Below are 115,343 nucleotides of genomic sequence, written 5' to 3' on the forward strand. Positions count from 1 at the left end.
GGGGCGGGCCTCGAAAAGGCCCGCCCCGCCCCTGCGCAGGAGAGTCAAGGAGGGAGACGACAATCGATGGGCCACTACCGATCACACCTCAGGGACGTGGAGTTCAACCTCTTCGAGGTCCTCGGCCGCGGGGAGGCGTACGGCCGCGGTGCCTTCGCGGGCACCACGTCGGAGACCGCCCGCGACGTCCTCGGGGAGGTCGAGCGGCTGGCCGTCGGCGAGCTGGCGGACTCCGCCGTCGAGGCGGACCGCACCCCGCCGGCGTACGACCCCGGGAACCGCACGGTGACGCTGCCGGAGTCCTTCAAGAAGGCGTACGCCCGCTGGACGGAGTCGGGCTGGCACCTGCTCGACCTGCCCGAGTCGCTCGGCGGAGCGAACGTACCGCCCTCGCTGCGCTGGGCCGTCGCCGAGCTGGTCCTCGGGGCCAATCCGGCCCTGTACATGTACCAGTCGACGGCCGGCTTCGCGAAGATGCTGGACCGCCTGGGCACGGAGGAGCAGCGCGGGCTCGCGCGGCTGCTGGTGGAGCGCGGGTGGGGCGCGACGATGGTCCTCACCGAGCCGGAGGCCGGCAGCGACGTGGGCGCGTGCCGGACCAGGGCCGTCCAACAGGCGGACGGCAGCTGGCACATCGAGGGCGTGAAGCGGTTCATCACCTCGGGCGAGCACGATCTGGGCGAGAACATCGTGCACTTCGTCCTGGCGCGCCCCGAGGGGCACGGCCCCGGCACCAAGGGGCTCTCCCTCTTCCTGGTCCCGAAGTTCCGGATCGCCGACTGGAGGACCGGTGAACTCGGGGACCGAAACGGCGTGTTCGCCACCTCGCTGGAGAACAAGATGGGCCTGAAGGCCTCCGCCACCTGCGAGTTGACCTTCGGCGCGGAGACCCCGGCGGTCGGCATGCTGCTCGGCGAGCGGCACGACGGCATCCGCCAGATGTTCCACATCATCGAGCAGGCCCGGATGATCATCGGCACCAAGTCGATGGCCACGCTCTCCACCGGCCACCTCAACGCCCTGGAGTACGCCAGGGTCCGCACCCAGGGCGCCGACCTGACCGCCCTCGCGGACAAGTCGGCCCCGCGGGTGCCCATCCTGCGCCACCCCGACGTACGCCGCTCGCTGCTGCTGCAGAAGGCGTACGCGGAGGGGCTGCGCGCCCTCGTCCTGCACACGGCCACCGTGCAGGACCGGATCGCCGAGGCGGAGGCGGCGGGCCTCCGCGACGACGCGGCGCACGCCCTCAACGACCTGCTCCTCCCGGTCGTCAAGGGCTTCGGCTCCGAGAAGGCCTGCGAGCACCTGGGACACGCCCTGCAGACCCTCGGTGGCGCGGGATACACCCAGGACTTCCCACTGGAGCAGTACATCCGCGACACCAGGATCGACACCCTCTACGAGGGCACCACCGCGATCCAGGGCATGGACCTCTTCTTCCGCAAGATCGCCAGGGACCAGGGCCGGACGTTCGCCGCCCTCCTGGCCGAGGTGAGGAGAACAGCGGCGGACACCCCGGCGAACGGCGAACTGGCCGAGGCCCACGCCCTCCTGGCCCGCGCGGCGGCCCACCTGGAGGCGATGGCGACCACCCTCGGCGGGCACCTCCTCGCGTCCCTGGAGAACCCACCCGCCATCTACCAGGTGGGCCGCAGCACCACCCGCCTCCTCATGGCGACAGGCGACGTCCTGGTGGCCTGGCTCCTGCTCCGCCAGGCGGAAGTGGCGACCCGCAACCTGGCCGACCCCCCGCGCCGCACCCCACGCGCCTTCTACCGGGGCAAGGTGGCGACGGCGATCTTCTTCGCCCGGGAGGTGCTCCCCCTGGTAGCCGCCCACCACGACATCGCCACCCACGAGGACCACACCCTCATGTCCCTGCCGGACGACGCCTGGTAACCCGAAACGACCACGACACCGGGCCGCTCTCCGGCGCGCCAGGATCGAGGAGCGCGATGACGGCCACCGCACCCATCAGGGCGATCAGAACCCTTGCTTCACCGGCTCAAGGATCGCCACGCACTCCACGTGGTGCGTCGTCGGAAAAGGATCCGACAGAAACATGTGAAAGGAAACCGCAGGTCAGTGGCCCGCAGGCCGCAAAGCGGAAGGCGGGGGGCTCCATCGCGTGGGCAGGTCAGAGGCGGACGGTGATCAGGGCGATGTCGTCCCGGCCTCCGCTTGCGACGCCGAGGCGCGCCAGGACGGTGTCGGCGACCTGTTCGGTGCCCAGGTGGCCGCAGTCGCCGAGTGCGTCGGTCAGGCGGCGCAGGCCGACGTCGATGTCCTCGTCGCGTCGTTCGATCAGTCCATCGGTGTACAGCACGAGGGTGTCGTCGGGCTTGTAGGGCAGGCTGGCCTGCGGGCGGGGGACGTGCAGGGGGCGGGCGCCGAGGGGCGGGTCGGTGGCCTGGTCGAGGAATTCGCAGCTGCCGTCGGGGTGGGAGAGCACGGGTGGCGGGTGGCCTGCGCTGCTGTAGGTGATCAGGCGGCTGCGGGTGTCGACGACCGCTTTGAAGGCGGTGGTCCCCAGAGCGCCGTCCACGGACCGGGCGTACAGGCCGAGGACCTCCAGGGCCTGGGCGGGGCGCGGTACGGCGCGGATGGTGGCGGACAGGGCGCTGCGGAGCATGCCCATGACGGCGGCGGCCTGAAGACCGTGGCCGATGACGTCGCCGACGGCGAAGGCGAGCAGGTCGGGCGGGATGTCGACCACGTCGTACCAGTCGCCGCACACGTTGAGGGAGCCGACCGCGGGCAGGTAGCGGACCGCGACATCACGGTGATGGTCCAGGTCGGGTGCGTGGAGCATGGCTTCCTGCAAGGCGACGGCGACCTCGCGTTCACGGGTGTGGGCCTGGCGCAGTTCCTCGTTCAGGCGTTGCAGTTCCCGGGCCCGGGCGTACAGCTCGGCTTCCAGGCTCTGGGCGCTCTCCAGGCGCTCCCCCACCCGGATGCTCGTGGGGTGGGCGTCCTGGTGGGCCTTGACGTACGCGGTGACGTCCTCGACCCGGTGGATGATGTAGGCCACCTGTCCGTCCGGGCCCGGGACGGGGGTGTTCACCGGGGACCACCAGCGTTCCTCGAACACTCCTGGCCGGCCCATGACGGGGATGTCGTACCTCTGCAGAGCCATCGAGTCCGGCTTGCCGCCGGCCAGCACCCGGTGCAGGGAGGCATCCAGGTTGCGGACCCCGTCCGCGTCCAGGTCGGCCGGGTTGTCGGGGAACGCGGCGAAGACGTGCCGGCCGACCAGGTCCTCACGGGTGCGCCCGGTGGCCGCCAGGTACGCCCGGTTCACATCGACGATCACCAGGTCCGGGCCCAGTACCAGGTAGGGGCTCGGAGTGGCGGCGAACAGCGCCGCGTGATCAACCTCCGATACCACCGGTGACCACTTCCCTCCGCCCCCAGCGGCTCCGCCTTTCAGCCTATGGCCCATCCCCCGGCTGTGCCCGCCGGGCGGAGGACCCTTGACCGAGGCGGCCGGGCCGCAGCTCCGCAGCCTCGACGAACCGACCGGCAAACCGGCCAAGCCCACGATCGATCACCTGGGACAGCCGACTGACGACGATGTCGTCCGGGATGAGATCGTTCCCGCATGGCCGACACGGACGAAACAGAAACCGACGTCGAGCACGCCGTCATCGCCCGCTACCGACTGGCCGATGACGGCCTCGGCGAAGCCGGCCGACGGGAGGTCGTCCGCCAGGCCCGGTCCCGGCTGGCCGAGGCTGTCGAGCAAGCCGACGTCGGCGAGCTCGACGGAAACGAATACGGAGGCGGCGAGGTTGCCCTCTACGCCTACGGGCCGGACGCCGACGCGCTCTTCGCCGTGATGGCACCCGTCCTGCACGACCTCCCGTTCCGCCCGGCCCACGTCATCTTGCGCTACGGCTCGGTCGATGACCCGTCGGCCGCCGAGCACCGCGTCGACCTCTGACAGGACGAGTCGCCAGCCCCGGAGGACGGGCGCCTGAGGAACTTCGCGAACGTCCACAATCCCGGGGCGTGCGGCAAGCGCGTCCCTCTTCCCGGGTCAGCCGCCGGTCAGCAGCAGCTCTGCGAAGGGCGTTCGCGCGTGGGGCACCGAACGGCCTGTGCGCGTGGTTGTGAGGAGACCAGCGGCGCGTAGGGCCGCGGCGCGAGCCGAGGCCGTGGCGTCGCTGACGCCGATGCGGCGGGCCGGTCCTTGGCCGCACCTCCTTCGTCCAAGGAGCGCAGCAGCGCGAGCCGGGTGCGCCCGAGCACTCCCGCGAGGGGCTCCCCCGCCCGGCCGCCCCTTCCGGGACGAGCGGCAGCCTCCGGCCCGCCGGGTAGGTGAGCACCGTCGGACGGTCTGGCAGGTGCTGAACGAGCGGGTCGCGACGCCGGTGGAATGTCGGGCGCATGATCATTCCGCGTCCGTCCGAGGTGTATCTCTCGCATGCCCCCCGGCACCCGGCCCGGGCCCTTCCCGGACTCCGTCCAGTGCAGGCATCGGACAAGGGCCAGACCGGCGCGACTACCGTCTCGCGGGCCGCCCGCCGGGCCCGACCGAGCGTCCGCCAGGCGTCGGCGGTCCCGCCGTGCAGGGCGCGGATCCACGACGGGACCGGCCGTCGCGCGTACACCTGCTCGATCCCGGCCCGCACGGACTCCGGCGGGCGGCCCTGATCAGCGCGACGCGCTGCCCGGCTGCCGGCCACGATGCCGCACCAGGCAACGCGCCCGCCGCAACCGGCGCCGCCGGAACGGACCGATTTCTTCACGTCTCTGCAGAGCCGGACCACCCGGGCCGAGCTCAGCACCCAGGTGACCTGCGTGATCACAGATCTGACGCCCCGTCAGAACGAGTGTCGTCCCAGCGTCGAGATATCGCCCGTAACGCCCGCACGGCACATACCGCGCACCCACGAAACCGCAGGTCAGGCGTCCTTCTTCACCGGCTCCAGGATCGCGACGCACTCCACGTGGTGCGTCATCGGAAAGACGTCAGCCGAACCCGAGACCCTCATAGTCGCAGGTCACCGCGCTTCTGTGCCCGCTCCGAGCACCCTTTCTGCGGCCCGGAGCGTCAAATGAGCGTCATGGCCATCAGGGGACACGCCTCTCCGGACCTCAACGTCTTCCACAAGCAGACCGCCCACTCTCCTTGGTCACCATGTCATCTGCCGCCGTGCCTGCCGTTCCTTACTCTCCCTGCCGTGACCCCCCTTCGCGGCCGGCACATCGAGCGCAGGACGCCGCCGCGGGAGAAGCCGGCGCTCCTACCTCCAGCTCAGGGGAACCGACGCTGGTGGGCGAGCCGCCGACAATAAGTTCCCTGGCTCGATGCAAGGCCTCGCGGAGGGGTGCACACACCAAGGCAATGCTGGCGAGCCCAGCAGCACCCAAGAGATCGGGGACGATGCCCCCTTCCGGGAAGAGGAATGCCCCGACAACGAGGCCCACAGCCACCGCCATCCTTCTCAAACCCGCGAGTAGGCGGGCCCTAAGCGGCTCAGCCGTTGCCCCCACCACCTCCACCTCTGGCGCTTCCGCCAGGAGTACGCCCTCAATGATCACCAGGCTGTCGTGCTGGTGACGTGGGCGGCAGCTCTGACGTAGAGCGCCCGCAGCGAGCAAGGCCATGCCTCGAACCGCTCTGTCGCGGTCTGCTCCCTGAGAGAAGAGGTAGCGCTGGCTTGCACTGGAAAGTGCCGCAGTCAGGCGTTCTGCGGTGACCCTCGCCCCTTCACGGGCCTCCGGCGGCATCGTGCGGGTTGTGTGGCGTGCCTGCGCACTCAGAGAGTTACAGAGCCGACTGAGGCCCCTGCCGTATACCTCAAGTGCCGAATCCTGCGTACGGCGGGTGGCCGGGAAGAGGACCAACTCCAAGAAGCGGACTGAATCCACCGTAGCGACCCCAGCCGCGTCCGAAACAACGGCAGCCCTGTAGTCAGCCGCCATGAGCGTAAGCGAGATGGCAGTGAAGCCAGCAACGACCCCGGGCATCCAAGGCGCGACCGCGCCCCCGGACCACGCTGCCCACCAGAACGGAACCACCGTAACCACGACGGGAACCACCTGCAGAAGAGCTGAGACGCACCGCCCGGCGACGATACGGTGCCACCGGTCAACGAGGTCGCACCTGTCCGGCCAGGCTTCCGCCGGTACATCGAGGCGCTCCAGTTCAGCGAGCAGCGCATCGACGCGCCTTTCGGCAGCGTTGCGACGAACACGCCTCACCCCAGGTAGGCGATACACTCCACCGCCCAGTACACGGGTGCGGCTCCGCCACAGCGTGGCGATCCACACGGCCTCGAAGAAAGTCCACCAGCCCCAGAGAAACGAGATGTTCCCGAATTCCGTGTGCGTCATGACCAGCAGGGTGACAGCTGCACTGACAGTGATGCCGCTTGACCTTCGATGGGCGCGACTCAACGACCACGCATTGCGCTAATCAGTCTGCCCACGGCGGTCGAGCGCGCCACAGTGCCACGACGAAGCCGCTGTTCCCCGATGCGGAACTGCGAAACCGAAACTCTGTTTGGATACAGCTACCGACGCTGTTCGTCAATCAGTTCGAGGTAGCGGGTGTATTGGACATCGGTGATCTGCCGGTTGCGGACGAGGCTTCCTTCTTCCATCCGGTAGGTGCGGTCGGGATCGCCCTTGAAGGAGAGCCAGTTGAAGGACGTGGTGACCCAGACGTCGTCGTAAACGAGGACCTTTGCGTGCGTGCTCTTCAGGCGGGTGAAGGTGAACTTGTCCTGGTATCGGGCGGCGAGGTTATTGAGCTTGCGGACGGCCGCCGGGTCGGTCTTGGTGTCGTTCTCCTCGTAACCGTAGGCGATGTCGATCTTCACGCCACGGTTCAGGCGGGCCTCCAGCTTGCCAAGGAACGAGGTGGTGATGATCGCGTTCTTAATCCACGGGGAGATGAGCAACAGACGGCGACGGGCGTGGGTGAGGGCTTGCTCGAGGATCTCCGGGTGCTCGAAGACACCAATGGCACGGATCTCGTCCGCCTGAGGCTCCAATGCCGCCGGCGGTGCTGGGGTAGGGTTCTGGGCGCCAAGCTGGAAGGCAGCTTGCTCCGCACGGTGCTGGGTGACTTCCTGAAGCGGCACCCGAGCTGCTTCCAGGTCGGCTTCGAGAACGGGGCGTTCGGGCGGCGGGGCAACGGTGATGCCGAGCGCCTTGGCGCCACCGTGGCCAATCAGGACAAGCTCGTGGGCGTGACTGAGCTCGCCGTCGACGACGACGCCGAGCTGGATGTCGGCGCGTTCTTCGTCGGCGTACACGAGGATCTTGACGGGCAGCACACGACGTGACGGGGCCTGGGAGATGCTCTTGACTTGGAGTACCTCGCGGTTGGTCGTGCCATTCTCACGGAGCAGGGCGGTGATGTCGGCCGCGGTGATGTCGCCGTCCTCAACGGGCCCGGACCGGGCGGCGGGCAGCATGATCAGACCGTCATCCTCAGCCTGGCCACGTCGCATGGTGGCGTTCCGGTTGTAGGGAGCCACCTTCCACAACATCTGGTCGTACACCACGGCCTGGTTGACGCGCACAGGCTCCACGGCAGCCGCCGTCTCGGCGGTGACGCGGCCCTTGTCCGTCAGTCGGAGCCGCAGGTTGGCGGGCTCGGTTCCTGGTGCCGGCGGAGCCCACCTGAGGTCGTCGGAACGGAACAACTCGGCGAGGGTCTGGTCGACCATGCGCTCAGGCAGGCCGAGCATTCCGGAGATGCCGCGTTGGCTGGTCACCCCCTGCTGGACCAGCCGCAGCACGAACTCGTCCAACAACGGCAGGTTCTTGCTGTCCTGGGCGAGTACGTCGGCCGTGACCAGGGCGACGGGCAACGCGGCATCGATGACGGTGATCAGCTCGAGGCCAGGGCGGGCGTTGTGAAAGCGGACAGCCAGCAGGCTGTCCGGGCTGAAACTATGCGTCACGGATCTCGCACTCCTGCGGGTGAGCGCCGATGTAGTCGAGGACGTCGCGCAGGGCCCCGGGCTTGCTGCGGCAGAAGCCGGCGTCACCAACGATAATCAGACCGAAGCGGGCACGGCTGAGGGCGACATTGATGCGGCGCCAGTAGGGCTGGCCGAGGAACCCGAAACGTCCCTGGGCGTTGCTGCGGGTCACGGAAAACACGGCGAGGTCGCATTCACGGCCCTGCACGGCGTCCACCGACAGAACCTCTGGGGTGATGTGCTTGAGCTTCAGAGAAGCCAGTCGTCGTGTGAGCTCTGTGACCTGGCGCCCGTACGGGGCAATGACCAGCACGTCCAGCTTCCTGCTGCCGGGAACCTGGATGACCTTCTTGTCGATGGCCTGGTCGATGACCTCCAAACGGCTCATCGCCAGCCTGCTCTCCAGGGGATTGGAGATGCTGGTTTCGGCAGAGCTCCGGTCGGACTCACGTCGGCCGGGCAGCGCGCTGGTGTCCAGCCAAAGCACCGGCTTGTTGATCGTGGCATATCCGGTTAGCTCATGGTTGCTGGGCGAGATCAGCTGTCCCTTGTAGAAACAGGTACTGATCATGTTGCCGATCGCCGGCGTCATCCGATACTGCTCGCGCAGCAGGTGTTTGACCGGCTCATTCGTGTGGTTGGCGAGGTACTGGAACAGCGTGGTCTGCACGAGCTCAGGAATGAGCTGATGGTCAGCCATGACCTTCTCGTCGCGCAGCAGATCCTCATCGATGGGCGGCAGCTGGTTGGTGTCGCCGACCAGGACCCATCGCTTGGCACGGGCCAGCGGTACTAGTGCCTCGGTCGCGGTCGCCTTCGACGCCTCGTCGAAGATGCACAGATCGAACTCCAGATCCCTGACTGCGCGGTGGCCGAGGAACCCCAGGGCCGTACCGCCGATGACTTGCCGGGTGCGGAGAAACGCGCCGATGAGGTTCTGGTCGGTGCCGATGCGCTGCAGCCACTCACCCTGCAGGCGCAGCAGATCCATCAGCTCCCGTCCGGGCCCGGACGGGCCGAGGAGGACCTCAACAGCATCACGGGCGTCGGCAGCACTGAGGTCTTCGCGCAGGGTGAGCTCGCCGGTGAGCATGGACTGGACCTGAGCGAACAGCTCGGAGCGCTGCTGGAGGAGCTGCTCCTGGCGGGCGCGGGTGGTGACGAGCTCCTCGGCGAGATCCCTGGCGGAGGTGGTTCGATCGGGAGCCGGCCGGTTCGACAACTCCGCGAGCTTGGCCGTCACGTGCGCGAGGCTGGCCGCCACGGAGGCGAGTTCCTCCAGCACGACGGCTGCCTTGAGGTGACGAGCCTCCAGTTGGCGTCTTGTAGCCACCGCGTCCAGGTACTTCTCCGCCCGCGCCCGCACGCCCTGGGTCCACTTCTTGATCTGCCGGTCCAGCAGCAGCGGCTGAACACTCTCGGCCACCCTCGGATCGCCAACGTTGCCCAAGCGGACGAGGCCTTGGATGCCGGCGTCTTCGATGCGCTTGAGCGCATTATCGATGGCGATGTGGGTCTGGGACACGATAAGGATCCGGGCATGCGAATCGCGCTTGAGGGTCTGCTCGACGATCTCGGCAATCACGGTGGTCTTGCCAGTGCCGGGCGGCCCTTCGACAAGCAGGAGCTCCTGACTGCTCAGGGCGTGGGTGACGACGTCCCGCTTGCTCCTGTCGAGGTCGGCACGGAACCAGCTGGTGACCTCTGCCGGCGGCCTCGAAGCAATGGTCGCAGGATCATCAATGATTTGCCGGAGGCGAGGGTTGGCTGTCTGGCCAGCAGCAACAGCGCCCAGAGCATCGCGCTGACGGTTGATGGCGACCTGACTCGGCCCGAGAAACGGTAGGAGAACACCCCGGGAGGGAAGCACCGATGCAGGCCGCGTCATCCGCAGCACGGCGGTATCGCCGGTGTAGCTGGTCACCTCGCCGCGGTCGATGGTCCGGCTGTAGGGGTACTCAGCAACCGACCACTCCTGGCCGATCTCCATGACCGTATCGGGCGAGGAGAGGTGGAACACGCGGGTCTGGCCACCCCCTTCCATCCGCTCGTACCCGATCTGCTGCCGCCCCTCGGCCGCGACGTCCTCGCGGGCGTCCAGCACCCGGCGCCAGCCGTCGAACAAGTCACCAAGCTGGTTACTCGCGCGGGCATTGTCCCGCTGCTCGCGCGCCTCCAGGTGCGCGTCAAGACTGTCCAGCAGGAGGTTGAGCCCAAGGTGTGCCGGATCCTCGCCTGGATCGTCGAAGGTCCAGGTCAGAACAGGGCCGAGCTTGAGGGCTGAGGCACGGCGTTTGGCCATCCATTCCTCCGGCCGCTCCTCTGCAGAGAGGATCACGCACCGGTCTGGATAGTTCTCGTCGTTGACCAAACGCAGGAACAGCGCCCGGCCGAACACCCGTACCGTGCTGGTGTCGACCTCCTGGGTCTGCGTGTTGTAGCCGTAGTCGACGTGCACGGTGCCAGAAATGTCCTGGAGTACATCTGCCTTCATGCGTACCCAGTCGATCTCCTCGCCAGTCGGGGCATTGCTGAGGCTCTCGGCTGCACGTCGGGTCATCTTCAGCCAGAGCCCGTTGCGGCGGCGTGCGTCTCGGTTGCCGCAGACCCGCTCGGCCTCGAGGAGCTGGTGCTCCAGAACACTGGCGTTGGCCGGCCGTTTCTGCGGGTCGAAGTCGATGCAGGACTTCAGGATCGCTCGGATCTCCGCATCCAGTTCCAACCCGTCCAGAACGGTGGACAGTTCGGGATAGTCCTTGGCCTTGCTCCGGGAAAGCACCTGGATCGCAAGAACCGCGTATGCGTAGACATCCCGTACGTACGGGATGGCCTCGCTCTGCTCCGGCGGCGCGTACAGACTGGAACGGAAGTCGGCCACTGTCTCGTCCGTGACGAGTGTTGCCGCAGAAAGGATCTTGGCGATTCCGAAGTCGGCGAGCTTGACCGTGCCGTCACCACTCAACAGCACGTTGCCTGGCTTGATGTCGCGGTGTTGGATCTGGTGCTCATGCGCATACGCGAGCGCGGAGGCCAGTGGCCTGCCGATACGGGCGAAGAACGCCTGCCAGTCCAGAGGCCGGCCGTCCGCCATCTCATCCTTGAGACTGCGTTCGATCCACTCCAGTGCGATGAAGTACCGCTCACTTTCGGGATCCCAGCCGGAGTCGAGCATGCGCACGATGTTGGGATGCTTGAGAGTCTTAAGCGCTCCCGTCTCCCGCTCCAGGAAGATCTTCGTAGCAGCGTCATCGCGCTGCTTGAGCAGCTTGACGGCGACGTAGTCACCACCCTCGGTGGTGACATCGACCGCCTTACGGACCTCTGACAGACCCCCGCGCCGGGGCTCCTGAGCAAGCAACAGAAACCGGCCGTTGATCGTCGTCCCCACCCATTGCTCCTCGCTCAACCTTGCTGCGATCGCAGCTCGCCCCGGACGCCCATCATGCCAGCGAGCTGCGCTGCCAAGCAGCCGTTCTGCGAGATATGCAGCGAGGGGAGCCGTACCGTTCGGGCCTTTGCCCAGACGCTCCCTAGCTACCTCGGAATGGGGCTCCAGAGTGGGAACGTACTCGGTTCCCGAGCTAGGCAGGGAGGAGCTGATCGCAGTCTGGAGAGGAACCCAAGGCCACCTGAGCACGCAGACGTCTCCGGTCCTAACCATGCAGGCTAGGGCGGACACACCTCTCATGCGGGCTCATGCTGCGATGGTGAGCGGAACGTCCAGGCGCTCCCACGCCCCGAGCACTGCCTTGTGGGCATCAGGCTGGAGGTGGGCGTAGCGCTGGGTGGTCTGGAAGCTCTCGTGGCCGAGGAGGTGCTGGACCTCGTAGAGCGAGACTCCCTTCTGGACGAGCCACGAGGCGCAGGTGTGACGCATGGAATGCGGCGGATAGTGCGGGACGGGAAGCTGCTCACCGTCGGCATCGAAGTAGTGGGCATTCTCGATGGCCGGCCACCAGGTCTGGCGGCGCCAGTTGCCGTCGTCGAGCCGACGGCCGGCGCGGCCCTTGGTGACGGTGGTGAAGACCAGGGCATCGCGGCCGAGTGGGTGAATGTGCCGTTCGAGGACGTCCAGGACGTGTGGCGGGAGCGGGACCTCCCGACGGCTCCTCGAACTCTTGGGGTACTCCTTGATGCCGCTCTTGGTGTTGACCTCCACCACGAACAAGCGGGAACGGCGCCGGTCGATCCGATGGCGATGCAGGCCGGCGAGCTCGCCCCAGCGCAGACCCGTGTAGAAGCCGAGCAGGCACATGGTGCGCCATGGGGCCGGGAGCTCGTCGACGATGCTCTGCGCCTGGTCGAGGGTGAACCATTGCGGGGGCTTGATCGCAATCTGCGGCAGGTCGACGCTCCGGCAGGGGCTGACCGCGATGACGTCGTCGTCGACGGCCGCACGCATGATGGACGACAGCAGGTTGTACGCCCTCTTGATCGCCGAGGCACCAACCCCCTTCTCGACCAGTCCGCGGATCCAGCTCTGGACGTCCATGCGGGTGACGGCCCGCATCTCCCAGTCGGCCCAGTGGGGCAGCACGTGGTTCTTGATGCTGGAGGCGTCACCGCGCAGCGTGTGGGGCTCGACGACGCGGGCCTGCCACCAGCGGGCGTGCCACTCGCGAAACGCCATCTCGCCCGCTCGCGGGTCCCGCATGCTGCCACGCGCGAACTGGGTCTCCATCTCGGTACCCCAGGCGCGGGCCTGTGTCTTGAGGGGAAACGACTCGCTGAACCGGTCTCCAGCCCGGTTGCGGACGGTCGCCTGCCATTTGCCGGACTTCAGCTTCCGGAGGTACGTGGTTCCGGTCCTTCCTGTTTCGCGTACGGACGGGTTTGGGCCTGGTCAGCGGCGCCACGCCGGCGGTGCGACCGCCCTGCTGCTGATGAAGTCGTCCAGGCTCGCGGCGGGGACGCGGACGCGAGAGCGAGCCGGTCCTGTGCGCAGGTCGACGACGGGCAGCTCGCCAGCGGCGATGAAGCGGTAGACCGTTCGACGGTCGACGTCCAGGGCTGCGGCGACGGCGGGTATGGACAGCAGGCGCGGGGCCATAAACGGTTCCTTTGCGTGAAAAAGAGCGGCGAGAATTGAGGGGTCTAGCCAGGAAGCGGACAACGAGCACAATCGATGCGACGGGGTCGCCGAATAGGACTCTTACGTACGTCCAGAGCCTCTAAGTGGAACAGATGGGGAAGCGAGCGGGATCACGTGTGCGAGGCAGGGAATCTGAAATCGGCGCGTAGGCGAATCGAGCAAGGCGTCCTCTGGGCAAGTGGGCAGAGTTCTGGCAGGGGCCGGATCGAGGGGCGTCCCGGGACCCTCAATGATCCGGAGAATCCCCGGTTAGGGAAACCGGGGATCGTCGGCTATGTTTCGCCCAGCCCGGCCGCCCCTGAGCACGCGAGGGCGTCGACGAGAAGCATCTGTGGGGCGATTCCGAGAGCTGTGGCGATGGCGACGAGGTCGTCGATGTCGCAGCGGCGGACGGTGCGTTCGATGCGGGAGAGCGCGGTGAAGGTCATGGGGCGACCGAGTGCGGTGACGCGGGCGGCGAGCTGGCGCTGGGAGTAGCCGCGGGTGGTGCGAGTGCGTTCGATGGCGTGGGCGGCGCCGTGTCCGGCGGGTCCGATGGCGAGGGGGCGTGGCGGCATGGGTGGTGTTGTAGCTTGCGCGCCTACCGGTCCGGAAGGGCATTCCTGTCTGCTGTGAGCGATGCGGGCCGCATAGCGGTTTCCGGCGGAGATTTCGCCAACCGGGAATTCGCCCTTACAGTGACCGGACCCGTCGTCGCGGCATGCCGACGGGTTGTGCAGAATTCCTGTGGAAAGTCTGGACTTCTGCGCACTGGGTGTGGCTGTGTTGGCCATGCACCCCGACGACGCCGGATTTCCCAGCCCTCTCCCCTGGAAGGTGGTCGATCGCCATCGCCCGTATCCGCACCATCAAGCCCGAAGCGTTCTCGTCCGAGTCGCTCGCGGCGGTGTCCCTGTCCGCCGAGCGGACCTTCTTCGGGCTGCTCACCCAGGCCGATGACAAGGGCCGGTTTCGCGACCAGGCCGCCGTCATCGCCGGACAGCTGTGGTCGCTGCGCCGCGAGCACGGGCCGGAGGCGGTCGAGGACGACCTCATCCAGCTCGACAACGCCGGGCTGATCTGCCGTTACGAGGGCGAGGACGGCAGGCGGTACCTGCACATCGTCACCTTCGCCCAGCACCAGAAGATCAACCGGCCCAGCGGCGTCCGCACTCCCCCGTGCCCGCACCATGATCTCGGGGTGCCGCGTGAGCCCTCACCGCAGATGCGGGGAGCCCTCGCGGAGAGTTCCGGGAGTCGCCCGGGAGGGCTCACTGAGCCTTCCGTGACACGCCCGGGAGGATTGACCGAGTCCTCCGTGAACGGCGAATCCGCAGTTCAGAGCCGTTTCCGTGAGCACTCGCCGCAGCCTCATGGAGGGCTCACCGAGCCCCCCGTGAGCCCTCACCGTCCGGATCTAGGACCTAGGAACAGGGATCTAGGATCCACCCCGTTGGGGGGCGCAAGCGCCCCCGCACCCGACTCGGTCTCCGCGAAGGACCTGATCGGCGAGTACGCCGCCGCGTGCCCCCACCGCCCGCCGCAGGACGTGCTCGGCCATCTCGGCCGCGAGGTGAAGAAGCTCCTGGCCGAGGGCATCTCCCCGGATCACATCCGCGCCGGCCTCGACCGCCACCGCGCCAAGGGCCTGCACCCCAGCACCCTGCCCAGCCTCGTGCACGAGGCCATGAACGCAACCCTCACCACCACCACGCCCCACCAGGCGTGGACCAACCCCACCGACACCACCGCTGCCTACGGAGGCGACCTCTGACCGCCACCGCTCTCACCCGCGCTCCCCAGCCGCCCGCCCGGATCTCCAGCCGACTCGGCGACATCCTGACCCAGCGCGGCATCGCCCCCGACACCGCTGCCCAGGAGCCGGTGCCCGAGCCGGTCACCGCGCTGCAACTGGCCGAGGCCCGTATCCCCGCCCGCTACCGCCATGCCCTCGCCGACCACCCCCAGGTCACCGCCTGGGTGGACGAGATCGCTCGCACCGGGCGGCCTGGTCCCGCCGGCGCTCCGGGCATCGCGGAGGGTCCCTCACTGCGGCTTGTCGGCCCGACGGGCACCGGCAAGACCCATCAGGCGTACGGGGCGATCCGTGCCCTGCTGGCTGCCGGGGTCCGCTTGCGCTGGGAAGCCGTGACCGCCGCCGACCTGTACGCCCGCCTGCGCCCGCGCCCCGGCTTTGACAGCGAGCGCGACCTGCAAGGCCTGATGCGCTGCCCGCTACTGGTCCTGGACGACCTCGGCGCGGCGAAGACCAGCGAGTGGACCGAGGAGCTCACCTACCGGCTGATCAACCACCGGTACGAGCACCTGCGCCCCACCCTGATCACCAGCAACCTCGCCACCGACGTGCTGCGTGCGGCCCTCGGCGACCGCGTCGCCTCGCGCCTGGCCCAGATGACCGAGCGCGTCACCCTCGACGGCCCCGACCGCCGCCGCACCAGACCCACCGCCTGACACCCGCCGCTCTATCGCGGCCCCTCTCCCGGCCGTCCGGCCCCATCACCACGGACGCCGCACCTCCCCCTGCCTTGCCCTGCCCTGCCCTGCCCTGCCCTGCCCTGCCCTGCCCTGCCCTGCCCTGGGAGCATCTCCGCTTGACCACGCCTTCCCCTGCCCCGCACCGCGCCGACCGGTACGTCCTCCTCGCCGCCGGTGCCGTGATCATCGCCCTCACCGCCGTCTCTTTCTGGCTCTCCTACGCCCACCTCGCCGAGGTCGCCGGAGAATACGGCCTCGGCAACTCCCCCGCCCGCATGTGGGCCTGGCCCGCCACCCTCGACGCCTTCGTCGTCGCCGGTGAACTCCTCATGCTCCGGGCCGGCCTGCACCACAAGCCCGACTGGTGGGCCATCGCCCTCACCGCCACCGGCTCCCTCGGCTCCATCGCCCTCAACGTCGCCGGCGTCACCGGCACCCGCAATCCCGCCGACGTCCCCGTCCTCGACTACGTCGTCGCCGCCGTACCCCCGACCGCAGCCCTCCTCGCCTTCGGCGTCCTCATGCGCCAGATCCACCAGCACCTCGCACACCCGAACTCCGAGGCCGGCCCGACCGAACTCCCGGCAGCCGGACCTGCGGGGACCGCGCATCCTCGAGAAGGGGACCGCCCCCGCCCGCATCCCGTCCCCGCGCCGTCCGCCGCCAAGGAGACGTCCGACAGCGAGCCCCCGGTACGTCCCCGCAAGGTCGGCCGCCCTCCGACCGGAGAACTCGACGAGTTCGTCCGGATCGTCGAGCAGATGGAGGGCAAGCAGACCCGAAAGACCATCCGGGCAACCCTCCGCGCCATCGGCCACACCATCAGCAACGAGCGGCTCACGGAACTCCAGGAGCTCCTCGGCGGGACGGCCCCAAAGGGCCGTCCGAAACCCCCGCGGACCACTGACCGGAAATAACCGCAGGTCAACCCGCTTCCGGTCAGTCCGGACCACGCGGGTCCGGACCGGCCGGCCCGTCCCCTCCGCATTTCCGGACAGCCTCCAGCCCCGTTGAGACGTCCACGCAGCGCGGACTTCCCCTCCCGCCGTCCCACCGAAGGATCCCCGCATGACACCCACCCCGCAGCACCCCGCCCCTGCCTCGACGATCCCGCCCCAGCCGAACAACCGACCCTCACTGCCGCAGAAACCCACCCACGCTGCCCCAGCCGGAGCAAGTTGGAGGTTCGGACACTCCCCCGTCGGGGGCGCGTCCGAACCAGTGCCCGCCCCGGGGGTGGCGGACTCCCTCCCGCTCCAGGGGGCGCGGGAGGGAGGGACTGCGGCCGAGGGCGGACCGCAGCCGGTGCGGCGTCGCCGGGGCAAGTCCCGCGTACGCGCCCGTACGCAGCGCCGCGCGCACAGCGTCCGTCTCAGCGACGCCGAGCACGCGACCATCGCCGCCGGCGCCGAAGCGGTCGGCATCAGCATCGCCGGATTCCTCGCCCACAGCGGACTCGCCGCCGCCCGCGATCTCGACCGCACGGCAGCGGCCATCGCCACCCGCCAGGACACCCTGACCGCCCTCTTCGCACTCCGGCGCCAGCTCGGGCACGCGAACAACAACCTCAACCAGGCCGCCCACGCACTCAACAGCGGCACTTATCCCGACGGCCTGAAGGACACCATCGCCGCCATCCGCCGTGCAGCCGACGATGTCCGCCATGTCACCGCCCGCCTCACCGACCCGAACTCCGAAGGCACCACCGCTTGATCCCCCGCATCCACAAGCAGGGCCGCAACACCGTCCGCCTGCTCGCCTACCTCTACGGCCCCGGCCGCCGCGAGGAACACACCGACCCCCACCTCGTCGCCTCCTTCGACGGCCTCGCCCCCGACCCCGGCCGCAACCCCAGCACCACCCTCGCCGACCTCGCCCAGCTCCTGGACGAGCCCCTGCACCTCCTCGACAAAGATGCCCGCCCCACCACCCACGTGTGGCACACCTCCGTCCGCTCCGCCCCCGGCGACCGCACTCTCACCGACGCCGAATGGGCGGACATCGCCCGCCGCGTCATCGCCGCCACCGGCATCGACCCCGGCGACGGCGCGGGCTGCCGCTGGGCAGCCGTCCGCCACGCCGACGACCACATCCACCTCATCGCCACCCTCGTCCGCGAAGACGGCCGCCGCCCGAGCCACCACCGCTCCGCCAAGCGCGCCCAGACCGAATGCCGGCAGATCGAAGCCGACTACGACCTCCACCGCGTGGCAGCCGGCGACGGCACCGCCGCCAAGCGGCCCACCAGCGCCGAGCGCCACAAAGCCGAACGCCTCGGCCGGCAGCGCACCCCACGCGAGGAGCTGCGCGAGGCGGTCCGCCGATCGGCGGCCGGCACAGCCAGTGAGAAGGAATTCTTCGACCGCCTCGCCTCGGCCGGCCTGATCGTCCGACGCCGCATCGCACCCTCGGGCGACACCCTCGGCTACACCGTCGCCCTCCCCGAGGACCGCAACGGCAAGGGCGAACCGGTCTTCTACTCCGGCTCCAAGCTCGCCCCGGACCTCTCGCTGCCCCGGATTCGCGAACGTTGGGCCCGGCCCCCTGGCGACACCGCCCAGGAACCGGCCCAGCCGGCGGTGACCGGGCCTGCTTCCGCACGCCGACGCGCCGCTGGCGCCGCCTGGCAGGCCCTGCGTTTCATCGACGACGGCGACGACGGCGTCATCGCCGCGCAGATCGCCGCCGCAGGGGAAGTCCTCGATGCCCTCGCCAAGACCTCCGCCGCCCACACCCGCCACGAACTCCAGTCGGCTGCCACCGCTTTCGAACGTGCTTCCCGCTCCCACATACGCGCTACACGTGGCCACAACCACGCCCTGCGCCGAGCCGCGCGCGACCTCGTCCGCAGTGGCCCGGCTCTCGGTCGCGGCGAGGACGGCGCCACGACAGCCATGGTCATCGACATGCTGTTCTTCCTGATCGCCGCCGTCGCGCACTGGCATGCCAGGAAGGGCCACGCCCAACAGGCCGAAGCGGCCCACCGGGCCGCCGAGCACCTACGAGGCGCCTACCGGGTCGCCGCCGAGCAGCCGCTCGCCGTCCTCCACCAGCGCGGTCGGAACCTCGCCCGCCCACTGCTGGAAAGACAGGCCGACGCCGTGCGGGCGGCGATGCCGGAGCTGGCTGAGCAGGTACTGGCTGAGCCCGGCTGGCCGTCCCTCGCCGCCACACTCGCTGACGCCGAGGCCGTCGGCCACATCTCCACCGACCTTCTTGCCCGCGTGGCAGGACGCCGCGAGCTGGGCACCGCAGAGTCGGTCAGCGACGTACTGGTGTGGCGCGTACGGAGGATGGCCGATCTGCCCGCCGACTCGTATCCCGAGTACGTGACCGCTGCCAGCCTCCAGCGTGATTCTGCCGTGCCAGGGACAGCCGATGCGCTGGGAGCCGGCACCACAAACGGCCCCGTCCGACGACGCTAAGCCGCAGGTCGAGCGGCGCAACATAGCCGAGAATCCCCGGTTAGCCTAACCGGGGATTCTCCGCACCATGGACCTATCAGCACCCACCCCACCATGTGAGGAGTACACCCTTGCCCGAAACCGATTCCTACCTCCGCGCCGACGTCTTCACCCTGCTCGTCGACACCGACTTCCGGCTCCGTCCCGACACCGGCACCTTCTCCCACTACGACGGCCGCCCCTTCACCGACGAGGAACAGGCCACCGTCCTCCTGGCCAACCGGGACGAGCTCGAAGCAACCCTCGAGGTCCGTCTCCTCATCGACACCGAGATCCAGAAGAAGGTGGGAACCGCCGGACTGAACATCGTCCTGGCCCCGTACGACGACCAGCCCAACGAGGTCTTCACGCTCGGAGACGTGATCACCCACCGGCCACAGGACGGCCCCTCCGACATCGAGCGCCTCGCCTACGTGATGAACGGGTTCGTCCCCGACGGGCAGTAACACCAGCCCCAGGCACCTGAGCCCGTAGCACCGGTCGACCCGACAGCAGGCTGGCCTGGGAACCTCGCACAACACGAACGGCAGCCGGGATCATCCGCGGCTGCCGTTCGTGTCAGAGGCACCCGCCCAGGGCACCGATCAACTGGTGGGTGTCGCCCGTAATGCCAGTGAGGCGGACGTGCGGGAAGGCATCTCCGGCTGGTCCTTCAGGGCCTGTCTGCCCTGTCGGCGGCCAGGAGGCTCGCAGCCTCTTCGGCGCAGCCCCACGAGAGCGTGACGCCGGCGCCTCCGTGCCCGTAGTTGTGCACCACCACGGTGCCGTCCTCCGCCCGCTCCGCCTCCACGCGCACCATGGCCCGGGTCGGCCGGGCGCCGAGCCGGTGCTCCAGGACACGGGCCTTGGCGAGACGGGGTTCAACCTCGACACAGCGAGCGAGGATTCCGGCTGCAGCCTTCTCGTCGAGGGCAAGGCTGCCTTCGCCATCGATAGCGGTGCCGCCCAGGACAACGGTGTCGCCGTGGGGGTAGAAGCACAGCAGGTCTGGTAAGAGGCCGGTGTCCTCGGAGAAGAACTCGGTCAGCCCCGGGTTGGTGACGACGACGTGCTGGCCGCGGATGGGCCGCAGGTCATGGTCCGGGACCAGTTCCTGGGCACCCAGGCCCGTGCAGTTGACGATCAAGGCAGCGGGGCCAGCGTCCGCGAGCGAGACCAGGCGCCGCCGCTCGACCGTTCCTCCAGCGGCGTCGAGCCGGCGCAGGAGGTAGGCGAGGTAGGTGGGCATGTCGATCAGCGGCACCGTGAACCGGTAGCCGGCCGAGAACCCGGCCGGCAGTTCGGCCGGCTCGCACGGCCGGAAGCCGGGCAGGGTGGTGGCCCAGTCCGGTGGTGCCTCGGCCGTGCGGGACGTCTCTATGCCGCTGGTGAGCCGGACGCCCGTGGACGGGTCCTCCGCCAATCTGCGGAAGATCTCCAGGGACCGCTGCCCCCACTGGTCGACCTTGTTCTTCGGCTCGACTAGGTATGGTCCCCACATCGCCCCGGCCGCCAGCGAGGTGACGCCCGGCACCTGCTCGGCGATCACGTGCACCGAGGCTCCGGCCTCGGCCAGGACGACAGCGGTGGTGAGCCCTGCCACTCCAGCCCCGACAACGACAACGCGCACCTCGCGCTTCAAGGACGCGCCGGAGTTCACGAGAGCAGAGCCTTATCGAGGTAGTTCTGCACCGGCCCGAACAACCCGTACGGCACGTACTGCGGGATCTCACCATGCGTGGCCCAGGCCAGGCCGGCCACCTCATCAGCACTCGCCACGAGCGCCTGGCCGCCGACAGGGCGGCATGCAATGTAGTGGATCTCCCGGCCTGTCATGGGGTGCACCCGTTGTCCCAGCACACTCTGGGGCACCACCAGGAGCCCGGTCTCTTCCTCGGTCTCACGTGCTGCGGCTTCCCCGGGAGTCTCCTCGGATTCGATCTTCCCTGCCGGGAACTGCCACGAGAGCACCCCTTCCGCCACACGTCGCCGCACGAGCAGGACTCGCCCACCCCGCACGACGACGGCAGCGGCGACCGCTCTCTGGGCCTCGACCGTCACGAAGATCCCCTACCGTCGCACCTGGACCAGCGCGTGCGTTCCACTCGTACGCCAGGCAGCCCCGGACCGTTCGAGCCCGTCCAGCACTTCCTGCTCCAAGCCGACGATGACGTCGGACTTCAGGGTCCGGAGCGCTGCGACGGCCCCCGGGAAGTACGCGGTGAGATCGGCGAAGGACGCCTTGGCGTCCCACAGCCGGTCGCCCACCAGGCGCCGGTAGTTGAGGTCGCCCTTCAGGAGGGTGAGCGTGGCGCTCTCGAACTCGCCGCGGAGGTCCTCGGGCATGTCCTCGTACGGCAGCGGAGCGCAGAAGAACGGGTGGGTGCGGACCTCCAGGCTCCCTGCTGCCATGGCCTTCCACAGCCGGTCGCCGATCACACTGGCTTCGCCGGGTGCCTCGGTGAGGCGGCGGAGGCAGTCGACGACATCGGCCGTCATCGCGTCGGAGACGTAGTAGGGGTACGGCTTGAGGTGAAGCACGACCTGTTCGGCATGCCGCTGTTCGAGGAGGTGGTCGATGAGGATCAGGTCCGGGATCAGCTCGCGCCCCGCATTGTCCGCCACCACGGCGACGGTCGAGGAGCCCCCGACGGGCAACAGCTGCCACAACAAGGCGCTGTCGTCAGCCACCAGCCCGGAGGCAGCGGCGTCACCGGCTGCCGGCTCCCCCGCCGAGACGCGGAAGCCGAGGTCCGCACGGTTGCCCCAGAGCGACGCGTGGAGCAGGGCAGCAGCCCGCTCGTCCGCCGGAACGCTCGCGAGCGCGTCCAGGGCCCGCAGTTCCTCCTCCACGGCCTCACCGCGCAGCTCGGCCCGCTTGAACGGCGCGAACGGATCGACTCCCTGCCACGGCCCGGTGCCGAAGTACCCGACCGCGCCGAGGAGCCTGCGGTAGAAGTAGCTCTCCGCCCACAGGAACGGGGCGTCGTACCAGGAGCGCCCGAAGTGCTCCTGCCCCCAGTCCGCCCAGCGCTCACGGTCGTGTTCCCCGGGGGCGAGCGGCTCGATGACGCCGTTGGTGATCTCGTCCAGCAGGGCGTCGAGGGCCTCGTGCTGCTCACGGCCGTACGGGAAGGCGTCTCGTACCTGCTGGATGAGGGCGGGGTGGCGCTTGGCCAGCACGCCCCAGGCGAACGAGCCGGGCTCGTTGCTCAGGATGACCGGTGCTCCATTCGCATCGCCCGAGCTGCGGGAGGTCTTCTCTGTCATGGCGTCCAAGCCCTTCGGTTCTCGCTCACATGTCCATGGTCCCCACGGGTCACAACGCCAGCAGCGCTACCTACCAGCACCTCACCCGTCGCCGGAGTGAGACGTCCATACACCCGGACCTTCGATCTGCCGCTGAGGTGGGAAGTGAACCGCTCCGTCCCCAGACGCCGTACCTCGATGCCTCCGGTTCCCGGCCCGATCGCCACCCCAGCCTCACTGATCGCGGAGCTTCTTCTCTGAATGCCATCGTCGTCGCATCCCGCCGGCGTGGTCTCAGCCCTTGGCGAGAAGTTCCCTGGCCGCGTAGTAAGCGTGCAGTGCGGCCTCGCTTCCGGAGCCCATGGCAGTCATGATCCGCTGGAAGCGGGCGGAGCGGAGGTCGCCTGCCACGATGACGCGGGGGTGCTGATCGGTCGGCGGGCAGTACCCGTCCAGACCGCGAGTCAAGTCGCCGGACGGGGCGGTCGGGGCATTGCCGATGCTGAGGTGGACTGCATCCGCCGTGATCGCCTGCCGTTCGCCGTTCCGGCCCACCGCTTCCACCGACACCGCGATGCCTTTTCCGGTCCGGAGCGTCAGGTGCTCCACGGGAAGGAGCGTGACCCGAGGGTCCTCGCGGATCTCCTCGATCTTGTACGCGTCGGCCGCCGGGTACGCCACGAGCAGGCGGGTGTCGGTGGTCGGGTGAGCGCGCAGGAAGGTGCCGATCGGGCGGTCGCCGCCGAGGACAAGGAGGGTGCGGCCCTCGGCGTCATCCGCCTCGGCCTGCCAGAGCGGGGGCAGGGTCAAGCCGTCGGGGGCGGTGATCCAGGCGACGTCGCGGGGCTGGAGGGGGCCGACGCCGGTGGCGACGATTGCGTACGGGGCGGTGAGACGGGTGTCAGTGTCGAGCGTGATGGTCACCCGGTCGTCGTCGGCGCGGAGCTCGGTGACGTGTCTGCCGAGTTCGAGGCGGCACAGCTCCGTGCTCTTCAGCTCCGCGACGACGGCGTCGGCGAGCTCGGGGCCGCTGGTGTAGCCGCCGAGGACGTTGTTCAGGGCCGGGATCCGGTAGAGGTTGCGGCACAGCCGGTCCGGCTCGATCAGGATCGAGCGCATGCCGACGCCGGCGGCCATGCGGGCAGCGGCGCAGCCGGCCGGGCCGCCGCCGATGATGATCAGGTCGGTGTCGTACAGCGTGTCGGCCATGGGGCTATTCCAGCACCGGGGTCCCGGCGTACGCAGCGAGTTGGCCGATCACGTGGTCGGTGGTGACGAGTTGACCGGTTCCGATCAGGCGGCGGGCGACGACGAGGCCGGCGTCGTGGACGTCGGGGCCGGCGTCGCTGGCGCAGGCGTCGGTGACGATCCAGGGCGCGTAGCCGTGCTCGAAGGCGTCGGCGGCGGACTTCAGGACACAGCTCTCGGTGGCTATCCCGCAGAAGACGAGGTCGGTCCAGCCCGCCCGGCGGATCAGTTCGGCTGCCTCCGGAGTGAGGAGCGTGTACCCGGTTTTGTCGACGACCGCGTGCGCGTCGGCGGCAGCGTTGGCGAGCTCGGGGACGATGTCGGTCTCGGGTGGTTCCTGGAGCCGACGCCACTGGAAGAAGCGCTCGTAGGGGCTGTCCGGATAGTTGAAGTACCGGGTGAAGACCACAGGCCGTCCGGCGGCGGACCACTGGGCGACCAGGTCGGAGACCGCGGGAACGGCGTGGCGGCTGTGGTGGTTCACGAAGCCGTTCTGCATGTCGATCACGACCAGCGCGGCGCTGCCGATGTCCATCCGCTGTCTCCTGCCCCGTGTTCTCACCCGACGCTCTCGCGTAGAGCGTCCTGTGCGGCGCGCAGCCGTTCGGCCAGTCCGCTGGTCTTCATGATGGCCTCCCGCATCAGGACGTGCTGTGCGGTCTCCTGGGCTCGGGCGGTGGTGAGCCGGGAGTAGGCGGCGCGCAGGAAGCGCCAGCCGTACTGCTCGGGCGTGGAGGGGTCCTGGCCGTCCTCGATCATCTGCTGGATCTGGCGGGTGAAGCACCAGAGGGCCTGGACGGTCAGCTCACAGGTGACCAGCTCTTCGATGGAGAGGCTGCGCTCGCGGGAGTGGGAGGAGTAGGCGACGCCGGACCAGCCGGCATAGCCGGTGGAGACTCCCCTTACGCCGAAAGACACGATGTCCGGGTGGTCGAAGCCGGAGGCGAGGAGCGATGCCTCGACCGTGCCATCCAGGGGTGCGGGCCCGCCCGGGGCGCCGCGGTCGACCAGGACCGAGGGTGTGGACAGCAGGCGCAGTGCGGTGTCGTAGGCGTCGCCGGACCAGGGACCGGAGGTGAGCCAGTACAGGGAGAGGACGTACTCGGGGTTGGGGATGCGGTCATGGTCCTCGTCGAGGAGGTCGCGGAGCTTGTTCCTAGCCCAAGGCAAGTCGGAAGCGTACGAGCGGTAGCGCCAGACAGCGAGGTCGGTGAGCGCGGGAGGCTCGTGGGGTTGGACGAGGTGGAAGACGGCGGCCCCGCAAGCGAAGACGTGCAGGACGCACTCCTGTGCTTCGGGGTGGTCGATGCGGACCGAGGAGGATTCCAGCCACTGGTCGCCCGCGCCCGGCGTCATGTGTGCGCGGAGTAGGCCAGCGCGCTCGGCGCCGATGAAGACCGGCAGGAATTTGTGGGAGTCAACGCCGATCCGGCCTGTGGCGGGTGGAGCAGCGCCGTTCGTTCCCAGGGCTGCTGCGAACCGGGCTTTCACGTCGTCCGACGCGCGGCCGAGCGCGGTGTCGAGGACAGCCTGGGATTCACCACGGGGCTGGTAACCCGCTCCGCCGCCTTCCCAGTTCGACACAGTCCGGTCGCTCACGCCCAGGTAGGCGGCGAAGTCCCGCAGGCTCATGCGCAGGGCGTCGCGTAACAGCCGGGCTTCCCGGCCGGACCATCGCTGCACCGTGACCACCGTCGTACCCCCTGTCCGTCACCCGGTGGAACGCCGAAACGGCCAGCGTAGCCAGCCTTGTTCAGCAGTGGTGCGGCATTGCTGCAGCACCCGTACGTCACACCCCGCCATCGGCCTCCACCATGCTGGGTCCACCGAGCCGGGGAGCTGCCGGCCGCGACCAGGCGGCCCTCCGCCCGTTCTCTCCTGTACCACCACCAGAAGGAGCAATCGGCATGACCGACATCGTCAAACGCAACGCCCGCGCCATCCTCCTCGACGGCGACGAGCTCGTCCTCATCAAGCGCACCAAGCCGGACAGGGAGCCGTACTGGGTGTCCGTCGGCGGAGGGGTGGAGGCGGACGACGCGACCATCGAGGCGGCCCTGCACCGGGAGGTGTTCGAGGAGCTGGGTGGCAAGCTGGAGCGCGCCGAGCTCGTCCACCTGGTCACCGACGAGCTGGAAGGCGGCGTCGGCGTGCAGCACATCTTCGCCGCGCGCCTGGAGTCGATGGACCTGGCCGCGCGTACGGGGACGGAGTTCGCCAAGCCGGAGCGGGGCGGGTACGAGGTGGTCCGGGTGCCCTTCACCGCCGAGGCCGTCCGCGAGCTGAACCTGATGCCGCCGGAGCTCGCCGAGTTCATCGCCGCGAACACGGACGCGATCGTCTCCGTCCTCGACACCCCGATCCGCGAGGCGTGAGCGATGGCGCAGGTCCCGGACTTCGTCAGCCTCAACGGCCCTGACAACGTGGGCAAGACGACCCACCTGGTACGGCTGGCCGAGCGGTGGGACGGCTTCCAGCCGCTGGGCGCGGTCCACGAGCACGACCCCGAGCCGTGGGCGCGGGCGGCGGCCGGCGACTACGCCCGGTGGTGGTTCGAGACGTCCACGACGGTCGAGCTGACCGAGATGCTGCTCGCCGGCCACGCCAAGCGCGCCGCCGCCCGCGAAGCCGGGCGTACAGGGCTGCTCGACCGGGGCCTGCCCATGCTCCTCGCCGTGGCCACCGCGACCTGCGTGGTCAAGGACGGGCTGACGGTCGGCGAGGCGTTCAAAACCGTGACGGGCATCGCCGGTTCGCGAGCCACAGCACCGGAGGTCTCGATCCTCCTGCTCCCGTCCCTCGATGTTGAGCGCAGCTACGCCATCACCAGCGCCCGCGAGGGCCGCCCGTGGACCGGGATCTACCCGGCCTACCAGAAGACGCTGCACGCGGTCCTGCTCCACCAGGCAGAGCACGGCGCGTACACCGCGGTCGTGGACTGCGAGGACCGCTCCCTGGACGACGTACACAGCGACGTAGTCGATCGCCTTGGCCTCAGCCCCCTCGCTGATGGGAGTCCCCGATGACCCAGAACTCCCCGCCCCTGGTCCTGCCGCCCGGCCTAGCCCGCGCCATAGTCACGCTCCAGGACAAGGACCTGCACCGCCTTGACGACACCGTCACCCGGCTCCACACCGTCAACGGACGCCTGTGGGACACCGAGGACCGGGTGCGCGGCGCCCTGCTCTCCGCCACCCAGGTCGCGGACTGCAAGCGGGAGATCGACCAGCTCAACGCCGAACGCAACACGCTGGCCGAGCGGGCCGACGAGGTCCTCGGCTCGCTGGCGGACGCGGGCCGCGCCGACGCGCCGCTGCACACCGAGACGCTCGCCTCCGTCGTCGACCGTCTGTCGGTGCTGACGCTGCGGATCTGGCACAGCGAGCGCGCGGCGGCCCGGGACGAGCTGGCCCGCCGGCGAGTCCCTGCCCTCCATGGCCAGCGGGAGGAGCTGTGCGCCGCCCTCGACGCGCTGGTCTCCGACGTCGTCGCCGGCCGCCGCCGGCTTCCCGTACCGGCCCGGTTCAAGCTGTACGGCCGGGACGACGCCGCCCCCGCGGAGATCAAGCCGAGCCGGCACCTGCGCCGGGTCCTCGCCTTCGGTGGGCTGAGCGAGTGCGGCAAGAGCACCAGCGCCGAGTTCGTCCAGCGTACGTGCGGTGCCCAGCGCCTCAAGATCGGCTTCCTGTTGCGGCAGGCGGCTCACCGGGAGGGCCTCGCGGACCCGTACGCGCTCTCGGCCCGTCGGCAGGCAGAACTGCTGCTCGGCGAGCTGAACCGCTTCGCGGACGCCCACGTCGACACGCGGCTGTTCACCATCGAGTCCGTCCACGACGACGCCTCGATCGCCGAGCTCAAGCAGCTCATGGGCGACATCCTCCAAATCGTCTACCTGGACGCCTCCTTCGCCGTACGCGTCGAGCGGTCCGGGACGCCGGCCCAGGCCGTCGCCGCGAAGGACGAGATCAAGATGAGCCGTGGCGCCCACCAGGTCGCCGCACTCGCCGACCACGTCATCGACAACACCAGCAGCATCGCCGCCCTCCGCGCCCGCCTCCGGCACATCGCCGCCCCGCCCGCCGCCACGGCGCTGCGCGTGGCCACCCCGTACGGGCTGGGGCTGCCGGCCGCCATCGCCTCGGCGACGGCCGACTTCACCGACGCGGTACGGGCCTACGGCCCCGGCGTAAGGCTCGCCGCCCTGACCGGCAGCCCCGGGGAGGGCAGTTGGATCGCCGGCTGGTCCGATCTGGACCTCCTCGTGATCGCCGAGCACGAGACCATCGGCCAGGTACACGAGGCCCTGGAGCAGTACGGGACCGCCCTGGGCGGTGCGGCCTCCCTCGGCCCCACCCTCGTCACCCCCGGCGAACTGACCGCCCGACGCCTCACCCCGCGCCTCGCGTTCGTCCTCCACCAGCTCCAGCAGGGCAGCCCCGTCCTCCACGCCGCACCCGACCTCGAACTTCCGACGATCAGCCGGGACGATCTGGCGTTCGCCGCCGTCCGGGAACTCCCCCAGGTCATCCTGACCATGCGCCGACTGCGCGCCCATGCAGGACCGACGGCTCTGCGGCAGCTCTACAAGCACCTCGTGCTCGCCTGCCGCCTCCTCCTGCGCGAACACAACCAGTGGGAGTCCGGCCCCGACCGGATCCTCGCCTCGGCCTCCCGCATGCCGGGCCTTCCCGCCCTCTCGGTGCCCTCCCTGGCCGAGATCGCCAGCGCCTGGCGCGACGGCGAGGCCGAGCTCGTGCTCAAGCCCGTCTGCGCGGCTGTCGACCAGTTCCTTGCCTGGTACGCCGCCCAGCTCGCAGCCTGAACAGTCCTTTTCCTCCTTCTCCACCCGACAGGAGCTTCGCCATGCCCGAAATCACCGCCGTGTCGTCCTTCTCCGCCCGGATCGTCGAGCGCCTCAGCGTCGGAGCCACGAGCCGCCGCGAGCGTGTCATCCACTCCCTCGACGGCCTGGAGACCCCGGTCCACCCCGACACCCTCGCCCACACCGGAGCCGACCTCTGGCATCTGCTCCAGAAGCAGGTGCCGGACGGACTCGATTCCGTGGACTTCCTCCTCGGCCTGGACGCCGGCGGCATCCTGCCGACCGTCTCCCTCGCCGGTGCCGCCCACCTCCCGTACAAGATCGCCTGGAAGCTGCACCTCCCGCTCGACGGCGCGGTCCGCTTCAGCGAGCCCCACGCGATGCGCACCGACGTCTTCGCCTACGGCATCGCCCCCGGCCAGCGGATCGTCATCGTGGACGACGAGATCACCACCGGCCGGACCCTGGCCGACCTCACCCGCCGCCTCCACGAGGCCGGCGCCGTTCCGCTGGCGGCGGTCTGCCTGGTGGAGGACACCACTCGCGGAGCCCGCGACCTGCTCACCGACCTCGGTCTGCCGCTCGTCTCCCTCACCACGATCGAGGGCGCGGCGTGACAGCGGTCGCCCCGGCGGGGGTCCGGTTCCACCACGGCTCCCTGGTCATCCCCGCCGGGGCCGTGCACACCACCCCGCTCGGGTACGACCGCGACAGCGTTCCCATCGGCGCACCGCTCCCGCTGGCCGCCTCCGCCGAGCTCGTCCACCGCCTGAGCGGGTGCGGCGAGGTCGTGGTGGCCTTCGAGGGGAAGCTCGGCGACACCCTCCTCGCGCTTTCGGGAGTCCGCGCGGTCCTCGACTGGCTGCGGCTGCGGTCGGTTCGCGTGGCCGTCCGGGCGGTGGGTCCGTACGCGGGGCTGATCGCCCGCACCGGGCTGATCACCAAGCCCCAGCCCACCCCGCCCAGCGGCTGGCGGGCCGTGATCGGCGACCGCGCGGGGATCGAGGCGCACGGCTCGGAGGCGGTGGTGAGCCTGGTGCTCGACCCGGCGGCCCCGCCGTGCTGGTCGAGCGACGGCCGCGCCCACCCGGACCTGCCCACCCGCCACTACCTGGCCCTGGAGCGCCGCCTCGGCATCCGCCTGCCCGACACGGCCCCCTTCGCTCCCACCCTCGCGACCGGTCCGAACAACCTCGTGGAGGAACTGCGCTCGGTGGGCTGGCTGGGCGGCCTGACCGTCGCCGCCATCACCGCCACCAGCTGGCCGGAGCGCAAGGACTACACCGCCCAGCGCTACATCGAACTCGTCGAGCACATCGCGGAGGCCCAGCAGGCCCAGGCCCGGCTGCTTCTCATCGGCGGCAACCCGGGCGACGGCCTCCGCATCGCCGCAAAAGCTCCCCGGCGCCACGTACAGGCCCTCCGCATCGACGGCATGCCGGCCGACGGCCTCGCCGACCTCTTCCCGCACTGCCACCTCATCGTCGGCAACGACACCGGCCTCACCCACCTCGCCGCGATGGCCCGCCGCCGGGACGGAAGCTCCCCGCCCGTCATCGGCCTGTACTCCCGCCACAGCCACAGCAAATGGCGCACCGGCCTGCCGCACCACCACGCCGTCGCCACCGCCCTGTCCGACCGCATGCACCAGGGCGACCTCTGTCCCGTCCGCGACGCCATCGCCCCGGACACGAACATCCACATGGACGCCTTCCCGCCCGCCGCGCTGGCCCAGGTCGGCCTCGAACTACTCAACGGGGTGAGACCATGACTTTCCAGCCTCTCCTCCGGCTGGGTCCGGTACGGCGCTTCACCCGCAACCTGCTCCGCCCCGTCGACCTCCTCGGCCGCGCGCTGCTCCTGAAGTACACCCGCGACCCGGCCGAGGCCCGCGAGGAGATCCGCGGCCACGCCCGCCTGTCCCGGCACTACCGCGTCCCTGCCCTCCACGCCCACCTGCGCGTGCCGGGCGGGCACCTGCTCACGTACGAACGTCTCCCCGGCGGCACCGACCAGGGACTCCTGCTCGACCTCCTCAACGCGGACGAACCGAGCAGTGATCTCCGCAGCTACATGGACCAGCTCACGGCGGCGTACCGCGAGGTCATTCTCACGACAGCATGGCCGGCCGAGCCGACGCACGTCGTCCGCAAGCTGTACTGGGACCGCGCGGCGCCCGGCGGCCGCCTTGACACGTACTACGCCGGTAGGGACTTCCTGTTCGCTGGCGGCCTCATCGACGTCCCGGTCTCCCGCCTCGACACCTACGCCCTGAACATCAACGGCCGCCGGCACCACCTGGACTGGGCCGCGACCCTCCGCTGGCTCCGCACCCACTTCGCCTCCGCGGAGCCGGTCTGGGCGGCCCTCACCCAGGGCGACCCCACCGACGTCAACCTCGCCCACCCGCTCGCGTGGTTCGACTACGACACCGCCGGGATGAACAGCATCCCCGGGGAGTTCGCCAACTTCCTCTGGTACGCCTCCGCCCTCGGCGGCTGGCTCGTGCCCACGTACAACCCGACCGCCTTCGCCGACCACCCCGCCACCTTCGCCCGCGTCCCGGCCAACACCCCCGAGCTCCGACGAGCGGACATCGACCACACCACCAGCACCATCCACATCGACTACACCCCGCACCTCTCGGCTCCCCGGCAAGCCGCGGTGACCGCGTACTGGACCCAGCTCGTACGGCCGGTCGCGGACCGCCTCTGGCCAGGGTCGGACCTGGCTAACCTGCTCCGCCCCTACCTGGCCATGCGCATCCTCGGCGTCTACAACCTGGCCGACCTGGCCCCCGAGGACCGGCTCGTCCTGCTCGCCCGGCTCGCCGAGGCGATGAGCCCCACGTTCGACCCCACCACCTACTTCTGCCCGCTGGAGTCGCCATGCCCGGCCCCCTGAACGGCCGCACCGCCCTCATCACCGGAGCCACCGGCGGCCTCGGCTCGGCCATCGCCCGCCGCCTCGCCGCCGACGGCGCCACCGTCGCCCTCGCCCACTTCAGCGACGACCAGGCCGCGACCCAGCTCGCCACCCACATCACCGACAGCGGCGGCACCGCAATCTCCCTGGCAGCCGACCTCCGCGACACCGAGGCCGTACAGACGCTCTGCCACCAGGCCGGCGACGCACTCGGCCCGATCGACATCCTGGTCAGCAACGCCGGCGCCTATCCCCGCCGACCGTGGCCGGAGACCACGCCGGCCCACTGGAACGAGGCCCTGGCCACCAACCTGACCAGCCACTACCTCCTCGCACATGAGCTGACCCCCGCCATGACGGCCGCCGGCTGGGGCCGGATCATCACCATCGGATCCGTCCTGGCCACGGCGGGCCGCCACGACCTCTCCGGCTACATCAGCGCCAAGGCGGGCCTCGAAGGACTCACCCGTGCCCTCGCCCGCGAACTCGGCCCCGCCGGCATCACCGCGAACTGCGTCGCCCCCGGTTCCATCCGCGTACCCGCCGAGGACACCGTCGTCGACGACCCGGAGGCCATGACCGTCCGCCAGATCGCCCGCCAGTGCGTCCAGCGCCGAGGCCGCCCGAACGACGTCGCCGCCGCCGTCGCTTTCCTCACCACCGACGACGCCGGCTTCATCACCGGCCAGACCCTGCGCGTCGACGGAGGCTGGATCCTTGCCTGAGATCTGGCTCATGCGCCACGGCGCCTACGAAGGCCACCGCCCCGGCTACCACGCCCCGCACGAGGCCACCCTCACTCAGGAGGGCCGCGACCAGGTACGCCGCTCCCTACCCCTTCCCGAGGGCATCACCGCGATCGTCACCAGCCCCATCCCCCGCGCCCGCCAGACCGCCACACTCGTCTCGCACCTCACGGGCCTGCCCATCGTGGCCACCTCCGGCCTCCTGGCCGAATGGCGAGCCCCGAGCATCGTCCTCGGCCGCACCGCCGAGACCTACCCGCCGGCCTACCGCGCCTGGCGAGCCCGACGCCTCGCCAACCCCTCCCTACGCTGCGAAGACGGCGAAAGCCTCACCGACCTCCACACCCGCGCCCGCCACTGCGCCGCCTTCCTCCACCACACCGCCGGGCGCCACGGCCCCCTCCTGGCTGTCTCCCACACCCTCCTCCTCGGCGTCCTCACCCACCTCCCAGAAGGCCCCGCTGCCTTCATCACCGCTGCGAGGACGCCTTGGCAGTTCGTCGAGCGCCGCTTGTTCACCCTGGCGCTGCACCAACACCCCAGCCCCTACCGCGGTACGTTGCCGTCCATCGAGGGTCGGGCGTCGACCGCTCTACCGGGCGATCCAGCATTGCCGCAGACCGGAGCGTGACAGCTGCTCTGGGTTGCAGACGCCCGCCCGTTCCTCCCGGTCCGGAGAAATGAGCGTGTACATGCGGACCGCGTGGCTGGCTTCCCCTCGCTCGCCACTGCAGAGAAGGGGAAAGCCATCCTGGAAAGCCTGCGGTCAAGCTTCTCGGCACACCTCGATGCTCTCGCCGGAGTTGACTGATCCGGCGGAGTCGGCCTTCCCAGTTGGCGCCATCGAACCTGCCTGTACGTACGGAATCAGCCACGCTCGGTTCCAAAACCGCAGAGGGCAGTAGGGTTCCTGGTTGACTCTGGGGAAATTGTTCCGGCTCGCGGCCAAGCGGGCCGCTTGCTGTGAGGGAACGAGGCGCAGTGGCCACGACCACGACGGTGCACGACGTCATCAGGGAGATCCGTAACGGCGTCGACGGGAATCGCGACCGCGGTACGCGCTTCGAGGAGCTCATGCTCCAATACCTCAGCACCGACCCCCAGTGGACCGAGCAGTTCACCCGGGTGTGGATGTGGGGGGACTGGCCGGGCACCGAGCACGACAAGCGGGACACCGGCATCGACCTGGTTGCGCAGGACCGGGAAACCGGCGGCTTCTGCGCGATCCAGTGCAAGTTCTACGACCCCAGCCATACGCTCCAGAAGGAGGACATCGACTCCTTCTTCACTGCCTCCGGCAAGGGCGGCTTCACCCGTCGCATGATCATCTCCACGACGGAGAAGTGGAGCGTGCACGCCGAGGCCGCGCTGGCTGATCAGCAGATCCCTGTTACCCGGCTCGGCATGTCCGACATCGCGAACAGCCCGGTCGAGTGGTACATGCCTGCGGCCAACGAGCCCTTCGAGCTGAGCCTCCAGACGAAGAAGAGCCCGCGCAAGCACCAGCGCGAGGCCATCGACGCCGTCTTCGCCGGGTTTGCGGAGAACAATCGCGGCAAACTGATCATGGCGTGCGGCACGGGCAAGACGTTCACGGGCCTGAAGATCGTCGAGCGGCTCCAGAAGGAGCGAGCGGCGGCTGGGGAAGGCGACCACACCACTGTCCTTTTCTTGGTCCCGTCCATCGCCCTGCTGTCCCAGACGCTGCGCGAGTGGTCCTTCGAGACCGAGCTGACGCTGCGCCCCTTCGCAGTGTGCTCCGACGTCAAGGTCGGCAGGGGGCAGCCCCAAAGCGACGACCAGGACATGGCCACCCACGACCTGGCCCTGCCCGCCACCACCGACCCTGACCGCCTGATCAAGCAGATGGCCAGCGTGGAGGCCGCCCCCGGCCTGACGGTCGTGTTCTCCACCTACCAGTCGATCGCCACGATCGCCGAGGCGCAGAAAAAGGGCCTGGGCAACTTCGACCTCATCCTGTGCGATGAAGCCCACCGGACCACCGGTGTCACACTCGCCGGCCATGACGAGTCCGCTTTCGTCCGCGTCCACGACAACGACTACCTCGCTGGTGACCGCCGCCTCTACATGACGGCCACCCCTCGCATCTACAACGAGGACACCAAGGCCGACGCGAAGAACGCCGACGCGGTCCTGGCCTCGATGGACGACGAGTCGACGTTCGGTCCGGAGTTCCACCGCCTCGGGTTCGGCCAGGCTGTGGAGCAGGGCCTGCTCACTGACTACAAGGTCCTCATCCTCACTATCGACGAGGGCGTCGTCGCCAAGACCCTGCAGCAGGGCATAGCTGGCGGATCGTCCGAGCTTGGCCTCGATGACGCCGCAAAGATCATCGGCTGCTGGAACGCCCTCGCAAAGCGAACCGGCACCTTCGCCGACGGCTCCGGCTTCGCCGAGGACGAAGCCCCCATGAAGCGGGCCGTCGCCTTCGCCCGGTCGATCGCGGACTCCAAGTCCATCGCAGAACGCTTCAACGAGGTCGTCGATGCGTACGACGACGCCGACGACGACGTCCTGCACTGCGAGGTTGACCACGTCGACGGGACCTTCAACACCCTGAAGCGGAACCGCCTGCTCGACTGGCTCAAGCAGGATCCCGGCCAGAACCAGGCCCGCATCCTGTCCAACGCGCGCTGCCTCTCCGAGGGCGTCGACGTCCCCAGCCTGGACGCCGTCCTCTTCCTCCACCCCCGTAACTCCGTCGTCGACGTCGTCCAGTCCGTCGGCCGCGTGATGCGCCTGGCCCCCGGCAAGAACTACGGCTACATCATCCTGCCCGTCGCCGTGCCGGCCGGCATGCTGCCGGAGAAGGCCCTCGCCGACAACCAGCGCTTCAAGACCGTCTGGCAGGTCCTCCAGGCCCTGCGCGCCCACGACGACCGCTTCAACGCCACCGTCAACCAGATCGAGCTCAACAAGCACAAGCCCGACAACAAGATCGGCATCGGGGCCATCGGGCCCAATGACGAGACCGTCGGTGACCAGGACGGTTCCAGCACCGCGGACAGCGCCCAGGAGGCCAAGGCCAAGGAGGCTCAGACCGCCCAGCACGTCCAGGACGTCCTGTTCTCCATCAGCGACTGGCGTGACGCCATCTACGCCCGCATCGTCGACAAGGTCGGCGAGCGCCACTACTGGGAGGACTGGGCCAAGGACATCGCCCAGATTGCCGAACGCCATGTCACCCGCATCAAGGCGGCCCTGGAATTCCCGGACAAGCAGGCAGCCTTCCAGGAGTTCGTCAGCGAACTGCGGGCCACCATAAACCCCGGTGTCACCGACGACAGCGCGATCGACATGCTGGCCCAGCACATCGTCACGAAGCCAGTCTTCGACGCCCTGTTCAAGGACTACGCCTTCGCGGAGCACAACCCGGTCTCTATGGCCATGCAGCGGATGCTTGACATCCTCGACGACCAGGGCCTGGACGCTGAGGCCAAGACCCTGAAGGGCTTCTACGAGTCGGTTCGCGTCCGGGCAGAGGGCATCGACAACCACGAGGGACGCCAGCGCGTCATCGTCGAGCTGTACGACAAGTTCTTCAAGACCGCCCTGCCCAAGACCGCCGACGCTCTCGGCATCGTCTACACCCCGATCGAGGTCGTCGACTTCATCCTCCGTGCCACCGAGCAGGCCCTGAACAAGCACCTGGGGCGCTCTCTTTCCGACGCAGGCGTCCAGATCATCGACCCCTTCGTCGGCACTGGCACTTTTCCTGTCCGTCTCCTCCAGTCCGGCCTGATCAAGCCCGCCGACCTGCTACGCAAGTACACGAGCGAACTCCACGCCAACGAGATCGTGCTCCTCGCGTACTACATCGCGGCCGTCAACATCGAAGCCGCCTTCCACGATCTTGCCGGGGGCGAGTACCAGCCCTTTGAAGGCATCGTCCTCACCGACACCTTCCAGCTCGCTGAAGGTACGGCGAAACTCGACGGAATGGAGGTCCTGGAAGGCAACAGCGAGCGCGCTAAGAAGCAACAGGTCCAGGACATCACCGTGGTGGTTGGCAATCCGCCATATTCCGTAGGCCAGGACAGCGCGAACGACGACAACCAGAATCTTAAGTACGACGTCCTGGACGAGCGTATCAAGGAAACCTACGCCTCGCTCTCCACTGCCAGCTCTGTACGCACCTTGTACGACTCCTACATCCGAGCCATCCGGTGGGCCTCGGACCGAATCACCAACGAGGGTATCGTCGCCTATGTTTCAAATGGCGGCTACATCGATGGGAATACGTACGACGGCCTCCGCAAGTCACTTGCCAGAGAATTCGACGCGATCTATTGCTACAACCTTCGGGGTAACCAGCGCACTGCCGGAGAGCAGTCCCGAAGGGAAGGCGGCAAGATTTTTGGCTCCGGCAGCCGGAACACGGTGGCCATTCTAATCCTCGTCAAGGGGGGTCAGAAGACGAGCGAGGATTACACCTTGCATTACCGGGATATCGGAGAATACCTTAGCCGCGAACGGAAGCTCAGCATCCTGGCTGGCCAATCCCTGGATTCGGTGGAGTGGCAGGAAATCACACCCAACGAGTCCGGCGACTGGGTCCACCAGCGAAACGAGCACTTCTCTAAGCTCCAGGCCCTCGTAGATGCGGAGAAGACGCTCCAGCCCGCCGCAATTTTCGAAACTCACTCCCTGGGCCTCGGCACGAATCGCGATGCATGGGTGTACAACTACTCGGAGCAGATCGTAAAGGAGAATGTCGAGTCCACCATCGACTTCTATAACGAACAGGTCGATGAGTTCATTAAGCACTGCAAGACTAAAGGGCTGACCCACCCCAAGGCTCCCGATGCAGAAAAGTTCATCGACCGCAACCCCCTGAAGATCAGCTGGTCATCCAGCCTTATTCCCAAGGTAGCTCGCGGGAAAAAGATCACCTTCGACGGGGCTAAAGTGACCACCAGCACGTACCGGCCTTTCAGTCGGCAGGCCATCTACTTCGATCGCGATCTCAACCACCGCCCCGGCAAGCTGCCGCAGATGTTCCCGACGCCAGACCATCCGAACATCGGCTTCTATGTTAATGGTTTTCACGCGACAGCTGATTTCGCGGTCCTGGCTACCAACCTAATCCCCTGCCTGGACGTGTTCGGCAAGGGCGGCTACTTCTTCCCCCTCCACACCTACCGCGAGCTGGCCACCGAAGGTGGGTTTGACTTCGGTGACGACGAGAACGCCTACGAGCGGGTCAATAACATCACTGATGCGGCACTCCGGGCATACCGTGAGACCTACGGCGATAGCGCCATCACCAAGGATGACATCTTCTACTACGCCTACGGCCTGCTCCACTCCCAGGAGTACCGAGACCGTTTCGCCGCTGACCTGAAGAAGACTCTTCCCCGCATCCCCAAGGTGCGCGACTTCCACAGCTTCGTCGAGGCCGGACGCAAGCTCACCGACCTGCACGTCAACTACGAGCAGGCAGAGCCGCACGCAGGCATCGTTGAGAAGGTCTCTGGCGACGCGTCTGCCACGCCCGCGAGTGAGCTGTACCGAGTCACCAAGATGAAGATCCCGAAGACGAAGGGACAGCCAGACCGCTCGACGATCGTCTACAACCATCGGGTGACCCTTACCAACGTCCCGGCCGAGGTGTACCGCTACCAACTCGGCCCTCGTTCCGCGATCGAGTGGATCATCGACCGTTACCAGGTCAAGGTCGACAAGGCGTCGGAGATCACCAACGACCCCAATGACTGGTCCGACGACCCGAGGTACATCATCGACCTCCTCAAGCGGATCGTGACCGTCAGCCTGGAGACAATGAAGATCGTGGACGCGCTGCCGGCCCTCGACATCCTCGACTAGGAGCTCACCCGAGAGCCCGCCCGAGCGGCGGCATGGTTGCAGTTCTGGTTGCATTCACCCCCGTCCGGGCCCGTCCGGACGGGGTCACCCCGAACGCTCCGCCGCAGGTCAGGACACCTACGGCTCCCGCCGGCCCCCCGTACGAACATTTGGAAAGCGTGTTGGGGGCAGCCCCTCACGAGTTCGAATCTCGTTTCCTCCGCCAGCGCCCAGCAGGGCGCACGAAGGTCCCGACCGTACAAAGGACCCGTTCTCGCTCACTGGCCTCCTGATCACCGTGGCCCTGAGCGTCGTCGAATTCGTCCGGCTCGGAGGACGCGGCCAGGGCCTCACGCGGGACGCGGAACCTGGCGGGGGCCGGACCCGACCCTCATCAGCGGGACGGAGCCCGGAGCACCGGCCCCGCGATAGTCTCTCGACGTGGGCGTGTCCGACGGAGGGGAACCGTGTCAGTGAGCATCAGCAGCGACGAAGCGGACGTCAGCACCGCTGCCATCAGCGGCACTTCACTGAGCGCCGACCGGATCAAGCACCTGGAGTTCATCCAGGCCATCGTCACCCGACTGGGCAACAACTCGTTCCTGCTCAAGGGTTGGGTGATGACCCTCACCGCCGCCGTCCTAGCCCTCTCGGCGGGGCGGCTCAGCTGGCAGATCGCGCTGAGCGGAATCTTCCCTCTGCTGGGCTTCTGGTTCCTCGACTCGTACTTCCTGCGCCAGGAACGGCTCTTCCGAATCCTGTACGAAGAAGCGCGGACGCCCCAAAGCACCGTGGAGATGCTGTCGTTGAACGTCGGGCCGTACCTGGCGAGGGTGACCCTAGCAAAGGTCGCCTTCTCCCAGACACTGGTGCTGTTCTACGGCGCCCTGCTGATCGCCCATCTCGTGGTCGCCCTCGTGGCCCGCTGAATCACGCCCTCGGGGGCGCGGGCGGGCGCAGCAGGGCGGCCATCTCATCGGCCAGTACGTCGAGCGCGGCCGCGTCCCGGACCCCCGCCCCGCCCCCCGGCCACAGCGGGCCCATGGCATCACCCCGCCACCGTGGAACGAGATGGACATGGGCGTGGAACACCGTCTGGGAGGCCGCGGAACCGGCGGAATGGATGACGTTCATGCCCTCGGGGGCAAGGTGGTCACGCAAAGCGGCTCCGACGCGGAGCGCGGTCGCGAGCAGCCGTTCCGCCCTCGTCGGCGTCATGGCCCAGAGGTCCGGCGCATGGACCCGGGGCACCACGAGTGTGTGGCCGAGGGTCGCCGGAACCAACGGGAAGAACACCACGGCGTGGTCGTCCTCGAAAATCATCCGCGCCGGGCCGCGGCCGGACGCGATGGAACAGAACGGGCACGGATCCATGGACGTCCTCGCCTTCGACGTGCGGATTTCTTCGAAACGGCCCCCGGCCACCACCCTGACAGAAGGAACGGACGAGAAGGGGCGACACCGCCATGGGAGGCGTCTTCATCAACTACCGCAGGAGCCCGCGCGCCACACCTGCGGTGCACCGGCTGCGTGAACGGCTCGGCCGCCACTTCGGCGACGCTCAGGTCTTCCTCGACACGTCGTCGATGCTGCCGGGCAACCGCTACCCGGACGACCTCAGACGCCGCGTGCACGAATGCGAGGTTCTGCTCGTCACCATCCCGGAGGGCTGGCTGGAAGCGCGGGACCCCTCGGGCAAGCGATGCCTCGACCGCGCGGGCGACTGGGTGCGGCACGAGATCGAGCTGGCGCTCGCCGCCGGTAAGACCGTGATCCCCCTGCTCCTCGATGCCGCGGAGCCGCCGCCGCCCGAGCTGCTTCCCGCGTCGATCCGCGACCTATCCCTGCGGCAGGCGCATCGCGTCACTGCGGACGGCTGGGACGAGGCCGTAGAGGAGTTGGTCGCCACGCTGGAGACCCTGGTGGCACCGGAGTGGGTGCCGATCCCCTGCGAAGAGCGGCCGCCACGACGGCCCGGCCGGCTGCTCGGATGGGCCACCGGCCTCCTCGCCGCCGCGCTCTGCGTCCTCGTGCCGTGGGCCGCGACGGCCGGAGGGCCGGCCCCGGAACCGGGCGACGATCCGGCCGCCCTGCTGCTGGCCCTCGCGTCCCTCGGGCTGATGGGCCTCGTCCTGGGCGCCGTGCTGCTGTCCTGCGGCCCCGTGCGCCGCCCCGTCCAGGCGTGGGAACGTGACCTGCAGGACGCCACGCAGGAGAACTACCTCCGGGCGACCTATCCGGTGCCGGTCTTCCTCCTGTTGTTCGCGGCGGTCGTCGTGATCCAGGCGTGGGGGCGGAGTCCCGGCTTCGCCGTCGTACTGATGCTGGGCATGTGCATCGCCGTCGGCCCGATGGCAGCCCGCTTCGTGCGCTCCCTCAAGAGGGACCGCGAACGGTGGGTGCGGTGGCCGGAGGCGATGCCTGCGGCGGCTCCGGTGGCGGTGGTACGGCGGGAGATCGCCCGGCTCGATGTGCGTACGCAAGGGTGGAACGCGCCGATCCGGCGAGAGCAGCGGGACCGGGCACGGTTCGCGCTCGCAGAGTTGGCGGAAGCGGTGGCGGCTCAGGGACGGGCGGCGGAACGCGGACGGTTGCTGTGGCTGCGTGAGGCGCAGCCCTGGGTCTTCAGGGTACGTCCTGTGGCTGGCGCTCACCGTCGCCCTCACGCTCGCCTGGATCCTCCCCCTCGGAGGCGGACTCGAAGGCTGGGACTGGGCGCGGTTGCATGCAGCCCCCGTGGCCGCCGGAGCCGTGGGCTTCGGGCTGTCCTGGACCACCATGGAGTGCGCGTACCGCTACCAGCGGCGACAGCGCCGGATGTTCCACACGGAGGCGACATACCGGCTCGCGGTGGTGGAGGCACGGGTCAACGCGCTGAGTTCCCCGCCCCGTACGCGGCTGGCGACAGGGACGGAACGCTAGTGCTGCTCTGCGGAAGTTCGTGGGGGCCCGCCCTCACAGCTCTTCAGAAACGAAATCGGCAGGCACCCGGACACCCTGCCGACCAAGATCGTCGAACGCGAGACCCGCAACTCGACTCATTCTGAAATGATCAGTTAGGTCGCCGACAGCTGGTCGTCCTCAACGGCCACCAGCTCTGCGATCTTGATGGCAACTACCGCCATCGAATCCTCAGCTGTGTCCAACCCGTTTCGGGATGCAAGTAGGGGGCTGACGTCCCGGAGTTCGCCGTAGGTCGTCTCGTGTATGACAGGGAGCAGTAGGTCACGCGCAAGGAGCTCCGAGAGCTCCTTGTCAGAGACACCACCGCGCTTCAGGCGTGTCAGTAGCGCAGGGGTCACAAGAACAAGACCCGTACGCGACCTCGCCAGCCCTCTGTCGATTTCCCGCATGAACGGTAGGCCAAGCGCGATGTCCTTCTCGCTGAACCAGACCGACACACCCTCTGCTTCCAGCAGGCCGCACAACTCCGCGGCAGCACCGCGCCGATCATCCCACGCGTGGCAGAGAAAGACGTCGCGAAGGTCAGGCTGCTGATGCGCGCGCAGCACGGCGGCGTCGCGAACAGGGGTCAGGCTCTTCACCTCGCCAGGCGTGTAGATCACGGAGGAGGTGCTCAGTGACCAAGGCGCCCGCATTTTACTGCTACTGGAGCTGCCGCTGCTGGTCGTACCGCCCCGGCCACTGCTCTGCGGCGTGTAGACCGGCGGCGGGTAGTAGGGCCGCGACGATGAGTACCCGTAGCCGCTGCTGCACGCGGGGCACGACGCGCGTGCGCTAGCGGTCCGATGACCCTGAACTGGGGCTGTACAGCGACTCATAAGCACATGGTACTCGTGTGACTACCGCTAACGGGCTCGCGCATGGTAAGCGGTGGGACGTCGAGGGGTTCGCTCCGGCTCCTGTTTCACATGCGCGATGCCGATGTCAGGTCTGAGCTCTGCTGGTGGCTCAGCAGAATTGTGTCACCAGCCACCGATCGGGACAGGGCCACTTGTTGAGTGATGGGGCTCGTTGTCGGCTGCGTACCGATCGGCAACGACGAATGCGCTGGCGCAGTCCGGGCACTCGGCTTGGCCGAAGAGGTAGGTGAGGCCCTCGGCTATCCGGAGGAGGCCGAGTGCGCGGGCGGTGCCATGCATTCGCCTGCCCAGACTGCCAAGTCGCTCGACAGAGCACGGCTTGAGGGGGCGGCGGCGGACATCCCCCTCACACCAGTCCCGATAGGCGGAGTACCGGCCGTGGTCGCCGATCGCAACGGTGACAGGCAGGTCGCAGTGGGGGCAGCTCACGCTATAGAAGCCGTCATCGAAGTCGTACTCGGCCATGCTCCATCCGGTCGCGCCGGCGAACGCGAGGTCCGCCCGGAAGAACGCCACCGCGAGCGTCGGTGGAAGACCACCGTCACCGATACGGCGGGCAAGTACGTCCCTGAGCTCAGCGATGACGGGAGCCATTTCCCGTATGAGCTCGTCGGCGCCATGGTCCTGAACGACTCCCGCGACGATCGCCCCGGCCAGTTCCAGTGCCCGGTCCACCGCAACCGTTTCGCCGGAGCGGGCGAGGTCTCTCAGATACGGGAGCGCGGCAAAGCTGGCGGCCGAGACGGTGAGCCCCTCGGTGGCCAGGAGGTGCCAGAGTTCCCGCCAAGCTTCCTCGTCGAGGGACGGCGATCGCAGAACCCGCTCGAGAACAGGCGGAACCTCGTCGTACGGTCCGCGCCCGTACCTCGGCAACTGCCACTCGATCATTCGCCGATTCAAGCACGGGGCCCCACGGGGCCCGAATCGGAGAGGTCGTGCATCCTGACCGGATGACGTAGACCGGAGCCGAACATGTGAAGGTGCATTTCCACCTCGAGGCGGACGGCGATTGGCCTCCCGCCTCGATAGAGAGTCTTTGGGCTCTCGACCGAGGCGACGGCACCGTGCAACTCGACAACACTCCTTGGTTCGTACGCGGCGTGGCCTGTGGAGACGTCCTCGCCTCCCACCCCGACGAGGAGGGCGTTCTCTGGGCGGGCCATGTGGTCGAGCCGTCTCAGAACTGCACGATCCGACTCATCGTGTTGCGGAACAAAGGATCTGGCGCGGCACGGCAGAGCGTTCTGAACGCCTTCGCGGAACTGGGAGTGGGTGGAGCGGGGATCGAGCGATTCGGCATGGTCGCCCTCGACGTGCCACCGGAGGCGGACCTCGCGAGGGTCCAGCGGATCCTCGATCACGGCGTGGCTCAAGAATGGTGGGACATGGAAGAGGGCTGTATCACCGACGCCTGGCGGGCATCACGGTCGGGGCGAGCGGCGTGCACGCCAGTGAACCTCTTTCATCCTGAATAGCTGCAGATCAGCAGCGTGTGGATGGCTTGGACGGTGCGGCTGATGCGGCGGGTCGAGCAGCGCGCTCTGCGCATGACCTGCCAGGTCTTGAGTTGAGCGAAGGCGCGTTCGCCCGGAGCCCTCAACCGGGCGTGGTCCCGGTTGAACTGCTGGTAGTGCTCGGGCTGTTCGCGGTGACGGTAGTACGGGGTGCGGACGGTGGCGCCGGCGCCCTGGTAGGCGCGGTCCGCGAGAATGAGGACCTGCCGGGTCAGGCAGGCCTGGACGATGCCATGGGCCCGGGCCGCGGTCAGGTCGTGAGTGCGGCCTGGTGTCGCGCGGGAGAACCACAGCGGTGTGCCGTCGGGCCGGGCGATGACCTGCACGTTCATGCCATGCCGGCGGTGCTTCATCGAATAGTACGGCTCGTCCGCGCGGATCCGGTCGATGAGGATCAGAGTGCCGTCAACGATGACGTGGTCGCCTTCACCGAGGCCGGTGAGGGCTTCGTGGAGACCGGGTGCCCAGCCGGCCAGGACCTCCAAGGTCTCGTCGACGTACCGCCAGGCGGTGGCCTGGGATATCCCGAAACCCGCTCCGAGCTGCGAGAACGTCTCGTTCTTCCGCAGGTGGACAAGGGCGAGCAACGCCTGCTTGAAGCAGCCGAGCTTGCGCCAACGGATGTTGCGGGCCAGCCGATGCTCATACAGCAGCCAGGCCACATGCTCGACCAGCTCATGTGAGACGTCGAGCGTGGCAGGATACGGAACCAACAGGGCCCCTTCGGTCGCCGGCGTGTTGAGTGGAATCACCACGCCAACGACGAGGGGCCCTGCCTCGTCACCGCACCCGCTGACCAGCTCATTTCACCCTCCAGCACAGGATGAAAGAGGTTCAGTTACGCACCGACGACTTCGCTCCAGCTCCCATCCGGGCCGCGGTGGAGACTCCTGCGTTGCATCCGCCGGGCCGCCTCTTCGAGTGCTGCCCGTTCCTGGGCTCGCCGGGACGTATCCGGGTCCGTGAGCTCGAAGCCGAGCAGCGGGACCTCGTCCGGGTCAACGTCCTCGGGCAACGGCCGGCCTTCTAGGAGGAAGCCGAATAGGGCTCGAAGGGCATCGTTGCCCAGTTCCAGAGGGTGAAACGGCAGCGCGTACGGCTCCTCGTCCCACGCCGGGTCAGACTCCACGGGCCGGTCACCTGCCCAGTAGGGCATCTCGAAGGTGAACGGGTCACCGATGTTCTCCACGATGCCGCCGTCCGGCGAGAGGCTCAGCGAGCGGCGGAGGCGGCCCTCCTCCCAGACCGCGAAGGCAAGCCAATCCGAGACGCTGTGCATCGCGTGCAGGATCACACGACGGCCCGCGGCGGCCTCCAGGAGGTGCGCCGGGAGTTCCGACGGGCGGTCGAACATCAGACGCCGATCGCAGACCAGGTCCACGCCCGGGAAGCTCGCCGCATACGTGAGGCGCTCTGGCGGGTACGTCGATTCCCCCAGTACATCGCCCTTCGTCGACTCCATCCCCCAGCCCGGGAAGACCTGGGCGATCAACGCCGCCGTTGCCTCAGCCGCCGGCTCGCCGGCCTCCCGCAGTGCCGAGGCCACGTCTCCGTCCGCGTACGCTAGTAGCGCCGTCTTCGCTCCCATGCGACGCACGCTAGCCCCCACCACTGACAGCCCCGCCGTCCCGAAAACGCCCGAAGTTTTCGGGAGCGGCCAGCGATTGGGTACGTTCGCGCAGGTCAGTACCACCCCACTCCCCCATCCACCCAGTGCCTTCTAAGCACTTGGCCGAAGGTTCGAGTCCTGCGGAGGCCACGCCGGAAGGCATTCTCCGGCTACGCACAGCTCTTCAATGGCGATCGAACGATCGGCGCCCCCGAGGTCGATGTGTCCGCCCCCAAGCTCCGGATGAGGCCCCGTCCCTCGGAATGAACACACGTCGCGTCCTTCGCGTAGACAGCGAGGGTGGACCGTCGGCCGCTCCCAAGCACTCAATTCGGCCCGAACCGAAAATCTTGAGCACCTAAACAGCCCCTCCGCGAGGATGCGGCTTTCGGTCATTGTCCGACCGGAACACCTCCCCGACCGCCTTGTGCGGGTTTGCGGTATGGCGCCCCCTCCTCCACCCGAGGACGATGCCCCTCTGTGTCCGCCCCTGATCTTCAGCGCGGTCGACACGAGGAGACACGGGGGTGGGACCTTGTCGTACGCGGAGCACCAGTCGGTGTTCTCAGCTCCTGCGGTACCTCTGGGCACCGCAGCCAAAGTTGGAGAGACGATCGGCCACGGCACCTACACCGAAGGCGTCACCCGTCGGTTGAGCGCTGCCGCCTTCGTCCGTGCCGACTGGTGGGCCGTCCTCCGGACCGTCCTGGCGCAGCGTTGGAAAGCGCTGAAGGCCGCGGTGCGGAAGCGTCTGCGATGGATCTTCCCAGAGAAGGCCCAACAGGTCGCCGGACAAGAAGAGCTGGCGCCCCCTGCGGTCGTACTGGGCGAGGACTACGCCGTTTGGGTCCGTCGTCGGATCAAGAAGCCGGCACGACCGGTGCCGGTCTACGGCTTCCACCAGGAGCCGGTGGTGCACGCGTGCGACCGGGCCGTCCGGCACATGCGTGGACGCCGGACGGCGATCGTGATCCTTGTCGCTGCCGTCGCGTGGCAGACGGTCGTCGGCGCCCTCGGCGCGGGGTGGGCGGCCCTCGTCCTACTGGCCGGGTCATGGGGCGTGCACCTGGTGGATCGCTACTTGGCGCAGTTGCGGCTCAATGCCCTGCTGGCCGGGGAACTGCAAGCGCCTGTGGCAGCGGAGCAGGCCCACGCCCTGCCCTACCAATACGAACGCCGCCCGACCGGCGACCGGCACCGATTCATCGGGGCGGGTCTCCAAGCGTGGCATGAGGCCGTCATCGGCATCGACGTCGAGCCAGCCCCTGAGAACCAGGACGCCGAGCACGATGCCGCGGCGGAACCGTTCCCGAGCCCTGGCTCACCGACGGTGCGCTCTGGAAGCCCTGACATGGCGGCGGTGGCCAAGGCGGTGCTTGACGCGTTGACGAAGCACAACGAGCCGGTGGCCAAGAAACCGCTGAAGCACTTCACCGCCGCTCAGCTGCATGCTTACATCGCACGCCGTCTCGACGACCCGGCACCTTCCCATCACCAGAGCCATCCGAAACTCCGGGTGGAGGTCGTGGGAATCGCCGGCATCCACCAGAAGCGGTGGAGCCAGATCGATGACGACACCTGGCGCAGCCTCCATGCCCTCGCCGCGGACGAGGCCGGTGACAAGCCCGCCGAGGAGATCGCCCGTCGGTACATCTGGGCCCGCGTCACCGCCTGGAACGGGGAGCTCGTGGCGACAGTACTCGTCCACTTCGCGTACCAGGGCGGCTTCCTGCGCGTCACCGTTCGCCCCCACATCATGGGGCCCCTCAATCCGAAGGTGGCCGGGATTGTCCCGGCCGTCCCGCTCACTCCCACGTGGCTGGCCCGGTCCGCCTTCAACGCGTTCGTGGACGTCTACGTCGGCCTTGACCGTCTCCTACGCCGCAAGGCCCGCCCGCGCCCCGAGCTCGACCCCGGCAGCGGCCCCTTGAGCCTCCGCGAGGTCTACAGCACACGTCGCTTGGACGACATGCACGCCTACGACGACGCCCGCTACTACGTGCAGATGATGCAACGCAGGGTCTTCGACTCCACGGAGATCTTCTTGCGCGACCACAACGTCGACATCGCCGCCTACCGCCAGCAGTCCACCGCGATCTACAACTTCGGCGTCATGAACGGCGGCACCATGACCGGCCCCGTCCAGGCAGCGCCCCTCTCGGCCAATCCGTCCATGAGCAACTGACCCTTCGAACAATGCAGGAGCCCAGCATGCCCCTCCGAAGCCAGCCCGACCCCGTCCCGAACGGCGTGAACTTCGGCATCATCAACACCGGCCGCATGACCGGACCCGCCCAAGCCGCTCCCTTCTCCCAGAACGCCGCTCAGACCAACAACCTCACCAACGAGGCCGTGGACAGGGCCCGCGAGAGCATCGACGAACTGCGCCAACGCCTGGAAGAGCTGCGCGACCAGCACCCCGGAGTGGACGGCGCCCTGCGCGACCTCGACATGATTGCCCCACGGTTGGACGAGCCCGACCGAGACCCCGGAGCCCTCCGCTACATGATCGAGAGCCTGGTCGAACGGTGCGGAGGCATCCCCGGCGTCCTGGCGGCGGCCCAACTCGTTCAATCCACGGTCACGGCGCTGCTGCCCGGCTCCTGATGTCTCCCCGTCGCACAGCCACGCCCGACCGCCGCTACGAAACCCCTCGCTGAGACCGGGAAAGAACGCGATGCCGGGTTCGGTCGCAGCATGAGCGGCGGTCGTGAACGGCTCGGGCAGATCACCGGTACGACGCCCGTAACGGTGAGGCAACCCGATGGTTGATCAGGCGTGGGAATCCAGGAACGCCGCAGAGAAACGCCGGCGCCGCGCGATGCCAACGCGCGGAGGGTCATGGTCGCCCAGCGAAGCCGGGACACGGCTCCGGAGCTTGCGCTCCGCCGGGCTCTGCACTCATTGGGCTTCCGCTACCGCGTGGACCTGCCGATCGTCGGCATGCCACGTCGCCGTGCTGACGTCACGTTCACGAAGTGGCGCACCGCCGTGTTCGTACAGGGCTGCTTCTGGCACGCGTGCCCGAGCCATCTACACGAGCCACGGCACAACGCGGAGTGGTGGCGGCAGAAGCTTCGGGGCAACGCCCGCCGCGACGAGGAGACCGATGCCCACCTCGCGCTGATCGGTTGGCTGCCCCTCCGCGTCTGGGAGCACGAGACCGTCGACGGCGCTGTCAAGCGGGTGACAGCGGCGCTCGCCACCCGGGGGCATCCCCGCGCCTTGGCCATCAGCACCTGGACGCCCATGTCGGAACGGGCGACCGAGGGCTCGTAGACGAGCGCGTGCGGCATCCAAACACACGCGGGACGGGGCTCTCAGCCGTAGGGAAGCCGCCACGACGCCCAGCGCCACCCAGTGGGGGTAGAAGACGCCTTGCGTGGTCAGCAGGACAGGGAGGGGAACGACCTGAGCGACCCAGCCCTGACCTGACACCCCATCAGAACGAGCGTCAAATGAGCGTCACGAGCGTCATTTCAGCGTCAAGATATCGCCCGTAACGCCCACACCGCACATAAAGCGCACCCACAAAACCCCAGGTCAGGCGTCCTTCTTCACCGGCTCCAGAATCGCCACGCACTCCACGTGGTGCGTCATCGGGAACAGGTCGAACGCCCGCAGGGTCCGGACCTTGTAGCCGCGTTCGGCGAAGTAGGCGAGGTCTCGGGCCAGGGCGGCCGGGTCGCAGGCGACGTAGGCGATGCGGCGGGCGCCCAGGCCGGCCAGGTGGTGGACCGTCTGCTTGCCGGCGCCCGCGCGGGGCGGGTCCAGGACGATGAGGTCGACCTCGGTGATGCCGGTGCGCGGGAGGACCGACTCGACCTTGCCCTGTTCGATGCGGACGCGCGGGAAGCCGGCCAGGTTGTGGCGGGCGTCCTCGACCGCGCGCTTGCCGGACTCGATGCCGAGGACCGCGCCCTGGTCGCCGACGCGGTCGGCGAGGGCGCCGGCGAAGAGGCCGACGCCGCAGTAGAGGTCGAGGGCCGTCTCGCCCTTGCGGGGGGTGAGGCCCTGCATGACGGCGAGCATGAGGGTCTGCGCGGCCTTCGGGTGGACCTGCCAGAAGCCGCCGCTGCCGACGCGGTAGGTGCGGTCGTCGGCGCGCTCGCGGACGAAGGCGCGGCCGTGGACGCGGTGGACGCCGCCGTCCTTCTCGTCGACGCGCATCACGGAGACCGGCTTGTCCAGTTCCACCAGGGGGAGGCGGGCGCCCGGGCGGGGGGTGAGGATGACCTGGCGGTCGTTCGAACCGGAGGCGGCGATGGCCTCGACGGAGGCCATGCCCTGCCAGTCGCGCTTCTCGATGCCCAGCTCCGAGACGCCTTCGGCGGCGATCATGCAGTGGTCGATGATCTCGACCTCGTGGGAGCGGTGCTTGCGCAGGCCCGCGTGGCCCTCGGCGTCGACGGCGTACTGGACGCGGGTGCGCCACTGCGGGACCTCGCCGGCGGGCAGCTTGTCGCCCTCGGCGGGCATGACCGTGCCGTCCCAGCCGGCCTCCTCCGGGGTGAGCCCGGCCAGGCGCTGGAGCTGCTCCGCGATGACCTCGCCCTTCAGGCGGCGCTGGGCGCCGGGCTTGGCGTGCTGCCAGTCGCAGCCGCCGCACTTGCCCGGGCCCGCGAAGGGGCAGGGGGCTTCGACGCGGTCCTTGGAGGCGTCCAGGATCTCGATCGCGTCGGCGCGCAGGAAGCGGGAGGTCTCCTCGCCCTCGGTGACCCGCACCCGGACGCGCTCGCCGGGCAGGGCGTGGCGGACGAAGAGGACCCGGCCGGCTTCCGTACGGGCGATGCAGTGGCCGCCGTGGGCGACCGGGCCGACCTCTACCTCGTACTCCGCCCCGACCAGCGACGTAACAGGGGTGTTCTGCATGAGCGGGGACTCCAGAGAGAGAAGAAAGGTGGGCCGACGCGCGGACCTCGGTCCGACGGCAGCCCACCAGTCTAGTTGCTGTTCTTCAGTTGTTCTTCGCGGCGGGTTCCTTCTGGCGCTTCTCCACCGGGCCGCGGCGGACGGAGCCCGGCGCGTTCCACTCCTGGCGCTTCCCGGCCCGCTTCTTCGCGGCCTCGGAGGACTGGAGCTGGTACGGGACGGAGGTGACCATCACGCCGGGGGTGAAGAGCAGCCGGCCCTTGAGGCGGAGTGCGGACTGGTTGTGGAGCAGGTGCTCGTACCAGTGGCCGACGACGTACTCGGGGATGTAGACGGAGACGGCGTCGCGCGGGCTCTCGCGGCGGATGTTCTTCACGTACTCGATGACCGGCCGGGTGATCTCGCGGTACGGCGAGTCGAGGATCTTGAGCGGTACGTTGATGCCGCGCCGCTCCCACTCCTCCTTGAGCGCCTTGGTCTCGGCCGGGTCGACGTTCACGGTGAGCGCCTCCAGCTCGCTGGCGTGCAGCAGCTTGGCGTAGGCCAGGGCGCGCAGGGTCGGCTTGTGGAGCTTGGAGACGAGGACGACCGAGCGGACGCGGGAGGGCCGGACGTACTCGTCGGGGCGCTCCTCGGCGGCGGCGATCTCGCTGGCCACGGAGTCGTAGTGCCGGCGGATCGCGGTCATCGTCCCGTAGAAGATCACCATGCCGAGCAGGGCGACCCAGGCGCCGTGGGTGAACTTGGTGGCGAGGACGACGACGAGGACGAGGCCGGTGAAGAAGGCGCCGAAGGCGTTGATCGCGCGGGAGCGGATCATGTGGCGGCGCTTGGCCGTGTCGCGCTCCGTCTTCAGGTGCCGGTTCCAGTGCCGGACCATGCCGATCTGGCTGAGCGTGAAGGAGACGAAGACGCCGACGATGTAGAGCTGGATCAGCCGGGTGGAGTCGGCTCCGTAGATCCAGACGAGGAGGGCGGCGGCTCCGGCGAGGAGCACGATGCCGTTGGAGAAGGCGAGGCGGTCGCCGCGGGTGTGCAGCTGGCGCGGCAGGTAGCGGTCCTGGGCGAGGATCGAGCCGAGGAGCGGGAAGCCGTTGTACGCGGTGTTGGCGGCCAGGAAGAGGACGAGCGCGGTGGCGGCGGCGAGGACGACGAAGAAGAAGGTCCCGTCGCCGAAGACGGCGGCGGCGACCTGGGAGATCACCGGGTCCTGGACGTAGCCCTCGCCGAGCGGCTTGCCGTTGAGCAGCAGGTCCTCGCTCGGCTTCTCGGCCATCCGGACGTCGGTGGCCATGGCCAGGAAGATGATGCCGCAGAACATGGTGACGGCCAGGCCGCCCATGAGGGCGAGCGTGGTGGCGGCGTTCTTCGACTTCGGCTTGCGGAAGGCGGGGACGCCGTTGGAGATGGCCTCGACGCCGGTGAGGGCGGCACAGCCGGAGGAGAACGCCCGCAGCAGCAGGAAGACCAGCGCGAAGCCGGCGAGGCCCTGGTGCTCGGCCTTGATCTCGAAGTCGGCGGTGGGGGCCTTCATGGTGTCGTCGAGGACGATGCCGCGCCAGGCGCCCCAGGCGATCATGATGAAGACGCCCGCGACGAAGACGTACGTCGGGATGGCGAAGAGGCTGCCCGACTCCTTCACGCCCCGGAGGTTCATGAGGGTGAGGAGGACGATGACCGCGATCGCCGAGGGCACCTTGTGCTCGACGATGAACGGAACGGCCGAGCCGAGGTTCTCGATGCCCGAGGAGATCGACACGGCGACGGTCAGGACGTAGTCGACGAGCAGGGCGCTCGCGACGGTGAGCCCGGCCTTGGGCCCGAGGTTGGTGGTGGCGACCTCGTAGTCACCGCCGCCGCTCGGGTACGCGTGCACGTTCTGCCGGTACGACGCGACCACCGTGAACATCAGGACGACGACCGCGAGCGCGATCCACGGGCTGAAGTGGTAGGCCGACAGGCCGGCGACGGAGAGGACGAGCAGCACCTCGCCGGGGGCGTACGCCACCGAGGACAGCGGGTCGGAGGCGAAGACGGGGAGGGCGATCCGCTTCGGGAGAAGGGTCTCTCCCAGCTTGTCGCTGCGCAGGGCCCGCCCGATCAGGATCCGTTTGGGCACGTCGGTCAGTTTGGACACGGAGAGGATCGTAAGCGTTCGAAAAGAGCCACGCGCACCGGCACCCCCGATCCGCACCGAATCTCCCTGGGTACCACCTCGAATGCGGTCCCCGCCAGCGTTGCCGCTTAAGCTCGGACCGGGCGACCCGGCAGGGCGTCGCCCGCCACGGCCCGGGCCGATCGGGCGAGGAAAGTTGTGAGCAGGGTGTATTCGCAGGTCAGCAAGGCGATCAGGAGTGCGGGGTAAGGGGACGTGCACATCGTCATCATGGGCTGCGGGCGAGTGGGAGCCGCCCTCGCGCAGACCCTCGAACAGCAGGGGCACACCGTCGCGGTCGTGGACCAGGATCCGACGGCTTTCCGCCGTCTGGGCTCGGGCTTCGGCGGCCGGCGGGTCACGGGCGTGGGCTTCGACCAGGACACGCTGCGCGAGGCCGGGATCGAGGAGGCCGGTGCCTTCGCCGCGGTGAGCAGCGGCGACAACTCCAACATCATCGCGGCGCGGGTCGCGCGCGAGATGTTCGGCATCGAGAACGTGGCGGCGCGGATCTACGACCCGCGCCGCGCCGAGGTCTACCAGCGCCTCGGGATCCCGACGGTCGCGACGGTCCGCTGGACCGCCGACCAGATGCTCCGCCGGCTGCTGCCCTCGGGCGCGGAGCCGCTGTGGCGCGACCCGAGCGGTGGCGTGCAGCTCGCCGAGGTGCACACCTCGCCGGCGTGGATCGGCCACAAGGTGAGCCGGCTCCAGGAGGAGACCGGCGTCCGCGTCGCCTTCCTCACCCGACTGGGCGAAGCGATTCTGCCGACCTCGCAGACGGTGCTCCAGGAAGGTGACCTGGTGCACGTGATGATGCGTACGGACGAGATCGCGAAGGTCGAGGCGGCCTTCGCCGAGGGTCCCGAGGAGGGCGGTCACTGATGCGTGTCGCTATTGCGGGCGCGGGTGCGGTGGGCCGGTCCATCGCGGGCGAGCTCCTGGAGAACGGGCACGAGGTCCTGCTGGTCGACAAGGCGCCGACCGCCATCTCGGTGGAGCGGGTGCCGCAGGCGGAGTGGCTGCTGGCCGACGCCTGCGAGATCACCTCGCTGGACGAGGCGGCGCTGCAGCGCTGCAACGTGGTGATCGCGGCGACCGGTGACGACAAGGTGAACCTGGTCGTCTCGCTGCTCGCCAAGACCGAGTACGGCGTGCCGCGCGTGGTCGCCCGGGTGAACAACCCGAAGAACGAGTGGCTGTTCAACGAGGCCTGGGGCGTGGACGTGGCCGTCTCGACGCCGCGGCTGATGTCGGCCCTGGTCGAGGAGGCGGTGAGCGTAGGCGACCTGGTCCGGCTGCTCCGCTTCAGCCACGGCGACGCGAACCTGGTCGAGCTGACGCTCCCGCCGGAGTCGGCGGTCGCCGGCACCGCCGTCGGGGACGTGGCCTGGCCGCAGGACACCTCGCTGGTGACGATCATCCGCGGTTCGCGGGTGCTGACGCCGAGCGCCGAGGAGACCCTGGAGGCCGGCGACGAACTGCTGTTCGTGGCCGCGCAGGCCCGCGAGGAGCAGCTGGAGGACCTCCTCCAGGTGCGCCGCGAGACCGGGTCGGAGTCCTGACCTCCTGAGTGGGTACGTGGAAGGGCCCGGACCTGTCCGTCAGGTCCGGGCCCTTCCACGTAGCGCGTCTCAGGCCTCCGGGTGGCGCTGCGCGGCGGCCGCCTTGCGCTCCTTCTCGGCGCGCTCCTCGGCCTCCATCTCGGCGAAGACGTCGATCGGCGCCGGGGCCTTCGCGAGGAACACCCAGGTGAGGTAGACCGCGAGCAGGAACGGCGGGATCTTGAGGGCGACGAGCACCCAGCCGAACTTGGTGGTGTCGGCCCACCAGTACATCGGGAAGAGGATCGCGCACTTGCCGAGCAGGATCAGGCCCCAGGCCCAGCTGGCCTTGGTGTAGGCCTTCTTGCGGCCCGGGTTGCGGGTGCGCCAGGAGAGGTTCTCCTTGAAGACCGGGCCGAGGATCAGGCCGATCAGGGGCACTCCGGCGAGCGCGGTGATGATGTACGCCAGGGCGAGGCCCAGGGTGTAGAGCATGCCCGGCAGGTAGAAGTCCTTGGCGTTGCCCGTCATCATCGCGAAGACCACGCCGAAGGCGACGCCGAAGACGCCGCTGAAGGCGTGCTTGACGGTGTCCCGGCGGATCAGCCGGACGGCCACCAGGACCAGCGAGACCGCGAGCGCGGCGATCGCCGAGACGTGCAGGTCCTTGTTGACCGTGAAGATCGTGACGAACAGCAGGCCGGGCAGGACCGTCTCGATCATGCCCCGCAGACCGCCGAAGGCCTCGAAGAGCGCGGCCTCGGTCACGGCCTTGTCCGCCTGGGCGTCCTGGTCCGGGGTCGACCGGTCCGCGGTCGGCTTGTCGAGGGACGTCACCGGCTACTCCTGTCCGAGCGGTCGGAGCTCGTATTTGGGGTTGAAGAGGACCCGCCGGCCGTGGCTCATGGAGATCCGGCCGGAGGCGATCAGCTTGCGGCCCGGTTCGATGCCCACGATGGAGCGCCGGCCGAGCCACACGACGTCGAGCGGTGCCGTGCCGTCGAAGAGCTCGGCCTCCAGCGCGGGCACACCGGCCCGGGGACGCAGCGTGACCGTGCGCAAGGTACCAGTCACCTTGACTATCTGGCGGTCGGAGCAGTCGGAGATACGCGTGCACCCCGAGGCCTCGGCGTCCTCCTGGAGCTCCTCCGACTCCAGGTCCTCCGGGGAGGAGGAGAGCCGGTCGAGCATCCGGCGGAACCTTCCGGCCGGCTTCTCTGTACGCGGTGCAGCACTCATACAGAAAGCGTACCGGCCTGCGCTGTCACCGGAAGCGGCCCCGGACCACCCGTCCGTGCGCCTCCCGTTTCAGCGTTCGAAGCGGTATCCCATGCCCGGTTCGGTGACGAAGTGGCGCGGGTGCGAGGGGTCGGTCTCCAGCTTGCGGCGGAGCTGCGCCATGTAGACCCGGAGGTAGTTGGTCTCCGTGCCGTACGAGGGTCCCCAGACCTCCTGGAGCAGCTGCTTCTGGCTGACGAGCCGGCCGGCGTTGCGGACGAGGACCTCCAGGAGGTGCCACTCGGTGGGGGTGAGCCGGACGTCGCGTCCGTCGCGGTGCACCTTCTTCGCGGCCAGGTCGACGGTGAAGCCCTCGGTCTCGACCACGACGACCCCGTCCTCGGCGCCGCCGACCGGCTCGGCGCGGCGCACGGCCGCGCGCAACCGGGCGAGCAGCTCGTCCATGCCGAAGGGCTTGGTGACGTAGTCGTCGGCGCCCGCGTCGAGCGCCTCGACCTTCTCGTCGGAGGTCTGCCGGGCGGACAGGACCAGGATCGGCACCCTCGTCCAGCCGCGCAGGCCCTTGATCACGTCGACGCCGTCCATGTCGGGCAGTCCGAGGTCGAGGACGACGACGTCGGGATGGCGTTCGGCTGCGAGCCGGAGGGCGGTGGCGCCGTCGGGCGCGGCGTCGACCTCGTACTTCCGCGCCTTCAGGTTGATCACCAGGGCGCGGACGATCTGGGGCTCGTCGTCGACCACGAGGACCCGGGTCATGGAGGGGCCTGCCTTCTTCGTCATGTCGGTGGATACGGGGGGATACGGGGGTGAGTGCGGGTGCGGGGCACGGGACCGGCGGCGGGGCCGGGTCACGGGCCCGCGGGTCAGGTCACGGCGTGGGCCGGGAGGCCCGCGGGCGGGGCCTGGGGGCCGCCCGCCGCGGCGCGCAGGGTGAGCACCATGGTGAGGCCCCCGCCGGGGGTGTCCTCGGCGCCGAGCGTCCCGCCCATCGCCTCGACGAAGCCGCGGGCGACCGCGAGGCCGAGGCCGACGCCGGAGCCGCGCGGGGCGTCGCCGAGGCGCTGGAAGGGCTCGAAGATGCCGTCCTTGGCCTCGTCGGGGACGCCGGGACCGCGGTCCACGACCCGCAGCTCGACCCGGTCTCCCAGGGCGCTGGCGGCGACGTGGACGGGCACGTCCTCGGGGCTGTACTTCACGGCGTTCTCCACGATGTTGGCGACCGCCCGCTCCAGGAGGCCCTTGTCGACCTCGACCATGGGCAGGGTCTCGGGGATGTCGAGTTCGGCGCTGCCGTCCGGCACTCCCCCGAGGGCCATGGGGACGACCTCGTCGAGGTCGACGGCGTGGATCAGGGGGGTGACGGTGCCGGTCCGGAGGCGGGACATGTCCAGGAGGTTGCCCACGAGGTGGTCGAGGCGGTCGGCGCCGGCCTCGATGCCCTCCAGGAGCTCGGCCCGGTCCCGCTCGGACCACTCGACGTCGTCGGAGCGGAGGGAGGAGACGGAGGCCTTGATGCTCGCGAGCGGGGTCCGCAGGTCGTGGCTGACGGCGGCGAGCAGGGAGGTGCGGATCTTGTTGCCCTCGGCCAGCTTCCGGGCCTCCTCCGCCTCGCCGACGAGCCGCTGCCGGTCGAGGACGACCGCGGCCTGGGCGGCGAAGGCACCGAGCACCCGCCGGTCTTCGGCGGGCAGCACCCGGCCGGTCAGGGCGAGCGCCAGGTGGTCGCCGACGGGCATGTCCACGTCCGCGTCCTCCGGCCGGGCCGCGGGGTGGGGGCCGACGCTCGCCGCCCGTGTCCACGGCGCGGCCCCGTCCGTGCGCTCCAGGAGGGCCACCGACTCCATGGAGAAGGTCTCGCGGACCCGTTCCAGGAGGGCGTCCAGACTCGTCTCGCCGCGCAGCACGCTGCCGGCCAGGTAGGAGAGCGCTTCGGACTCGGCGCGCAGCCGGGCGGCCTGGTGGGTGCGCCGGGCGGCCAGGTCCACCACGGAGGCGACCGACATCGCGACGCCGAAGAAGACGGCGATGGCGACGATGTTCAGGGGGTCGGCGATGGTCAGGCGGTGGACCGGCGGGGTGAAGAACCAGTTGAGGAGGAGGGAGCCGGCGGCGGCCGAGGCGAGCGCCGGCAGGAACCCGCCGAGCAGCGCGGCGGCCACGGTCAGGGCGAGGAAGAGCAGCATGTCGTTGGCGAGACCGAGGTCGGCGTCCATGTGCGTGAGGAGCAGGGCCAGGGCGACCGGGCCCGCGACGCCGACGATCCAGCCGCCGAGGATCCGGGCGCGGCCGAGGCGGGCTCCGCGCGCGACGGGCAGGCCCCGGCCCTTGGCGACCTCGCCGTGGGTGACGATGTGGACGTCGAGGTCGGGCCCGGAGTCGCGGGCCACGGTCTGGCCGACGCCGGGGCCGAAGACGTACTGCCAGGTCGGGCGGCGGCTGGAGCCGAGGACGATCTGGGTGGCGTTGACCCCGCGGGCGAATTCCAGGAGCGCCGAGGGGACGTCGTCGCCGATGACGTGGTGGAACGTTCCGCCGAGGTCCTCGACGAGGGTCCGCTGGACGGCCAGTTCCTTCGGAGAGGCGGCGGTGAGGCCGTCGCTGCGGGCGATGTAGACGGCGAGGACCTCGCCGCCGGCGCCCTTCTCGGCGAGCCGGGTGGCGCGTCGTATGAGGGTGCGGCCCTCGGGGCCGCCGGTCAGACCGACGACGATGCGCTCCCGTGCCTGCCAGGTGGAGCGGATGTCGTGCTCGCCCCGGTACTGCCGGAGGTACTCGTCGACCCGGTCGGCGGTCCAGAGCAGGGCCAGCTCGCGCAGGGCCGTGAGGTTGCCGGGGCGGAAGTAGTTGGAGAGGGCCGCGTCGACCTTGTCCGAGGTGTAGACGTTGCCGTGGGCCATCCGTCGCCGCAGCGCCTTCGGGTCCATGTCGACCAGCTCGATCTGGTCGGCCCGGCGCACCACCTCGTCGGGGACGGTCTCCCGCTGCCGCACCCCGGTGATCGCCTCGACGACGTCGCCGAGGGACTCCAGGTGCTGGATGTTGACGGTCGACACGACGTCGATGCCGGCCGCGAGGAGTTCGGCGACGTCCTGCCACCGCTTGGGGTTGCGGGAGCCCGGCACGTTCGTGTGGGCGAGCTCGTCGACGAGGGCGACGGCGGGACGGCGGGCGAGGACGGCGTCGACGTCCATCTCGGTGAAGGTCGCCCCCCGGTGTTCCAGGGTGCGGCGCGGGACCTCCTCCAGGCCGTGCAGCAGGACCTCCGTACGCGGCCGCCCGTGGTGCTCCACGAACCCCACCACGCAGTCCGTGCCGCGCTCCACCCGGCGGTGGGCCTCGGCGAGCATCGCGTAGGTCTTGCCGACGCCCGGCGCAGCGCCGAGGTAGATACGAAGCTTGCCGCGTCCCATGGCTCGACCATACGTCCAGCCAATCGGACATTCCGTACGCGGGAGAGGCCGGGGGCGGTATTGACGTGATCCTGATGTGCCCGCGACCCGCTCCGCCGTCGGCGTGCCCCTGGCGTCAGTGCTCGATGACCTCGCCGTCGCGCAGCTCCAGGACCCGGTCCGCGAGGCCCAGGAGCTGGGGATCGTGGGTGGCGACGAGGGCCGTGCAGCCCTCGCTGCGCACCACCGCGCGCAGCAGCTGCATGACGGCTAGGCCGGTCTCCGCGTCCAGCTGGCCCGTGGGCTCGTCGGCTATCAGCAGCGCCGGCTTGTTGGCGAGGGCGCGGGCGATGGCGACCCGCTGCTGCTGACCGCCGGAGAGCTCGCCCGGCCGCTGGTTGGCGTGGTCGGCGAGGCCCACGAGCCCGAGCATCAGGGCGACCCGCTCCTCGCGCTCCTCGGGGTCCGCCTTGCGCAGCCGCAGGGGCACGCCCACGTTCTCGGCGGCGGAGAGGATCGGGAGCAGCCCGAAGGACTGGAAGACGAAGCCGATCCGGTCGCGGCGCAGCTCCAGGAGCCCGCTCTCGCCGAGGGTGGAGAGGTCGGTGCCGTCGATGACGATCCGGCCGCCGTCGGCGGTGTCGAGACCGCCCACGAGGTTGAGCAGGGTCGTCTTGCCGGAGCCCGAGCGGCCCTTGAGCGCGACGAGCTCGCCGCGCGGGATGTCGAAGGAGACGCCGCGCAGGGCGTGGACGGCGGCCTCGCCCGTTCCGTACGAGCGGCGCAGGTCCTCGACGCGGACCATCGGCGGTCCGGCCGGGTCCTCGACGACGGCCGTAGCGGACCTGGTGCTGCTCTCACTCACCCTGTGCTCCCCCTCCTCGAACATCTGCGCCGTCAGTATGGTCCGGGGCCCGGCCGGAGGACCAGAGCCGGGCCCCGGGCCTGTGGAAAACGGCCGGGGCGTGTCCGGGGCTGTGGAGAACAGCCGGGGCGCCGGTGTCCGGCCCCGCGGAAACGGCCGGTGGGCCGCTTCCCGTACGAGGGGTACGGGAAGCGGCCCACCGGCCGTGTCTCGATCGCGCCGGACCACCGGAGCGGACCGACGGGCACGCCGGACCACCGGAGCGGCCCGGCGGAGGGTTCAGCGGATCTCGGAGATCTCCGGGCCGCGCTGGAGCTGGCCCATGCCGCCGGAGAAGCGGGAGCCCTCCTGCTCCTCCTGCTGCACGCCGTCCGGCACCATCTGCGCGTCGTTCGGCAGCTTGAGGACGATCGGGTCGCGCGGGGCCATCGGGCCGTCGCCGCGGACGACCACGGTGTCCCGGACGATCTGCTCCAGGAGGCCGGCGGCCTCGGGCTGGACCGCGCCCTGCCCGGAGATCACTCCGCGCAGGAACCAGCGGGGTCCGTCGACGCCCACGAAGCGCACCAGCTGCACGCCGCGGTTGCCGTCCGGCAGCTGCACCGGGACCTGGGCCCGCAGCTCCCAGCCGAGCGGGCCCTCGACCTCGTCGATGGCACCGCCCTGCTGGATGATGCCGGTGGCGATCTCGTCGCGGACCTCGCCCCAGATGCCCTCGTTCTTGGGCGCGGCGAAGGCCTGCAGCTGTACGGCGCTGTCACGCAGGACGACGGTGGCCGCGACGATCGCGTCGCCCGCCACCTCGACCCGCAGCTCCATGCCCTCGACTCCGGGCACGAAGATCCCGCCGAGGTCCACGCGGCCCTCGTCGGGCTTGGCGACCTCGGAGATGTCCCAGGGCCCGTCGGGCCGGGGCGCCGGCGGAAGGTTCACGCGGCGCGGCTCGGCCGCGTCCTCGCCCTCCACCGCGTCGACGACCTGCTCGGCCTCGCCCGCCGCGTCCTCGGCGGCACCGCTCTTCTTGCGACGTCCGAACACGTCACTGTCCTTCCCGGTCGGATACGACCGAAGCGTATCGATTCCCACCCGTTGTGCCGTCCACGGCGGCGTGACCGCCGGTGGACCCGAAGCCCCCCTCGGCCCGCGCCGAACCGGGAAGCTCCGCCACCTCGTGGAAGCGGACCTTCTCGACCTGCTGGACGACAAGTTGGGCAATCCGATCGAATCGTTCGAACCGCACGTCCTCGCGCGGGTCGAGATTGACCACGATCACCTTGATCTCTCCACGGTACCCGGCATCGACCGTCCCGGGGGCATTCACGAGCGCCACTCCGCAGCGTGCGGCGAGACCGGAGCGCGGGTGCACGAAGGCCGCGTACCCGTCCGGCAGGGCGATGGAGACCCCGGTGGGCAGTACGGCCCGCTCTCCGGGGGCCAGCACGGCGGCCTCGGTGGTCACGAGGTCGGCCCCGGCGTCGCCGGGATGCCCGTAGGCCGGGATCGGCACGTCCGGGTCCACTCGCCGGATCAGTACGTCGACAGGGTTGCGCATCAGGGGTTCACCTCGAAGGCGCGGGCGCGCCGGACCTGGTCGGGGTCGGACATGGCGGCCCGGATCTCCTCCGGGCGGCCGTTGTCGATGAAGTGGTCGACCTTGACCTCGATGAAGAGGGCGTCGGCGCGGACGGCGACGGGGCCTTCGGGCCCGCCGATCCGTCCGACGGCGGTCGAGTAGATCTTGCGGCCGTGCACGGCGGTGACGGCGGCCTCCAGGTGGAGCACGGTGCCGACCGGGACGGGCCGGGCGAAGTCGGTCTCCAGGCGTCCGGTCACGGCGATGACCCGCAGCAGCCAGTTCAGGGAGCCGAGGGTCTCGTCGAGCGCCGTGGCGAGGACGCCGCCGTGCGCGAGGCCGGGGGCGCCCTGGTGGTCGGGGGTCACCGTGAACTCGGCGGTGACGGTCACGCCCTCGCCCGCGCGCGCTTCCAGGTGGAGGCCGTGGGGCTGCCCGCCGCCGCACCCGAAGCAGTACTCGTAGTGCGCACCGAGCAGCTCGCCGGGGGCCGGCGCGTCCGGGTGGCGTACCGGCGGTATGGCGTCGGGCGGCGGGGTGAGGGCGGCAGATGTTGCAGTCACAGCCGCAGACCTTACCCGCGCGGATGGGCGCGGGTCGCGCCGTGCCAAGCTTGGACGCATGCAGCCTTCCGCGCCGTCCCCGAGCCCCTCCCCCGCCCCCTCCGCCGCGCCGCGCTTCGACGAGCGGCTGACCGCGCCCCGTTCGTGGTGGGCGATCGTGGTGCTGCTCGGTCTCTCCGGCGGCCTCATCATGTTCCCGCTGGGCACGGTCCCGATGCTGGGCGGTCTGATCGTGGCGGCGGTGCTCGCCGGGATGGCGGTCTCCTCGTACGGCTCCGCCCGGATCCGGGTGGTGGCCGGTTCGCTGGTGGCGGGTGACGCCCGGATCCCGGTCTCGGCGCTCGGGACGGCCGAGGCGCTCGACGCGGAGGAGGCGCGCGCCTGGCGCACCCACAAGGCGGACCCGCGCGCCTTCATGCTGATGCGCAGCTACGTGCCGGGGGCGGTACGGGTCGAGGTGACCGACCCGGCGGACCCGACGCCGTACGTGTACCTGTCCAGCCGCGAGCCGGAGGCGCTGGTCGCGGCCCTGGAGGCGGAGCGCGCCTGACCCGGCGCGCCCGCTCTCGTCAGAAGCCCGGCTCCTCGGGGTTCTCCGGCTGCTCCAGCGGGGGCAGTTCCGGGAGGGCGTCCCAGGAGACCTGGCGGGCGCGGAGGTCCTTGCGGATGTGCGCGGCGAGCCTCTTGGTGTCACGGCGGTTCATGACGGCGCCGACGGCGGCACCCACCATGAAGGGCATGAGGTTCGGCAGGTTGCGCACCAGGCGTTTCATGATCTGCTGGCGCAGTTCGCGCTTGAGCTGACCGCCGAGCGCGGCGTTGACCGTGGTGGGCCTGGTGGGGTCGATGCCCCGCTCCTCGGACCAGGAGGTCAGATAGGCCGCCGAGCGCTGCATGAGCCGGCCGGGAGGCCGCAGTCCGTAGACCTCGTGCAGTTCGGCGATGAGTTTGATCTCCACGGCGGCGACGCCGGTGATCTCGGCCGCCAGCTCGGCCGGCATGGCCGGGGGCACGGGGAGCATGGCGGCGGCGCCGACGCCCGCGCCCACGGTCGAGCTCGCGTTCGCCGCGCCGGCGACGAGTTTGTCGGCGAGCTCCTCGGGGCCGAGGCCGGGGAACTGTCTGCGCAGGGTCGCCAGGTCGCGGACGGGGATGCGCGGGGCGAGGTCGATCAGCCGGTCGGCCAGGTAGCCGAGGCCGGCCCTGGCGCTGTCTCCGCCGCGCTTCACGCCCTGCCGGACGCCCTGCGTGACGCCGCGCCGGACGGCGTCGATCCGGTCGGAGCCGATCCTGACCCGGTCGAGTCGGGCCCGGGCGGGGTTGGCCAGCCGCCTGACGGCGCCGAGGCGTCCGCCCTGCAGGTCTTCGGCCCGTGCGGCCCGTGCGTCGCCCTGTCCCGCCGGCAGGCGCGCCGGATCCGTCTCGGCGACCTCGATGACCGCCTCGAGCGAGGCCGGGAGGCCTCGCTCGTCGTCACGTGCGCCGAGGGAGGGCAGGGAGGCGGTGCGCTCGGCTTCAGGGGCCTCCTGGGCGCCCTCCGCCGGGCCTGAGCCGCCCTTGTGCGTCTCCGGTCTCCCGGGGAGCCGCAGACGCCGCTTCCGGGACGGTGTGTCGCCTGCCACGGCCGAGCGGTCTCAGTCGCAGTCGCGGCAGATGGGCTGGCCGTTCTTCTCCCGGGCCAGCTGGCTGCGGTGGTGCACGAGGAAGCAGCTCATGCAGGTGAACTCGTCGGCCTGCTTGGGCAGGACCCGGACGGCCAGCTCCTCGTTCGAGAGGTCGGCGCCGGGAAGCTCCAGGCCTTCGGCGGCCTCGAACTCGTCGACGTCGACGGTCGAGGTCGACTTGTCGTTCCGGCGGGCCTTCAGCTCTTCAAGGCTGTCCGAGTCGACGTCGTCGTCGGTCTTGCGTGGGGTGTCGTAATCCGTTGCCATGTCGCTCTCCCCCTCTGGGTGGTTGCGGTGTCTCCAGCGCACGTAACGCGTGAGAGGTCGGACTTGTGCCCGACCTGAGGCGGAGATTTTGCCTCACATCAAGGTCTGTTACTCAATCGACACCCGTCGCGCCCTCTCACGAGTGATCGGCTTCGGGTGGCGAACCGGACCGTACACGGTCCTCCGGACGGCCCTCACAGGCGCCACCCCGTGTACTTCCCGTCATTCCGGGCCCCGGAAACCCGGACTTTTCCTGGTTTTCCGAGGGATTTCCCGGTCACGGAGAGTGGAGGGCCGAACACCCTCTCCTGTGATCGATCACACATGAGCGTCTCAGAATCGGGGCTCCGGAATTCCGCGCAAAGCGAACGGAACCGGTCGGCTCGTGCAGTGTGTCAGATCGGCAGAGTGACGCGCATCACGAGTCCGCCGCCCTCGCGCGGCTCCGCGATGATACGGCCGCCGTGGGCGCGGGCCACGGACCGGGCGATCGACAGGCCGAGACCGACCCCCTTGTCGCTGCCGGTCCGCTCCTGCCGGAGCCTCCTGAACGGCTCGAAGAGGTTGTCGATCTCGTACGCGGGGACCACCGGTCCCGTGTTCGAGACGACCAGGACCGCCTGGCCGTCCTTGGCCTCGGTGGTGACCTCCACCCAGCCTCCCTCCGGCACGTTGTACCGCACGGCGTTCTGCAGCAGGTTCAGCGCGATCCGTTCGAGGAGCACGCCGTTGCCCTGGACGACGGCGGACGCGCGCGCTCCCCGGATCTCCACGCCCTTGGCCTCGGCCTCGGCGTGCACCTGGTCGACGCCGCGCTCGGCGACCTCGGCCAGGTCGACGGGTTTGCGCTCGATGATCTGGTTGTCGCTGCGGGCGAGCAGCAGCAGGCCCTCGACCAGCTGTTCGCTGCGCTCGTTGGTGGCGAGCAGGGTCTTGCCGAGCTGCTGGAGCTCCACCGGCGCCCCGGGGTCCGACAGGTGGACCTCCAGGAGGGTGCGGTTGATCGCGAGCGGGGTCCGCAGCTCGTGCGAGGCGTTCGCGACGAAGCGCTGCTGGGCCGTGAAGGCCCGCTCCAGGCGGTCCAGCATCTCGTCGAAGGTGTCGGCGAGCTCCTTGAGCTCGTCGTCGGGGCCGTCCAGCTCGATCCGCCGGGACAGGTCGGATCCGGCCACCTGGCGGGCGGTACGGGTGATCCGGCCGAGCGGGGAGAGCACCCGTCCCGCCATGGCGTAGCCGAAGGCGAAGGCGATGATGCTCAGGCCGAGCAGGGCGAAGAGGGACCGGCGCAGGAGGTCGTCCAGGGCCCGGTCGCTCTGGTGTCGCAGGCAGAGCGTGACGGCGTCGTTGAGCTGGTCACCGGTGGGGTTCACGGGCAGCTGGCAGATGGAGCTGGTGGGCTGGACCGTGCCGTTGACGACCTTGAAGGGCAGCTGGGAGGTGCTGTCGCTGAGCGCCTGGGCGGTGAAGAGGTAGATGATCGACAGCAGCAGGATGCCGGCGATCAGGAACATCCCGCCGTACAGCAGCGTGAGCCGTATCCGGATGGTGGGGCGCAGCAGCGGCCGCACGGGGTCCCGGGGGTCCCAGGTGGGTTTCGGGGGCGCCTGGGGGTGGGGCGCGGGGGTCGTGGCCATCGGGTCAGATCCGGTACCCGGAGCCGGGGACGGTGACGATGACCGGCGGTTCGCCGAGCTTGCGCCGGAGGGTCATGACGGTGACGCGCACGACGTTGGTGAAGGGGTCGGTGTTCTCGTCCCAGGCCTTCTCCAGGAGCTGCTCGGCCGAGACGACGGCGCCCTCGCTGCGCATGAGGACCTCCAGGACGGCGAACTCCTTCGGCGCGAGCTGCACCTCCCGGCCCTCGCGGAAGACCTCGCGGCGGTTGGGGTCGAGCTTGATGCCGGCGCGCTCCAGGACGGGCGGGAGCGGGACGGTGGTGCGGCGGCCGAGGGCGCGCACGCGCGCGGTGAGCTCGGTGAAGGCGAAGGGCTTGGGGAGGTAGTCGTCCGCCCCGAGTTCCAGGCCCTCGACGCGGTCGCTGACGTCGCCGGAGGCGGTGAGCATCAGGACGCGGGTGGGCATGCCGAGCTCGACGATCTTGCGGCAGACGTCGTCGCCGTGGACGAGCGGGAGGTCGCGGTCGAGGACGACGACGTCGTAGTCGTTGACCTCGACGCGCTCCAGGGCCGCGGCGCCGTCGTACACGACGTCGACGGCCATGGCCTCCCGGCGCAGTCCGGTGGCCACCGCATCGGCGAGCAGCTGCTCGTCCTCGACGACGAGTACGCGCACGTCGTACATCCTTCCCGTTGAGCCGCTGTCCGGGGTGGGGACCGGCTGAAATCCGAGCACTGACTGTGCGTGTCCATCCTGCCCCGTACGCGCGTAAACCGGCTGTAAGACGGCCGTGCGGGGCCTGGGGCGGAGGGGGCGCGCGGCAGGGCGCGCGGGCCGGCACGAAGAATTCACCGGATTCGCGGGCCAGTTGAGGTTTCTCTGAGGAAAGGGCTGGGGAGGACGACTGAACACCCCGTGATCACGCCCTGTATGTGGCGCGCCACATACAGCTCTCTGTCCCCCAGAGTTCGCAGTGCGTGACTCACCCACCCTCGGCACACCCCCGTGCCACCGGACCCACGAGGAGGGGGCGCACGATGGACGCTTTCACCGCAGGACTGCTGCACCGCATCAGGACCACGCAGACGGACCTCACGCGGGCCCGTGAGACGGGCGACGACTACCTGGCGGAGGTGGAGCAGGCGGAGCTGGAGGACCTGCACCGGCTGGCCGCCGAGCACGGCGTGGAGGTGGCCGCGCCGGGCGCCTGACCCGTCCCACCCGCACGTCGTCCGACCGTACGCACGCGTGGGCCCCGGCGCCATCCCGGCACCGGGGCCCACGTGCGTCCGTGCCGGACCCGGCGGGAACCGCCGGACGGGTCCGGGGCCCGTCCGGCCTCCGGACCGCCGTGCGGGGCCTCAGTCGTGCCAGGCCCCCAGCTCCTCCAGGAGCTCCTGGAGGGGCCCGAAGAGGCCCGGGGAGGCCGCGAGCGTCAGTTCGCCCGACTCCGGCTCCCCGGGGCGGCCGCCCGTGAGGCCGCCGGCCTCACGGGCGATGAGCGCGCCCGCCGCGAGGTCCCAGGGGTTGAGGCCGCGCTCGTAGTACGCGTCCAGGCGGCCGGCGGCGACGTCGCAGAGGTCGATGGCGGCCGAGCCGCCGCGGCGGATGTCGCGGACGCGCGGGATGATCTGCCGGGCCACGTCGGCCTGGTGGGCGCGGCGGGCCTGGAGGTACCCGAAGCCGGTGCCGAGGAGGGCCTGGTCGAGCGCGGGCGAGGGGCGGACGGCGAGGCGCCGCTCCCCCGCGTACGCTCCGCCGCCGAGGACCGCCCGGTAGGTCTCGCCGCGCATCGGTGCCTCGACGACGCCGACGACGGTCTCGCCGTCCCGCTCGGCGGCGATCGAGACCGCCCAGGTGGGCAGGCCGTACAGGTAGTTCACGGTGCCGTCGAGCGGGTCGATCACCCAGCGGACGCCGCTGGTCCCGGGGCTCGACGCGCCCTCCTCGCCGAGGAAGCCGTCGTGCGGGCGGTGCTCGGAGAGGAAGCCGGTGATCAGCTTCTCGGCGGCGATGTCCATCTCGGTGACCACGTCGATGGGGCTGGACTTGGTCTTCGCCACGGCCAGGTCGTCGGGCCGGCCGTCGCGCAGCAGCGCTCCGGCCCGCCGGGCGGCCTCCAGGGCGAGGTCGAGCAGTTCGGTGAGCAGGGGGTCGGTCACGCTGTCTCCTTACGCGTACGGGCTGTCGGCACCGGCCGCCGCCGGCCGCTCGGCCCTGGCCGGGCAGCAGCCGATCGGGCAGAGGTCGTGGGAGGCCCCGAGCGCGCCCAGGGCGCAGCGCTCCGCCTTGCTCCCCCGCTCGCGGGCCGCCCGCTCCAGGACGAGCTCGCGGACGGCGGCGGCGAAGCGCGGGTCGGCTCCGACGGTCGCCGAGCGGCGGACGGGCAGGCCGAGCTCGGCCGCCTTGGCCGTGGCCTCGGTGTCGAGGTCGTAGAGGACCTCCATGTGGTCGGAGACGAAGCCGATCGGCACCATGACGGCGGCGGGCGCGCCGGCTGCGTGCAGCTCCTCCAGGTGGTCGCAGATGTCGGGTTCCAGCCACGGGATGTGGGGGGCGCCGCTGCGGGACTGGTAGACGAGCTTCCACGGGTGGTTGGCGCCGGTCTCCTCGCGGACGGCGTCGACGATCATCCGCGCGACGTCGAGGTGCTGGCGCACGTAGGCCCCGCCCTCGCCGTGCTCGGTGACCGGGCCGGAGCTGTCGGCGGCGGATTCGGGGATGGAGTGGGTGGTGAAGGCGAGGTGGGCGCGGTCCCGCACGGCCGGATCGAGCTCGGCGAGCGAGGCGAGGACGCCCTCGACCATGGGGCCGACGAAGCCGGGGTGGTTGAAGTAGTGCCGGAGCTTGTCGACCCGGGGCAGCGGGAGCCCCTCCGCCTCCAGGGTGGCGAGCGCGTCGGCGAGGTTCTCGCGGTACTGGCGGCAGCCGGAGTAGGAGGCGTACGCGCTGGTGGTGAGGACGGCGATGTGGCGCCGTCCGTCGGTGATCATCTCGCGGAGGGTGTCGGTGAGGTACGGCGCCCAGTTCCGGTTCCCCCAGTAGACCGGCAGATCGAGCCCGGCCTGCTCGAAGTCCGTCCGCAGCGCGTCGAGGAGCGCGCGGTTCTGGTCGTTGATCGGGGAGACGCCGCCGAAGAGGAAGTAGTGCTGTCCCACTTCCTTGAGCCGTTCTTTCGGGATGCCGCGGCCGCGGGTCACGTTCTCCAGGAACGGGACCACGTCGTCCGGGCCCTCGGGGCCGCCGAAGGAGAGCAGCAGCAGGGCGTCGTACGGGGCGGGATCGTGCTGATCGGACATGGCACCGATCCTCCCACCCGCCCGCGGCGGTGGAGGGCGCGGCCTGTCCGTGCCGGTGGGCGGCGGAGCCGTCCGTCGGAAGCCGGAGCCGTCCTTCCGGAGGCCGGAACCGTTCGTCCGGGAAACAGGGGTGACCGATCGACTTCAACCCCGTAGGCTTTAGCTATTAATTACACGTGTTGACCAAGGACCTCTCTTGCCCAGTCCCTACCGCGCGATCTTCGCGGCGCCCGGAACCGCTTCGTTCTCCGTCGCGGGCTTCCTCGGCCGTATGCCGCTGTCCATGATGGGCATCGGCATCGTGACCATGATTTCGCAGGTCACCGGCCGGTACGGCCTCGCCGGCGCGCTCTCGGCGACGCTCGCGATGTCCGCCGCGCTCCTCGGCCCCCTGGTCTCCCGCCTGGTCGACCGGCACGGACAGCGCAAGGTGCTCCGCCCGGTGACGCTGGTCTCGCTGACCGCGGCCGCCGGACTCCTCCTCTGCGTGCAGCAGAAGGCCCCGGACTGGACCCTCTTCGTCTTCACGGGCGTGATCGGCTGCGTGCCGAGCGTCGGCGCGATGACCCGCGCCCGGTGGGCGGAGATCTACCGGGGCGAGGAGCGGCGCCTGCACACGGCGTACTCCTGGGAGTCGATCGTCGACGAGGTGTGCTTCATCTTCGGGCCGATCCTCTCGATCGGCCTGTCGACGGCCTGGTTCCCCGAGGCCGGTCCTCTGTTCGCCGGGGCGTTCCTGGCCGTCGGCGTGTTCTGGCTGACCTCGCAGCACGCCACGGAGCCGGCCCCCCACCCCCAGCGCGGCACCCGGGGCGCCTCCGCGCTGCGCTCCCGCGGCCTGCAGGTCCTCACCCTCGCCTTCGTCGCCACCGGCGCGATCTTCGGCTCGGTGGACGTGGTGACCGTGGCCTTCGCCGAGGAGCAGGGCCACAAGGCCGCCGCCAGCCTCGTCCTGGCCGTGTACGCGCTGGGTTCCGGCCTGGCCGGCGCCGTCTTCGGACTGCTCCACCTCAAGGGCGAGCCGTCCCGCAGATGGCTCCTGGGCGTCTGTGCGATGGCCGTGAGTATGATCCCCCTCCTACTGGCCGGGAACCTGCCGTTGCTGGCCGTGGCGCTCTTTGTCGCGGGCCTGTCCATCGCGCCGACGATGGTGACCACCATGGCCCTCGTCGAAGCGCACGTACCGCGCACCAAGCTGACCGAGGGCATGACCTGGACGGGTACCGGCCTCGCGATCGGCGTGGCGCTCGGCTCCTCGGCCGCCGGCTGGGTGGTCGACGCGTCGGGGGCCGAGGCGGGGTACGTGGTGCCCGTCGTCTCGGGCGCGCTCGCGGTCGCGGTGGGTCTCCTCGGACACCGCCGGCTGCGCAGGCCGGCGCCGAACCGGGAGGGGCAGCGTGAGCGGGACGACAACAGCGGGGTCGGGGAGCGTCAGGACGGCGGGCAGCCCGTGGCGTAACTGGGCGGGGAACGTCACCTCCCGCCCGGTGCGCGAGGTCAGTCCGGCCTCCGCCGAGGAGCTCGCCGAGGCGGTGCGCCGCGCGGCCGAGGACGGGCTGCGGGTGAAGACGGTCGGCACCGGCCATTCCTTCACCTCGATCGCGGCCACCGACGGCGTGCTGATCCGGCCGGGTCTGCTGGCCGGGATCCGGCGGATCGACCGCGAGGCGATGACCGTGACGGTCGAGTCGGGCACGCCCCTGAAGCGGCTCAACGTGGCGCTGGCCCGGGAGGGCCTGTCGCTCACGAACATGGGCGACATCATGGAGCAGACCGTCGCCGGCGCCACCTCCACCGGCACGCACGGCACGGGCCGCGATTCGGCGTCCATCGCCGCGCAGATCCGCGAGCTGGAGCTGGTCACGGCCTCGGGCGAGCTGCTCACCTGCTCGGAGAAGGAGAACCCGGAGGTCTTCGCGGCCGCCAGGATCGGCCTCGGCGCCCTCGGCGTGGTCACGGCGATCACCTTCGCGGTGGAGCCGGTCTTCCTGCTCACCGCGCGCGAGGAGCCGATGACCTTCGACCGGGTCACCTCGGACTTCGACGCGCTGCACGCGGAGAACGAGCACTTCGAGTTCTACTGGTTCCCCCACACGGACAACTGCAACACCAAGCGCAACAACCGCAGCGCGGGCCCCGCCGCTCCCCCCGGACGGATCAGCGGCTGGATCGAGGACGAGCTCCTCTCCAACGGGATCTTCCAGCTCGCCTGCTCGCTGGGCCGCGCGGTGCCGCCGGTCATCCCGTCGATCGCCAAGGTCTCCAGCCGGGCCCTGTCCGCCCGTACGTACACCGACATCCCGTACAAGGTCTTCACCTCGCCGCGCCGGGTCCGCTTCCTGGAGATGGAGTACGCGCTTCCGCGTGAGGCGGCGGTCGCCGCGCTGCGCGAACTCAAGGCGATGATCGAGCGCTCGCCGCTCAAGGTGAGCTTCCCGGTGGAGGTGCGCACGGCCCCGGCGGACGACATCGCACTGTCCACGGCCTCGGGGCGGGAGACCGCGTACATCGCCGTCCACCTCTACAGGGGAACGCCCCACCGCGCGTACTTCACCGCGGTGGAGCGCATCATGACGGCGCACGGGGGCCGCCCCCACTGGGGCAAGGTCCACACGCGCGACGCCGCCTACCTGTCCGAGGCCTACCCGCGCTTCGCCGAGTTCACGGCGCTGCGCGACCGGCTCGACCCGGACCGGCTGTTCGCCAACGACTACCTGCGCCGGGTCCTGGGCGACTGACGGTCACTCGGCTCCCGTGCCGGTCCCGGCGTCGGCTCCGGTCGGCGCCGGGGCCGAGGGGGCCTCGGGCTGCTCCGTGCCGGCGGTCGGTTCCCGGGTCGGCTCCGTCGGTTCCGTCGCCGGGACGGTCGGCGTCGGGGCGGTCGGCGTCCCGTCACCGGCGGAACCGGAGGGTGCGGGCTCCGCCGAGGGCGTTCCGGTCCCGGTCTCCCGGCCGCCCGGTGTCGGCGTGGACCCCGTCGTGGGGGTGCCGGCGCCGTCCGGCTGCCGCCCGGTGCCGTCGGCGGACCCCGAGGGAGCCGGCGTGGGCTCCTCGTTCCGGTCGGTCGTGTCCTGGCCGGTGCTCCCGCCGCGGACGGCCGAGCCGAAGGTGGTGGCGCCCTGCTTGCCGCTGAAGTCCTGTCCGGCGACCAGTTCGTAGGCGGTGATGCCGCCCATGGTGACGCCGAAGACCAGGGCGGCGGCGATCGCCGGGCGCCTCCAGCCCCGGACGCGGGTGCCGTGGGTGGTCGCCGCGCCGAACTCCTCACCGGGTTTCCCGTCGGACTTCCCGTCGGACGGCGGCGGGGCCGGGAGGGTGCTCAGCACGAGGGTGCGGTCGTCCTGCGGCCCGGCCGGGACCGGGACCTGACGCGCCTTCGGCTTGGCCGCCGCGGTCACGTCGCGGACCTGTTCGCCGGTGCGCTTGAAGAGCTGCTGGAAGAGCGGACCGCCACAGGTCGCGATGACACTGATCACACCGGCGCCGAGGATCGTGCCGTACACGCCGAGGGTCGAGGCGAGCTTGGCGGCGATGACCGCGGCCAGGGCGCTGCCGGAGACCTGAGCCACGCTCAGGTCGATCCTTCCGCCGCTCTTCTTCCCCTCCTCCGGCTCGTCCCCGTCGTTTTCCGGCCTGTGACGCATCTCCGACCCCTGATGGCTCATCCGTTCGCCTTGCACCCAGAAGGGACAAACAGGCGAAGCGAATAGTTCCGTTTCTGCTGTTTCTGTGAAGAGCGACACGTATGGGGGAAGATCGCGGAGACTCAACTCCCGTACCGCCCGAGAAGTTGGGCGGCGCGCCGGTCCACCCAGGTGGCCCGAATGGAGTACATTGACGAATCCTGGGTACGGACGCCCTCACGGGTGCCCGGAATCAAGGGGGAGGGGGCCGTACACGGCGCTCGAACCGGCGGCGCTTCGGCATCGCACGGGAACCGACTGCACAGAGTGACCGCCAGTCACTCCGAGTAGTGAACAGGTAACCGTGCCATAACGGCGTTCCAGGGTCCACGCCCGACACGCCGGGCAACTCGGCAAGGTAGTGGCAGGCTGCACCCGGGCAGGCCACACTCGACTAGCGGAAGCAGCGACGCACGTGACGTCGGCAGGCACCACCCGGGAGGTCCCCATGCCCGAACTGCGTGTCGTGGCCGTCTCCAACGACGGCACACGACTGGTGCTGAAGGCTGCTGACAGCACGGAGTACACGCTTCCGATCGACGAGCGGCTCCGTGCCGCCGTGCGCAACGACCGCGCGCGCCTCGGTCAGATCGAGATCGAGGTGGAGAGCCACCTCCGCCCCCGCGACATCCAGGCACGCATAAGGGCCGGTGCCTCCGCGGAGGAGGTCGCCCAGCTCGCCGGCATCCCCGTCGACCGCGTGCGCCGCTTCGAGGGCCCCGTGCTCGCGGAGCGCGCCTTCATGGCCGAGCGCGCCCGCAAGACCCCGGTCCGCAGGCCCGGGGAGAACAGCGGCCCGCAGCTCGGCGAGGCGGTGCAGGAGCGGCTGCTGCTGCGCGGCGCCGAGAAGGACACCGTGCAGTGGGACTCCTGGCGGCGCGACGACGGCACCTGGGAGGTGCTGCTCGTCTACCGGGTCGCGGGCGAGGTCCACACGGCCAGCTGGACGTACGACCCGCCGCGGCGGCTCGTCCAGGCCGTGGACGACGAGGCACGGGCCCTGATCGGCGAGACGGACGACACGATCGCCGCCGCGCCGGAGCCGAGCTTCCCCTTCGTGCCGCGCATCGCCCGGCTGCCCCGGGACAGGCCGCTCGACCGGGCGCTGGACCGCCAGATCGACCGTTCCGACCGGCAGCTGGAGCGGGCGCCCGCGCCCGCCGAGCCGGAGGAGGAACGGGACTCGCTGACGAGCCTCCTGGAGGCCGTGCCGAACTTCCGCGGCGACATGGTCGTGCCCGAGCAGCCGGACACCGAGCCCTCGGAGGAGCTGGAGGCGGAGGAGCCGCCGGCCCCGGCCGCCTCGGCGGGCGCGGGATCGGCCTACGCCGACGTCCTGATGCCCCGCGCGGTCTCGGGTCACCGCGACCGCCTGCACGGTGCCACGGACCGCCAGGCCGAGGCGGACGGCGTCCGCCCGGGCCGCCGCGCCGCCGTGCCGAGCTGGGACGAGATCGTCTTCGGCACCCGCAGGAAGAAGCAGGACTGATCGACGGGCGGCACCGCTCGACGGGCGGCACCGCTCGACGAGCGGTGCCGGTCGCCGTACGCGTACGGAAGGGCCCGCGCCCCGCGAGGGCGCGGGCCCTTCCGTACGGCTTAGCGCGGGTCCGGGCCCGTGGCGACCGGACGGGCGGGGTCCGAGGACCACTCCGACCAGGAACCGGCGTAGAGGCCCGCCGGGATGCCCGCGATCTCCAGGGCGAGCACCTCGTGGGCGCCCGACACGCCCGAGCCGCAGTAGACCGCGACCGGGGTCCCCTCGGTCGCGCCGAGCGAGGCGAAGCGGTCCCGCAGGACGTCGGCCGCCAGGAAGAGGCCCTCGGCGTCGACGTTCTCCGTCGTCGGGGCCGAGACCGCGCCCGGGATGTGCCCGCCGACCCGGTCGATCGGCTCCACGTCGCCCCGGTAGCGCTCGGCCGCCCGTGCGTCCAGGAGCAGCCCCGTGCCGGGCAGCGCCGCGGCCGCGTCGGCGTCGAGCAGCTCCAGGGCGCCGGGCTTCGGCCGGAAGTCGCCCGGCTCCGGCGTCGGGACCTTCTCCGTGAGCTCCCCCGTCCAGGCCGCGAGGCCCCCGTCCAGGACCCGCACGTCCGGGTGGCCCGCCCAGCGGAGCAGCCACCAGGCGCGGGCCGCGCCCCAGCCGAGGCCCCCGTCGTAGACGACGACCGGCCGGTCCGCCGAGACGCCGGCCCGGCGCATCACGGCCCCGAAGGCCTCCGGGTCGGGCAGCGGGTGACGGCCACCGCTCCCGGGCGGTCCCGCGAGTTCCGCGTCCAGATCGACGTAGACCGCCCCGGGAAGGTGGCCGGCCTCGTAGGCGGGCCGCCCGGGCGGGCCGCCGAGCGTCCAGCGGACGTCCAGGAGAACCGGCGGCCGGGCCCCGGTCGACTCGCTCAGCAGTTCGCTTGCGGAGATGATGGGCTTCATGGGAGCCATCCTCGCGCAGCCGCCCGGCAGCGGGGGGACGGACCCGGCGATCTCCGACGGGATCGCGCCACGTTCGGTGTGGCCTGGGCGCGCCGCGCCCCCGTCGGTGTCACCATCGGACGGCACGGCCACGACGACGGTCCGAGGAGAGTGTGACGATGACCGAGGCGACTCCGCGCCCGCCCGGCACACCCTGCTGGGTGAGCCTGATGGTGCACGGAATCGACGCCACGCAGGAGTTCTACCGTGCGCTCTTCGGCTGGGAGTTCGTCCCCGGTCCGCAGCAGCTCGGTCCGTACGTGCGCGCGCTGCTCGGCGGCAAGGAGGTGGCGGGCATCGGCCAGCTGCCGCCCGACCGTAACCTGCGGATCGCCTGGACCCCCTATCTGGCCACCGGGGACGCCGACGAGACCGCCGAGGACATCCGCTGCTGCGGCGGCACCGTCGCCGTCGGTCCGCTGGACGCGGGCGAGGCGGGCCGTCTGGTCATCTGCTCCGACCCGTCCGGCGCGGTCTTCGGCGTCTGGCAGGCGGAGGCGCACCACGGGACGGCGGCGGCGGGACCGCCGGGGACGCCGGTGTGGAACGAGCTCCTCACGTACGAGACGTCCTCGATCGGCAAGTTCTACCGGACGGTCTTCGGCTACGAGGTGGAGCCGGTGGTCTCCGCCGACCACGACTACGCGACGCTCCACGTGGCAGGGGCCCCGGTGGCCTCGCTGCACGGCGTCGGCAACGCGCTTCCCCGGGACCGGGGCCCGCACTGGATGACGTACTTCGAGGTCGCCGACACGGACGCGGCCGCGCAGCTCGTCCGGGAGCTCGGCGGCCGGGTGCTGCGCCCGCCGCGCGAGGGCAAGGCGGGCCGGCTCGCTCTGGTGGCGGACCCGGAGGGCGCGGTCTTCACCCTGGTCAGGTCCGCCGGGCGCTGAGCGCCTGCGGTCCCCGGCGGGCGTGGGCGGCTCGGGTCCGCCGGCCGGGGCTCAGCCGCGCCGGCTCCGGATCAGGCCGCGGCGCAGCCGGGACCTGCCGGTTCGCTCGGGGGCGGGATCGCCGCCCGGGAGGCCGAGCCGGGTCAGCCGTTCCGCGGTGAAGTGGTGCGCGGTGCCGGGATCGGCGTGGTGCTCCGCCAGAAAGGCGGCGGCCTCCTCGCGGAGCCCCGGGTGGGCCTTGTGCCGCATGCAGTAGCCGACGGCCCTGACCAGGGGCGTGAGCGAGGCCGGGGCCGCTCCGGGGACGGCGGGCTCCTCGCCGCCCTCCAGGTCGGCGACCAGGTGGTCGACGACGGTGAGGGGGATGCGGTTGCTGTTCTCGAAGGGGGTGAGCCGTTCGAGGACCTCGGCGGTGCCCACGCGCGCGATGGGGACGCCGTAGTGGACGGCGGCGGTGAGCATCGCCGTGGAGAAGCAGCCGACGACGAGCTCGGGCCGGCAGCGCTCGTAGAAGGTCTCGGCGAGCAGCGGCCCGTCGAGGACGGTGAGCCGTACGCCGCTCCGCTCGGCCTCCTCGTCCAGGGCCTGGGAGTAGCGGGCGGGCGCGGTCGGGTGCGGCTTGAAGACCACCGAGCGGTGGCCGGCCGCGGCGGCCCCGCGCAGCATCCGTACGTGCAGCTCCTCTTCCTCCTCGGCGGTGAGCAGGGAGAGGGCGGCGAGGTACTGGCCGAGCAGCAGGGCCGTCGGCCCGGCGGCGGCCGCCCGCGCGATCTGCGGGTCGTCGGCCGCCTCCTCGGCGATCTCGGCGAGGACGGCGCGGAAGGCGGCGTCGGGGACGAGCTCGGGCTCGACCCCGTACTCGCCGAGGAGGAGGGGGCGAAGGCCCGGCACCAGGTCGAGGTGGAGCACGCGGCGGATGCGGCAGGCGATCGACTGCGCGAGGTCGGAGCGGGTCGGGCCGTAGCTCATCAAGCCGTCGGCGTAGACGTGCACGGCGCTCTCGGGGAAGGCGCCGGCGAGCGCCTTGGCCGGGTTTACCTGGATGGATTCGACGATCAGCTCGACCGGGCCGGTGCCGAGGTCCCAGGCGGTGCGCAGGACGCGCTGCCAGAGCGGGGCCTCCTCGGGGCGGGGGGCCCAGGCGGCGGGGTGGTACGGGTGGATCGTCTCGTTCCAGTCGAGGGTGCCGTCGAAGCGGGCGGCGATCCGCCCGTACCCGGTCATGGTCTCCAGGCGCAGCGCGGTCTCCGGGATCTCGGCGTTGTGCGAGATCAGCAGGAGCCTGCGGGCGGAGTCCCGGGGGCCGAACTGTCCGGCGTCGAGCGCGGCGGCGAGGGTGGCCGCGCCGTACAGGGTGGACACCTGGAAGATCTGGACCGGCAGGTCGGGGGCGGCGTCGGGGGCCATGGGTCAGGCGGTCCTTCCGGTGTCGCGCAGGCTCCGGAGGAGGGTGCTGCGCTTGGTGTCCATGGTGGCGAGGGTCTCGTCGAGGACCTCCTGCGGCATGCGGTGCAGGGCGTCGCGGACGTCGGCGCGCAGCCGCGTGGCGACGGCCGGCTCGTACGCGGCCACCTTGCCCATGTGGAAGGCGATCATCGCGCAGTAGGTGCGGACCGCCTTCGGGAGGAAGCGGTCGGCCTCCGCGTCCCTGGAGACCTCGTCGAGCAGGAGGTCGTACGAGGGGATGAAGTCCAGCTGCCGGTTGTCGGTGATCTGGGTGAGCGAGGTGGTGACACCCCGCCGGTAGAAGACGCCGTGCAGGGAAAGGGCCGCGAACGTGCGCGCCTTGAGGTGGAGCCGCCAGACCCAGAGGCGGTCCTCGGCCGTTCTGAGGGACGTCTCGAAGCGGGATTCCCCGTTCTCGAAGAGGCGGCCGCTGTAAATGCCGAAGGGGACGAAGGGATAGTCGACCATCGTCACCATGCTGGCCGGGGAGATTCCGTCCCTGGGGTCCATCACCGTGTCGCGCCGTTTGGCCGGGGCATAGCGGATCTGCCGCTTCCGGCCCTCCGACAGGACGTGGTCGGTGCGGGCGAAATCGCAGCCCAGGCGGGAGATCCCGGCCACGGCGGCGCTCAGGTGGCCGGGCGCGTACCAGTCGTCGCCGTCGAGGAACGTGAGGTATTCGCCGCGCGCCGCGTCGATTCCGGTGTTGCGGGCCTGGGCGACGCCCTGATTCGTCTCGTGCCGGATGACGGTGGCGTTCGGCAGGCGGCCCTGCCAGCGGTCGAGGATCTCCGGGGTGTCGTCCGTCGAGCAGTCGTCGATCAGCAGGAACTCGAATTCCGGATCCGCGTTGTTCGCGAGACTGCGCAAGGTGTCGGGCGCGTATGCCCCGACATTGTGGAACGGTACGACGACGGACAGTTTCGGCACTCGGGATCCCCACACTGAATCAACAATTCAACACCGCTACGGCGGGTACGGTAACGGCCGACTTTTCCCGGCGAACGAGCCGCGCGTGCACTCCGGGTGAACTCTTGTCGTATCCGGCGGAAACCCCGTCACCCCCGGGCCCGCCGGCGGTGCAGGAACCCCGTCACGGCGAGCGCGAGGAGCGCCGCCGCGCCGACCGCGCCGCCCGCCGCCAGCCCCGGCGGCCGGAAGGAGCAGCTGACGGTGCTCGCCCGTCCGTCGAGGGGGACGGCGACGAGACCCTCGTACGCGCGCGGGGGGCGGGCCTCCGCGCCGCCGGCGGCGCAGCGCCAGCCGGAGATGCGCGGTGCGGCGAGGACCGCGACGCCCTTGCTGCCGGGCGGCAGTTCGGCCGTGACGGTGTGTCCGGTGGCACGCACGCGCGTGGCACCGCCGGCGGTGAGCCGCCGCACGGCGGAGTCGAGCCGGGCGCCGACCAGACAGCCGACCGGTTCCCGGGGCAGCCGCAGCTCGCCCCCGGGCTCCAGGTCGATCCGCACCGCGCCGGAGTCCGAGACGGGGCCGAGGGCCTGCATGGGGGCGCGGACGGCGGGCGGCCTGCCGTCGAACTCCACGAACCCCCAACCGGCCAGGGCCGCCGTGCCCTTGTACTCGGGCGCCCAGAACCAGACCTGGGAGCCCGCGGGGCAGCGGGCGGTGAGGGTGCGTCCGGTGCGGCGCGTGGCGGGCAGCTCGTACACGTCGGCGCCGAGCAGACGTTCCTGCCGGGCGAAGGCCGAGTCCCCGGGGTGCGTGGCCGGGCGCCCCGGCGGACGGACGGTGACCAGGGGCGGCACGGGGGTGGTGGCGGCGGTGACCGTGGCGCGGGGCGCGGCGTCCTGGCGCAGGGGCTCCGCGGGCTCCGAGCGCAGCCGGGTGCCGATGGAGAAGAGGGCGTCCGCGACGGGGTTGTCGAGGCTGACGGGGTGCCGGCCCTTCGCGTAGTAGCCGAAGCCGAGCGAGGCCAGGGTCCGGGAGGTCACGTCCGCGGTGAGGCTGCTGTAGTAGTCGGCGCCCTGCCCTCCGACGAGCAGCACGTCGTTGCCGCCGGGCACCTCGCCGGGGTCCGTGCGGTACCGCGGCCAGGCGTCCGCGCGGGCCACCTCGGCGGCGGCGGTCGCGTGCCAGGGACCGATCCGGGGCGACCAGAAGACCTCGCTCCGCTGCTGCTCCTCGATCCGCTTCCCGGTGACGGCCGCTTCGCCGGCCTGCGCGGCGACGAGCAGGACCACGGCCAGGACGGGGAGTACGCGCGCGCGTGGCACCCGGTCCGGCCGTACGCGCGCGTGGCCCCGGCGCTCGCCGGTCAGGGCGAGGAGGGCGGCGGCGAGCGCGAGGAGCGCCGCCGCGCCGAAGGCGGGGAAGGTCCACCGGTCGACGTCGGCGCTCCCCCGGGCCGCCCACGCCAGGGCTCCGAGCAGCGCCACGCCCGCGAGGAGCGCGGCCGGCCGGGGTACGCCCCGGGCGGCGGAGAGCCAGGCGGCGATGATCAGCAGGCCGCACAGGACGAAGGTCTGACGGTACGGAATGCCGTTGGGCGAGGCGCCCGCGTGCCACAGCAGATGCGTGGGTTCCCACTGGAGGGAGAGCGTCACCAGGACGATCGCGGCCGTCCAGGCCGCCCGGACGCGCGGGGCGACGGCCCGGTGGAAGGGCAGCGTCAGCGCGAGCGCGAGGGCGGGCGTGCCGATGAAGAGGGCGGGGCTGTCGACGCTCTCGGTGGCGGGCAGGAACCGGGCGAGGACGTCCGTCCAGGGCGCCCGCGTGAAAGTGGCGGCGGGGGTGGGGTCGGCGGCCTTCGTGGCGAGGAAGACGACCATGACGAGCGGGGCGGCGAGTCCGATGCCGATGAGGACGCTCCGGGCGGCGCGCAGCGCCCCGGCGAGGCGCTGCCGGGCGCCGGCGGTCTCCTCGGCGGTGAGGAGGCGGACGGCGAGGACGACGGCGGCGCCGAGCGTCGCCATGTACGCGGTGTAGAAGTTGGCGATCCAGGCCAGGGCGACCACGAGGGGGCCGAGGACGGGACGGCGGCCGGCGCGGGCCCATTCGCCGACCAGGCAGAGCAGGGGGAGGGCGACGAGCCCGTCGAGCCACATCGGGACGGTGGCGCCGTAGTCGAGGGTCCAGCCCGAGAGGGCGTACGCGGTGCCGAGCACGGCGGCGACCGGCCACGGGCCGGGGCGCAGCCGCAGGAGCAGCAGCGCCATCGCGGCCGCCGCCGCGGCGATCTTGGCGACGGTGACGACGTACAGCGCGAGTTCGACGCGGTCCGCCGGGAAGACCACGACGAGCAGGTCGAAGGGGCTGCTGAGGTACGTGCCGATGTCGCCGAGGAAGTTGGAGCCGAAGCCGGAGTTCCAGTTGAGGAAGGCGTCCCCGTGCGTCTCGCCGAGCAGGAAGGCGCGCCAGTAGGCGTGGAACGGCAGGTACTGCTGGCCGAGGTCGAGGATGTTCCTGGTCACCGGGCCGAAGGGGTGCGTACGGGAGAGCCGGGTGGCGAGGCAGAGCAGCGCGGCGGTGAGCAGGGCGGCGGCGGCCGGGGCCCGCAGGGCGGACCGCCGCCGCTCGCCGTCCCGGTGCCGCTCCGCCTCGTCGCGTACGGTCTCGTCCTCGGCGTACACGGCCTCGGCGGCGGGTGGCACACGTCCTCCAGGGGGCACGGCACGGAGAGGCCCGGAGGGGTCGTCACGGGCCGACCGCCATTACCGCCGAAGCGGGCGACCCGCAACCGATCGGCAGGCGCTCTTCAGGCACACTCCGGGTGAACTCCGGGTGCCGGCGGGGCAGTCGGCACCGGCGGAGCCGAGGAGCCGAGGAGCCGAGGAGTCGAGGAGTCGAGGGCACGGCCCGGGCCGAAGGACCCGGCCGAGCCGCCCTCCGGGCATCGGCCGAACCCGGCCGGGCCCCCTCCGGCCTCACCCGACGGGTGCCGGGTCGACGAGCTCGTCGACCGTGCGGGCCACCGTGCCGAACAGGTCCCGGACCGTCGTCAGGCTCGCGGCCTGGAGGGCTTCCGCCGTCAGGGCGGTGCCGTCCGGCGCCTCCAGGGGGCGGGTCGCGGTGGCTTCGGCGACCACGGTGGGGCGGTAGCCGAGGTTGAAGGCGCCCTGGGCGGTGAAGAGGACGCACATGTGGGTCATGAAGCCGGCGATGACCAGGTCACCGCTCACGCCGAGCTCCTTGAGGGTCTCCTCCAGGTCCGTGGCGTGGAAGGCGTTGGGGAACTGCTTGACGACGACCTTCTCGCCCTCGGCCGGGGCGACTTCGGCGCTGATCGAGCCGATCTCCGCCCGGATGTCGTACGGAGTGCCCTCCCCGCCGTCGTTGACGACGTGGACCACGGGGGCGCCCGCGGCGCGGGCGGCGGCGAGCAGCCGGGCGCCGGCGGCCACGGCCTCCTCGGCGCCGTCGAGGCGCATGACGCCGGTGCGGTAGGTGTTCTGGAAATCGATCATGATCAGCGCCGACCCGTCCAGTCGCGGCAGTTCCTGGGGCAGGCCGATCACATCGCGCAGGGTGGTGGACACGGTCATGGCGGTTCCTTTCGTCGCGAACGGCGGGACGGCCCGGGCGCGCCGACCCCGGGCATGTTTCATACGCTAACACAGTTGGTTAGCGCCGATAACACCAGGGAAGGCGGCGCCGCGTCCGGGCCCTCCCGGGGCAGGATCCGCCCAGGTCCGCGGTGTTAGCGCTGTTATCGTGGGGCCATGTCGACGGCACGAGAGCGCATCCTGGAAGCCACCGGGGAACTGCTCGCCACCAAGGACGCGCTGGCCATCTCGACCCGGGCCATCTGCGACCGGGCGAAGGTCGGCATGCCCGAGATCTACCGGCAGTTCGGCGACAAGCAGGGGTTGCTCACGGCGGTGGCCGACATCGGCTTCGAGCGCTTCCTCGCCGAGAAGCGGCGCAATCCGCTCACCGAGGACCCGGTGGCGGACCTGAGCACGGCCTGGGACAGCCACGTCGCGTTCGCGCTGCGCAACCCGCACCTCTACCGCCTGATGTTCACGCCGACGGGCGACGCCAAGCCGCAGGCCGTCAAGGAGGCGCAGGCGCTCCTCCTGCAGGCCGTGGAGCGCTGCCGTGACGCCGGGCGCCTGCGCATGAGCCCCGAGCTGGCCGGCCGATCGATCCTCTCCGCCAACGTGGGCGTCTGCATGATGGCGCTGTCCTTCCCCGAACTGTTCGGGGACCTCGCCGTCTCGTACGCGGTCCGGGACGCCGTCATCGGGAAGGTCACCGGCGACGAGCGCGAGGACGCCCGGCTCGGCTCCGCGACCGTCCTCGCCCAGGCGCTGGTCGACACCCTGACGGGGGCGGCGCCGGTGAGCGCGGCGGACCTCGACCGGCTGACGCGCGCACGGCGGACACCGGACGCGATCCCGGAGCCGTGACGCCGGCGGGCCGGGCGATCGCCGCGGCCGCGGTCCCCCGGGAGGCCCCGGCCCGCCGACCGCGACGGAGATCAGCACCGCCGCGGAACCGCCCTTGCGGCCGCGGATCGTGCTCCAGGCCGACGAAAGGTTCCGGCGCGAGAGCGTGCGGACCTTCCTCCCGGCCCTCTCGCTCGTCGGCGGATCCGGCTGAGAGCGGCGGGCCCGCCGGGTGAGAGCGGCGGGCCCGCGCGGGTCAGTCCGAGGTGACCGGCAGCACGTCGGGCGAGAGGGCGCCCGCGTGGGCGGAGGCCGAGGTGACCCGGCGGCGGTGGTGGCGGCGGCAGAGGACCTCGTAGCCGATCTCCTCGGCCGGTCGGTTCACGTCCCCGACGACGACCTGCTCGCCCTCGACGACCATCTCGCCGCCCACCGTGCGGGCGTTGTGCGTGGCGCGGGCGCCGCACCAGCACAGCGCCTCGACCTGGAGCTGCTCGATCCGGTCCGCCAGCTCGATCAGCCGCTGCGAGCCCGGGAACAGCTTCGTGCGGAAGTCCGTCGTGATCCCGAAGGCGAAGACGTCCAGGTCGAGGTCGTCGACGATGCGGGCGAGCTGGTCGATCTGCTCCGGGGCGAGGAACTGGGCCTCGTCCACGATCACGTAGTCGGCCTTGCCGCCCTGGGAGAGCTGCGTGACCAGGTACGCGTACAGGTCCATGCCCCGCGGCGCCTCGACCGCCTCCGTCACCAGGCCGAGCCGGGAGGACAGCTTGCCCTCGCCCGCCCGGTCGTCACGGGTGAAGATCACGCCCTGAAGCCCCCGCGCATCGCGGTTGTGGGCGATCTGGAGCGCCAGGGTGCTCTTCCCGCAGTCCATGGTTCCGGAGAAGAAGACCAGCTCGGGCATGACGGGACAGGGACCTTTCAGGTCGTGGGGGGTGGGGATCAGGAACGGACTTCGAGCAGCGGGACGAGCTGCTCGGCAGGGGTCATGGACCCGTGCATGCCGACCATCGCGGACTCGTTGGGCTCGTTGACGGAGGCGGTGATCGCCACCTGGTCGTGGGCCGCGACGACGACGTCGCCGATCCGGCCGTACACCCGCTCGTCGACCTCGGCACCGAACCAGCCGAGGGAGATGGCCTCGTCCCGGCTCGCCACCCAGAACTGCTCGCCGACGACCTCGCGCCAGCAGGTGAGGACGTCCACCTCGGCGCCGGGCACGGCGTAGACGTGGCGGGCCCGTCCCTCGCCGCCGAGGAGGGCGACGCCCGCGCGCAGCTCCCAGTCCTCGTCGAAGTCGATGCGGTGCTGCTCGTCGAAGGGGATGTCGACCATGCCGTGGTCGGCCGTCACGTACAGGGCCGAGCGGGGCGGCAGTTGCTCGGCGAGCCGCTGCACGAGCCGGTCGACGAACATCAGCTGACCGCGCCAGGCGTCGGAGTCGATGCCGAAGCGGTGGCCGGCGCCGTCGAGTTCGCTGTAGTACGTGTAGACCAGCGAGCGGTCGCCGGCGGCGAGCTGCTCGGCGGCGAAGTCCATGCGCTCCTCGCCGGAGAGCCGCCCATGAAACGTTCCGCCACTGAGCGCGACCTTGGTGAGCGGGGTCTGCTCGAAGATCGGGGACGACACCTGGGCGGTGTGGATCCCGGCCTCGTGGGCGAATTGGAAGACGGTGGGGTACGGCTGCCAGACCTGCGGCGCGGTCCACGGCTTCCAGCGCAGCTGGTTCATCAGCTCGCCGGTCTCCGGGTTGCGCACGGTGTAGCCGGGCAGTCCGTGCGTCCCGGGGTGGCGGCCGGTGCCGACGGAGGCGAGCGAGGTCGCGGTGGTGGCGGGGAAGCCGGCGGTGACCGGACGGCCCGTGCCGCCCCGCGAGGAGCCGAGGAGCGAGGTCAGGTACGGGGCCTCGTCCGGGTGCGCCTTGATCTGCTCCCAGCCGAGCCCGTCGATCAGGAAGACGCAGTTCCGGTCGGCCGGGGTCAGTTCCGCGATCCGCGCCTCGAAACCGGCCACGCCCTGACCCGCCACCAGCGTCGGCAGCAGGTCGCCGAGCGAGCCGGAGGCGTACTCGGGCACGGGCGCGGTCTCCGGCGCGAGCGGGACCGGGTCGTCGGGCCAGCCGTGGGTCACGGCCGTGGGCTGCACCATCAGCGGGTCGGCGCGGCGGTGGCCGCGATGGCTTCGGAGAGGGCCTGGGCGAACGCGAGGGTCTGCCGGACGGTGTCCGGGCCGTCGCCGGCGTCGCTCACGCGCAGGCTGAGGTCGTCGGCGGTGGTGTTGCCGGTGTAGCCGTGGTCGGCGTCGCAGTTGGGGTCGCCGCAGGCGGCGGGCTCCAGGTCGATGCGGGAGACGGCGCCCCAGCCGATGGTGAGGACCACCTCGCGGGGCAGCGTGCCCGGCGTGTACGACTCGGGGTTGGCGACGACGCGGCTGACGACCACCGACGAGATCCGGTCGAGCTTCACGGACTCGGTGGAGGTGGTGGCGTACGGCGTCGGGGAGCTCGTGTCGGCGGCCTGCTCGTCGGTGTGGCTGACGATGAAGCGGTGCGGCGTCAGGACGAGGACGGTGACGTGGCGCCGGACCTCGTTCGCGTCGAAGGTGGTCTCCTGGTGGACCACGTACGACGAGACGGCCTCGCCACCGACGGCGGCCTCCACCGCCTCGGCCACGAGGGCCGGGTAGTAGCCGCTGCGCTCGATCGCCGCGCGCAGCCCCTGGGTCGTCGTACCGCTCTTTGCCATGGACTCCATCCTACGGGGCCGAGGGGCCCCCTCAGGTCCGTCCGCGGCGCGGCGGGCTCCGCCGGCCTCGGTGGCCGGAGGCCTCCAGGGGGCCCTCGGTGCCGTGACGGGCTCCGCAGGCCTCAGTACCGCGGCAGGCTCCGCGGGCCGAGGTCGGTGCGGGGCGCGGGCGGGGCCAGCCGGACGGTCGCACCGAGGACGGAGAGTCCGCGGGGCGCCACGACCACCGGTTCCAGGGAGACCGCGACCACCTCGGGGTGGTCGTCGACGAGCCGGGAGACCCTCAGCAGCAGCTCTTCGAGGGCCGGGGTGTCGACCGGGGCGGAGCCGCGCCAGCCGAAGAGCAGCGGGGCGGTGCGGAGGGAACGGACGAGCTCGGCGGCGTCCCGGTCGGTGGCCGGGACCAGCCGGTGGGCCGTGTCGCCGAGCAGCTCCGAGGCCGCGCCCGAGAGGCCGAAGGAGAGGACGGCGCCGACGGCCGGGTCGATCGCCGCGCGGACGACGGTGTCGACGCCCCGGGGCACCATCGCCTGGACGACCGGCTGGAGCTCCTCCGGCTTGCCGAGCACCTCGGTGACCTCGGCGTACGCCGTGCGCAGCTGCTCCTCGGCGGCGAGGTCGAGCCGGACGCCCCCGAGGTCGGGACGGTGGCGGAGGTGGGGCGCGGTCGTCTTGAGCGCGACGGGGTAGCCGAGCCGGCGGGCGGCCGCGACGGCGTCGTCGGGGGTGGGCGCGGGAAGGGTCGGCAGGACGGTGATGCCGTACCGGGCGAGCAGCGCCCCGGCCCCCTCGGTGTCGAGGGTCACACCGCGGGCGTCCACGTCTTCGGTGCCGAGGACCCCTTCGATGAGCGCGGCGGCCCCTGCCTCGTCGATGTCCTCGTACTCGGGCACCCGCCCGGGGTCGGCGGCCTGCCGTCGCCACTGCCCGTACCGCACGGCCTCGGCCAGAGCCCGCACGGCCCGCTCGGCGGCGGGGTAGGCGGGGATGGCGGCCTGGGCGGGGGTGCCGGGCTGCACCGGGGCGGCAGCCGTGGCCGCTTCGGTGACGCCTATGGCCGCTTCGGCGGTGCCCGTGGCCGCCCCGGTGGCGCCCGTGGCCGCCTCGGGACGTGGCGAGGACGCCGGGCCGGCCTTGGGACCGGGGCCTCCCGCTCCCGCCGGTCCCGCGGGCGGCGCCTCGGCGCGGGTCCCCGCCGGAGCACCGCCGGAACGATTCTCCGGGGGGACGGCCCCGCGCCCCGGCGCGGTGGGCCGGGTGCTCGTCGCCACCGAGAGGGCCTCCGCGAGGCCGCCCATCTCGACGTGGACGACGACGACCGGCTTCGTCGGCGCGGGGGCGGAGGCGACGGCCTCGCGGAGGGCGGCGGCGAGCACCTCGCCGTCGCCGAACTCGGTGGCTCCGTTCTCTCCCACCCAGGGGATCGCGTTGACGACGACCGCGTCGGACGTCTCGTCGGCGAGCGCCGCCACCAGCGCGTCCCGGAAGTCCGCCGGGACCGCCGCCGTCGTGAGGTCGAGCGGCCGCAGCGGGCGCAGCCCCTCCGTCAGGCAGGCGTCGTACGTGAGGAGTCCGAGCGACTCGGAGTTGCCGAGGATCGCGACCCGGGGACCGGCCGGCAGCGGCTGGGAGGCGAGGAGCAGTCCGGCGTCGACGAGTTCGGTGACGGTGTCGACGCGGATGACCCCGGCCTGGCGCAGCAGGGCGGAGACCGTGGCGTGCGGGATGCGGGTGACCGGCACCCGGTGGCCGGGCGGGGCGCTGCCGCTGTGCCGGGCGCCCTTGACGACGACGACCGGCTTGACGGCGGCGGTGCGGCGGGCGAGCCGGGTGAACTTCCGCGGGTTGCCGATCGACTCCAGGTAGAGGAGGACGACGTCGGTGCCGGGGTCGTCGTACCAGTGCTGGAGGAAGTCGTTGCCGGAGACGTCGGCGCGATTGCCGGCCGAGATGAAGGAGGAGAGCCCCGCGCCGCGCCGGTGCAGTCCGGCGAGGAGGGCGATCCCGATGGCGCCGGACTGGGTGAAGAGCCCGATCCGCCCGGCGGCCGGCATCTGCGGCGCGAGGGAGGCGTTGAGCCGGACGTCGTCGGCGGTGTTGATGATCCCGAAGGCGTTGGGGCCGATGATCCGCATGCCGTACGAACGGGCCTGCCGCACGAGTTCGCGCTGGCGCTCGCGGCCGGCGGCCCCGCTCTCGGCGTATCCGGCGGAGAGCACGACGAGGCCGCGCACCCCGTGTTCGCCGCAGTCCGCGACGGCCTCGGGCACCCGCTCGGCGGGGACGGCGACGACGGCCAGGTCCACCGGTTCGCCGATGGCGCCGACGGAGGGGTGGGCGGGGACGCCGTCGAGCTCGGCCTCTCCGGTGAGCGCGGCGTTCACCGCGTACACCCGGCCCGTGAAGCCGGCCCCGAGGAGGTTGCGGAGCACCGTCCGGCCGACGCCGCCCGGTGCGCGTCCGGCGCCGACGACGGCGACGGACCGGGGGGTGAGGAGGCGCTGCACGGAGCGCGCCTCGGCGCGCTGCTCCCGCGCGCGCTGGACGGCGAGGGAGCGGTCGGTCGGTTCGAGGTCGAGGTGGAGGCGGACGGAGCCGTCCTCGAAACTGCGCTTCTGGGTGTAGCCCGCGTCGGTGAAGACCTTGATCATCTTGGTGTTGGCGGGGAGCACCTCGGCGGCGAAGCGCCGGATGTCCCGCTCGCGCGCGACCGCCGCGATGTGTTCGAGGAGGGCGGAGGCGACGCCCCTCCCCTGGTGCGCGTCCTGGACGAGGAAGGCGACCTCGGCCTCGTCGGCGGGGGCCGAGGCGGGGAGTCCCCGGTCGTTGATGCGGTCGTAGCGGACGGTGGCGATGAACTCGCCGCCGACGGTCGCGGCGAGCCCGACCCGGTCCACGAAGTCGTGGTGGGTGAAGCGGTGGACGTCCTTGGCGGACAGGCGCGGGTAGGGGGCGAAGAAGCGGTAGTACTTCGACTCGTCCGAAACCTGCTCGTAGAAGCTGACGAGCCGGTCGGCGTCCTCGGCCGTGATGGGTCTGATGCGCGCGGTGCCGCCGTCGCGGAGCACCACGTCCGCCTCCCAGTGGTCGGGGTAGGCGTGCTCCGGCGGGGCCGGGGGTGCCGGTGGTTCCGCCGCTTCCGACTGCTCCGACGCGCTCTGCATGGGGCCAGCCTAGGGGGTGTCCCGCCGATCGGCCCGGCCTGATCGGCAGGACGCCCCCACGGCCGCGACACGACTGCGGCACCGGTCGCGGCGCGGGGGTGCGCGACGCAAGGTGTTGCAAGGTAGGGAGGGCCGAAGGGCGGTCCGGGCCGGGCCGGACCGACGGTCGGCGCGAACACCGCGCAACCCGTGAGAGACTGGTCTAGACAACCCGCTTGAGACTTGAAGGGCAACACCATGGCTGAGCGCCGCGTCAACGTCGGCTGGGCCGAGGGCCTGCACGCCCGCCCCGCGTCCATCTTCGTCCGTGCCGCCACGGCTTCCGGCGTGCCGGTGACGATCGCCAAGTCCGACGGCACCCCCGTGAACGCCGCCTCCATGCTCGCGGTGCTCGGCCTGGGCGCGCAGGGCGGCGAGGAGATCGTCCTCGCCTCGGAGGCCGACGGCGCCGAGGCCGCGCTCGACCGCCTCGCGAAGCTGGTCGCCGAGGGCCTGGACGAGCTGCCCGAGACCGTCTGACCCCGGCCCCCCGGAGGACGAATGGCCGTGGTCGCCGGAATTCCGGCGACCACGGCCATTCGCATTCCCCCGTTTATTCTCCGGGCAGCACGAAAAGCTCCGCCCGAATACCTGCTTCTTTGTATACGGTACGCGCGTTAATTCCGGACGCTCGTCGTGTTGACGGCATGTTGCGAAACCCTCACACGACCTCGCTCCGGATTCTTCAGCCGGTGCAGCGGCAGCGAGCGCTCCGCGTGCAGCGCGGTCAGCGCCCGCGCCCGTTCGGCGTCGCCGCGCGCCACGGCGTCCACGATCGCGCCGTGCTCGGCCCAGGCCTCGACCGGCTGGGCGGGCTGCTCCACGACGTGCGTCCAGGCGATCTTGTGCCGCAGCTGGGTGAGCAGCGCCGTGAGGGCCGGGCTCCCGGAGGCCTGCGCGAGGGTCTCGTGGAACCAGCCGCCGAGCGAGCGCAGGTCCTCGCCCTGGCCGCGCCTGGCCCGCTCCTGCCCCAGCCTCACCAGGCCGCGCAGCACCTTGAGGTGCGCCTCGGTGCGTCGCTGCGCGGCCCGGGCGGCGCCCAGCGGTTCGAGCAGCGCCCGCATGTCGAGGAGGTCGGCGGCCTCCTGCTCGGTCGGCTCGGCGACCTGGGCGCCCGCGTGCCTCCGGGTGACGACGAAGCCCTCGGACTCCAGGGTGCGCAGCGCCTCGCGGACCGGGACCCGGGAGACCCCGTACCGGCGGGCGAGCTGCTCCTCGGCCAGTCGAGCGCCCCGCTCGAACACGCCGGAGACGATGTCGTCCCGGATCGCCGTGCATACCGAGTGCGCGGGAATGCGCATGTCCGACCTCCGCCTTGGTGCGCGCGAGACAATTCGAGCGGCGCCTGTTCTGCGCCGATCTTCGACTCTATTGCAGCACGCCGGAATTTCCGACGCCCCGGCGGAATCCATGGCTGTCCTCCGGTCAGCGAAAAGCCCCGGCTCAGTACGAGCCGGGGCTTTTGCGACGCGGTGCGCGGCGGAGCGGGGTCAGAGGTTGACGCCGCGGGCGCGGAGGTACGCGATCGGGTTGATGTCCGAGCCGTACTCGGCGCTCGTGCGCGCCTCGAAGTGGAGGTGCGGGCCGGTGGAGTTGCCGGTCGAGCCCGAGATGCCGATCTGCTGGCCCGGCTCGACGGTCTGGCCGACGTAGACCCCGATGGAGGAGAGGTGCCCGTACTGGGTGTACGTGCCGTCGTTCATCCGGATGACGATGTTGTTGCCGTACGCGCCGCCCCAGCCGGCCTCGACGACGGTGCCGGAACCGACGGAGACGACCTGGGTGCCGTAGGCGGCGTGGAAGTCGACGCCGGAGTGGCTGCCGGAGGACCAGAGCGAGCCGCCGGTCTTGTAGCCGGTGGAGACGTACGAGCCGGCGACGGGGAGCTGGAAGGCGGCCAGGCGACGGCGCTCGGCCTCACGGGCGGCGCGCTCGCGCTCCAGGCGGATCTCCTTGGCGCGGGCCTCGGCCTTGCGCTTCGCCTCGGCCTTGGCCTTGGCCTCGGCGATGGCCTCGACGGCCTCCTGCTCCTGGGCGGTGGCCTGGGCGTTGATCCGGTCGACGAGGGATTCCTCGGTGATCACCTGGGTGAGACCGGTGTCCTCGGCGGAGCGGTTGTCCGTGTCGGCGGCGAGCGCCGGGGAGGCGAGGGTTCCGATGACGCCGGTGGTGGCGAGCGTCGCGGCGCCGGCGATGCCCGCGCTGCGGCGCGCCATCCGGCTCGGAGCACGATGCTTCCCGGTGGCACGGGTGAACGCCATGAAGAGGCTGGTCCTTTCCTTCCTTCTCGCCTACCGGGTTAGCTGACGGGTTCGGAGCAGGAAGGTCTCCTACGAGCCCCTCCGCACGAGGCGAAGGCGCCCGATTCACCCCAGGGACTGCGTGGGTCCCCGGCTCCCCAGGCTCGCGCCTGACGGGGACTCGGCGATGACTGTCCGATGCCGCGGTTGCGGCACGTGCAACTGACGAACAGCCGCACCGACGCTATGCGGATCGTCTTTCAATCACCAACCAGACAGGCTTTTTGTAAGACATGCCACATGGCAAACGATCACTCTTGACTGCAATACGGACAAAGCGGAGGACCCCGACGAACCATGCCGTCGGGGCCCCGCCGTTGTCGCCTCGGAGCCGGAATCAGCCCGTCACGACGGTCACTTCACCGATGCCGAGCGCGCGCACCGGCTCCGCGATCTGCGCCGCGTCCCCGACGAGCACGGTGACGAGCCGGTCCACCGGGAAGGCGCTGACCACGGCGGCCGTCGCCTCGACGGTGCCGGTCTCGGCCAGGCGCGCGTACAACTGGGCCTGGAAGTCGTCCGGGAGGTGCTGCTCGACCTGGTCGGCGAGCGTCCCGGCGACCGAGGCGGCCGTCTCGTACTTGAGGGGCGCCACCCCGACGAGGTTCTGCACGGCCGTCTCGCGCTCCGCGTCGGTGAGGCCCTCGGCGGCGAGGGTGCGCAGCACCTTCCACAGGTCCTCGAGAGCCGGGCCGGTGTTGGGGGTGTCGACGGATCCGCTGATGGCGAGCATCGCGGCGCCGTTCCCCTCGGCGTCCGAGCGGAGCACCTGGCCGAAGGCCCGCACGCCGTACGTGTAGCCCTTCTCCTCGCGCAGGACCCGGTCCAGACGGGAGGTCAGGGTGCCGCCGAGGCAGTACGTGCCGAGGACCTGGGCCGGCCAGACGCGGTCGTGCCGGTCGGGGCCGATCCGGCCGATCAGCAGCTGCGTCTGGACGGCGCCGGGGCGGTCCACGATGACGACCCGGCCGGTGTCGTCGGCGGTGATCGGCGGCATCGGGAGGGGCTCGGCCGGCTCGCCGGCCCAGGCGCCCAGCGTCTCGGCGAGGACCTTGTCGAGGTCGACGCCGGTCAGGTCGCCGACGATCACCGCGGTGGCCGTGCCCGGCCGGACGTACGCGTCGAAGAAGGCGCGGACGGCGGCGGCGTCGATCGCGGCGACGGTCTCCTCGGTGCCCTGGCGCGGCCGGGACATCCGGGACTCCGCCGGGAACAGCTCCTTGGAGAGCTGCTTGGCCGCGCGGCGCGCCGGGTTGGCCGTCTCGTGCGGGATCTCGTCGAGACGGTTGCGCACCAGGCGCTCGATCTCGGTCTCCAGGAACGCCGGGGCGATCAGGGCCTCGGCGAGCAGGCCGAGCGCCTTGGGCAGCCGGGAGACCGGGACCTCCAGGGAGACCCGTACGCCCGGGTGGTCGGCGTGCGCGTCGAGCGTGGCGCCGCAGCGCTCCAGCTCGGCCGCGAACTCCTCGGCGCTGTGCCGGTCGGTGCCCTCGGAGAGCGCGCGGGCCATGATGGTGGCGACACCGTCGAGACCGGCGGGCTCGGCGTCCAGCGGAGCCGGCAGGAAGATCTCCACGGCCACGACCTGCTGGCCGGGGCGGTGGCTGGTGAGCACGGTCAGACCGTTGTCCAGCTTCCCGCGGTCCGGGGCCGGGAAGGCCCACGGCCGGGGGGCGCCCGGCTGGGGCTGCGGGTGGAAGTCCATGCTCGTCAAAGACGCGGCGGCGTCGGTCACTGGTCCGCTCCCTCTTCTTCGTCGTCGCCGTCGGCGTCGCTCTGCTCGGTCGCCAGGGGCTCGTAGACGAGCACCGCGCGGTTGTCGGGGCGCAGCTTGGCCGCGGCGACCGCCCGCACCTCCTCGGCGGTGACGGCCAGGACGCGGTCGACGGCGGTCAGGGCGAGCTGCGGGTCGCCGAACAGCACGGCGTACCGGCACAGTTCGTCGGCGCGGCCCGCGACGGTGCCGAGCCGGTCCAGCCACTCGCGCTCCAGCTGGGCCTGCGCGCGCTCCATCTCCTCGGGCGTGGGGCCCTCGGCGGCGAACCGGGCCAGCTCCTCGTCGACGGCCGCCTCGATCTGCGGGACCTCGACGCCCCCGGAGGTCTTGACGTCCAGCCAGCCCAGCGAGGGCGCCCCGGCGAGCCGCAGCAGGCCGAAGCCGGCGGCGACGGCCGTACGGTCACGGCGGACCAGGCGGTTGTGCAGGCGGGAGGACTCCCCGCCGCCCAGGACCGTCAGGGCCAGGTCGGCGGCGTCGCACTCGCGCGTGCCGTCGTGCGGCAGCCGGTAGGCGGCCATCAGCGCGCGCGCCGGGACCTCCTCCTCGACGACCTCGCGCAGCTGCTCGCCGATGACCTCGGGCAGGTCGCCGGGGCGCGGCTCGGGCTTGCCGTCATGGGCGGGGATGGAGCCGAAGTACTTCTCCACCCAGGCGAGCGTCTGCGCCGGGTCGATGTCGCCGACGACGGACAGCACCGCGTTGTTCGGGGCGTAGTACGTGCGGAAGAAGTTCCGCGCGTCCTCCAGGGTGGCCGCGTCCAGGTCGGCCATGGAGCCGATCGGCGTGTGGTGGTAGGGGTGGCCCTCCGGGTAGGCGAGGGCGGTCAGCTTCTCGAAGGCCGTGCCGTACGGCACGTTGTCGTAGCGCTGGCGGCGCTCGTTCTTGACGACGTCCCGCTGGTTCTCCATGGACTCGTCGTCCAGGGCGGCGAGCAGCGAGCCCATGCGGTCGGCCTCCAGCCAGAGCGCGAGCTCCAGCTGGTGCGTGGGCATGGTCTCGAAGTAGTTGGTGCGCTCGAAGCTCGTCGTGCCGTTGAGCGAACCGCCGGCGCCCTGCACCAGCTCGAAGTGGCCGTTCCCGTGCACCTGCTTCGAACCCTGGAACATCAGGTGCTCGAAGAGGTGGGCGAGGCCCGTACGGCCCTTGACCTCGTGACGCGAGCCGACGTCGTACCAGAGGCAGACCGCGGCGACCGGGGTCAGGTGGTCCTCGGAGAGCACCACGCGCAGGCCGTTCGCCAACCGGTGCTCGGTCGCTGTCAGGCCGCCGGAGCCGGCCTCGGCCATGGCCGTGTGACCCATGGGCATGTACGTCCCTTCGATCGCGATGTGAAAAAGTCCTGCCACTGTATGCAAGCGCGCCGACACCTGGCGAAGTTCCCGACCCTTCGTGATGTCCCTCTTCCGGGTCGCGGTCGGCGTTGTCGGTGGCACGGTCCACAATGGTCCGCGTCAGATCAACCTTGTTGGTGAAGGAGCCGCAGCCGCGATGGCCCGCCGCAGCACGAAGACACCGCCGCCGGACGACGCGTTCGAGGAGCGAATCCTCGACATCGACGTCGTCGACGAGATGCAGGGCTCCTTCCTCGAGTACGCGTACTCGGTGATCTACTCGCGCGCCCTCCCCGACGCCCGCGACGGCATGAAGCCCGTCCAGCGACGCATCGTCTACCAGATGGGCGAGATGGGGCTCCGCCCCGACCGCGGCTTCGTCAAGTGCGCCCGTGTCGTCGGCGAGGTGATGGGCAAGCTCCACCCGCACGGCGACGCGTCGATCTACGACGCGATGGTCCGCATGGCACAGCCCTTCTCCATGCGCCTCCCCCTCGTCGACGGCCACGGCAACTTCGGCTCCCTGGGCAACGACGACCCGCCGGCCGCCATGCGGTACACCGAGTCGCGGATGGCCCCGGCCGCGCTCCTCATGACCGAGTCCATCGACGAGGACACGGTCGACTTCGCACCGAACTACGACGGCCAGGAGCAGGAGCCGGTGGCGCTCCCCGCCGCCTACCCGAACCTGCTGGTCAACGGCGCGTCCGGGATCGCGGTCGGCATGGCGACGAACATGCCCCCGCACAACCTCGGCGAGGTCGTCGCGGCCGCCCGCCACCTGATCCGCCACCCGAACGCCGACCTCGAGACGCTGATGCGCTTCGTGCCCGGCCCCGACCTGCCGACCGGCGGCCGGATCGTCGGCCTCTCCGGCATCAAGGACGCGTACGAGTCGGGCCGCGGCTCCTTCAAGATCCGCGCCACCGCGACCGTGGAGACCGTGACGGCGCGCCGCAAGGGCATCGTCGTGACCGAGCTGCCCTTCACGGTGGGCCCCGAGAAGGTCGTCTCCAAGATCAAGGACCTGGTCGGCTCCAAGAAGCTCCAGGGCATCGCGGACGTCAAGGACCTCACCGACCGCAGCCACGGCCTGCGTCTGGTCATCGAGATCAAGAACGGCTTCGTGCCCGAGGCGGTCCTGGAGCAGCTCTACAAGCTGACGCCGATGGAGGAGTCCTTCGGCATCAACAACGTGGCGCTGGTCGACGGGCAGCCGCTGACCCTCGGCCTCAAGGAGCTCCTGGAGGTCTACCTCGACCACCGCTTCGACGTGGTCCGGCGCCGCTCCGAGTTCCGCCGCGCCAAGAAGCGCGACCGGCTCCACCTGGTCGAGGGCCTCCTCGTCGCGCTGCTCGACATCGACGAGGTCATCCGGCTCATCCGGGAGAGCGAGAACTCCGCCCAGGCCAAGGAGCGCCTGATGGAGCGCTTCTCGCTGAGCGAGATCCAGACGCAGTACATCCTGGACACCCCGCTGCGCCGCCTCACCAAGTTCGACCGCCTGGAGCTGGAGACCGAGCGCGACCGCCTCAACGGCGAGATCGACGAGCTGACCGGGATCCTCGAGTCCGACGCGGAGCTGCGCAAGCTGGTCTCGGCGGAGCTGGCGGCCGTCGCCAAGAAGTTCGCCACGGACCGGCGGACGGTCCTCCTGGAGTCGGCGGGCGCGCCCGTCTCCGCCGTGCCCCTGGAGGTCGCGGACGACCCGTGCCGGGTGCTGCTCTCCTCGACGGGCCTGCTGGCCCGGACGGTGACCGAGCACCTCCCGCCCGCGGAGGACGGCAAGCGGTCCAAGCACGACGTGATCGTCTCGGCGGTCGCGGCCACCCAGCGCGGTGACGTCGGCGTGGTGACCTCGGCCGGCCGGCTGCTGCGCCTCCCGGTGATCGACCTGCCGCAGCTCCCGGACACCGCGAGCGCCCCGAACCTGGCGGGCGGCGCGCCGCTGGCGGAGTTCCTCTCCCTGGAGGGGGACGAGACGGTGGTCTGCCTGACCACGCTGGAGGAGTCCTCGCCGGGCCTCGCCCTCGGCACGCTGCAGGGCGTGGTGAAGCGCGTGGTGCCGGACTACCCGGCGAACAAGGACGAGCTGGAGGTCATCACCCTCAAGGAGGGCGACCGGATCGTCGGCGCGACGGAGCTGCGGACGGGCGAGGAGGACCTGGTCTTCATCACCTCCGACGCCCAGCTGCTGCGCTACCCGGCCTCGCAGGTGCGGCCCCAGGGCCGCCCGGCGGGCGGCATGGCGGGCATCAAGCTCGCCGCGGGCGCCGAGGTGATCTCGTTCACGGCCGTCGACCCGGCGGCCGACGCCGTGGTCTTCACCGTCGCGGGCGGCACGGGCACCCTGGACTCCTCGACGGGCACGTCGGCGAAGCTGACCCCCTTCGACCAGTACCCGCGCAAGGGCCGCGCGACCGGCGGCGTGCGCTGCCAGCGCTTCCTGAAGGGCGAGGACATCCTGACCTTCGCCTGGGCCGGCGCCACCCCGGCCCGCGCCGCCCAGAAGACCGGCGCCCCGGTGGACCTCCCCGAGGCGGACCCCCGCCGCGACGGCTCGGGCACTCCCCTCCCGAAGCCGGTCGACGTGGTGGCGGGCCCGGCCTCCTGACCGGAGCGACGACGGCACGACGCAACGAGAACCCCGTCCGGCAGGCACGTCGCCTGCCGGACGGGGTTCTCTTCTCTCCGGACCACCGGACGGCCCTCGGAACCGCGGGGTAGCCTCGGGCCGGTGACCGGCCGGGGGGCTGCTCCGGCACGTCTGCCGCCGAGTGAAGGATGGCCGCGTTGACGGACGAAGCTTTCGGCATCGACAAGCGCCCGCTCCACGACCTGCTCCGACAGGTCGCGGACGGCAGGGCGCAGCTCCCCGAGTTCCAGCGGGGCTGGGTATGGCCCCATCCGAACATCACGGCGCTGCTCGCTTCCGTCTCCCAGGGCTTCCCGGTCGGCACGGTCATGACGCTGCAGTCCGGCGGAGACGTCCGGTTCAAGCACCGGCCCGTGGAGGGGGCGGCTCCGCCGCCGGGCACCGAGCCGGAGACCCTCGTCCTCGACGGCCAGCAGCGCCTCACCTCGCTCTTCCAGTCGATCATGCTGAACAAGCCCGTGGCGACCCAGGACGTGCGCAAGCACCGGGTGACGGGCTGGTTCTACGCCGACATGCGCGCGGTCCTGGACGAGCACACCGACCGCGAGGACGCGATTCGTTTCCTGCCGCAGGACAAGATCCTCAAGAGCTTCCGCGGTGAGGTGATCGAGGACTACTCGACCAGGGAGAAGGAGTTCGAGGCCCACTTCTTCCCGTTGAGCTGCGTCCTCGACCCCGATGAGTGGGAGTCGGGCTTCGAGGAGTACTGGGATCTCGACAAGGAGAAGCGACTCCTCTGGAGAGCGTTCGAGAAGGCGTTCATCAAGCCGTTCGCCCACTACCACGTCCCCGTGATCTCCCTCGGCAAGAACACCGCCCGCCAGGCCGTCTGCCAGGTCTTCGAGAACGTCAACACCGGCGGCGTCTCCCTCACGGTCTTCGAACTGCTCACCGCCACCTTCGCGGCGGACGAGTTCGATCTCAGGCGGCACTGGGACAAGGAGGTGAAGGCCTCCTGGCAGGCGCCGGAGTACCGCATCCTCAAGGACGTGTCGAACACGGACTTCCTCCAGTCGGTGACCCTGCTCGCCACGGCCGCCCGGCGCGAGGACGCGGTGGCGCTCGGGGTCACGGAGGAACGGCTTCCGCGCGTCGGCTGCAAGCGCAAGGACATGCTGGAGCTCCGGCTCGACGAGTACGAGCGGTTCGCACCCCTGGTCGTGCAGGGCTTCAAGCGCGCGGCGAAGTTCCTGCACCAGCAGTTCGTCTTCGACACCCGCTTCCTGCCGTACGGCGCCCAGCTCATCCCGCTCGCCGCGATCCTGGCCCTCGCGGGTGACGACGCGCAGAGCGCCGGGGCCCAGCACAAGCTCGCCCGCTGGTACTGGTGCGGAGTCTTCGGCGAGCTGTACGGCGGCTCGACCGAGACCCGGTTCAGCCACGACCTGCCGGACGTCGTCGGCTGGATCAGGGGGACCTCGGGCGAGCCCCGCACCGTCGAGGCCGCCGAGTTCGCGCCCAGTCGGCTGCTGACGCTGAGGACCCGCAACAGCGCCGCGTACAAGGGCGTCTACGCGCTGCTGCTCAAGGCCGGCGCCATGGACTGGCGCACCGGCGAGAAGGCGGAGATCACCGGGTACTTCGACGAGTCGATCGACATCCACCACATCTTCCCGAAGGTGTGGTGCCAGAGGGAGGGCGAGGACCCGGGGCGCTACAACTCCATCATCAACAAGACCCCGCTGACCGCTCGTACCAACCGGATCATCGGCGGCAACGCGCCCTCCGAGTACCTGGTGAAGCTCGCCAAGAGCGCGGAGTCCACGCCCGAGGTGGTCCACGGGCACATCCGGTCCCACCTCGTCGCGCCGGAGCTCATGGCGCTCGACGACTTCGCGGCGTTCTTCGCCGCCCGGAAGGCCGCGCTGCTCGCGCGGGTGTCCGCCGAGATGGGCAAGACCATCGTGGACGACGGGACCGAGTCCGCCGTCCTGGACGAGGCCGACGTCGAGGCGCTGGAGACCGCCGAGCTCGTGGAGGCCTACTGACCCGGGCGGGTCAGGCGAAGTCCTCCTCCCCCTCCTCCGTCCGCTGCACGTACCGCAGGACGCCCCACATGCCGTGCTCGTCGGGGGCGTCCTGCGGTCCGTTCAGCTCGCAGGAGGCGAGCTCCTTGCGCAGGGCGGGCGCGTCGATGCCCGAGCCGATCAGGACGAGCTGGGTGAGGCGTTCCCCGCCGGCGGGCCAGGGCTCGGGGTAGAAGCGCAGGAAACGGCCGACCGCGTGCACGCCGTAGCGGTTGGCCGGATCGGCCTGGCCGAAGTCGACGAACCCCTTGATCCGGTAGAGGCCCTCGGGGCGCGAGTCGAGGAAGGCCATGAGACGGCGCGGGTGCAGCGGCGTCGCGGCCGTCAGCGAGAGGCTCTCGTAGGCCGCGTGCGGGTGGGCGTCGCCGGCGTCCTCGGAGCCGTACAGGATGTCCTCGATCGACATCTGGCCCTCGATCTCGCCCTCCGGCACGACCCGGTCGAAGAGCAGCTCCGGGTCGACGCGCCCGTGGGAGGCCTCGACCACGGCGGCGCGCCCGGCGAGTCCGGCCACCGTCTCCCGTACGCTCCGCAGCTCGTCCGCGGCCACCCGGTCCGTCTTGTTGACGACGACGAGGTCGGCGAGGCCGAGGTGCCGGTCGGTCCCGGGGTGCCGCTGCCGGGTGGCCGCGAACTCGGACGCGTCGACGACCTGGACGAGCCCTCCGTACACCACCCGCTCGTTCTCGCTGGCCAGCACCATGCGGACCAGTTCCTCCGGCTCCGCGAGCCCGCTCGCCTCGATCACGATCACGTCGAGCCGGGACTCGGGCCGGGTCAGGACCTCCAGGTACTCGTCGAGCTCGCCGGCGTCGACGGCGCAGCACAGGCAGCCGTTGCCGAGGGAGACGGTGGAGCCGACCTGGCCGGCGACGGTCATCGCGTCGATGCCGATGTCACCGAAGTCGTTGACCATGACTCCGATACGGGTGCCCCGGGCGCTGCGCAGCAGGTGGTTGAGGAGCGTGGTCTTCCCGGCTCCGAGAAACCCGGCCAGGACGACGACGGGGATCTGCTGCGTGGTCAAGGGACGTGCCTCCGGTTCCTTCGGGTCCCACGGGCGTGGGAAACCCCCAGAATAGGCGTCCGTTCCGTCACCATTTCCGGTCCCCGGCCGCGGCCCCTTACCGTTTCCGGCATGAGCCCCGCACAGACCGCTCCCCCGCGCCCCCGTGCGCGCCGTCGACGGTTCGGGTGGCCGCAGCGGGTGTTCTCGCAGGTCCTGCTGATGCAGCTGGCCATCGCGACCGGTGTGACCGTCCTCGCCACCGGCCTCTTCCTCGCCCCGCTGAGCGCCCAGCTCGACGACCAGGCCATGCGGCGGGCCCTGGCCATCGCCGGGACCACCGCGTCGCCCCGGCTCGCCGCCGACCTCACCGGCAGCCCGCCGTCCGCGCGGGGCCCGGTCCAGGCCGAGGCGGAGCGGATCAGGACCTCCACGGGCGCCGAGTACGTCGTGGTCATGGACACCCACGGGGTGCGCTGGTCGCACACCGACCCCGCGCGGATCGGCAGGCTCGTCTCGACCGACCCGAGCACCGCCCTCGCCGGTCACGAGGTGATGGAGATCGACAGCGGCACCCTGGGCCGCTCGGCACGCGGCAAGGTGCCGCTGCGGGACGCCGACGGGCGGATCGTCGGCGCGGTCTCCGTCGGCATCGAGTACGACAGCGTCCGCGACCGGCTCCTCGCCGCCATCCCCGGCCTCCTCGCCTACGCGGGCGGCGCGCTCGCGGCCGGGGCGCTCGCCGCCTATCTGATCTCCCGGCGGCTCCAGCGGCAGACCCACGACCTGGCCTTCTCCGACATCTCCGCCCTCCTCGCCGAACGCGAGGCCATGCTGCACGGCATCCGCGAGGGCGTCGTGGCCCTCGACCGCCACGGCTCCGTACGGCTCATGAACGACGAGGCGCAGCGCCTCCTCGGCCTCGGCCCCGAGGCGGCGGGCCGGCCGCTCGACGAGGTCCTCGGTGCCGGCCGGACCGCCGACGTCCTCACCGGCCGGGTCACCGGCGAGGACCTGCTCACCGTCCGGGGGCACCGGGTGCTGATCGCCAACCGGATGCCCACGGACGACGGCGGCGCCGTGGCGACCCTCCGCGACCGCACCGAGCTGGAACGTCTCGGGCGCGAGCTCGACTCCACCCGGGGTCTGATCGACGCGCTCCGCGCCCAGGACCACGAGCACGCCAACCGGCTGCACACCCTCCTCGGTCTGCTGGAGCTGGAGATGCACGAGGAGGCGGTCGAGTTCGTCACGGAGGTGGTCGGCGTGCACCGGGCCACCGCCGAGCAGGTCACGGAGAAGGTCCACGACCCGCTCCTCGCCGCGCTCCTGGTCGGGAAGGCGACCGTCGCCGCCGAGCGGGGCGTCTCGCTGCGGCTCGGGCCCGACTCCCTGCTGCCGGACCGGCTCGTCGACCCGCGCGAGCTGGTCACCGTCGTCGGCAACCTGGTCGACAACGCCCTGGACGCCGTCGCCGGCACCCCCGGCGCCCGCATCGAGGTCTCCTTCCGCGCCGAGGGCCGTACGGTGGTGCTGCGGGTCTCGGACAGCGGCCCTGGCGTCCCGGAGGGCCGCCGCGAGCTGATCTTCACCGAGGGCTGGACGACGAAGGCGCTGCCGTCCCACGGCAAGCGCGGTCTCGGCCTCGCCCTGGTGCGCCGCCTCGCCGAGCGCCGGGGCGGCACCGCCGAGGTGGCGGGCGGCCCCGAGGGCGGCGCCGTGTTCACGGTCGTCCTCCCGGACGCCCTGACCGAACCGGAGTTCCCCGAACCGGAGCCGGCCGGCTCCGGATCCGCCGAGGAGGCACGATGATCGACGTGCTCGTCGTGGACGACGACGTGCTGGTCGCGCGGATCAACGCCGCCTATGTCGCCAAGGTGCCCGGCTTCCGGGTCGTCGCCACCGCCCACTCGACCGCCGAGGCGCTCGCCGTGCTGGACGGACAGCCGGTCGACCTGATCCTCCTGGACCACTACCTGCCCGACGAGAACGGACTCGCGGCGGTACGGGAGCTCCGGTCCCGCGGCCACCAGTGCGACGTCATCATGGTGACGGCGGCCCGTGACGTGGCCACCGTGCAGTCGGCGATGCGGCACGGGGCCCTGCAGTACCTGGTCAAGCCGTTCAACTTCGCCGGGCTCCGCACCAAGCTGGAGGCGTACGCGACGCTCCGCCGCGCCCTGGAGAACGGCGGCGAGGCGGAGCAGGCCGAGGTGGACCGGATCTTCGGGGTCCTGTCGGCGGGCACCGTCGCCCCCGACCTGCCCAAGGGCCACTCCCCCACCACGGCCGAGGTGGTCCGGCGGGTACTGCTCGCCGCCGACGGCCCGCTGTCCGCGCAGGAGATCGCCGAGCGGGCCGGCGTCAGCCGCCAGACCGCGCAGCGCTACCTCAAGCTCCTGGAACGCACCGGCCGGGTGCGTCTCTCCCTCCGGTACGGCGAGACGGGCCGCCCCGAGCACCGGTACGCCTGGACGGGCTCACCGACCGGCGGCTGACATCCCCGCGGGACGGTCAGACGGCACCCGCGCCCGTCAGGGCCCGCACCTCGGTCTCCGCGTGCCGGGCCTCGTCGGGCGGCTCGGTCGAGGTGACCGTACCGATCCATCCGGCCAGGAAGCCGAGCGGGATGGAGACCGCTCCCGGGTTCTGCAACGGGAAGAGGTGGAAGTCGACGCCCGGGAACAGCGATTCCGCGCTGCCGGAGACGACCGGGGAGACCAGGACGAGCAGCACCGCCGGGATCAGGCCGCCGTACACCGCCCAGACCGCGCCCCGGGTGGTGAACTTCCGCCAGAACAGCGAGTAGAGCAGCACCGGCAGATTGGCGGAGGCCGCCACCGCGAAGGCCAGCCCGACGAGGAAGGCCACGTTGAGGTCGCGGGCGAGCAGCCCGAGGCCGATGGCGGCCGCGCCGATCCCGGCGGCGGCGACCCTGGCCACGGCCACCTCGCTGTACTGCTTCACTTGCCGGCGGCGCAGCGAGGCGTACAGGTCGTGGGCGACGGAGGCCGAGGAGGCCAGCGTGATCCCCGCGACGACGGCGAGGATGGTCGCGAAGGCGACGGCGGCGACGACCGCGAAGAGCACCGTGCCGCCGGTGGAGCCCGCGCCGCCGCCGAGATCGAGGGCGAGCAGCGGCACGGCGGTGTTCCCGGAGGCGCTGGAGGCACGGACCTCGTCGGGGCCGATCAGCGCGGCCGCGCCGAAGCCGAGCACGATGGTCATCAGGTAGAAGCTGCCGATGAGCCCGATGGACCAGACGACGGAGCGGCGGGCGGCCCGGGCGGTCGGCACGGTGTAGAAGCGCGACAGGATGTGCGGCAGTCCCGCCGTGCCCAGGACGAGGGCGAGCCCGAGGCTGATGAAGTCGAGGCGGGCCGTCCAGTCCCCGCCGTAGCGCAGTCCGGGCGCGAGGAAGTCCACACCGTGCCCGCTGCGCTCGGCAGCGGTGGAGAGCAGACCGTTCACGTCGCCGTGGAACCGGAGCAGGACGAGGACGGTGAGCGCGATCGTGCCCGCCATGAGCAGGACCGCCTTGACGATCTGGATCCACGTGGTGGCCCGCATGCCTCCGAGCGACACGTAGATCACCATCAGCGCGCCCACGCCGACCACCGTCCACGAGCGCGCGGCCTCGCTGGAACCGCCGAGCAGCAGCGCCACCAGGCTCCCGGCCCCCACCATCTGGGCCACGAGGTACAGCACGGAGACGGCCACCGAGGACGTTCCGGCGGCGATCCGCACCGGCCGCTCCGCCATCCGTGCGGCGACGACGTCTGCCAGCGTGAACCGCCCGCAGTTGCGCACCAGTTCGGCGACCAGCAGGAGCACCACCAGCCAGGCGACGAGGAAGCCGACGGAGTACAGCATGCCGTCGTAGCCGTAGAGCGCGATCAGCCCGGAGATGCCCAGGAAGGAGGCCGCGGACATGTAGTCCCCGGCGATGGCGAACCCGTTCTCCAGGGGGGAGAACAGCCGCCCCCCGGCGTAGAACTCCTCCGCCGAACCGTGGCGGTGGCGGCTCACCCAGGTGGTGATCCCCAGGGTCACGGCGACGAACACGCTGAACAGCACGAGCGCCAGGGTCTGATGGCTTCCGGTCACAGCTGCACCGCCCCTCGGGTCATCTCCTGCGTGTCCCAACGCAGTTCCAGTGCGGCCCGGTCTCTGCGCAGCCGCGCATGGCGCGCGTAGGCCCAGGTCAGCAGGAAGGTGGTGAGGAACTGACCGAGCCCCGCGACCATCGCCACGTTCACCGCTCCGGCCACCGGCCGCGCCATCAGCCCGGGCGCCGCGGTCGCCGCCACCACATAGGCGAGGTACCACAGGAGGAACGCCAGGGTGGCCGGGAAGACGAACCGGCGGTAGCGGCGGCGCACTTCCTGGAAGGCGGGGCTCCGCTGGACTTCCAGATAGATCTCCGCCGCGCTGTGGACCCGCTGCGGCGGCACCGCGTCGGGGCGGCCGTCGCCGGACGTCCCGGCCGCCGCTTCCACGCCCCGACCGGAAGCCGTCGCGTCGTACCAGGGGTCGTCGACCGCCATCCCCGTAGCGTCGCGCCCCTCTTGCCTGTCCACCTGCTCCACCGGCCAACTCTCCTTGTCAGCGAACCGTTTCGGCCGCGTGCACAAGGATGGACAGAGCGGGAAGATCCCGGACTCTTCTCCTTCCTCTCTTCACCCCATCAGGTGACTCTTCTCCCAGGCGCCCTGACCAGACCGTGCTGATATGCGTACCGCACGGCCTGGGCGCGGTCGCGCACCCCGGTCTTGGCGAAGAGGTTGTTGATGTGGGTCTTCACCGTGGCCGTGGAGATCCGCAGCCGTCCCGCGATCTCCGGGTTGGACAGCCCCTCCGCGATCAGCGCGAGCACCTCCGTCTCCCGCTCGGTCAGACCGTCCGCGTACGGTCCGGACGAGCCGCCCGCCCCCGGCGCCGCCCCAGCCCCCCGGCCCGTCACCGACCGCACCCCGGAACCGGAGCCGGCCTCTGCCCCTGCCCCGGGCCCGACCCCAGGCCCAGGCCGATCGGACCGTTCGCCCTGGCCCTCCCGATCGTCCCGGCCGCTGCGGTCGTCCCGGTCCTCTTGGTCGCTGCGGTCGTCCCGATCGTCTCGGTCCTCCCGGTCGATCAGCCGCTCGAGGAGTCGCAGCTGCACCGAGGGGGAGAGCCCGGCCCGCCCGTCGATCACGTCCCGCACGGCCCGCTGGATCTCCTCCCCGCCGGCGTCCTTGGTGAGGTAACCGCGTGCCCCGGCCCGCAGCGCCGGGAACAGCGAGTCGTCGTCGGCGTAGGTGGTGAGCACGACGACCTCCGTCGCGGGGTGCCGGTCGCGAATCCTGCGGGTTGCCTCGACTCCGTCGCAGCGGGGCATCCGCAGATCCATCAGGACGACGTCGGGAGCGAGCTCAGCGGTGAGCGTGACCGCCTCCTCCCCGTCCCGGGCCGATCCGACGACTTCGATCCCGGGAAGCAGCCCCAGTAGCATCACGATCCCCTCCCGCACGACGGCCTGGTCGTCGGCGACGACGACCCGTGCGACGCGGTCGCCGTCCGCGGCGCTCATGCCGGCACCCGCAGCCGCACCGTGAACCCGGGCCCCTCGGGCCCCGCGTCCAGGCTGCCGCCGAGCAGTTCGGCCCGCTCTCTCATGCCGAGCAGTCCGTACCCGGAGCCGGAGGTCCCCAGCTCCTCCGCCACTCGCGCGCCGTCGATCGCCCGGGGCGGCCCGGAGTCGCGTATCTCCAGGGAGATCTCGTCCCTCCCGTAGGCGAACCGGATCCTGGTCCGGGCGCCCGGGGCATGTTTGCGGACGTTGGTGAGGGCCTCCTGCGCGACCCGCCGCACCGCCTGCGAGGCCTCGGCGGGCAGGTCCCGGCGTTCACCGGTGACATCGACCTCTGCACGGTCCTCCCGCGCCAGTTCCCGCAGATAGTCCTCGACCGGGGCCATGTCCCCGCGCAGGGCCGAGAGCGCGTGGCGGGTCTCGGCGAGTCCCTCCCTGGCCATGGAACGGGCCGAGGTCACGAGCCTGAGGATCTCCGAGCGGTCCGCCCCGGCCTCGATCTGGAGCCGTGCGACCTCCAGGTGCACCATCTGGGCGGAGAGGCTGTGGGCGAGCACGTCATGTATCTCCCGGGCGATCCTGGCCCGCTCGGCGAGCGCCGCCGAGGCGGCTTCCGCCTCCCTGGCGAGCCGTTCCTGAGCGAGCAGCTGGAACCCGGCTCCTCGCGCCTCGGCGTCCAGCCGGAGCGAGTAGCCGGCGAGCAGCACGGCCGCCGTGGTGACACCGGCCCCGGCGATCCCGGTCTCGTCGGCCTCCATGAACCCCGCCACGAGGACCGCCACGGTGGCCAGTCCCGCGGGGAGCGGCAGTCTCCCCATCGCCAGGACCGAGACGACGATCCAGAGGACCGTCGCGGGCGTCGGAGCGCCTGCCGCATAGGCTCCTAGGCCGCAGAGCGCGATCACCGCGAGCAGTCCCAGCGAGGCCCTCAGACGTCGGTCGAGGGTCGTGTGGTGGTACCGCACCCCCGCCGCCACACAGAGCCCGAACCCCAGCGGAGGCAACGGCGCGTACCAGCCGCCGAACGCACCCGAGGTGTAACAGCCGGTGAGCACCAGGACGCTGAGGCCCGCGAGCATCGTGTGATCGAGAACGATGCGCCCGCGTGGCACACCGACGCGAGTGAGCGCCTCCCGCGAGGGCCAGGAGCCCCAGGAAGTGCCGCGCGTCCGCCCCCTGCCCTCTCGTGCCCCCTCGCTCGTACTCGCGCTCGTAATCGTGCCCGTGGCCGTCCCGGTGCCCGTGCTCGCGAACCCTGGATCGCGCTTCTCGCCCATGTCCGTCCCCCTCCGACACTTCGATGCTACGGAGAGTAGGGGCCGGTGTGATCGGCCCGTGGGTGGAGCGTGTGGCTCCACCCACGGGTGGAGCCACTCAGGCGTCGATGCGCGAGCGGTCGAGCGTCGCCGCCGAGCTGGTGATGAACTCCTTGCGGGGCGCCACGTCGTTGCCCATGAGGAGGTCGAAGACCTGCTCGGCCGCGTCCAGGTCGCCGATGTTGATCCGGCGCAGGGTGCGGTGGCGCGGGTCCATCGTGGTCTCCGCGAGCTGGTCCGCGTCCATCTCGCCCAGACCCTTGTAGCGCTGGATGGCGTCCTTGTAGCGGACCCCCTTGCGCTGGAACTCCAGCAGGGTCTGCCGCAGCTCGCTGTCCGAGTACGTGTAGACGTACTTGTCCTGGCCCCTCTTGGGCTGGACGAGCTCGATCCGGTGCAGCGGCGGCACCGCGGCGAAGACTCGGCCCTGCTCGACCATGGGCCGCATGTAGCGCTGGAACAGAGTCAGCAGCAGGGTGCGGATGTGGGAGCCGTCGACGTCGGCGTCGGTCATCATGATGACCTTGCCGTAGCGGGCGGCGTCGATGTCGAAGGTGCGGCCCGAGCCCGCTCCTATGACCTGGATGATCGCGCCGCACTCGGCGTTCTTGAGCATGTCCGAGACGGACGACTTCTGGACGTTGAGGATCTTTCCGCGGATCGGCAGCAGGGCCTGGAACTCGCTGTTCCGGGCGAGCTTGGCCGTGCCGAGGGCCGAGTCTCCCTCGACGATGAAGAGCTCGCTGCGCTCCACGTCGTCGCTGCGGCAGTCCGCGAGCTTGGCCGGCAGCGAGGAGGACTCGAGCGCGGTCTTCCTGCGCTGCGCCTCCTTGTGCTGCCGGGCCGCGATCCGGGTCCGCGCCGCGGCGACGGTCTTCTCGAGCACGGCGCGGGCCTGCGCCTTGGCGTCCCGCTTGGTGGAGGTGAGGAAGGCCTTGAGCTCCTTGGCCACCACGTTCGCCACGATCCGGCGGGCGGCGGAGGTGCCGAGGATCTCCTTGGTCTGCCCCTCGAACTGCGGCTCGGCGAGGCGGACCGTCACGACGGCCGTGAGCCCCTCCAGGGCGTCGTCCTTGACGATGTCGTCCTCGGCGACGCGCAGCATCTTGGCCGAGCGCAGCACCTCGTTCACCGTCTTGGTGACGGCCTGCTCGAAGCCCGAGACGTGGGTGCCGCCCTTGGGGGTGGCGATGATGTTGACGAAGGACTTGACCGTGGTGTCGTAGCCGGTGCCCCAGCGCAGGGCGACGTCCACGGCGAGCTCGCGGGTGACTTCGGTCGGGGTCATGTGGCCGCGCTCGTCGAGGACCGGGACGGTCTCCTTGAAGGTGCCCTGCCCGGTGAGGCGCTGGATGTCGCAGACGGCCTTGTCCTGGGCGAGGTACTCGCAGAACTCGCTGATGCCGCCGTCGAAGCGGAAGGTCTCCTCGCTCTTGCCGACGCCGGCCAGGTCCCGCTCGTCGCGGACGACGATGGTGAGGCCCGGGACGAGGAAGGCGGTCTGCCGGGCGCGCTGGTGGAGCGTCTCCAGGGAGAGCTTGGCGTCCTTGAGGAAGATCTGCCGGTCCGCCCAGTAGCGGACGCGCGTGCCGGTGCGGGTCTTGGGGACGCGCTTGCCCTTGATGAGGCCGTTGGCCGGATCGAAGGGGCTGTCGGGGCCCGGCTCGGTGAAGATGCCGGGGACACCGCGGCGGAAGGAGATCGAGTGGGTCGCGCTGTTCCGGTCGACCTCGACGTCGAGGCGGGCGGACAGGGCGTTGACGACGGAGGCGCCGACGCCGTGCAGACCACCGGACGCCGCGTACGACCCGCCGCCGAACTTTCCGCCGGCGTGCAGCTTGGTCATGACGACCTCGACGCCGGAGAGGCCGGTCTTGGGCTCGACGTCGACCGGGATGCCCCGGCCGTTGTCCCGGACCTCGACGGAGCCGTCGTCGTGGAGGATGACCTCGATGTGGTCGCAGTAGCCACCGAGGGCCTCGTCGACCGAGTTGTCGATGATCTCCCAGATGCAGTGCATCAGACCGCGGCTGTCGGTGGACCCGATGTACATGCCGGGGCGCTTGCGGACCGCTTCGAGCCCTTCGAGTACGAGCAGGTGCCGAGCGGTGTAGTTGGAACCGTCACGGTCTGCGGTCAGCAGCGCACTGGACGGCACGGACGTCTCGGCGGTCACGCGGTTCGCTCCTCGCTGAATTTGAAATCTGGCCCGGTGGGGTAAGGCCCGGCGTCGGTCACCGCTCAGAGGGTACCGATGCCTGGTAGAGCCGTTGTAACGCCACCCACCCCGATTCCTCATGCTAGTCCAGCCTCGCATGGATGTTCGATCCCTCGATGGGGTGACGTGAACATCACGTTCCCTTCCAGGCATGAACCATTTAGGCTCCGGGCACGTCCTCATGAACAACCGGCAACCCCGCCGGGAGGGCTAACCGACACAAGCAACGCGAAATCCGTAGAGCGACGCAATACGGCTCATTCGCCGCCAACCGGCAGCAGACAGCCACCTTGGGAAAAAGTTTCAAGGAAAAGGCACGAGCGGGAACGTTTTCGGCCTGGTTGGATGTTGACCCTGGTACGACAGCTCGTCGAGCTAGAGAAGAGGCGACGTGACTACTGTTCTGACCCCCGCGAGCCCCCTGACGGCCGCTGACCGTTGCGACCGCTGCGGCGCCCAGGCATACCTGCGCGTCGTTCTGACCAGCGGAGGTGACTTGCTCTTCTGCGCCCACCACGGACGCAAGTTCGAGCCGGAACTCAAGAAGATCGCCGTTGAGATACAGGATGAGACGGACCGGCTCACGGACGTGCCGGCCCGCACGATGGGCGAAGACCACGCCTGACGCCATCCACGACGAGCCCAGGGCCGGTCGCTGACCGACGGCGGGCGGTCACCCCACGCGTTCCGCGGGGGTGACCGCCCGTTCTCGTACCCGGCGTCCTGGCGGATCGACGTCCTTCCGTCCCCGGCGGATCGGCACCCTCCGGCCTGGCGGAGTCGGCACGGCATCGGCGCCTCCGTCTGCGGCGGGACGGGCGCCTCCGCTCCCCCAGTGGGATCTTGAGCCGGCCGCCCCACCGCCCTTCAGGGCTCAGAAGCGCGCCGGAAGCACCGTCGAGACCCTCGTGTAGACGCCAGGGTTCTCCGCCTGCCCACAGCCGCTGCCCCAGGACACGAGGCCGACGAGGAGCCCCTTGGCCACCAGTGGGCCTCCGCTGTCCCCCTGGCACGCGTCCTTCCCGCCCCGCGGGTCGCCCGCGCACACCATCGTCCCGCGCTGGTAGCGGACGCCGAAATCTCCCGGGTAGGCCCGCTCGCACGCCGTGTCCGGCAGCACCTGGACCCGCGCCGTCCGCAGCGTGGAGGCGTAGGCCCCGTAGCCGGTCGTGTCACCCCAGCCGTAGACGTCCGCCTGCGTCCCGGGCGTGTACGCCGCGTCTCCCGGCCGGGCGACGCCGATCACGTACGACTGCGGCAGCGCGCTCACCAGCGTCAGCACGGCCAGGTCGCCCGAGTTGGTCGTCGGGTCGTAGTCGGGATTGACCCAGGTGTCGGAGATCCGGACCTCCTCCCCCTCCTGCCCGCGCAGCGCAGCGCGGCCGGCGATGACCACGAAGTCGCGCACCTCCCAGGGCTCCCCGCCGAGCACCTCACGGCCCAGGCAGTGGGCCGCCGTGAGCACCTTGGTCGGCGCGACGACCACACCTCCGCAGAACTGCCCCGCGCGCGTTCCCCCGAACCGGTCACGGCTGGACAGCGCCACGACCCACGGCGCGTCCGTGATCCGGGCCGGTTGCCCGCCCACCACGACGCTGTCGGCGGCCACGGGGCCGGCAGTGGCCAGCTGCCCCGCCGCTGCCACGGCCAGGCCCAGGGCGCCCGTCAATGCTCGGGTGAGGAAACCACGCATGGAGCCTCCTGACTCTCGGGTGATGTCGGTTCACCCAGCGTCCAGCACGTCTCTCCGCCGTGCACCCGCGCAAAGCCGGAGGGCCCGGCTCCCCCTCTCGGGGAACCGGGCCCTTCCGTCTGCCGACGCGTATCTCGTGCGGATCAGTCGAGGTAGTCGCGCAGGACCTGCGAGCGCGACGGGTGACGGAGCTTCGACATCGTCTTCGACTCGATCTGGCGGATCCGCTCTCGCGTCACGCCGTAGACCTTGCCGATCTCGTCCAGCGTCTTCGGCTGGCCGTCGGTGAGGCCGAAGCGCATGGAGACGACGCCCGCCTCGCGCTCGGAGAGCGTGTCGAGGACGGAGTGCAGCTGCTCCTGGAGCAGCGTGAAGCTGACGGCGTCGGCCGGCACGACCGCCTCGGAGTCCTCGATGAGGTCGCCGAACTCGCTGTCGCCGTCCTCACCCAGCGGGGTGTGGAGGGAGATCGGCTCACGGCCGTACTTCTGGACCTCGATGACCTTCTCGGGGGTCATGTCGAGCTCCTTGGCCAGCTCCTCCGGGGTGGGCTCACGGCCCAGGTCCTGGAGCATCTGGCGCTGCACGCGCGCGAGCTTGTTGATGACCTCGACCATGTGCACCGGGATACGGATGGTGCGGGCCTGGTCGGCCATGGCGCGGGTGATCGCCTGACGGATCCACCAGGTGGCGTACGTGGAGAACTTGTAGCCCTTGGTGTAGTCGAACTTCTCGACGGCGCGGATCAGACCCAGGTTGCCTTCCTGGATCAGGTCCAGGAAGAGCATGCCGCGGCCCGTGTAGCGCTTGGCCAGCGAGACCACCAGACGGAGGTTGGCCTCCAGGAGGTGGTTCTTGGCCCGGCGGCCGTCCTCGGCGATGATCTCCAGCTCGCGCTTGAGCTTCGGAGCGAGCTTGTCCGAGTTCGCGAGCTTGTCCTCGGCGAACAGACCGGCCTCGATGCGCTTGGCGAGTTCGACCTCCTGCTCGGCGTTGAGCAGGGGGACCTTGCCGATCTGCTTGAGGTAGTCCTTGACCGGGTCGGCGGTGGCACCGGCGACGGCGACCTGCTGCGCCGGAGCGTCGTCCTCGTCCTCGTCGGACAGGACGAAGCCCTTGCTCTCGCCCTCGGTCTCCTCGTCCTCGCCCTTGCCGGGCGCGACGTCCTCGAGGAGCTCCTCGCCCTCGAGGAGTTCGTCGGCGTCCTTCTTAGACGTGGTCTTCTTGGCCGCCGTCTTCTTGGCGACGGTCTTCTTGGCCACCGCCTTCTTGGCGACGGTCTTCTTCGCAGCCGCCTTCTTGGCGGGGGATCCGGCCTCGTCGGCCGGGTCGGTGCCCTCGGCCGCAGGGGCCGTGGAGGCCGGGACGGTGCTCTTCGTCACGGTCGTCCTGGCGGTGACGGTCTTGGTGGCGGTGCGCTTGGCCGGGCTCTTCGCTGCGACGCTCTTGCGGGCGCGCTTCGGCGACTCCGCTGCACTGACCATCAGCGTCACACCCTCTTCCTCGAGGATCTGATTGAGGCTGCGCAGAACATTCTTCCACTGGGTTGGCGGAATCTGGTCGGCTTCGAAGGCCCGACGCACGTCATCGCCGGCGATCTGCCCATCAGCCTTTCCCCGCTCGATGAGCGCCATCACAGACTCGGACTCGGCGATCTCCGGCGGGAGCGTACGGGATGTGCTGGCCGACACGAACAACCTCTCGGAACGATGGAAACGGCTTCCGGCCCCGCCCTGGATCGGGCTGGAGCCGACGACCGTCGACGGGGAATGTGTCGACGGCGCGGGCTGGACCGGGGAACTGCACAGCGCCTCCGTCGGCTGCTGTATTCCTTCCTCGGCTGTCACCTCTTAGGTCATCGCACGGCTCGGAGGAGTGTTACGCCCAATCTTCGTGGCCCGAGTCACACCTCATTTGCGACGAAACGGCCAGAGCGGTCGATCACTGCACATTCGCGCCGCCGGAACCCGGGCGCCGCCCGGGGAGGCCCTGTCGGACCCCGGGTGGCGCTCGGAACCCGGCGGCACGCGATGTGTACGCCTCCGCGCTCCCTGCCACGGCCCGCGGGTCAGTGTTCGCGAGGGGCGGGGACGACGCGCTCCACGTCGGGATGGACCGTGAGCAGCTGCCGCATGGCGCTCTCGGCCCCGTGGGCGTCCCCGGTGGCGAGCGCGTCCACGATCCGGGCGTGGTGGGTCAGGCAGGCCTCGCTCGGCCGGTCGCAGCCGGTGGCGGGACCACCGGAGACCTGGAGGGCCGCGGCGACGATGCCGGAGAGGTGTTCCAGCATGCGGTTCCCGGCCAGCTGGATCAGGAGGGAGTGGAACTCCGCGTCGGCCCGCGAGAAGGTGATGCCGTCGCCCTGGGCGAACGCGTGCCCCATGATCTCGACCATGTCGGCGAGGCGCTGCTGGACGTCCTCGCGGCCGTGCCCGGCGGCCAGGCGGGCGGCCAGGGGCTCGATCGTCCACCGCAGCTCGTTCAGCTCGCGGCGCTGGTCGTCGCGCTGCGGGCCGAAGGCGCGCCATTCGATGATGTCGGGGTCGAGGAGGTTCCAGTCGCTGACGGGCCTGACCCGCGTGCCGACGTTCGGGCGGGCACTGACGAGCCCCTTCGCCTCCAGTACGCGCAGCGACTCGCGCACGACGGTGCGCGAGACCTCGAACCGCTGGCCGATCTCCTCGGGGACGAGCGGACGGTCGGCCCCGAGGTCGCCGGAGACGATCATCTGGCCGAGCTGCTGGACGAGCTGCCCGTGCAGTCCGCGGCCCCGGTTGCCGGCGGTCCGGCGGCCGACGCGCCCCAGGTCGGTGTCCACCCCCTCCCAGGAGGGCGGGCCCACGCGACCGGCGGCGGGCGCCTCCGGGTAGGGGTAGCGATCGAGATCGCCCGGGGCGCCGAGGCCGGAGTCGACGGGGCGGGCGGCGGTCATCATGGTGTGCGCAAGGGTACTCACGCATCCTTTGTCGGCGTTGCCTCCGTGACCCTTGAGGTCTTTGGTGAAAAGCACACGAAAGGGTGATCGGCACCCGCTACACAATTGACGATTAACCGGACATTTGCGACATATTTCAAGGTAGTTGGCGGGGAACCGGAGCCTTTCGATCAACAAGTGGTCACCAACGGGCCTTACGGCGAAGGCCGGTGAACACATAGGCGCAGAGCAACCCTGTCAACGTCAGCGAGAGCGCCACCCCCGCGGGCTGACCGAGCACCCGCAGCACTCCCGCGAGCCACCGGTCCAGGGCCGGGGACCACTGCGGCCCGGCGAACTCGCGCAGCCGCGCCGGGAGTCCGGCCGCCGATCGCACCGACGGCCCCGTCAGCACCTTCTGCAACAGCGGAACGAAGGCGACGGGCACTGCGAGCACCGCCGCCACTCCGGCCGCGGCGGCCCTGAAGACCCCGGCGCCGAGTACTCCCGCCCACGCGCAGCCGACGACCAGACCCAGCCAACTCACGCAGAGAGTCGTCCAGTTCCGGGGTACGGGGACCGACTCGGCGCCGTAGACGAACCGCAGCACCTCCAGGTCGATCCCCACGACGAGCGCCCCCAGCACCAGGGCGACGACCGCGGCCACGGCGAGCTTCGCGAGCAGCAGACCCGGTCTGCGGGGGACCGTTCCGCGTCCCGTGGTGAGTGCGGGATAGCGGTACTCCTCGCCGAAGGAGAAGGCCCCGAGCAGTCCGGCGCCGAGGGCGGCGGGGGGCAGCGGGGAGATCGCGGGCCAGCCGGCGAGCACGGCGGGCAGCTCGGCTCGGCCGCCGCGGCCGAGGATCAGGGCGAGCGTCACGGAGACGAGCAGGACGGCGGCCACGACGAGCGGGGTGGAGGGCACGCCCAGGAGGCGGTGGAGCTCGTACCGCAGCGGACGCAGGGGCGAGCGCATGGGTCGCCGCGTGCCTCGCCGCCCATCCGCGGCCCCCCGGCCCGTGGCCCCGGACGGCTGCCCGGTGCCGACCGACGCGGCGGCGCGACCTTCCGGGCCCCCCGCCTCCTCGCCTTCCCGCACACTCCGCACCTGCCCGGCGACGCCGCCGCCTCCCCTCTCGTCGGCGAGCCGGTGGATCGGTACGCCGTGCCGGAAGGCGGTGTCGCCGACGGCCGCGCAGTCGCTCCCGTAGACGGAGAGGCGATTGCCGTCCTCGGTGACCACCTCGACGGGACGGCGGGCGGCCCTGGCTTCCTGGGTGACGGCCGCGGCCAGACGCGCGGCGTGCGGAGTCCGGACGACGACCCGGGGGCGCAGGCGGGTGCGGGCGAACTCGACGGCGTCCTGGTCCGCGACGAGCCGGCCGCCGTCGAGGGTGACGACGCGGTCGGCGTTACCGGCCGCGTCCTTGGGGTCCTCCGTGGTGTACAGCACGGTTCCCCCCTCCGCGGCGTGCGCGCGCAGCCGCTCGTGGAGCCACGCGCTCTCGGGTACGGAGAGACCCGCGGCCGGCTCGTCGAGCAGCAGGGTGTGAGGGGCCCCCAACAGGGCCGCGGCGAGCCCGAGTCGACGGTCCGCGCCGATCGGCAGGGTGCCGATCCGCCGGCGCTCCAGGCCGGCGAGGCCCACGGTCCGCACCAGTTCGTCGGCCCGCGCCGCGGGAACTCCCGTGGCGGCACAGAGCATCCGCAGCTGCCCCCGGAGGGTGCGGGACGGGTGTCCGGGTACGTCGCCGAGGAGCACGCCGACCTCGCGGGACGGGTGGGCGATGCGGTGCAGCGGCCGACCTCGGAAGTAGGTGATCCCACGGCCCGGCTCGAGTTCGAGCATGAGCCGGAGGGCGGTGGTCTTGCCGGACCCCCGGGGACCGAGGAGGGCGGTCACGGCGCCCGGCCGGGCCTCGAAGGTCAGATCGTCCACGGCCGGCGGGCGATCGCGGCGGGGAGTGCTGGTCAGTCCGATTGCCTGGAGCATCGCTTCTCTCGCGGTAGGTGACACCGCTCCGCGGCAGGGCGGCGCTATCGCAGCAAGATAACGCTACATTTCGGACTTTCCGTGCATGATTGGCGCCCAAGGGCGCCGGATGCGCACGGCTCTCAGACCTCGGGGCGCAGCATCGGCGGGTTGAGAAGAGTGGCCCCACCTGCCCGGAAGAGCTGCGCGGGGCGACCTCCCTGACGCGTCGTGGTGCCTCCGGCCGGGACCAGGAAGCCGGGCGTGCCGGTCACCTTGCGGTGGAAGTTGCGCGGATCGAGGGACACGCCCCAGACCGCCTCGTAGACCCGGCGCAGTTCTCCGACGGTGAACTCGGGCGGGCAGAAGGCCGTGGCCAGGGAGGAGTACTCGATCTTGGAGCGGGCGCGCTCCACCCCGTCCGCGAGGATCCGGGCGTGATCGAAGGCGAGCGCCCCCGGCCCTCCGTCCTCGGCGGCCTCGTCCTCACCGAGGAGCTCCTCGACCGGGGCCCAGCGGGCGCTGTTCGCGTCGCCGCCCGCACGCGGTGCGGGAAGGTCCGGTGCCAGCGCCAGGTGCGCGACGCTCACCACCCGCATGCGCGGGTCGCGGTCGGGCGCCCCGTACGTCGCCAGCTGCTCCAGGTGCGCGCCGTTGCTCGGCACGGGCGGCGGAGAGGCCGGATCGTGGGCGCAGAGGCCGGTCTCCTCGACCAGCTCGCGCGCCGCCGCGGCTCCGAGGTCCTCCTCGGCCCGCACGAAACCGCCGGGCAGTGCCCAACGCCCCTGGTACGGCGCCTCTCCTCGCCGCACGACCAGGGTGCAGAGTGCGTGGCGCCGCACGGTGAGCACGACCAGATCGACGGTCACGGCGAAAGGAGGGAAGGCCGAGGGGTCGTAGGGAGGCATGCCGCGATCATAGTCGTCTTCCTGACGATAAACACGTCTCGCGAAAGCATCGGCCGCGGCTTCCTCACCCCGCAGCGAAGCCTCCCTCGTCTCTGCGCCCGGCA

Annotated in this window: 97 protein-coding genes and 1 riboswitch; of the genes, 38 read left to right on the forward strand and 59 right to left on the reverse strand. The window is 70.8% G+C overall.

From position 1 onward, the window contains the following. Positions 1-66 precede the first annotated feature (66 nt). Entirely contained in the window at positions 67-1,899 is a 1,833-nt protein-coding gene (locus K7G60_RS09975; protein WP_225800458.1) for an acyl-CoA dehydrogenase, read from the forward strand. Between the two features lie 238 nt (positions 1,900-2,137). On the opposite strand, the gene K7G60_RS09980 is transcribed toward K7G60_RS09975, so the two are convergent. Then, positions 2,138-3,388: a PP2C family protein-serine/threonine phosphatase gene (locus K7G60_RS09980; RefSeq protein WP_225800459.1), complete on the reverse strand. Its 1,251-nt coding sequence runs from the start codon at positions 3,386-3,388 to the stop codon at positions 2,138-2,140. Between the two features lie 213 nt (positions 3,389-3,601). On the opposite strand from K7G60_RS09980, the gene K7G60_RS09985 reads away from it, so the two are divergent. After that, complete coding sequence (locus K7G60_RS09985) at positions 3,602-3,943, forward strand: hypothetical protein (RefSeq protein ID WP_225800460.1); 342 nt, start codon at positions 3,602-3,604, stop codon at positions 3,941-3,943. A gap of 1,229 nt (positions 3,944-5,172) precedes the next feature. On the opposite strand, the gene K7G60_RS09990 is transcribed toward K7G60_RS09985, so the two are convergent. The 6 genes from K7G60_RS09990 to K7G60_RS10015 form a co-directional block, all read right to left on the reverse strand. Continuing rightward, positions 5,173-6,342: a hypothetical protein gene (locus K7G60_RS09990; protein WP_225800461.1), complete on the reverse strand. Its 1,170-nt coding sequence runs from the start codon at positions 6,340-6,342 to the stop codon at positions 5,173-5,175. Positions 6,343-6,521: 179 nt separating this feature from the next. After that, entirely contained in the window at positions 6,522-7,922 is a 1,401-nt protein-coding gene (locus K7G60_RS09995) for a hypothetical protein (RefSeq protein ID WP_225800462.1), read from the reverse strand. Continuing rightward, the gene (locus tag K7G60_RS10000) at positions 7,912-11,331 is read right to left on the reverse strand and encodes a serine/threonine-protein kinase (RefSeq protein WP_225800463.1); all 3,420 of its coding nucleotides are present in this window, start codon (positions 11,329-11,331) and stop codon (positions 7,912-7,914) included. The genes K7G60_RS09995 and K7G60_RS10000 overlap by 11 nt, the downstream gene beginning before the upstream one ends. A 306-nt stretch (positions 11,332-11,637) precedes the next feature. Further along, positions 11,638-12,624: a site-specific integrase gene (locus K7G60_RS10005; protein WP_225800464.1), complete on the reverse strand. Its 987-nt coding sequence runs from the start codon at positions 12,622-12,624 to the stop codon at positions 11,638-11,640. 162 nt (positions 12,625-12,786) lie between these two features. Continuing rightward, entirely contained in the window at positions 12,787-12,993 is a 207-nt protein-coding gene (locus K7G60_RS10010) for a helix-turn-helix domain-containing protein (RefSeq protein WP_225800465.1), read from the reverse strand. A 314-nt stretch (positions 12,994-13,307) separates the two neighbouring features. Next, positions 13,308-13,592, reverse strand: a complete 285-nt coding sequence (locus K7G60_RS10015; RefSeq protein ID WP_225800466.1) for a helix-turn-helix domain-containing protein — start codon at positions 13,590-13,592, stop codon at positions 13,308-13,310. A gap of 272 nt (positions 13,593-13,864) precedes the next feature. Here K7G60_RS10015 and K7G60_RS10020 point away from each other — a divergent pair, with 272 nt between their 5' ends. The 6 genes from K7G60_RS10020 to K7G60_RS10045 all read left to right on the forward strand — a co-directional run bounded on the left by K7G60_RS10020 (position 13,865) and on the right by K7G60_RS10045 (position 19,420). Beyond that, entirely contained in the window at positions 13,865-14,788 is a 924-nt protein-coding gene (locus tag K7G60_RS10020; RefSeq protein WP_225800556.1) for a hypothetical protein, read from the forward strand. Then, positions 14,785-15,486: an ATP-binding protein gene (locus tag K7G60_RS10025; protein ID WP_225800557.1), complete on the forward strand. Its 702-nt coding sequence runs from the start codon at positions 14,785-14,787 to the stop codon at positions 15,484-15,486. The genes K7G60_RS10020 and K7G60_RS10025 overlap by 4 nt, the downstream gene beginning before the upstream one ends. Before the next feature lie 140 nt (positions 15,487-15,626). Further along, a complete protein-coding gene (locus tag K7G60_RS10030; RefSeq protein ID WP_225800467.1) occupies positions 15,627-16,427 on the forward strand; it encodes a DUF2637 domain-containing protein in 801 nt (266 codons plus the stop codon). A 388-nt stretch (positions 16,428-16,815) separates the two neighbouring features. Continuing rightward, on the forward strand, positions 16,816-17,223 hold the full coding sequence (locus tag K7G60_RS10035; RefSeq protein ID WP_308080616.1) for a plasmid mobilization relaxosome protein MobC: 408 nt from the start codon (positions 16,816-16,818) through the stop codon (positions 17,221-17,223). Further along, positions 17,220-18,935 (forward strand): relaxase/mobilization nuclease domain-containing protein, encoded by a 1,716-nt coding sequence (locus K7G60_RS10040; RefSeq protein ID WP_225800469.1) that lies wholly within the window; start codon positions 17,220-17,222, stop codon positions 18,933-18,935. The genes K7G60_RS10035 and K7G60_RS10040 overlap by 4 nt, the downstream gene beginning before the upstream one ends. A gap of 110 nt (positions 18,936-19,045) precedes the next feature. Beyond that, a complete protein-coding gene (locus tag K7G60_RS10045; protein ID WP_225800470.1) occupies positions 19,046-19,420 on the forward strand; it encodes a hypothetical protein in 375 nt (124 codons plus the stop codon). A 206-nt stretch (positions 19,421-19,626) separates the two neighbouring features. Here K7G60_RS10045 and K7G60_RS10050 read toward each other — a convergent pair whose 3' ends face one another. The 6 genes from K7G60_RS10050 to K7G60_RS10075 all read right to left on the reverse strand — a co-directional run bounded on the left by K7G60_RS10050 (position 19,627) and on the right by K7G60_RS10075 (position 24,806). Beyond that, positions 19,627-20,595 (reverse strand): FAD-dependent oxidoreductase, encoded by a 969-nt coding sequence (locus K7G60_RS10050; protein WP_225800558.1) that lies wholly within the window; start codon positions 20,593-20,595, stop codon positions 19,627-19,629. 14 nt (positions 20,596-20,609) lie between these two features. Next, positions 20,610-21,014, reverse strand: coding sequence for an NUDIX hydrolase (locus tag K7G60_RS10055; protein ID WP_225800471.1), 405 nt, complete (start codon positions 21,012-21,014; stop codon positions 20,610-20,612). A gap of 9 nt (positions 21,015-21,023) precedes the next feature. Beyond that, positions 21,024-22,223 carry a damage-control phosphatase ARMT1 family protein gene (locus K7G60_RS10060; protein ID WP_225800472.1) on the reverse strand — a complete coding sequence of 400 codons (1,200 nt, stop codon included), beginning with the start codon at positions 22,221-22,223 and terminating at the stop codon, positions 21,024-21,026. A gap of 273 nt (positions 22,224-22,496) precedes the next feature. Beyond that, positions 22,497-23,411, reverse strand: coding sequence for an FAD-dependent oxidoreductase (locus tag K7G60_RS10065; protein WP_225800473.1), 915 nt, complete (start codon positions 23,409-23,411; stop codon positions 22,497-22,499). A gap of 4 nt (positions 23,412-23,415) precedes the next feature. Continuing rightward, a complete protein-coding gene (locus tag K7G60_RS10070) occupies positions 23,416-23,985 on the reverse strand; it encodes a cysteine hydrolase (protein WP_225800474.1) in 570 nt (189 codons plus the stop codon). A 23-nt stretch (positions 23,986-24,008) separates the two neighbouring features. Continuing rightward, positions 24,009-24,806, reverse strand: coding sequence for a hypothetical protein (locus K7G60_RS10075; protein WP_225800475.1), 798 nt, complete (start codon positions 24,804-24,806; stop codon positions 24,009-24,011). Positions 24,807-25,357: 551 nt separating this feature from the next. Here K7G60_RS10075 and K7G60_RS10080 point away from each other — a divergent pair. From K7G60_RS10080 to K7G60_RS10125, 10 genes are all read left to right on the forward strand, one after another. After that, positions 25,358-25,825, forward strand: a complete 468-nt coding sequence (locus tag K7G60_RS10080) for an NUDIX domain-containing protein (RefSeq protein WP_225800476.1) — start codon at positions 25,358-25,360, stop codon at positions 25,823-25,825. 3 nt (positions 25,826-25,828) lie between these two features. Beyond that, positions 25,829-26,476 carry a hypothetical protein gene (locus tag K7G60_RS10085; protein WP_200429659.1) on the forward strand — a complete coding sequence of 216 codons (648 nt, stop codon included), beginning with the start codon at positions 25,829-25,831 and terminating at the stop codon, positions 26,474-26,476. After that, positions 26,473-28,272 (forward strand): DUF4254 domain-containing protein, encoded by a 1,800-nt coding sequence (locus K7G60_RS10090; RefSeq protein ID WP_225800477.1) that lies wholly within the window; start codon positions 26,473-26,475, stop codon positions 28,270-28,272. The genes K7G60_RS10085 and K7G60_RS10090 overlap by 4 nt, the downstream gene beginning before the upstream one ends. A gap of 41 nt (positions 28,273-28,313) precedes the next feature. Then, positions 28,314-28,889, forward strand: a complete 576-nt coding sequence (locus tag K7G60_RS10095; RefSeq protein WP_121827690.1) for a phosphoribosyltransferase domain-containing protein — start codon at positions 28,314-28,316, stop codon at positions 28,887-28,889. After that, entirely contained in the window at positions 28,886-30,043 is a 1,158-nt protein-coding gene (locus K7G60_RS10100) for a glycosyltransferase family 9 protein (protein WP_200429661.1), read from the forward strand. Before K7G60_RS10095 ends, K7G60_RS10100 begins: the two co-directional genes overlap by 4 nt. Further along, positions 30,040-31,176 (forward strand): hypothetical protein, encoded by a 1,137-nt coding sequence (locus K7G60_RS10105; RefSeq protein ID WP_225800478.1) that lies wholly within the window; start codon positions 30,040-30,042, stop codon positions 31,174-31,176. Before K7G60_RS10100 ends, K7G60_RS10105 begins: the two co-directional genes overlap by 4 nt. After that, positions 31,161-31,922, forward strand: coding sequence for an SDR family NAD(P)-dependent oxidoreductase (locus K7G60_RS10110; protein ID WP_225800479.1), 762 nt, complete (start codon positions 31,161-31,163; stop codon positions 31,920-31,922). The genes K7G60_RS10105 and K7G60_RS10110 overlap by 16 nt, the downstream gene beginning before the upstream one ends. Continuing rightward, positions 31,915-32,574 (forward strand): histidine phosphatase family protein, encoded by a 660-nt coding sequence (locus K7G60_RS10115; protein WP_225800480.1) that lies wholly within the window; start codon positions 31,915-31,917, stop codon positions 32,572-32,574. Before K7G60_RS10110 ends, K7G60_RS10115 begins: the two co-directional genes overlap by 8 nt. A gap of 350 nt (positions 32,575-32,924) precedes the next feature. Then, positions 32,925-37,790 (forward strand): type ISP restriction/modification enzyme, encoded by a 4,866-nt coding sequence (locus K7G60_RS10120; RefSeq protein WP_225800481.1) that lies wholly within the window; start codon positions 32,925-32,927, stop codon positions 37,788-37,790. Between the two features lie 452 nt (positions 37,791-38,242). Next, complete coding sequence (locus K7G60_RS10125) at positions 38,243-38,698, forward strand: hypothetical protein (protein ID WP_225800482.1); 456 nt, start codon at positions 38,243-38,245, stop codon at positions 38,696-38,698. A gap of 1 nt (position 38,699) precedes the next feature. On the opposite strand, the gene K7G60_RS10130 is transcribed toward K7G60_RS10125, so the two are convergent. Next, the gene (locus tag K7G60_RS10130; protein ID WP_225800483.1) at positions 38,700-39,194 is read right to left on the reverse strand and encodes an HIT family protein; all 495 of its coding nucleotides are present in this window, start codon (positions 39,192-39,194) and stop codon (positions 38,700-38,702) included. Positions 39,195-39,235: 41 nt separating this feature from the next. On the opposite strand from K7G60_RS10130, the gene K7G60_RS10135 reads away from it, so the two are divergent. Further along, positions 39,236-40,816 (forward strand): toll/interleukin-1 receptor domain-containing protein, encoded by a 1,581-nt coding sequence (locus K7G60_RS10135; RefSeq protein ID WP_225800484.1) that lies wholly within the window; start codon positions 39,236-39,238, stop codon positions 40,814-40,816. A 9-nt stretch (positions 40,817-40,825) separates the two neighbouring features. Here K7G60_RS10135 and K7G60_RS10140 read toward each other — a convergent pair whose 3' ends face one another. Both K7G60_RS10140 and K7G60_RS10145 read right to left on the reverse strand, forming a co-directional pair. After that, positions 40,826-41,335, reverse strand: coding sequence for a toll/interleukin-1 receptor domain-containing protein (locus K7G60_RS10140; protein WP_225800485.1), 510 nt, complete (start codon positions 41,333-41,335; stop codon positions 40,826-40,828). 360 nt (positions 41,336-41,695) lie between these two features. Beyond that, entirely contained in the window at positions 41,696-42,481 is a 786-nt protein-coding gene (locus K7G60_RS10145) for a hypothetical protein (RefSeq protein ID WP_225800486.1), read from the reverse strand. Positions 42,482-42,573: 92 nt separating this feature from the next. On the opposite strand from K7G60_RS10145, the gene K7G60_RS10150 reads away from it, so the two are divergent. Next, complete coding sequence (locus K7G60_RS10150) at positions 42,574-43,068, forward strand: DUF4265 domain-containing protein (protein WP_225800487.1); 495 nt, start codon at positions 42,574-42,576, stop codon at positions 43,066-43,068. Here K7G60_RS10150 and K7G60_RS10155 read toward each other — a convergent pair. Both K7G60_RS10155 and K7G60_RS10160 read right to left on the reverse strand, forming a co-directional pair. Further along, positions 43,056-43,862 (reverse strand): transposase family protein, encoded by an 807-nt coding sequence (locus tag K7G60_RS10155; RefSeq protein ID WP_225800488.1) that lies wholly within the window; start codon positions 43,860-43,862, stop codon positions 43,056-43,058. The two genes, K7G60_RS10150 and K7G60_RS10155, sit on opposite strands and share 13 nt — an antisense overlap. Positions 43,863-43,945: 83 nt before the next feature. Then, positions 43,946-44,695 (reverse strand): hypothetical protein, encoded by a 750-nt coding sequence (locus K7G60_RS10160; protein ID WP_225800489.1) that lies wholly within the window; start codon positions 44,693-44,695, stop codon positions 43,946-43,948. 556 nt (positions 44,696-45,251) lie between these two features. Here K7G60_RS10160 and K7G60_RS10165 point away from each other — a divergent pair. The 3 genes from K7G60_RS10165 (at position 45,252) to K7G60_RS10175 (ending at position 47,995) form a co-directional block, all read left to right on the forward strand. Beyond that, positions 45,252-46,901 (forward strand): hypothetical protein, encoded by a 1,650-nt coding sequence (locus tag K7G60_RS10165; protein WP_225800490.1) that lies wholly within the window; start codon positions 45,252-45,254, stop codon positions 46,899-46,901. 26 nt (positions 46,902-46,927) lie between these two features. After that, a complete protein-coding gene (locus K7G60_RS10170; RefSeq protein WP_225800491.1) occupies positions 46,928-47,323 on the forward strand; it encodes a hypothetical protein in 396 nt (131 codons plus the stop codon). A 171-nt stretch (positions 47,324-47,494) separates the two neighbouring features. Next, positions 47,495-47,995 carry a very short patch repair endonuclease gene (locus K7G60_RS10175; protein WP_225800492.1) on the forward strand — a complete coding sequence of 167 codons (501 nt, stop codon included), beginning with the start codon at positions 47,495-47,497 and terminating at the stop codon, positions 47,993-47,995. Positions 47,996-48,259: 264 nt separating this feature from the next. Here the strand turns inward: K7G60_RS10175 and K7G60_RS10180 are convergent, their stop codons facing one another. Next, complete coding sequence (locus tag K7G60_RS10180) at positions 48,260-49,588, reverse strand: class I SAM-dependent RNA methyltransferase (protein WP_225800493.1); 1,329 nt, start codon at positions 49,586-49,588, stop codon at positions 48,260-48,262. 85 nt (positions 49,589-49,673) lie between these two features. Further along, positions 49,674-51,725, reverse strand: a complete 2,052-nt coding sequence (locus tag K7G60_RS10185; RefSeq protein ID WP_225800494.1) for an APC family permease — start codon at positions 51,723-51,725, stop codon at positions 49,674-49,676. 234 nt (positions 51,726-51,959) lie between these two features. Between K7G60_RS10185 and K7G60_RS10190 the strand changes: the two genes are divergently transcribed. Further along, entirely contained in the window at positions 51,960-52,628 is a 669-nt protein-coding gene (locus K7G60_RS10190) for a TrkA family potassium uptake protein (RefSeq protein WP_041131658.1), read from the forward strand. Then, positions 52,628-53,308 (forward strand): TrkA family potassium uptake protein, encoded by a 681-nt coding sequence (locus K7G60_RS10195; RefSeq protein ID WP_225800495.1) that lies wholly within the window; start codon positions 52,628-52,630, stop codon positions 53,306-53,308. Before K7G60_RS10190 ends, K7G60_RS10195 begins: the two co-directional genes overlap by 1 nt. Positions 53,309-53,377: 69 nt before the next feature. On the opposite strand, the gene K7G60_RS10200 is transcribed toward K7G60_RS10195, so the two are convergent. From K7G60_RS10200 to K7G60_RS10235, 8 genes are all read right to left on the reverse strand, one after another. Next, positions 53,378-54,124: a DUF3159 domain-containing protein gene (locus tag K7G60_RS10200; RefSeq protein ID WP_225800496.1), complete on the reverse strand. Its 747-nt coding sequence runs from the start codon at positions 54,122-54,124 to the stop codon at positions 53,378-53,380. Between the two features lie 3 nt (positions 54,125-54,127). After that, positions 54,128-54,526: an OB-fold nucleic acid binding domain-containing protein gene (locus K7G60_RS10205; protein ID WP_015036728.1), complete on the reverse strand. Its 399-nt coding sequence runs from the start codon at positions 54,524-54,526 to the stop codon at positions 54,128-54,130. Positions 54,527-54,595: 69 nt separating this feature from the next. Further along, on the reverse strand, positions 54,596-55,282 hold the full coding sequence (locus K7G60_RS10210; RefSeq protein WP_225800559.1) for a response regulator: 687 nt from the start codon (positions 55,280-55,282) through the stop codon (positions 54,596-54,598). A 107-nt stretch (positions 55,283-55,389) separates the two neighbouring features. Then, on the reverse strand, positions 55,390-57,936 hold the full coding sequence (locus K7G60_RS10215; RefSeq protein ID WP_225800497.1) for a sensor histidine kinase KdpD: 2,547 nt from the start codon (positions 57,934-57,936) through the stop codon (positions 55,390-55,392). Between the two features lie 115 nt (positions 57,937-58,051). Next, positions 58,052-58,720: an ABC transporter ATP-binding protein gene (locus K7G60_RS10220; protein ID WP_225800560.1), complete on the reverse strand. Its 669-nt coding sequence runs from the start codon at positions 58,718-58,720 to the stop codon at positions 58,052-58,054. Between the two features lie 339 nt (positions 58,721-59,059). Continuing rightward, on the reverse strand, positions 59,060-59,818 hold the full coding sequence (locus K7G60_RS10225; protein ID WP_225800498.1) for a DUF3710 domain-containing protein: 759 nt from the start codon (positions 59,816-59,818) through the stop codon (positions 59,060-59,062). Between the two features lies 1 nt (position 59,819). Further along, the gene (gene dut, locus K7G60_RS10230; protein WP_225800499.1) at positions 59,820-60,332 is read right to left on the reverse strand and encodes a dUTP diphosphatase; all 513 of its coding nucleotides are present in this window, start codon (positions 60,330-60,332) and stop codon (positions 59,820-59,822) included. Continuing rightward, positions 60,332-60,916, reverse strand: a complete 585-nt coding sequence (locus K7G60_RS10235) for a PaaI family thioesterase (protein ID WP_225800500.1) — start codon at positions 60,914-60,916, stop codon at positions 60,332-60,334. The genes dut and K7G60_RS10235 overlap by 1 nt, the downstream gene beginning before the upstream one ends. Positions 60,917-60,974: 58 nt before the next feature. On the opposite strand from K7G60_RS10235, the gene K7G60_RS10240 reads away from it, so the two are divergent. Next, the gene (locus K7G60_RS10240; RefSeq protein WP_225800501.1) at positions 60,975-61,466 is read left to right on the forward strand and encodes a DUF3093 domain-containing protein; all 492 of its coding nucleotides are present in this window, start codon (positions 60,975-60,977) and stop codon (positions 61,464-61,466) included. Between the two features lie 19 nt (positions 61,467-61,485). On the opposite strand, the gene K7G60_RS10245 is transcribed toward K7G60_RS10240, so the two are convergent. The 4 genes from K7G60_RS10245 to K7G60_RS10260 form a co-directional block, all read right to left on the reverse strand. Continuing rightward, a complete protein-coding gene (locus K7G60_RS10245; protein WP_225800502.1) occupies positions 61,486-62,538 on the reverse strand; it encodes an EcsC family protein in 1,053 nt (350 codons plus the stop codon). A 12-nt stretch (positions 62,539-62,550) separates the two neighbouring features. Next, the gene (locus tag K7G60_RS10250; RefSeq protein ID WP_003955561.1) at positions 62,551-62,847 is read right to left on the reverse strand and encodes a DUF4193 domain-containing protein; all 297 of its coding nucleotides are present in this window, start codon (positions 62,845-62,847) and stop codon (positions 62,551-62,553) included. Positions 62,848-63,242: 395 nt separating this feature from the next. Then, on the reverse strand, positions 63,243-64,481 hold the full coding sequence (locus tag K7G60_RS10255) for a cell wall metabolism sensor histidine kinase WalK (protein ID WP_225800503.1): 1,239 nt from the start codon (positions 64,479-64,481) through the stop codon (positions 63,243-63,245). A 4-nt stretch (positions 64,482-64,485) separates the two neighbouring features. Continuing rightward, complete coding sequence (locus tag K7G60_RS10260; protein ID WP_123457530.1) at positions 64,486-65,139, reverse strand: response regulator transcription factor; 654 nt, start codon at positions 65,137-65,139, stop codon at positions 64,486-64,488. 362 nt (positions 65,140-65,501) lie between these two features. Between K7G60_RS10260 and K7G60_RS10265 the strand changes: the two genes are divergently transcribed. Continuing rightward, the gene (locus K7G60_RS10265; RefSeq protein WP_225800504.1) at positions 65,502-65,675 is read left to right on the forward strand and encodes a hypothetical protein; all 174 of its coding nucleotides are present in this window, start codon (positions 65,502-65,504) and stop codon (positions 65,673-65,675) included. Between the two features lie 150 nt (positions 65,676-65,825). Here K7G60_RS10265 and K7G60_RS10270 read toward each other — a convergent pair whose 3' ends face one another. Both K7G60_RS10270 and K7G60_RS10275 read right to left on the reverse strand, forming a co-directional pair. After that, positions 65,826-66,626, reverse strand: a complete 801-nt coding sequence (locus tag K7G60_RS10270; protein ID WP_225800505.1) for an inositol monophosphatase family protein — start codon at positions 66,624-66,626, stop codon at positions 65,826-65,828. Positions 66,627-66,635: 9 nt separating this feature from the next. Continuing rightward, positions 66,636-67,763, reverse strand: a complete 1,128-nt coding sequence (locus K7G60_RS10275) for a ferrochelatase (protein ID WP_225800506.1) — start codon at positions 67,761-67,763, stop codon at positions 66,636-66,638. A gap of 196 nt (positions 67,764-67,959) precedes the next feature. Between K7G60_RS10275 and K7G60_RS10280 the strand changes: the two genes are divergently transcribed. Then, positions 67,960-69,222: an MFS transporter gene (locus tag K7G60_RS10280; RefSeq protein ID WP_225800507.1), complete on the forward strand. Its 1,263-nt coding sequence runs from the start codon at positions 67,960-67,962 to the stop codon at positions 69,220-69,222. Continuing rightward, positions 69,161-70,501: a D-arabinono-1,4-lactone oxidase gene (locus K7G60_RS10285; protein ID WP_225800508.1), complete on the forward strand. Its 1,341-nt coding sequence runs from the start codon at positions 69,161-69,163 to the stop codon at positions 70,499-70,501. Before K7G60_RS10280 ends, K7G60_RS10285 begins: the two co-directional genes overlap by 62 nt. A gap of 3 nt (positions 70,502-70,504) precedes the next feature. Here K7G60_RS10285 and K7G60_RS10290 read toward each other — a convergent pair whose 3' ends face one another. After that, positions 70,505-71,332, reverse strand: a complete 828-nt coding sequence (locus K7G60_RS10290) for a hypothetical protein (RefSeq protein ID WP_225800509.1) — start codon at positions 71,330-71,332, stop codon at positions 70,505-70,507. A 562-nt stretch (positions 71,333-71,894) separates the two neighbouring features. Here K7G60_RS10290 and sepH point away from each other — a divergent pair. Continuing rightward, positions 71,895-72,935, forward strand: coding sequence for a septation protein SepH (sepH, locus tag K7G60_RS10295; protein WP_225800510.1), 1,041 nt, complete (start codon positions 71,895-71,897; stop codon positions 72,933-72,935). 110 nt (positions 72,936-73,045) lie between these two features. On the opposite strand, the gene K7G60_RS10300 is transcribed toward sepH, so the two are convergent. Beyond that, positions 73,046-73,873 carry a sulfurtransferase gene (locus K7G60_RS10300; protein WP_225800511.1) on the reverse strand — a complete coding sequence of 276 codons (828 nt, stop codon included), beginning with the start codon at positions 73,871-73,873 and terminating at the stop codon, positions 73,046-73,048. A 158-nt stretch (positions 73,874-74,031) separates the two neighbouring features. On the opposite strand from K7G60_RS10300, the gene K7G60_RS10305 reads away from it, so the two are divergent. Further along, positions 74,032-74,805 (forward strand): VOC family protein, encoded by a 774-nt coding sequence (locus tag K7G60_RS10305; protein WP_225800512.1) that lies wholly within the window; start codon positions 74,032-74,034, stop codon positions 74,803-74,805. 51 nt (positions 74,806-74,856) lie between these two features. Here the strand turns inward: K7G60_RS10305 and K7G60_RS10310 are convergent, their stop codons facing one another. The 4 genes from K7G60_RS10310 to K7G60_RS10325 all read right to left on the reverse strand — a co-directional run bounded on the left by K7G60_RS10310 (position 74,857) and on the right by K7G60_RS10325 (position 80,753). Then, the gene (locus tag K7G60_RS10310) at positions 74,857-76,212 is read right to left on the reverse strand and encodes an alpha-2,8-polysialyltransferase family protein (RefSeq protein WP_225800513.1); all 1,356 of its coding nucleotides are present in this window, start codon (positions 76,210-76,212) and stop codon (positions 74,857-74,859) included. A 3-nt stretch (positions 76,213-76,215) separates the two neighbouring features. Beyond that, a complete protein-coding gene (locus K7G60_RS10315) occupies positions 76,216-77,181 on the reverse strand; it encodes a glycosyltransferase family 2 protein (protein ID WP_225800514.1) in 966 nt (321 codons plus the stop codon). 128 nt (positions 77,182-77,309) lie between these two features. Then, positions 77,310-79,862: a YfhO family protein gene (locus tag K7G60_RS10320; protein ID WP_225800515.1), complete on the reverse strand. Its 2,553-nt coding sequence runs from the start codon at positions 79,860-79,862 to the stop codon at positions 77,310-77,312. 273 nt (positions 79,863-80,135) lie between these two features. Further along, entirely contained in the window at positions 80,136-80,753 is a 618-nt protein-coding gene (locus K7G60_RS10325) for an isochorismatase family protein (RefSeq protein ID WP_225800516.1), read from the reverse strand. Between the two features lie 177 nt (positions 80,754-80,930). Between K7G60_RS10325 and K7G60_RS10330 the strand changes: the two genes are divergently transcribed. After that, positions 80,931-81,620, forward strand: a complete 690-nt coding sequence (locus K7G60_RS10330; RefSeq protein WP_225800517.1) for a TetR/AcrR family transcriptional regulator — start codon at positions 80,931-80,933, stop codon at positions 81,618-81,620. 235 nt (positions 81,621-81,855) lie between these two features. Here K7G60_RS10330 and K7G60_RS10335 read toward each other — a convergent pair whose 3' ends face one another. The 4 genes from K7G60_RS10335 to K7G60_RS10350 all read right to left on the reverse strand — a co-directional run bounded on the left by K7G60_RS10335 (position 81,856) and on the right by K7G60_RS10350 (position 87,510). Then, a complete protein-coding gene (locus K7G60_RS10335; protein WP_225800518.1) occupies positions 81,856-82,506 on the reverse strand; it encodes a thymidine kinase in 651 nt (216 codons plus the stop codon). Between the two features lie 38 nt (positions 82,507-82,544). Further along, positions 82,545-83,750 (reverse strand): alkaline phosphatase family protein, encoded by a 1,206-nt coding sequence (locus K7G60_RS10340; RefSeq protein ID WP_225800519.1) that lies wholly within the window; start codon positions 83,748-83,750, stop codon positions 82,545-82,547. Then, entirely contained in the window at positions 83,750-84,346 is a 597-nt protein-coding gene (locus K7G60_RS10345) for a DUF5998 family protein (protein ID WP_225800520.1), read from the reverse strand. Before K7G60_RS10345 ends, K7G60_RS10340 begins: the two co-directional genes overlap by 1 nt. A 122-nt stretch (positions 84,347-84,468) precedes the next feature. Next, positions 84,469-87,510 carry a GNAT family N-acetyltransferase gene (locus K7G60_RS10350; RefSeq protein WP_225800521.1) on the reverse strand — a complete coding sequence of 1,014 codons (3,042 nt, stop codon included), beginning with the start codon at positions 87,508-87,510 and terminating at the stop codon, positions 84,469-84,471. Positions 87,511-87,747: 237 nt separating this feature from the next. Between K7G60_RS10350 and K7G60_RS10355 the strand changes: the two genes are divergently transcribed. Next, positions 87,748-88,029 (forward strand): HPr family phosphocarrier protein, encoded by a 282-nt coding sequence (locus K7G60_RS10355; protein WP_015036698.1) that lies wholly within the window; start codon positions 87,748-87,750, stop codon positions 88,027-88,029. Between the two features lie 137 nt (positions 88,030-88,166). Here K7G60_RS10355 and K7G60_RS10360 read toward each other — a convergent pair whose 3' ends face one another. The 4 genes from K7G60_RS10360 to K7G60_RS10375 all read right to left on the reverse strand — a co-directional run bounded on the left by K7G60_RS10360 (position 88,167) and on the right by K7G60_RS10375 (position 92,936). After that, the gene (locus K7G60_RS10360; RefSeq protein ID WP_225800522.1) at positions 88,167-88,850 is read right to left on the reverse strand and encodes a GntR family transcriptional regulator; all 684 of its coding nucleotides are present in this window, start codon (positions 88,848-88,850) and stop codon (positions 88,167-88,169) included. Between the two features lie 189 nt (positions 88,851-89,039). Continuing rightward, positions 89,040-89,810 carry a M23 family metallopeptidase gene (locus K7G60_RS10365; RefSeq protein WP_225800523.1) on the reverse strand — a complete coding sequence of 257 codons (771 nt, stop codon included), beginning with the start codon at positions 89,808-89,810 and terminating at the stop codon, positions 89,040-89,042. A gap of 12 nt (positions 89,811-89,822) precedes the next feature. Further along, a riboswitch (cyclic di-AMP (ydaO/yuaA leader) is annotated at positions 89,823-89,986 on the reverse strand. Positions 89,987-90,186: 200 nt separating this feature from the next. After that, positions 90,187-91,554, reverse strand: a complete 1,368-nt coding sequence (locus K7G60_RS10370) for a pitrilysin family protein (protein ID WP_263985746.1) — start codon at positions 91,552-91,554, stop codon at positions 90,187-90,189. A gap of 26 nt (positions 91,555-91,580) precedes the next feature. Continuing rightward, the gene (locus K7G60_RS10375) at positions 91,581-92,936 is read right to left on the reverse strand and encodes a pitrilysin family protein (RefSeq protein WP_225800525.1); all 1,356 of its coding nucleotides are present in this window, start codon (positions 92,934-92,936) and stop codon (positions 91,581-91,583) included. A 181-nt stretch (positions 92,937-93,117) separates the two neighbouring features. On the opposite strand from K7G60_RS10375, the gene K7G60_RS10380 reads away from it, so the two are divergent. Next, positions 93,118-95,574 (forward strand): DNA topoisomerase (ATP-hydrolyzing) subunit A, encoded by a 2,457-nt coding sequence (locus K7G60_RS10380; protein ID WP_225800526.1) that lies wholly within the window; start codon positions 93,118-93,120, stop codon positions 95,572-95,574. A gap of 179 nt (positions 95,575-95,753) precedes the next feature. Beyond that, on the forward strand, positions 95,754-97,604 hold the full coding sequence (locus K7G60_RS10385; protein WP_225800527.1) for a DUF262 domain-containing protein: 1,851 nt from the start codon (positions 95,754-95,756) through the stop codon (positions 97,602-97,604). Positions 97,605-97,614: 10 nt separating this feature from the next. Here K7G60_RS10385 and K7G60_RS10390 read toward each other — a convergent pair whose 3' ends face one another. Then, positions 97,615-98,670, reverse strand: a complete 1,056-nt coding sequence (locus K7G60_RS10390; protein WP_225800528.1) for a GTP-binding protein — start codon at positions 98,668-98,670, stop codon at positions 97,615-97,617. Positions 98,671-98,781: 111 nt separating this feature from the next. Between K7G60_RS10390 and K7G60_RS10395 the strand changes: the two genes are divergently transcribed. Beyond that, complete coding sequence (locus K7G60_RS10395) at positions 98,782-100,461, forward strand: sensor histidine kinase (RefSeq protein WP_225800529.1); 1,680 nt, start codon at positions 98,782-98,784, stop codon at positions 100,459-100,461. After that, complete coding sequence (locus tag K7G60_RS10400; protein ID WP_225800530.1) at positions 100,458-101,147, forward strand: response regulator; 690 nt, start codon at positions 100,458-100,460, stop codon at positions 101,145-101,147. Before K7G60_RS10395 ends, K7G60_RS10400 begins: the two co-directional genes overlap by 4 nt. Before the next feature lie 16 nt (positions 101,148-101,163). Here K7G60_RS10400 and K7G60_RS10405 read toward each other — a convergent pair whose 3' ends face one another. From K7G60_RS10405 to K7G60_RS10425, 5 genes are all read right to left on the reverse strand, one after another. After that, positions 101,164-102,756 carry a cation acetate symporter gene (locus K7G60_RS10405; RefSeq protein WP_225800531.1) on the reverse strand — a complete coding sequence of 531 codons (1,593 nt, stop codon included), beginning with the start codon at positions 102,754-102,756 and terminating at the stop codon, positions 101,164-101,166. Beyond that, entirely contained in the window at positions 102,753-103,196 is a 444-nt protein-coding gene (locus tag K7G60_RS10410; protein ID WP_225800532.1) for a DUF485 domain-containing protein, read from the reverse strand. The genes K7G60_RS10405 and K7G60_RS10410 overlap by 4 nt, the downstream gene beginning before the upstream one ends. A gap of 140 nt (positions 103,197-103,336) precedes the next feature. Continuing rightward, on the reverse strand, positions 103,337-104,218 hold the full coding sequence (locus tag K7G60_RS10415; RefSeq protein ID WP_225800533.1) for a response regulator transcription factor: 882 nt from the start codon (positions 104,216-104,218) through the stop codon (positions 103,337-103,339). Next, positions 104,215-105,297, reverse strand: coding sequence for a sensor histidine kinase (locus tag K7G60_RS10420; RefSeq protein WP_225800534.1), 1,083 nt, complete (start codon positions 105,295-105,297; stop codon positions 104,215-104,217). The genes K7G60_RS10415 and K7G60_RS10420 overlap by 4 nt, the downstream gene beginning before the upstream one ends. Positions 105,298-105,592: 295 nt before the next feature. Beyond that, positions 105,593-107,710: a type IIA DNA topoisomerase subunit B gene (locus tag K7G60_RS10425; RefSeq protein ID WP_225800535.1), complete on the reverse strand. Its 2,118-nt coding sequence runs from the start codon at positions 107,708-107,710 to the stop codon at positions 105,593-105,595. Positions 107,711-108,143: 433 nt separating this feature from the next. Between K7G60_RS10425 and K7G60_RS10430 the strand changes: the two genes are divergently transcribed. Then, the gene (locus tag K7G60_RS10430) at positions 108,144-108,377 is read left to right on the forward strand and encodes a hypothetical protein (protein ID WP_030687247.1); all 234 of its coding nucleotides are present in this window, start codon (positions 108,144-108,146) and stop codon (positions 108,375-108,377) included. A gap of 249 nt (positions 108,378-108,626) precedes the next feature. Here K7G60_RS10430 and K7G60_RS10435 read toward each other — a convergent pair whose 3' ends face one another. From K7G60_RS10435 to K7G60_RS10455, 5 genes are all read right to left on the reverse strand, one after another. Beyond that, complete coding sequence (locus tag K7G60_RS10435; RefSeq protein WP_225800536.1) at positions 108,627-109,445, reverse strand: serine protease; 819 nt, start codon at positions 109,443-109,445, stop codon at positions 108,627-108,629. Between the two features lie 143 nt (positions 109,446-109,588). After that, positions 109,589-111,136, reverse strand: a complete 1,548-nt coding sequence (locus K7G60_RS10440; RefSeq protein WP_225800537.1) for an RNA polymerase sigma factor — start codon at positions 111,134-111,136, stop codon at positions 109,589-109,591. A gap of 377 nt (positions 111,137-111,513) precedes the next feature. Then, positions 111,514-112,401: a FadR/GntR family transcriptional regulator gene (locus tag K7G60_RS10445; RefSeq protein WP_225800538.1), complete on the reverse strand. Its 888-nt coding sequence runs from the start codon at positions 112,399-112,401 to the stop codon at positions 111,514-111,516. 160 nt (positions 112,402-112,561) lie between these two features. After that, entirely contained in the window at positions 112,562-114,352 is a 1,791-nt protein-coding gene (locus K7G60_RS10450) for an ATP-binding cassette domain-containing protein (protein ID WP_225800539.1), read from the reverse strand. Between the two features lie 122 nt (positions 114,353-114,474). Next, entirely contained in the window at positions 114,475-115,239 is a 765-nt protein-coding gene (locus K7G60_RS10455; RefSeq protein ID WP_225800540.1) for an NUDIX domain-containing protein, read from the reverse strand. Between the last annotated feature and the right edge of the window lie 104 nt (positions 115,240-115,343).

Source organism: Streptomyces sp. NK15101 (assembly GCF_020400725.1).
Classification (GTDB): Bacteria; Actinomycetota; Actinomycetes; order Streptomycetales; family Streptomycetaceae; genus Streptomyces.

Bases quoted from the DNA above. Each gene is read 5' to 3' on its own strand.
- K7G60_RS09975 (WP_225800458.1), top strand. From the start codon at position 67: ATGGGCCACTACCGATCACACCTCAGGGACGTGGAGTTCAACCTCTTC.
- K7G60_RS09985 (WP_225800460.1), top strand. From the start codon at position 3,602: ATGGCCGACACGGACGAAACAGAAACCGACGTCGAGCACGCCGTCATC.
- K7G60_RS09990 (WP_225800461.1), bottom strand. From the start codon at position 6,342: ATGACGCACACGGAATTCGGGAACATCTCGTTTCTCTGGGGCTGGTGG.
- K7G60_RS10005 (WP_225800464.1), bottom strand. From the start codon at position 12,624: ATGGAGACCCAGTTCGCGCGTGGCAGCATGCGGGACCCGCGAGCGGGC.
- K7G60_RS10010 (WP_225800465.1), bottom strand. From the start codon at position 12,993: ATGGCCCCGCGCCTGCTGTCCATACCCGCCGTCGCCGCAGCCCTGGAC.
- K7G60_RS10015 (WP_225800466.1), bottom strand. From the start codon at position 13,592: ATGCCGCCACGCCCCCTCGCCATCGGACCCGCCGGACACGGCGCCGCC.
- K7G60_RS10060 (WP_225800472.1), bottom strand. From the start codon at position 22,223: ATGACAGAGAAGACCTCCCGCAGCTCGGGCGATGCGAATGGAGCACCG.
- K7G60_RS10065 (WP_225800473.1), bottom strand. From the start codon at position 23,411: ATGGCCGACACGCTGTACGACACCGACCTGATCATCATCGGCGGCGGC.
- K7G60_RS10070 (WP_225800474.1), bottom strand. From the start codon at position 23,985: ATGGACATCGGCAGCGCCGCGCTGGTCGTGATCGACATGCAGAACGGC.
- K7G60_RS10075 (WP_225800475.1), bottom strand. From the start codon at position 24,806: ATGACGCCGGGCGCGGGCGACCAGTGGCTGGAATCCTCCTCGGTCCGC.
- K7G60_RS10080 (WP_225800476.1), top strand. From the start codon at position 25,358: ATGACCGACATCGTCAAACGCAACGCCCGCGCCATCCTCCTCGACGGC.
- K7G60_RS10085 (WP_200429659.1), top strand. From the start codon at position 25,829: ATGGCGCAGGTCCCGGACTTCGTCAGCCTCAACGGCCCTGACAACGTG.
- K7G60_RS10090 (WP_225800477.1), top strand. From the start codon at position 26,473: ATGACCCAGAACTCCCCGCCCCTGGTCCTGCCGCCCGGCCTAGCCCGC.
- K7G60_RS10095 (WP_121827690.1), top strand. From the start codon at position 28,314: ATGCCCGAAATCACCGCCGTGTCGTCCTTCTCCGCCCGGATCGTCGAG.
- K7G60_RS10105 (WP_225800478.1), top strand. From the start codon at position 30,040: ATGACTTTCCAGCCTCTCCTCCGGCTGGGTCCGGTACGGCGCTTCACC.
- K7G60_RS10110 (WP_225800479.1), top strand. From the start codon at position 31,161: ATGCCCGGCCCCCTGAACGGCCGCACCGCCCTCATCACCGGAGCCACC.
- K7G60_RS10135 (WP_225800484.1), top strand. From the start codon at position 39,236: ATGGGAGGCGTCTTCATCAACTACCGCAGGAGCCCGCGCGCCACACCT.
- K7G60_RS10145 (WP_225800486.1), bottom strand. From the start codon at position 42,481: ATGATCGAGTGGCAGTTGCCGAGGTACGGGCGCGGACCGTACGACGAG.
- K7G60_RS10160 (WP_225800489.1), bottom strand. From the start codon at position 44,695: ATGGGAGCGAAGACGGCGCTACTAGCGTACGCGGACGGAGACGTGGCC.
- K7G60_RS10170 (WP_225800491.1), top strand. From the start codon at position 46,928: ATGCCCCTCCGAAGCCAGCCCGACCCCGTCCCGAACGGCGTGAACTTC.
- K7G60_RS10180 (WP_225800493.1), bottom strand. From the start codon at position 49,588: ATGCAGAACACCCCTGTTACGTCGCTGGTCGGGGCGGAGTACGAGGTA.
- K7G60_RS10195 (WP_225800495.1), top strand. From the start codon at position 52,628: ATGCGTGTCGCTATTGCGGGCGCGGGTGCGGTGGGCCGGTCCATCGCG.
- K7G60_RS10205 (WP_015036728.1), bottom strand. From the start codon at position 54,526: ATGAGTGCTGCACCGCGTACAGAGAAGCCGGCCGGAAGGTTCCGCCGG.
- K7G60_RS10210 (WP_225800559.1), bottom strand. From the start codon at position 55,282: ATGACCCGGGTCCTCGTGGTCGACGACGAGCCCCAGATCGTCCGCGCC.
- K7G60_RS10215 (WP_225800497.1), bottom strand. From the start codon at position 57,936: ATGGGACGCGGCAAGCTTCGTATCTACCTCGGCGCTGCGCCGGGCGTC.
- K7G60_RS10220 (WP_225800560.1), bottom strand. From the start codon at position 58,720: ATGGTCCGCGTCGAGGACCTGCGCCGCTCGTACGGAACGGGCGAGGCC.
- dut (WP_225800499.1), bottom strand. From the start codon at position 60,332: ATGCGCAACCCTGTCGACGTACTGATCCGGCGAGTGGACCCGGACGTG.
- K7G60_RS10240 (WP_225800501.1), top strand. From the start codon at position 60,975: ATGCAGCCTTCCGCGCCGTCCCCGAGCCCCTCCCCCGCCCCCTCCGCC.
- K7G60_RS10250 (WP_003955561.1), bottom strand. From the start codon at position 62,847: ATGGCAACGGATTACGACACCCCACGCAAGACCGACGACGACGTCGAC.
- K7G60_RS10255 (WP_225800503.1), bottom strand. From the start codon at position 64,481: ATGGCCACGACCCCCGCGCCCCACCCCCAGGCGCCCCCGAAACCCACC.
- K7G60_RS10265 (WP_225800504.1), top strand. From the start codon at position 65,502: ATGGACGCTTTCACCGCAGGACTGCTGCACCGCATCAGGACCACGCAG.
- K7G60_RS10275 (WP_225800506.1), bottom strand. From the start codon at position 67,763: ATGTCCGATCAGCACGATCCCGCCCCGTACGACGCCCTGCTGCTGCTC.
- sepH (WP_225800510.1), top strand. From the start codon at position 71,895: ATGCCCGAACTGCGTGTCGTGGCCGTCTCCAACGACGGCACACGACTG.
- K7G60_RS10300 (WP_225800511.1), bottom strand. From the start codon at position 73,873: ATGAAGCCCATCATCTCCGCAAGCGAACTGCTGAGCGAGTCGACCGGG.
- K7G60_RS10305 (WP_225800512.1), top strand. From the start codon at position 74,032: ATGACCGAGGCGACTCCGCGCCCGCCCGGCACACCCTGCTGGGTGAGC.
- K7G60_RS10310 (WP_225800513.1), bottom strand. From the start codon at position 76,212: ATGGCCCCCGACGCCGCCCCCGACCTGCCGGTCCAGATCTTCCAGGTG.
- K7G60_RS10325 (WP_225800516.1), bottom strand. From the start codon at position 80,753: ATGACCGTGTCCACCACCCTGCGCGATGTGATCGGCCTGCCCCAGGAA.
- K7G60_RS10330 (WP_225800517.1), top strand. From the start codon at position 80,931: ATGTCGACGGCACGAGAGCGCATCCTGGAAGCCACCGGGGAACTGCTC.
- K7G60_RS10335 (WP_225800518.1), bottom strand. From the start codon at position 82,506: ATGCCCGAGCTGGTCTTCTTCTCCGGAACCATGGACTGCGGGAAGAGC.
- K7G60_RS10340 (WP_225800519.1), bottom strand. From the start codon at position 83,750: ATGGTGCAGCCCACGGCCGTGACCCACGGCTGGCCCGACGACCCGGTC.
- K7G60_RS10345 (WP_225800520.1), bottom strand. From the start codon at position 84,346: ATGGCAAAGAGCGGTACGACGACCCAGGGGCTGCGCGCGGCGATCGAG.
- K7G60_RS10350 (WP_225800521.1), bottom strand. From the start codon at position 87,510: ATGCAGAGCGCGTCGGAGCAGTCGGAAGCGGCGGAACCACCGGCACCC.
- K7G60_RS10355 (WP_015036698.1), top strand. From the start codon at position 87,748: ATGGCTGAGCGCCGCGTCAACGTCGGCTGGGCCGAGGGCCTGCACGCC.
- K7G60_RS10360 (WP_225800522.1), bottom strand. From the start codon at position 88,850: ATGCGCATTCCCGCGCACTCGGTATGCACGGCGATCCGGGACGACATC.
- K7G60_RS10365 (WP_225800523.1), bottom strand. From the start codon at position 89,810: ATGGCGTTCACCCGTGCCACCGGGAAGCATCGTGCTCCGAGCCGGATG.
- K7G60_RS10370 (WP_263985746.1), bottom strand. From the start codon at position 91,554: ATGGACTTCCACCCGCAGCCCCAGCCGGGCGCCCCCCGGCCGTGGGCC.
- K7G60_RS10375 (WP_225800525.1), bottom strand. From the start codon at position 92,936: ATGCCCATGGGTCACACGGCCATGGCCGAGGCCGGCTCCGGCGGCCTG.
- K7G60_RS10380 (WP_225800526.1), top strand. From the start codon at position 93,118: ATGGCCCGCCGCAGCACGAAGACACCGCCGCCGGACGACGCGTTCGAG.
- K7G60_RS10395 (WP_225800529.1), top strand. From the start codon at position 98,782: ATGAGCCCCGCACAGACCGCTCCCCCGCGCCCCCGTGCGCGCCGTCGA.
- K7G60_RS10400 (WP_225800530.1), top strand. From the start codon at position 100,458: ATGATCGACGTGCTCGTCGTGGACGACGACGTGCTGGTCGCGCGGATC.
- K7G60_RS10410 (WP_225800532.1), bottom strand. From the start codon at position 103,196: ATGGCGGTCGACGACCCCTGGTACGACGCGACGGCTTCCGGTCGGGGC.
- K7G60_RS10415 (WP_225800533.1), bottom strand. From the start codon at position 104,218: ATGAGCGCCGCGGACGGCGACCGCGTCGCACGGGTCGTCGTCGCCGAC.
- K7G60_RS10420 (WP_225800534.1), bottom strand. From the start codon at position 105,297: ATGCTCGCGGGCCTCAGCGTCCTGGTGCTCACCGGCTGTTACACCTCG.
- K7G60_RS10435 (WP_225800536.1), bottom strand. From the start codon at position 109,445: ATGCGTGGTTTCCTCACCCGAGCATTGACGGGCGCCCTGGGCCTGGCC.
- K7G60_RS10450 (WP_225800539.1), bottom strand. From the start codon at position 114,352: ATGCTCCAGGCAATCGGACTGACCAGCACTCCCCGCCGCGATCGCCCG.
- K7G60_RS10455 (WP_225800540.1), bottom strand. From the start codon at position 115,239: ATGCCTCCCTACGACCCCTCGGCCTTCCCTCCTTTCGCCGTGACCGTC.